Source organism: Myxococcus sp. MxC21-1 (genome assembly GCF_032612255.1).
GTDB classification, from domain to species: domain Bacteria; phylum Myxococcota; class Myxococcia; order Myxococcales; family Myxococcaceae; genus Myxococcus; species Myxococcus virescens.
Genome location: NZ_CP123278.1, coordinates 7415895 through 7527180, shown reverse-complemented (window position 1 = coordinate 7527180; position 111286 = coordinate 7415895). Strand labels below are relative to the sequence as shown.

102 protein-coding genes and 16 pseudogenes (3 of these 118 cut by a window edge) are annotated in these 111286 nt (G+C 68.1%); 61 read left to right on the top strand and 57 right to left on the bottom strand.

The features are described from left to right. A protein-coding gene (locus tag QEG98_RS33545; RefSeq protein ID WP_316564182.1) for a hypothetical protein crosses the window boundary here: on the bottom strand, positions 1 to 48 show its 5' end (the start). Its footprint begins 1401 nt before the window's first position; 48 of the gene's 1449 nt are visible here — the first part of the coding sequence; its start codon is at positions 46 to 48; the stop codon falls past the left edge of the window. Continuing rightward, on the bottom strand, positions 1 to 767 hold the 5' portion of the coding sequence (locus QEG98_RS33540) for a DUF4157 domain-containing protein (protein WP_316564181.1). The gene continues 19 nt to the left of window position 1, outside the view; only the first 767 of its 786 coding nucleotides appear in the window; the start codon lies at positions 765 to 767; the stop codon falls past the left edge of the window. Before QEG98_RS33540 ends, QEG98_RS33545 begins: the two co-directional genes overlap by 67 nt. A gap of 217 nt (positions 768 to 984) precedes the next feature. After that, positions 985 to 1545: a DUF1993 domain-containing protein gene (locus QEG98_RS33535; protein WP_316564180.1), complete on the bottom strand. Its 561-nt coding sequence runs from the start codon at positions 1543 to 1545 to the stop codon at positions 985 to 987. Positions 1546 to 1748: 203 nt separating this feature from the next. On the opposite strand from QEG98_RS33535, the gene QEG98_RS33530 reads away from it, so the two are divergent. Both QEG98_RS33530 and QEG98_RS33525 read left to right on the top strand, forming a co-directional pair. Next, the gene (locus tag QEG98_RS33530; RefSeq protein WP_316564179.1) at positions 1749 to 3206 is read left to right on the top strand and encodes a TIGR02996 domain-containing protein; all 1458 of its coding nucleotides are present in this window, start codon (positions 1749 to 1751) and stop codon (positions 3204 to 3206) included. A 181-nt stretch (positions 3207 to 3387) separates the two neighbouring features. After that, positions 3388 to 3663: a hypothetical protein gene (locus QEG98_RS33525; RefSeq protein ID WP_316564178.1), complete on the top strand. Its 276-nt coding sequence runs from the start codon at positions 3388 to 3390 to the stop codon at positions 3661 to 3663. An 87-nt stretch (positions 3664 to 3750) separates the two neighbouring features. On the opposite strand, the gene QEG98_RS33520 is transcribed toward QEG98_RS33525, so the two are convergent. Continuing rightward, positions 3751 to 4578 carry an NAD(P)-dependent oxidoreductase gene (locus QEG98_RS33520; protein WP_316564177.1) on the bottom strand — a complete coding sequence of 276 codons (828 nt, stop codon included), beginning with the start codon at positions 4576 to 4578 and terminating at the stop codon, positions 3751 to 3753. A 158-nt stretch (positions 4579 to 4736) separates the two neighbouring features. Here QEG98_RS33520 and QEG98_RS33515 point away from each other — a divergent pair, with 158 nt between their 5' ends. From QEG98_RS33515 to QEG98_RS33505, 3 genes are all read left to right on the top strand, one after another. Next, positions 4737 to 5459, top strand: a complete 723-nt coding sequence (locus QEG98_RS33515) for a helix-turn-helix transcriptional regulator (protein WP_316564176.1) — start codon at positions 4737 to 4739, stop codon at positions 5457 to 5459. A 185-nt stretch (positions 5460 to 5644) separates the two neighbouring features. Beyond that, a complete protein-coding gene (locus QEG98_RS33510) occupies positions 5645 to 6589 on the top strand; it encodes a hypothetical protein (RefSeq protein WP_316564175.1) in 945 nt (314 codons plus the stop codon). Between the two features lie 195 nt (positions 6590 to 6784). Then, on the top strand, positions 6785 to 7174 hold the full coding sequence (locus QEG98_RS33505; protein ID WP_316564174.1) for a hypothetical protein: 390 nt from the start codon (positions 6785 to 6787) through the stop codon (positions 7172 to 7174). A 38-nt stretch (positions 7175 to 7212) separates the two neighbouring features. On the opposite strand, the gene QEG98_RS33500 is transcribed toward QEG98_RS33505, so the two are convergent. Further along, positions 7213 to 7983, bottom strand: coding sequence for a transcriptional regulator (locus QEG98_RS33500; protein ID WP_316564173.1), 771 nt, complete (start codon positions 7981 to 7983; stop codon positions 7213 to 7215). 140 nt (positions 7984 to 8123) lie between these two features. Here QEG98_RS33500 and QEG98_RS33495 point away from each other — a divergent pair, with 140 nt between their 5' ends. Then, entirely contained in the window at positions 8124 to 8357 is a 234-nt protein-coding gene (locus QEG98_RS33495) for a hypothetical protein (RefSeq protein WP_316564172.1), read from the top strand. 178 nt (positions 8358 to 8535) lie between these two features. Next, entirely contained in the window at positions 8536 to 9618 is a 1083-nt protein-coding gene (locus tag QEG98_RS33490; RefSeq protein ID WP_316564171.1) for an IS630 family transposase, read from the top strand. Between the two features lie 208 nt (positions 9619 to 9826). Here the strand turns inward: QEG98_RS33490 and QEG98_RS33485 are convergent, their stop codons facing one another. The 5 genes from QEG98_RS33485 to QEG98_RS33465 all read right to left on the bottom strand — a co-directional run bounded on the left by QEG98_RS33485 (position 9827) and on the right by QEG98_RS33465 (position 15261). After that, positions 9827 to 10978 carry a kelch repeat-containing protein gene (locus tag QEG98_RS33485; protein WP_316564170.1) on the bottom strand — a complete coding sequence of 384 codons (1152 nt, stop codon included), beginning with the start codon at positions 10976 to 10978 and terminating at the stop codon, positions 9827 to 9829. Positions 10979 to 11080: 102 nt separating this feature from the next. Then, positions 11081 to 11296 carry a hypothetical protein gene (locus tag QEG98_RS33480; protein ID WP_316564169.1) on the bottom strand — a complete coding sequence of 72 codons (216 nt, stop codon included), beginning with the start codon at positions 11294 to 11296 and terminating at the stop codon, positions 11081 to 11083. Positions 11297 to 11384: 88 nt separating this feature from the next. Continuing rightward, positions 11385 to 12626 (bottom strand): IS701 family transposase, encoded by a 1242-nt coding sequence (locus QEG98_RS33475; RefSeq protein ID WP_316564168.1) that lies wholly within the window; start codon positions 12624 to 12626, stop codon positions 11385 to 11387. Positions 12627 to 13279: 653 nt separating this feature from the next. Then, positions 13280 to 14713, bottom strand: coding sequence for a hypothetical protein (locus QEG98_RS33470; RefSeq protein ID WP_316564167.1), 1434 nt, complete (start codon positions 14711 to 14713; stop codon positions 13280 to 13282). Positions 14714 to 14724: 11 nt separating this feature from the next. After that, positions 14725 to 15261, bottom strand: coding sequence for a hypothetical protein (locus QEG98_RS33465; protein ID WP_316564166.1), 537 nt, complete (start codon positions 15259 to 15261; stop codon positions 14725 to 14727). Positions 15262 to 15390: 129 nt separating this feature from the next. Between QEG98_RS33465 and QEG98_RS33460 the strand changes: the two genes are divergently transcribed. The 15 genes and pseudogenes from QEG98_RS33460 to QEG98_RS33390 all read left to right on the top strand — a co-directional run bounded on the left by QEG98_RS33460 (position 15391) and on the right by QEG98_RS33390 (position 31245). After that, on the top strand, positions 15391 to 16008 hold the full coding sequence (locus tag QEG98_RS33460; protein WP_316564165.1) for a tyrosine-type recombinase/integrase: 618 nt from the start codon (positions 15391 to 15393) through the stop codon (positions 16006 to 16008). 296 nt (positions 16009 to 16304) lie between these two features. Next, on the top strand, positions 16305 to 16748 hold the full coding sequence (locus QEG98_RS33455; protein ID WP_316564164.1) for a hypothetical protein: 444 nt from the start codon (positions 16305 to 16307) through the stop codon (positions 16746 to 16748). A 157-nt stretch (positions 16749 to 16905) separates the two neighbouring features. Continuing rightward, complete coding sequence (locus QEG98_RS33450) at positions 16906 to 18267, top strand: DDE-type integrase/transposase/recombinase (RefSeq protein ID WP_316564163.1); 1362 nt, start codon at positions 16906 to 16908, stop codon at positions 18265 to 18267. After that, entirely contained in the window at positions 18264 to 19076 is an 813-nt protein-coding gene (locus QEG98_RS33445; RefSeq protein WP_316564162.1) for an ExeA family protein, read from the top strand. Before QEG98_RS33450 ends, QEG98_RS33445 begins: the two co-directional genes overlap by 4 nt. A gap of 100 nt (positions 19077 to 19176) precedes the next feature. Continuing rightward, positions 19177 to 19302 (top strand): annotated as a pseudogene (locus QEG98_RS33440) (site-specific integrase); the annotation flags it as partial. Positions 19303 to 21733: 2431 nt separating this feature from the next. Beyond that, the gene (locus QEG98_RS33435; protein ID WP_316564161.1) at positions 21734 to 22507 is read left to right on the top strand and encodes a hypothetical protein; all 774 of its coding nucleotides are present in this window, start codon (positions 21734 to 21736) and stop codon (positions 22505 to 22507) included. Between the two features lie 266 nt (positions 22508 to 22773). Next, positions 22774 to 23562: a CHC2 zinc finger domain-containing protein gene (locus QEG98_RS33430; protein WP_316564160.1), complete on the top strand. Its 789-nt coding sequence runs from the start codon at positions 22774 to 22776 to the stop codon at positions 23560 to 23562. A gap of 32 nt (positions 23563 to 23594) precedes the next feature. Further along, positions 23595 to 25337 carry a hypothetical protein gene (locus QEG98_RS33425; RefSeq protein ID WP_316564159.1) on the top strand — a complete coding sequence of 581 codons (1743 nt, stop codon included), beginning with the start codon at positions 23595 to 23597 and terminating at the stop codon, positions 25335 to 25337. A gap of 64 nt (positions 25338 to 25401) precedes the next feature. Next, positions 25402 to 27026 (top strand): annotated as a pseudogene (gene istA, locus QEG98_RS33420) (IS21 family transposase). Next, on the top strand, positions 27023 to 27787 hold the full coding sequence (istB, locus tag QEG98_RS33415) for an IS21-like element helper ATPase IstB (RefSeq protein WP_140787629.1): 765 nt from the start codon (positions 27023 to 27025) through the stop codon (positions 27785 to 27787). The pseudogene istA and the gene istB (QEG98_RS33415) overlap by 4 nt, the downstream one beginning before the upstream one ends. A gap of 93 nt (positions 27788 to 27880) precedes the next feature. Further along, a complete protein-coding gene (locus QEG98_RS33410) occupies positions 27881 to 28288 on the top strand; it encodes a hypothetical protein (RefSeq protein ID WP_316564158.1) in 408 nt (135 codons plus the stop codon). Positions 28289 to 28527: 239 nt separating this feature from the next. Then, positions 28528 to 29085, top strand: a complete 558-nt coding sequence (locus tag QEG98_RS33405) for a DUF2924 domain-containing protein (protein WP_316564157.1) — start codon at positions 28528 to 28530, stop codon at positions 29083 to 29085. Then, on the top strand, positions 29082 to 29282 hold the full coding sequence (locus QEG98_RS33400; RefSeq protein WP_316564156.1) for a hypothetical protein: 201 nt from the start codon (positions 29082 to 29084) through the stop codon (positions 29280 to 29282). Before QEG98_RS33405 ends, QEG98_RS33400 begins: the two co-directional genes overlap by 4 nt. Continuing rightward, positions 29279 to 30826 carry a recombinase family protein gene (locus QEG98_RS33395; RefSeq protein WP_316564155.1) on the top strand — a complete coding sequence of 516 codons (1548 nt, stop codon included), beginning with the start codon at positions 29279 to 29281 and terminating at the stop codon, positions 30824 to 30826. The genes QEG98_RS33400 and QEG98_RS33395 overlap by 4 nt, the downstream gene beginning before the upstream one ends. Next, the gene (locus QEG98_RS33390) at positions 30823 to 31245 is read left to right on the top strand and encodes a hypothetical protein (protein ID WP_316564154.1); all 423 of its coding nucleotides are present in this window, start codon (positions 30823 to 30825) and stop codon (positions 31243 to 31245) included. Before QEG98_RS33395 ends, QEG98_RS33390 begins: the two co-directional genes overlap by 4 nt. Positions 31246 to 31556: 311 nt before the next feature. Here the strand turns inward: QEG98_RS33390 and QEG98_RS42400 are convergent. The 4 genes and pseudogenes from QEG98_RS42400 to QEG98_RS33370 all read right to left on the bottom strand — a co-directional run. Further along, positions 31557 to 31733 (bottom strand): annotated as a pseudogene (locus QEG98_RS42400) (IS701 family transposase); the annotation flags it as partial. Between the two features lie 82 nt (positions 31734 to 31815). Beyond that, positions 31816 to 32523 (bottom strand): annotated as a pseudogene (istB, locus tag QEG98_RS33380) (IS21-like element helper ATPase IstB). A 95-nt stretch (positions 32524 to 32618) separates the two neighbouring features. Continuing rightward, positions 32619 to 33362 (bottom strand): annotated as a pseudogene (locus QEG98_RS33375) (Mu transposase domain-containing protein); the annotation flags it as partial. A gap of 29 nt (positions 33363 to 33391) precedes the next feature. Next, the gene (locus tag QEG98_RS33370; protein ID WP_316564153.1) at positions 33392 to 34012 is read right to left on the bottom strand and encodes a hypothetical protein; all 621 of its coding nucleotides are present in this window, start codon (positions 34010 to 34012) and stop codon (positions 33392 to 33394) included. Positions 34013 to 34341: 329 nt separating this feature from the next. On the opposite strand from QEG98_RS33370, the pseudogene QEG98_RS33365 reads away from it, so the two are divergent. The 4 genes and pseudogenes from QEG98_RS33365 to QEG98_RS33350 all read left to right on the top strand — a co-directional run bounded on the left by QEG98_RS33365 (position 34342) and on the right by QEG98_RS33350 (position 37154). Continuing rightward, a pseudogene (locus tag QEG98_RS33365) lies at positions 34342 to 35696 on the top strand (IS1182 family transposase). 94 nt (positions 35697 to 35790) lie between these two features. After that, positions 35791 to 36063, top strand: coding sequence for an NAD-dependent epimerase/dehydratase family protein (locus tag QEG98_RS33360; protein WP_316564152.1), 273 nt, complete (start codon positions 35791 to 35793; stop codon positions 36061 to 36063). A 239-nt stretch (positions 36064 to 36302) separates the two neighbouring features. Beyond that, positions 36303 to 36479 carry a hypothetical protein gene (locus QEG98_RS33355; RefSeq protein ID WP_316564151.1) on the top strand — a complete coding sequence of 59 codons (177 nt, stop codon included), beginning with the start codon at positions 36303 to 36305 and terminating at the stop codon, positions 36477 to 36479. A gap of 117 nt (positions 36480 to 36596) precedes the next feature. Beyond that, entirely contained in the window at positions 36597 to 37154 is a 558-nt protein-coding gene (locus QEG98_RS33350) for a PspA (protein WP_316564150.1), read from the top strand. Positions 37155 to 37203: 49 nt separating this feature from the next. Here the strand turns inward: QEG98_RS33350 and QEG98_RS33345 are convergent, their stop codons facing one another. Then, positions 37204 to 37584, bottom strand: coding sequence for a DUSAM domain-containing protein (locus tag QEG98_RS33345; protein ID WP_316564149.1), 381 nt, complete (start codon positions 37582 to 37584; stop codon positions 37204 to 37206). Positions 37585 to 37839: 255 nt separating this feature from the next. Here QEG98_RS33345 and QEG98_RS33340 point away from each other — a divergent pair, with 255 nt between their 5' ends. Both QEG98_RS33340 and QEG98_RS33335 read left to right on the top strand, forming a co-directional pair. Continuing rightward, positions 37840 to 39009, top strand: a complete 1170-nt coding sequence (locus QEG98_RS33340) for a serine/threonine-protein kinase (RefSeq protein ID WP_316564148.1) — start codon at positions 37840 to 37842, stop codon at positions 39007 to 39009. Positions 39010 to 39016: 7 nt separating this feature from the next. Further along, positions 39017 to 39400: a hypothetical protein gene (locus QEG98_RS33335; RefSeq protein WP_141255347.1), complete on the top strand. Its 384-nt coding sequence runs from the start codon at positions 39017 to 39019 to the stop codon at positions 39398 to 39400. A 196-nt stretch (positions 39401 to 39596) separates the two neighbouring features. Here QEG98_RS33335 and QEG98_RS33330 read toward each other — a convergent pair whose 3' ends face one another. Both QEG98_RS33330 and QEG98_RS33325 read right to left on the bottom strand, forming a co-directional pair. Further along, positions 39597 to 39944 (bottom strand): helix-turn-helix domain-containing protein, encoded by a 348-nt coding sequence (locus tag QEG98_RS33330; RefSeq protein ID WP_090491882.1) that lies wholly within the window; start codon positions 39942 to 39944, stop codon positions 39597 to 39599. Positions 39945 to 39995: 51 nt separating this feature from the next. Beyond that, complete coding sequence (locus QEG98_RS33325) at positions 39996 to 40313, bottom strand: helix-turn-helix transcriptional regulator (protein ID WP_316564147.1); 318 nt, start codon at positions 40311 to 40313, stop codon at positions 39996 to 39998. A 257-nt stretch (positions 40314 to 40570) separates the two neighbouring features. On the opposite strand from QEG98_RS33325, the gene QEG98_RS33320 reads away from it, so the two are divergent. After that, positions 40571 to 42532, top strand: coding sequence for a serine/threonine protein kinase (locus tag QEG98_RS33320; protein WP_316564146.1), 1962 nt, complete (start codon positions 40571 to 40573; stop codon positions 42530 to 42532). A 155-nt stretch (positions 42533 to 42687) separates the two neighbouring features. On the opposite strand, the gene QEG98_RS33315 is transcribed toward QEG98_RS33320, so the two are convergent. Further along, positions 42688 to 44274 carry an IS1182 family transposase gene (locus QEG98_RS33315; protein WP_316564145.1) on the bottom strand — a complete coding sequence of 529 codons (1587 nt, stop codon included), beginning with the start codon at positions 44272 to 44274 and terminating at the stop codon, positions 42688 to 42690. Positions 44275 to 44460: 186 nt separating this feature from the next. On the opposite strand from QEG98_RS33315, the gene QEG98_RS33310 reads away from it, so the two are divergent. Both QEG98_RS33310 and QEG98_RS33305 read left to right on the top strand, forming a co-directional pair. Beyond that, the gene (locus QEG98_RS33310) at positions 44461 to 49029 is read left to right on the top strand and encodes a Zn-binding domain-containing protein (RefSeq protein WP_316564144.1); all 4569 of its coding nucleotides are present in this window, start codon (positions 44461 to 44463) and stop codon (positions 49027 to 49029) included. Next, positions 49029 to 50774 carry a nuclease-related domain-containing DEAD/DEAH box helicase gene (locus tag QEG98_RS33305; protein WP_141593604.1) on the top strand — a complete coding sequence of 582 codons (1746 nt, stop codon included), beginning with the start codon at positions 49029 to 49031 and terminating at the stop codon, positions 50772 to 50774. The genes QEG98_RS33310 and QEG98_RS33305 overlap by 1 nt, the downstream gene beginning before the upstream one ends. 1801 nt (positions 50775 to 52575) lie before the next feature. On the opposite strand, the pseudogene QEG98_RS33300 reads toward QEG98_RS33305, so the two are convergent. From QEG98_RS33300 to QEG98_RS33275, 6 genes and pseudogenes are all read right to left on the bottom strand, one after another. Continuing rightward, positions 52576 to 53341: pseudogene (locus QEG98_RS33300) on the bottom strand (IS5 family transposase); the annotation flags it as partial. Positions 53342 to 53992: 651 nt separating this feature from the next. Continuing rightward, positions 53993 to 54379 (bottom strand): hypothetical protein, encoded by a 387-nt coding sequence (locus QEG98_RS33295; protein WP_316564143.1) that lies wholly within the window; start codon positions 54377 to 54379, stop codon positions 53993 to 53995. Positions 54380 to 54610: 231 nt separating this feature from the next. After that, on the bottom strand, positions 54611 to 54943 hold the full coding sequence (locus QEG98_RS33290) for a PRC-barrel domain-containing protein (protein WP_316564142.1): 333 nt from the start codon (positions 54941 to 54943) through the stop codon (positions 54611 to 54613). Positions 54944 to 54965: 22 nt separating this feature from the next. After that, positions 54966 to 55226, bottom strand: a pseudogene (locus QEG98_RS33285) (acyl-CoA desaturase); the annotation flags it as partial. Between the two features lie 27 nt (positions 55227 to 55253). After that, positions 55254 to 56219: an IS630 family transposase gene (locus QEG98_RS33280; RefSeq protein ID WP_316564141.1), complete on the bottom strand. Its 966-nt coding sequence runs from the start codon at positions 56217 to 56219 to the stop codon at positions 55254 to 55256. A gap of 310 nt (positions 56220 to 56529) precedes the next feature. Further along, on the bottom strand, positions 56530 to 56841 hold the full coding sequence (locus QEG98_RS33275; RefSeq protein ID WP_316564140.1) for a hypothetical protein: 312 nt from the start codon (positions 56839 to 56841) through the stop codon (positions 56530 to 56532). Between the two features lie 234 nt (positions 56842 to 57075). Here QEG98_RS33275 and QEG98_RS33270 point away from each other — a divergent pair, with 234 nt between their 5' ends. After that, entirely contained in the window at positions 57076 to 57513 is a 438-nt protein-coding gene (locus QEG98_RS33270) for a phosphate-starvation-inducible PsiE family protein (protein ID WP_316564139.1), read from the top strand. A 59-nt stretch (positions 57514 to 57572) separates the two neighbouring features. On the opposite strand, the gene QEG98_RS33265 is transcribed toward QEG98_RS33270, so the two are convergent. Then, positions 57573 to 59549, bottom strand: a complete 1977-nt coding sequence (locus QEG98_RS33265) for an AsmA-like C-terminal region-containing protein (RefSeq protein ID WP_316568006.1) — start codon at positions 59547 to 59549, stop codon at positions 57573 to 57575. 195 nt (positions 59550 to 59744) lie between these two features. Then, complete coding sequence (locus QEG98_RS33260; protein ID WP_316564138.1) at positions 59745 to 60650, bottom strand: YihY/virulence factor BrkB family protein; 906 nt, start codon at positions 60648 to 60650, stop codon at positions 59745 to 59747. Positions 60651 to 60837: 187 nt separating this feature from the next. Here QEG98_RS33260 and QEG98_RS33255 point away from each other — a divergent pair, with 187 nt between their 5' ends. Continuing rightward, positions 60838 to 61149: a DUF378 domain-containing protein gene (locus QEG98_RS33255; protein WP_316564137.1), complete on the top strand. Its 312-nt coding sequence runs from the start codon at positions 60838 to 60840 to the stop codon at positions 61147 to 61149. A gap of 213 nt (positions 61150 to 61362) precedes the next feature. Here QEG98_RS33255 and QEG98_RS33250 read toward each other — a convergent pair whose 3' ends face one another. Next, positions 61363 to 62718, bottom strand: a complete 1356-nt coding sequence (locus tag QEG98_RS33250) for an IS1182 family transposase (protein WP_316564136.1) — start codon at positions 62716 to 62718, stop codon at positions 61363 to 61365. 207 nt (positions 62719 to 62925) lie between these two features. Between QEG98_RS33250 and QEG98_RS33245 the strand changes: the two genes are divergently transcribed. Then, entirely contained in the window at positions 62926 to 63225 is a 300-nt protein-coding gene (locus QEG98_RS33245) for an integrase core domain-containing protein (RefSeq protein WP_316564135.1), read from the top strand. Between the two features lie 355 nt (positions 63226 to 63580). Here the strand turns inward: QEG98_RS33245 and QEG98_RS33240 are convergent, their stop codons facing one another. Then, a complete protein-coding gene (locus tag QEG98_RS33240) occupies positions 63581 to 64099 on the bottom strand; it encodes an N-acetyltransferase (RefSeq protein WP_316564134.1) in 519 nt (172 codons plus the stop codon). Between the two features lie 140 nt (positions 64100 to 64239). On the opposite strand from QEG98_RS33240, the gene QEG98_RS33235 reads away from it, so the two are divergent. After that, a complete protein-coding gene (locus QEG98_RS33235; protein WP_316564133.1) occupies positions 64240 to 64887 on the top strand; it encodes a TetR/AcrR family transcriptional regulator in 648 nt (215 codons plus the stop codon). Positions 64888 to 65110: 223 nt separating this feature from the next. Here the strand turns inward: QEG98_RS33235 and QEG98_RS33230 are convergent, their stop codons facing one another. Further along, positions 65111 to 66418 carry an IS701 family transposase gene (locus QEG98_RS33230; RefSeq protein ID WP_316564132.1) on the bottom strand — a complete coding sequence of 436 codons (1308 nt, stop codon included), beginning with the start codon at positions 66416 to 66418 and terminating at the stop codon, positions 65111 to 65113. A 215-nt stretch (positions 66419 to 66633) separates the two neighbouring features. Here QEG98_RS33230 and QEG98_RS33225 point away from each other — a divergent pair, with 215 nt between their 5' ends. The 3 genes from QEG98_RS33225 to QEG98_RS33215 all read left to right on the top strand — a co-directional run bounded on the left by QEG98_RS33225 (position 66634) and on the right by QEG98_RS33215 (position 68778). Next, entirely contained in the window at positions 66634 to 67227 is a 594-nt protein-coding gene (locus QEG98_RS33225; RefSeq protein WP_316564131.1) for a hypothetical protein, read from the top strand. Beyond that, positions 67224 to 67478, top strand: coding sequence for a helix-turn-helix transcriptional regulator (locus QEG98_RS33220; protein WP_316564130.1), 255 nt, complete (start codon positions 67224 to 67226; stop codon positions 67476 to 67478). Before QEG98_RS33225 ends, QEG98_RS33220 begins: the two co-directional genes overlap by 4 nt. Before the next feature lie 115 nt (positions 67479 to 67593). Further along, a complete protein-coding gene (locus QEG98_RS33215; protein ID WP_316564129.1) occupies positions 67594 to 68778 on the top strand; it encodes a hypothetical protein in 1185 nt (394 codons plus the stop codon). Positions 68779 to 69194: 416 nt separating this feature from the next. On the opposite strand, the gene QEG98_RS33210 is transcribed toward QEG98_RS33215, so the two are convergent. The 3 genes from QEG98_RS33210 to QEG98_RS33200 all read right to left on the bottom strand — a co-directional run bounded on the left by QEG98_RS33210 (position 69195) and on the right by QEG98_RS33200 (position 70922). Continuing rightward, complete coding sequence (locus QEG98_RS33210; RefSeq protein ID WP_410478091.1) at positions 69195 to 69818, bottom strand: IS630 family transposase; 624 nt, start codon at positions 69816 to 69818, stop codon at positions 69195 to 69197. A 225-nt stretch (positions 69819 to 70043) separates the two neighbouring features. Next, entirely contained in the window at positions 70044 to 70484 is a 441-nt protein-coding gene (locus QEG98_RS33205) for a TrkA family potassium uptake protein (protein ID WP_316564127.1), read from the bottom strand. A gap of 9 nt (positions 70485 to 70493) precedes the next feature. Then, positions 70494 to 70922, bottom strand: coding sequence for a potassium transporter TrkG (locus QEG98_RS33200; protein ID WP_316564126.1), 429 nt, complete (start codon positions 70920 to 70922; stop codon positions 70494 to 70496). 268 nt (positions 70923 to 71190) lie between these two features. Here QEG98_RS33200 and QEG98_RS33195 point away from each other — a divergent pair, with 268 nt between their 5' ends. Continuing rightward, positions 71191 to 71526 (top strand): putative quinol monooxygenase, encoded by a 336-nt coding sequence (locus QEG98_RS33195; RefSeq protein WP_316564125.1) that lies wholly within the window; start codon positions 71191 to 71193, stop codon positions 71524 to 71526. Positions 71527 to 71897: 371 nt separating this feature from the next. Here the strand turns inward: QEG98_RS33195 and QEG98_RS33190 are convergent. Next, positions 71898 to 72406: pseudogene (locus tag QEG98_RS33190) on the bottom strand (transposase). Positions 72407 to 72994: 588 nt separating this feature from the next. On the opposite strand from QEG98_RS33190, the gene QEG98_RS33185 reads away from it, so the two are divergent. From QEG98_RS33185 to QEG98_RS33170, 5 genes and pseudogenes are all read left to right on the top strand, one after another. After that, positions 72995 to 73534: a GFA family protein gene (locus QEG98_RS33185; protein ID WP_316564124.1), complete on the top strand. Its 540-nt coding sequence runs from the start codon at positions 72995 to 72997 to the stop codon at positions 73532 to 73534. A gap of 34 nt (positions 73535 to 73568) precedes the next feature. After that, positions 73569 to 73802, top strand: a complete 234-nt coding sequence (locus QEG98_RS33180; protein ID WP_316564123.1) for a hypothetical protein — start codon at positions 73569 to 73571, stop codon at positions 73800 to 73802. A gap of 396 nt (positions 73803 to 74198) precedes the next feature. Further along, positions 74199 to 74618, top strand: coding sequence for a hypothetical protein (locus QEG98_RS33175; RefSeq protein ID WP_316564122.1), 420 nt, complete (start codon positions 74199 to 74201; stop codon positions 74616 to 74618). A gap of 425 nt (positions 74619 to 75043) precedes the next feature. Next, positions 75044 to 75178: pseudogene (locus tag QEG98_RS42395) on the top strand (hypothetical protein); the annotation flags it as partial. A 135-nt stretch (positions 75179 to 75313) separates the two neighbouring features. Next, the gene (locus QEG98_RS33170; protein ID WP_316564121.1) at positions 75314 to 75841 is read left to right on the top strand and encodes an integrase core domain-containing protein; all 528 of its coding nucleotides are present in this window, start codon (positions 75314 to 75316) and stop codon (positions 75839 to 75841) included. A gap of 312 nt (positions 75842 to 76153) precedes the next feature. Here QEG98_RS33170 and QEG98_RS33165 read toward each other — a convergent pair whose 3' ends face one another. After that, positions 76154 to 76567, bottom strand: a complete 414-nt coding sequence (locus QEG98_RS33165; protein WP_316564120.1) for a hypothetical protein — start codon at positions 76565 to 76567, stop codon at positions 76154 to 76156. 96 nt (positions 76568 to 76663) lie between these two features. Here QEG98_RS33165 and QEG98_RS33160 point away from each other — a divergent pair, with 96 nt between their 5' ends. After that, complete coding sequence (locus QEG98_RS33160) at positions 76664 to 77110, top strand: hypothetical protein (RefSeq protein ID WP_316564119.1); 447 nt, start codon at positions 76664 to 76666, stop codon at positions 77108 to 77110. A 129-nt stretch (positions 77111 to 77239) separates the two neighbouring features. Here the strand turns inward: QEG98_RS33160 and QEG98_RS33155 are convergent, their stop codons facing one another. Next, complete coding sequence (locus tag QEG98_RS33155; protein ID WP_316564118.1) at positions 77240 to 77470, bottom strand: hypothetical protein; 231 nt, start codon at positions 77468 to 77470, stop codon at positions 77240 to 77242. 91 nt (positions 77471 to 77561) lie between these two features. On the opposite strand from QEG98_RS33155, the gene QEG98_RS33150 reads away from it, so the two are divergent. Next, positions 77562 to 78107: an imm11 family protein gene (locus tag QEG98_RS33150; RefSeq protein WP_316564117.1), complete on the top strand. Its 546-nt coding sequence runs from the start codon at positions 77562 to 77564 to the stop codon at positions 78105 to 78107. A 608-nt stretch (positions 78108 to 78715) separates the two neighbouring features. On the opposite strand, the gene QEG98_RS33145 is transcribed toward QEG98_RS33150, so the two are convergent. Beyond that, complete coding sequence (locus tag QEG98_RS33145) at positions 78716 to 79801, bottom strand: GIY-YIG nuclease family protein (RefSeq protein WP_316564116.1); 1086 nt, start codon at positions 79799 to 79801, stop codon at positions 78716 to 78718. Between QEG98_RS33145 and QEG98_RS33140 the strand changes: the two genes are divergently transcribed. Beyond that, a complete protein-coding gene (locus QEG98_RS33140; RefSeq protein ID WP_316568064.1) occupies positions 79757 to 80032 on the top strand; it encodes a hypothetical protein in 276 nt (91 codons plus the stop codon). The two genes, QEG98_RS33145 and QEG98_RS33140, sit on opposite strands and share 45 nt — an antisense overlap. Here the strand turns inward: QEG98_RS33140 and QEG98_RS42390 are convergent. Then, positions 80002 to 80360, bottom strand: a pseudogene (locus QEG98_RS42390) (VOC family protein). The gene QEG98_RS33140 and the pseudogene QEG98_RS42390 overlap by 31 nt on opposite strands. Beyond that, positions 80357 to 80965, bottom strand: a complete 609-nt coding sequence (gstA, locus tag QEG98_RS33125; RefSeq protein WP_316564113.1) for a glutathione transferase GstA — start codon at positions 80963 to 80965, stop codon at positions 80357 to 80359. Before gstA ends, QEG98_RS42390 begins: the two are co-directional and overlap by 4 nt. Positions 80966 to 81172: 207 nt before the next feature. Here gstA and QEG98_RS33120 point away from each other — a divergent pair, with 207 nt between their 5' ends. Continuing rightward, positions 81173 to 82033 (top strand): hypothetical protein, encoded by an 861-nt coding sequence (locus tag QEG98_RS33120; RefSeq protein ID WP_316564112.1) that lies wholly within the window; start codon positions 81173 to 81175, stop codon positions 82031 to 82033. Positions 82034 to 82150: 117 nt separating this feature from the next. On the opposite strand, the gene QEG98_RS33115 is transcribed toward QEG98_RS33120, so the two are convergent. Then, the gene (locus tag QEG98_RS33115) at positions 82151 to 82579 is read right to left on the bottom strand and encodes a hypothetical protein (RefSeq protein WP_316564111.1); all 429 of its coding nucleotides are present in this window, start codon (positions 82577 to 82579) and stop codon (positions 82151 to 82153) included. 204 nt (positions 82580 to 82783) lie between these two features. Here QEG98_RS33115 and QEG98_RS33110 point away from each other — a divergent pair. From QEG98_RS33110 to QEG98_RS33100, 3 genes and pseudogenes are all read left to right on the top strand, one after another. Beyond that, a pseudogene (locus QEG98_RS33110) lies at positions 82784 to 83022 on the top strand (DUF1206 domain-containing protein); the annotation flags it as partial. 108 nt (positions 83023 to 83130) lie between these two features. Beyond that, the gene (locus tag QEG98_RS33105; RefSeq protein ID WP_316568005.1) at positions 83131 to 83634 is read left to right on the top strand and encodes a DUF1206 domain-containing protein; all 504 of its coding nucleotides are present in this window, start codon (positions 83131 to 83133) and stop codon (positions 83632 to 83634) included. A gap of 100 nt (positions 83635 to 83734) precedes the next feature. Continuing rightward, positions 83735 to 83968: a hypothetical protein gene (locus QEG98_RS33100; RefSeq protein ID WP_316564110.1), complete on the top strand. Its 234-nt coding sequence runs from the start codon at positions 83735 to 83737 to the stop codon at positions 83966 to 83968. Positions 83969 to 84269: 301 nt separating this feature from the next. On the opposite strand, the gene QEG98_RS33095 is transcribed toward QEG98_RS33100, so the two are convergent. From QEG98_RS33095 to QEG98_RS33085, 3 genes are all read right to left on the bottom strand, one after another. Then, complete coding sequence (locus QEG98_RS33095) at positions 84270 to 85697, bottom strand: ATP-binding protein (protein WP_316568004.1); 1428 nt, start codon at positions 85695 to 85697, stop codon at positions 84270 to 84272. A 272-nt stretch (positions 85698 to 85969) separates the two neighbouring features. After that, complete coding sequence (locus QEG98_RS33090; RefSeq protein WP_090492110.1) at positions 85970 to 87229, bottom strand: hypothetical protein; 1260 nt, start codon at positions 87227 to 87229, stop codon at positions 85970 to 85972. Positions 87230 to 87323: 94 nt separating this feature from the next. Further along, positions 87324 to 88394 (bottom strand): hypothetical protein, encoded by a 1071-nt coding sequence (locus QEG98_RS33085; protein ID WP_410477878.1) that lies wholly within the window; start codon positions 88392 to 88394, stop codon positions 87324 to 87326. A gap of 152 nt (positions 88395 to 88546) precedes the next feature. On the opposite strand from QEG98_RS33085, the gene QEG98_RS33080 reads away from it, so the two are divergent. The 4 genes from QEG98_RS33080 to QEG98_RS33065 all read left to right on the top strand — a co-directional run bounded on the left by QEG98_RS33080 (position 88547) and on the right by QEG98_RS33065 (position 94346). After that, positions 88547 to 91834 carry an ATP-binding protein gene (locus tag QEG98_RS33080; protein ID WP_316564108.1) on the top strand — a complete coding sequence of 1096 codons (3288 nt, stop codon included), beginning with the start codon at positions 88547 to 88549 and terminating at the stop codon, positions 91832 to 91834. 89 nt (positions 91835 to 91923) lie between these two features. Continuing rightward, positions 91924 to 92667 carry a DUF6311 domain-containing protein gene (locus QEG98_RS33075; RefSeq protein ID WP_316564107.1) on the top strand — a complete coding sequence of 248 codons (744 nt, stop codon included), beginning with the start codon at positions 91924 to 91926 and terminating at the stop codon, positions 92665 to 92667. Further along, a complete protein-coding gene (locus tag QEG98_RS33070) occupies positions 92643 to 93656 on the top strand; it encodes a hypothetical protein (RefSeq protein WP_316564106.1) in 1014 nt (337 codons plus the stop codon). The genes QEG98_RS33075 and QEG98_RS33070 overlap by 25 nt, the downstream gene beginning before the upstream one ends. A gap of 45 nt (positions 93657 to 93701) precedes the next feature. Next, complete coding sequence (locus tag QEG98_RS33065; RefSeq protein ID WP_090492114.1) at positions 93702 to 94346, top strand: HAD family hydrolase; 645 nt, start codon at positions 93702 to 93704, stop codon at positions 94344 to 94346. A gap of 88 nt (positions 94347 to 94434) precedes the next feature. Here the strand turns inward: QEG98_RS33065 and QEG98_RS33060 are convergent, their stop codons facing one another. The 3 genes and pseudogenes from QEG98_RS33060 to QEG98_RS33045 form a co-directional block, all read right to left on the bottom strand. Beyond that, positions 94435 to 94905 carry a hypothetical protein gene (locus QEG98_RS33060; RefSeq protein WP_316564105.1) on the bottom strand — a complete coding sequence of 157 codons (471 nt, stop codon included), beginning with the start codon at positions 94903 to 94905 and terminating at the stop codon, positions 94435 to 94437. A 232-nt stretch (positions 94906 to 95137) separates the two neighbouring features. Next, positions 95138 to 95721: pseudogene (locus QEG98_RS42385) on the bottom strand (NTP transferase domain-containing protein). Then, positions 95718 to 96830: an XdhC family protein gene (locus QEG98_RS33045; RefSeq protein WP_316564103.1), complete on the bottom strand. Its 1113-nt coding sequence runs from the start codon at positions 96828 to 96830 to the stop codon at positions 95718 to 95720. The pseudogene QEG98_RS42385 and the gene QEG98_RS33045 overlap by 4 nt, the downstream one beginning before the upstream one ends. 176 nt (positions 96831 to 97006) lie before the next feature. Here QEG98_RS33045 and QEG98_RS33040 point away from each other — a divergent pair, with 176 nt between their 5' ends. Next, positions 97007 to 97408, top strand: a complete 402-nt coding sequence (locus QEG98_RS33040; RefSeq protein ID WP_316564102.1) for a hypothetical protein — start codon at positions 97007 to 97009, stop codon at positions 97406 to 97408. 22 nt (positions 97409 to 97430) lie between these two features. Here QEG98_RS33040 and QEG98_RS33035 read toward each other — a convergent pair whose 3' ends face one another. Both QEG98_RS33035 and QEG98_RS33030 read right to left on the bottom strand, forming a co-directional pair. Then, on the bottom strand, positions 97431 to 97736 hold the full coding sequence (locus QEG98_RS33035; protein ID WP_316564101.1) for a hypothetical protein: 306 nt from the start codon (positions 97734 to 97736) through the stop codon (positions 97431 to 97433). Between the two features lie 146 nt (positions 97737 to 97882). Next, positions 97883 to 98860 (bottom strand): NADPH:quinone oxidoreductase family protein, encoded by a 978-nt coding sequence (locus tag QEG98_RS33030; protein WP_316564100.1) that lies wholly within the window; start codon positions 98858 to 98860, stop codon positions 97883 to 97885. A 317-nt stretch (positions 98861 to 99177) separates the two neighbouring features. Between QEG98_RS33030 and QEG98_RS33025 the strand changes: the two genes are divergently transcribed. After that, entirely contained in the window at positions 99178 to 101412 is a 2235-nt protein-coding gene (locus QEG98_RS33025; RefSeq protein ID WP_316564099.1) for a M4 family metallopeptidase, read from the top strand. 83 nt (positions 101413 to 101495) lie between these two features. On the opposite strand, the gene QEG98_RS33020 is transcribed toward QEG98_RS33025, so the two are convergent. Together QEG98_RS33020 and QEG98_RS33015 are read right to left on the bottom strand one after the other, a co-directional pair. After that, complete coding sequence (locus QEG98_RS33020) at positions 101496 to 102326, bottom strand: metallophosphoesterase family protein (RefSeq protein WP_090492122.1); 831 nt, start codon at positions 102324 to 102326, stop codon at positions 101496 to 101498. 19 nt (positions 102327 to 102345) lie between these two features. Beyond that, positions 102346 to 102705, bottom strand: coding sequence for a response regulator (locus tag QEG98_RS33015; protein ID WP_316564098.1), 360 nt, complete (start codon positions 102703 to 102705; stop codon positions 102346 to 102348). A gap of 140 nt (positions 102706 to 102845) precedes the next feature. Here QEG98_RS33015 and QEG98_RS33010 point away from each other — a divergent pair, with 140 nt between their 5' ends. Further along, a complete protein-coding gene (locus tag QEG98_RS33010) occupies positions 102846 to 103211 on the top strand; it encodes a helix-turn-helix transcriptional regulator (RefSeq protein WP_090492124.1) in 366 nt (121 codons plus the stop codon). Between the two features lie 29 nt (positions 103212 to 103240). On the opposite strand, the pseudogene QEG98_RS33005 reads toward QEG98_RS33010, so the two are convergent. Beyond that, a pseudogene (locus tag QEG98_RS33005) lies at positions 103241 to 104445 on the bottom strand (DUF790 family protein). Between the two features lies 1 nt (position 104446). Further along, positions 104447 to 105824 (bottom strand): annotated as a pseudogene (locus tag QEG98_RS42380) (DEAD/DEAH box helicase family protein). 105 nt (positions 105825 to 105929) lie between these two features. Between QEG98_RS42380 and QEG98_RS32990 the strand changes: the two are divergent. The 3 genes from QEG98_RS32990 to QEG98_RS32980 all read left to right on the top strand — a co-directional run bounded on the left by QEG98_RS32990 (position 105930) and on the right by QEG98_RS32980 (position 108218). Further along, positions 105930 to 106379, top strand: coding sequence for a DMT family transporter (locus QEG98_RS32990; RefSeq protein ID WP_186818023.1), 450 nt, complete (start codon positions 105930 to 105932; stop codon positions 106377 to 106379). A 13-nt stretch (positions 106380 to 106392) separates the two neighbouring features. Further along, on the top strand, positions 106393 to 106800 hold the full coding sequence (locus tag QEG98_RS32985; protein ID WP_090492128.1) for a response regulator: 408 nt from the start codon (positions 106393 to 106395) through the stop codon (positions 106798 to 106800). Positions 106801 to 107615: 815 nt separating this feature from the next. Then, positions 107616 to 108218, top strand: a complete 603-nt coding sequence (locus tag QEG98_RS32980; RefSeq protein ID WP_090492129.1) for a hypothetical protein — start codon at positions 107616 to 107618, stop codon at positions 108216 to 108218. Positions 108219 to 108233: 15 nt separating this feature from the next. Here the strand turns inward: QEG98_RS32980 and QEG98_RS32975 are convergent. The 6 genes and pseudogenes from QEG98_RS32975 to QEG98_RS32950 form a co-directional block, all read right to left on the bottom strand. Beyond that, positions 108234 to 109217: pseudogene (locus QEG98_RS32975) on the bottom strand (hydrolase). Between the two features lie 54 nt (positions 109218 to 109271). Then, positions 109272 to 109595 carry a YkgJ family cysteine cluster protein gene (locus QEG98_RS32970; RefSeq protein ID WP_316564095.1) on the bottom strand — a complete coding sequence of 108 codons (324 nt, stop codon included), beginning with the start codon at positions 109593 to 109595 and terminating at the stop codon, positions 109272 to 109274. A gap of 19 nt (positions 109596 to 109614) precedes the next feature. Continuing rightward, on the bottom strand, positions 109615 to 109842 hold the full coding sequence (locus QEG98_RS32965) for a hypothetical protein (RefSeq protein ID WP_316564094.1): 228 nt from the start codon (positions 109840 to 109842) through the stop codon (positions 109615 to 109617). Positions 109843 to 109863: 21 nt separating this feature from the next. Continuing rightward, positions 109864 to 110169 carry a hypothetical protein gene (locus QEG98_RS32960; protein ID WP_316564093.1) on the bottom strand — a complete coding sequence of 102 codons (306 nt, stop codon included), beginning with the start codon at positions 110167 to 110169 and terminating at the stop codon, positions 109864 to 109866. Next, on the bottom strand, positions 110136 to 110819 hold the full coding sequence (locus QEG98_RS32955; protein WP_316564092.1) for a GNAT family N-acetyltransferase: 684 nt from the start codon (positions 110817 to 110819) through the stop codon (positions 110136 to 110138). Before QEG98_RS32955 ends, QEG98_RS32960 begins: the two co-directional genes overlap by 34 nt. A 76-nt stretch (positions 110820 to 110895) precedes the next feature. Beyond that, on the bottom strand, positions 110896 to 111286 hold the 3' portion of the coding sequence (locus QEG98_RS32950) for a hypothetical protein (RefSeq protein WP_316564091.1). It continues 281 nt past the right edge of the window; the window shows 391 of its 672 coding nt (coding positions 282-672); the start codon falls outside the window, past its right edge; the stop codon is at positions 110896 to 110898.

Genomic DNA, 111286 nt, shown 5'->3' with positions numbered 1-111286 from the left:
CTTGTTGAAGAGGGAGGCGAACGCGTCCGCCACCGTCGTCCGGGGCAACGTCGGACCGACGAGCGCCTCCAGCCGGGCGAGCTCGGCACGCAGGTGCTGAATCGTCGCGTTGTCGGCCCCGGGGGCTGCCGCGCCAGCCAGCGGTGAATCCTGGCGATCTCGAGCCGGACGGCCTGCGGGTTCGAGGCACTGACGCTGTTCTTCAGCGACTGCGGCTCGTCCGTGTCGGCCCCCAGGAGTGGCGTGTCCAACGGCTGTCGGCGCAGCGTGCTCGTACCGCCCTGGAGGGTGTGCGCCAGCTCGTGCGCCAGCAGCCGGTCTCCGGTGGCCGTCCCCGGCCCGTAGCGCCCGGGCGCGAAGACCACGTCGCTCCCGACGGAGTAGGCGTGCGCGCCCACCGCGAGCGCGCTCTGCGCGGCCCGCGCGTCGTCGTGCACCCGCACGGAGGAGAAGTCGGCGCCTCCGAAGCGCCCTTCCATCGCGTCGCGCGCGGCCGGCTCCAGCGGGCGCCCGGGCCGAGCGAGCACCTCGTGGACGACCGGCGGCGCGAGCGCGCGCGATGCGCCCACTCCCCCATTTCCCCGGTGCAGCCCCGAACCGACAGGCGCCGGTTGCGGCGTCCCCATGACCTTGTCGGCCGCGTCGTCTGCCTCGCGCTCGAACGGGTCGCCCGGGGAGCTGATCGTCAGCTCGCGTTGAATCCGTGGCGGCGTGATGGCGATGCGGGCGAAATCAAACGAGGAGCCGGGCGCGGCCGGCGGAGACAACCCGCCTCCCGATTCCGAAGCGGCGCGCCCGACGGCTGGGCGCTGCGATTCACGCTTCGGAGCAGGAGCATGCGCCGAAGACGGACGCGGCTTCTGGTCGAACGCGAACATGGAGCAGTCCTCCCCCTGGACGACAACGATAGAGCCGCTCAGCGGCAGGCGCCCAGTATAGGAGAGATGGAGGCTCGGGCGTCATCCGGCGCGGGCGAAGTCCCGCTCAACTCTCCCCCCAGTTGCCCAGGAAGTCGCCCATGGTGAGTCGCACGCCTTGGTTGCGCAAGATGCCGTAGGCCGTGGTCACGTGATAGAAGAAGTGGGGAATCGCGAATGCCATCAGAAAGTGTCGACCACTGGAGCGCACCGAGCCCCGGCGGTGCTCGATGACGACCTCTCGCTCGAGGCCGGCTTCGAGGTCGATTGGAGAGAGGCCGCGGAGATACGCAATCGTCGCATCGAGCTGGTGATGCAGCTGCGCGAAGCTCCTTGCATCGTTCGCGGCCGGCACCCGTGACTCCCCCAGCAACCGCGCCATCGCCAACCTGGCGCCCTCCGCGGCCCAGTGGACCTGGGCGGCGAGCGTGTACATGTGCAGGTCCGCGGGCGCGTCGCCCGCAGCACCGGACATGCGCCCTTCTCCAGTCAGTCGCGCGTCCAGCAACGCCGCGTCACCACAGCCACTGGCGGCGGCATGCGCTTCCGCCTTCGTCAGCTGCGATTTCAGGTTGGTCAGTCCGCGGACGAACACTCCAGCCGACAGCTCATTGGGATTCGAAGACATGGCCCATTCTTCCACCAGGCCGTGCGTCTGTGCGAGCGGGCTCCGCCCCTACGGCCGGACCATCGCTTCGCGGAGTGGGACAGATGCATGTCATGGACTGTGTGGAGACAGAGGCGTTCACCTCCAGGCCCACGAACCATCCCTGACGTCCGGTTCGCCACTCACGCCCGACCACGAGCCGCGGGAGAGGTAGACTCCCCACCGTGAGCGATTCCCAGGCCGAGCTCCTCGAGCGCGCGCTGGCTGCCTTCGAGCACCACGAAGACGAGGAAGCCCTCCAGCAGTTGCTGTCGGCCTGGCGCGAGTCGCGCTCCGAGCGCCTCGCCCAGCTCATCGAGCGGCTGTCGGCGCTGCTCCCCGCCTGGCTCGATCCGTTCACGGGCCCCGTCGACCTGCCGCTGCTGGTCGAGGACCTCCTGCTGCTCGCGAACAATCGGTACCCTCGCGTGCTGGGCACCGAGCTCATCGACCACACGGACTGGTCCGCGGATCCCCGCCTCACCCCCGTGTTGCTCGCCCTCGCGCCCACGCCCGAGGCCCAGCAAGGCAGGGTCTTCGACCACCTCTGCGACCTGCTCGACCACATGAGCGACCCTCGCAGCCTCGGGCCACTCCAAGCCCTTCGCGCCGCCCTGCCTCCCGACACCGGTTACGCGAACAGGCTCGACGTCACGCTCCAACGCCTCGCCCGCCAGCAGGTCTCCACGCCCGACACGACGACCGCCACCCTGTGCGCCGCGCTCGAGCAGGCCCTCACCCGGCGCGAGGAAGCCACGGCCCGGAGCGCGCCCTTGCGCGAGTCACTCCTGGCCCGCGTCGCCGCCCATCCGGACGACGACGGCCCACGGCTGGTACTGGCCGACCACCTGCTGGAGCAGGGAGACCCACTCGGTGAGCTCATCACGCTCCAATGCCTGCCCCAGCGGGATGAGGTCCGCATCACGCGGCTGCTCGAGGTGCACGGGAACCGGTGGGCCGCGCTCCTCGGGCCCTGTGTCATGCACCAGAGCGTCCGCCTCGAGCGAGCCTTTCCGGTGGCCGTCACGGTCGCGATGGGACCCAACTGGCGCCTGCTGCCGCCTCCCGGGCCGTGCTGGAGCACCGTCCGGGAAGTCGACTGGAGCGGGACTGGCTACGCGGCGCAGGCGGCCTGTCTCGCGCACCCGCACCTGCGCCACGTGACGGTGCTGCGGCAGGTGAACGCCAGGCTCGCCCGGCGACTGGGTGAGCACCCCCTCCCGGTGCGACGGCTCGAGCTGCGGGGACAGCTCACCCACGAAGAGCCCGACGTGTTCGCGGGACTGGCCTCCCTGCCCCAGCTGTCACGGGTGGAGGTCCAGGAGGCCGAACCCCAGGACGTCCTCCTGTGTGCAAGCTCTCCGCTGGCCCGAAGGCTGGAGCGCTTCAAGGCGTCCAGGCCCCACGCCTGGGCCCTCACGGTATCGCCGGCGGCGAAAGTGCCCGTCGAGGCCACCCTGGAGCACGAGTCCCACTGCGCGGCCCTGGCGGAAACCCTCCGCTTCGCGACGGGGTTCGGTGTCCGCGAGCTCCGCATCCACTCCCGACGCCGACTCGGAGGCAGGCACCGGTCCCTGCTGGAGGCAGCCACCGGTGGCTACACGCGCGTCGAGTGGAACCTGCCTCGCGGCTTCTTCTGGTGACACCGTGTCGTCGAAGGCCCGCATCCAGGGCGACACGAGCAGTCCTCTCGGATGCGGGCAATCACAGGCGGATGACTGACACGGCATTCATATCGATGCAGACATCACTTCCCGAGGGCCCGGGATGTCAGGGTCTCGGGTGAAGATGCTCCCAGTTCGACACCACAGGGAGCCTTCAACCATGAAGACCGCCATCGCAGCCCTCACCCTGCTCGCGTCCACTTCCGCCTCCGCGTCCCTGACCCTCCGCTACGAGAACAAGGACTCCAAGGCGTACGCCGCCGAGGCCGTGTGCAGCGGGAGCAAGCAGGACCCGGTGGAGTTCTCCGCCAGCACCACGTCCTCGGTGTCCATCCAGGGCTCGTCGCCCTGCAAGGTGACGCTCAAGGGCAACACCATCACCTTCGACGGTGACGCGAACATCATCATCAAGGACGGGAAGAGCTCCCGGAAGTAGCCAGAAGCCCCCGCGGTCCCGTCCGACGACTCGAGCGGGCGGGAGCGCGCTTTCTCGCGTACACCCGACTCCGCGAGCACGTCTGTCCTATGCGCCTGCCGCGAGCGCATCCGCGAGCCGCGGAAACGCTGGCTTGAAACCAAGGTCTTCGCGGATGCGGCGCCCATCGAGGAGCACGTCGAAAGCGCGCGCGAATTCAGCATTCGAGCCATCAGGCGGCGGCGCCCCGACCGACGCGAAGAGCGTGGCGAGGTCAGGTGCCTCGTCGTCGACGACGTTGTAGATGCGGTGCGCGGGCGAAGGCGCCTCGAGCAAACGCGCGACGGCCTGCGCGATGTCCACGTGGTGGGCAATCGACATGCGTTGGGCCGCCGGGAAGCCGCGCATCATCGGTATCACCTCCTCGATATGAGGGTCTCCATCGCCGTACACGAACGGCAGGCGCAGCACCCGCACGTCGAGGCCTTCGACTCCGAGAAGGAACCGCTCGGCGGCGAGCTTGCTCACCGGATAGGCCGCGGTCGGCGCACAGGGAGCGTCCTCGCGGGTGAGGAGCCCCCCCGTCGAGCCATGGACCAGGCCGGTGCTCGTGAAGAGGAAGCGCTTCACGGACGCGGCACGTGAGGCGGTCGCGAGGTGCTGCGTGCCAAGGTCATTGACCGCGTGCGCCTGCTCGGGGGTCGCTCCGCGGAAGAACGCGGCGCAGTGGACCACGACGTCGACACCGCGCACGGCGGGCGCGAGCGAGCCCGCGTCGAGCAGGTCGCCCTGGACGAGCTCCACACGCGCCTCCTTCGGGAAGACAGCGCGCGTTGGCTCACGGACGAGGGCGCGCACTTCATGGCCACGCTCGGCCAGTCGCTGGGTGAGTCGGCTTCCGACTTTTCCGGTCGCTCCGGTGACAAGGATTTTCATGGGCCGAACGTTGCCCGCCCAGGCGCGTCGAAGATTGGAGAAAACGGACACGCGCACCCACGCTTGCGTCACCGTCGAGCGCGAGCCAGAGTCAGCGCATGCACGCGGGACTTGTTCATCGCAGTCACATCGCGCCGAGCGCCTCGGTCGCGTCCGCCGTGGCCGCGCTGTTCGTGGACGAGCGAGACCACGACGTGCAGGGCCTCCTGATTCCGCGTCCCGAGGTCCAGCTCGTCGTTCGGTTCGGGCCGGCGGCGCGAAGGGGCCTCGATGCACACGCGATGGGCGGAACGCAGCGGGTGCGTCGAAAGCGCATTCACGGCGGACAGAGGACCGTGACGGCGCGTCTCCACCTGGGCGCTCATGAGGCGGTGCTCGGCGTCCCGGCCTCCACCCTGGTCGGAGGCATCGTCGCACTCGAGGACCTGTGGGGCGATGCCGCGGCCCGGCGGCTCTTCGAGCGACTCGGAGACACCGACGACACGGCCCATGCGGCGGCAATCCTGGAGAGCGCCATCGCCGAACGCCTCGCGCGCACGGACGGGCGCCGCGCCCACCCACGACTCGCCCTCGATGCCGCCGAGAAGCTCGCGAGCGGCACGGTGAACGATGTCGCGGGCGGCATCGGTGTGAGCGAGAGACATCTCCGTCGCGTGTTCCGTGAGACCGTCGGAGTAGGCCCCAAGGCCTTCGCCAGGCTCGTCCGCTTCCATCGAGCGCTACGCGCCGGGCTCGAGGACGAACACGCCCACTGGGCCACCATCGCCGCCGACGCTGGCTATTACGACCAGGCGCACCTCATTGCCGAGTTCCGCGCGTTCACAGGCCTGACGCCACAGGGGTTTCTCGGCGAGCTCCGGGCGACGCCGGTGATCAGCTGACGCCCCGGCCCCGTGCCCCACGGCTTCCGGTCTCTTCTTCGGCTTGCCGGAGCTCGCGATGGAGCAGGCCCTGCACTTCGGTGACTCGACTCCGGGCCCCAGCGGAGGCGCGCCGCATGTTGACCCGCTCGAATCGAGGTGCGTACGCTGCGCCGCTCCTCGCAAGCCTCCGAGTCAGCCGCGCCATGAATCCAGCCCCCGCGACGCGCCCCTTTCTCTTCAACCACGGCGCCGCACTGGACGACGGCACGCTCTACGTTGCTGGCGTGGTCCGTGAGCTGGAAGATCGCGATGTGCCGCACACGATTCTGTGGGAACGCGTCGCGGGTGAGTGGCGCCGATTTCAGTGGAAGAACCGCACCTACGGCATGGTCGCCTACGCCCTCGGCGAGAGCCGAACCGTCGTCTATCTCGGCTACGACGGCACCCTGAAGGTTCGCAACGACGTCGCGGGCTCGAGCGAGGAGCAGCTCACCGCGGAAGACGACGGCCCGAGCGTGCTGCGCACCGTCTCCGGCCTCCGGGTCGTGGGAGATCGACTCTTCGTCGCGGGCATGCGCCGGATGGTCTTCAGCCGCCCCCTCGGTGGCTCGACCTGGGAGCGCGTGGATGAGGGCGTCCGGCAGGCGCGCGGCGACAGAGCCCTCGCTGGCATCTACACGCTCGATGGCCATCACCCCGGCTCCCTCTACGCGGCGGGGATTGGCGGCGAGGTGTGGCACCGCGCTGACGGCGCCTGGTCTCGGCTGGCATCCCCCACGGGAATGACGCTGTCAGCGCTCCGCTCGCTCGGCGACGCGCGCTTCGTCATGGGAGGCGAGCGCGGCGCACTGTGGCGCTTCGAGCACGGGGCGTGGAGCGCCGTGTCCCACCCATACACGGACGAGACCTTCAGCTGCATCCAGACGTGGCGTGGGCGGTGCTTCGTGTCCACCCAATCGGGTGCGGTGTTCGAGCTGTCCGCTGGAGACTCCCCATCGCTGGAGCCGTTCAGCGTCCCAGGCACGTCGAGGACCTCGTGGATGGCCGCCACCTCCGAGCACCTCTGGTTCTTCGGCAGCCACTCCGTGAGCGCCTGGTCCGAGGCGGGTTGGCGCGACGAGTCCCCTCCAGCCGCGCTCCTGGAGTGACGCCCCTTCTGACCATCCCAAGACGGAGACAGCCCCCTGCCCGAATCATCTCGCTCCATCTTCTTCGGCGCCAATGCCGCGAGGACCGGACACTTCGAGGGAACGGGGCCACTCGGGGTCAAGCCAGGCGGGCCCCATCGCGTACCTGTGGGGATGGTTCGCCAATCCCCTGCTGCTGTTGAGCCTGTGGATGCTGTGGAGCTCCGCGAAGGCGACGCCCTGAAGACGCTCGCGCTCGGGCTCCCCGCTCAGGTCGACCTGCTCCTGCTCGACGGAGCGAAGGCGCTCTATCCGGACATCCTGCGACTCATCGAGGACCGGCTCCGCCCAGGGGCACTCATCGTCGCCGACGACGCGGACGACAGCCCTGAGTACCTCGCTCGGGTCCGAGCCCCGAGGAATGGCTATCTCTCCACGCCCTTCGCGGTGGATGTCGAGCTGTCCGTCCGGGTCGGCCGAAGCGAAGTGAGAGGACGCGTCAAGGTGAACCCCCTGGCGTCTCGAACACCCCGCCCCCATGAAAACGGCGGCCCTCCCGGCAGTCCACGACCTCCGTGTCGAAGTCCGCCGCGTGTCTGGGGATAGACGATGAGCTCGCTCTTCGGCGGGAGGCTCCACCCTGCTCAGGCGGCCCTGCCCTCCATCAACCCGCGAATCTTCACCGCGTCCGCCTCCTCCATCGGGTTGTAGACCAGCATGGCCAGGTCGGGCCGGCCATCCACGGCGAAGGACGAGTACTCCAGCGTGATGGCGCCCAGCACGGGGTGGCGCAGCCGCTTCACGCCCTCGCCGAAGCTCCTCACGTCGTTGTCGCGCCACATCGCCGCGAACTCCGGGCTGTCCCGGCACAGCTCGTCCACCATCGGCTGCACCGTCTCGGCCGCCCCGGCGCGCGCCGCGTCGCCGCGGAACACACCGACCACGAAACGCGCCACCGCTTCCCAATCGAAGTTGAGCTCGCGCGCCTTCGGGTTCAGGAATATCTGTCGCAGCACGTTCCGGCGGTCCGGCGGCAGCGTGCCGTAGTCGGACAGGACCACGGCCGCGGCGCGGTTCCAGGCCACGATGTCCCACGTCGCGGTGCGCACCATCGCCGGGCAGACGCCCATCGCGTCCAGCACGCGCTGCAAGCGCGGCGTGACACCTTCGACGGGCCGGTAACGCACCTCCGGCGGACGCCCCAACCCCAGCAGGAACAGGTGCTCGCGCTCGACGTCGGTCAGCATCAGCGCCTGCGCGAGCCGGTCCAACACCTGCGCCGAGGGCGCGCCGCCCCGGCTGAACAACTGCTGCACCTTCGTCGAGGCCCTGCTGGTGAAGGCCTTCTCCGAGGTGCATGGCGCGGCCCTCTCCTGGGACGTGCGCCGCCACAGGCAGATGATGATTGCCTCCACCCAGGACTACTTCTCGCCCGTGACGGCTGCCGTCGAGTCCGGTATGGCCGTGCCGGCGCCGTCGGCGGACGTTCCTCCCCCCCTGGACACTCATCCAGGGGTGGCGCAGCCAGTGGGGCTCCGGGCACACCTTCTTCGTCGTGGGCTTCCACCCGGAGACGGACAAGGTTCTGGTGTTGGAGTCCAACGCTGGCTTCGGGCTCGACGGCGTCGGCTACCGTGGCCTTGGCAACCTGCGCGACGTCGGCCTCCAGCCGCCTGCGGACTGGTGGACGTGGAGCGAGGTGTGGACGTGGCGCCGCATCTGCTCGACGTACCCCTTCCGGCGGCAGGCCTGGCTGAAGGTCAAGGCGCGAACGGCAGCGAGGCGTTGAGCCCTTGGATGTTCGTGCTGACAGCGCCGCTGCCTCCGGGGCTATCGAGCGAGAGGCGGAGCCGCGTGGCTAAACGACCGCGCATGAATCCCGATCGGCTCGCAGGGTAGGCAGGCGCTGGAGGAGGAAGGAAGGGGCAGGCGCTCGCGCCGTTCGGCCTTGTGTGCGCAAGAACCGGATGAAGAAGCGAGCCCTGCCTCAGGGAAGGCAACAGCTGCGCCTGCGGTGTCCTGACCGCAGGCGGCTGATTCGCTGGGGAGAGAGGACTGGCTGCCCGCTCACCCTGCGGAGGTGCCTGGCGGTAGCGAAGGTGGCCAGTGGTCAGTCACGGGCGCAGGCCGCGCGGCAGCTGCTGTGCGCCACGTCCACGGTGGTGTCCGCGGTCCAGCGCTTCCAGAAGTCAGGCCGTGAGGGCCTCTTGGACGGGCGCGCTCAGAATGGGCAGCGCAAAGTGGACGAGAAATTCCGGCAGACGTTGTGCCGGGTGCTGGAAGGCACGCCGCAGCAGTCCGGTTGGCGGCGCACGACGTGGACGCGCGAGTTGCTGGTACGCGAGGTGGAGAGGCGAGGCCGGGTGCATGTCTCGCCCGCGACGATGGGACGTGCCTTGGCCTCGGTGGGGGCCAAGAGAAGGCGCCCGCGTCCCGTGGTGCGCTGTCCCTGGCCAGCGCGTCGACGCCAGCGGCGCCTCTGGCGGCTGAAATGCCATGCAGCCTTGGCCCGGCCGGACGAGCCCGTGCTTTTCGAGGATGAGATGGACGTGCACCTCAATCCGAAAATCGGCCCGGACTGGACGCTGCCAGGGCAGCGGCGCGAAGTGGTGACTCCCGGCAATAACCAGAAGCGTTACGTGGCCGGAGCGCTGGACGCGAGTACGGCCCAGATGACTTGGGTGCAGGGGGAGAAGAAGACGAGTGCGCTCTTCATCGACCTGGTGCGTGCCGTGGATGCTTCCTACCCCCAGGCCAGGCGCCTGCATTTCATCCTCGACAATGCAGCCACCCACTCCAGCAAGAAGACGAAGAAGGCCCTGGAGGGCCTGGGCGAGCGAGTGGTGCTGCACTTCCTGCCGCCGTACTGCCCGGAAGGCAACCGCATCGAGCGCGTGTGGTGGGACGTGCACGCCAACGTCACCCGCAATCACCGCTGCAAGAAGATGGAGGCGCTCATGGCCGAGGTGGACGCCTACCTCGATGCGCGCAACACGCAAAAGACGGCCAGCCCCCTGCTGCGCGCCGCACCTGTTCGGCGCGCAGCTTGAGACTGTTCGGGAATTAAGATCGGTCGTTTATGCTCTTGCCGCGCACCTCATGGGAGGGCGACCTGGGCAGGCGTGTCCCTCAAGGGGCTCAAGCGGCCTCTCAACCGACCGGGTGCGCTGCTCGGGCGGCCCCTGTCAGCGGCCCTCCTCGGCCCCGGCGCTCCAGCACGCCACCCCTCAACAGGCATTCCATCCTTCCTATACTCGGTCAGCGCTTCAGCCAGGTCAGCTTCCAGAGATCGTCGTAGAACTCGCTCGCGCCGCCGTCGGACGATGCCCCACCGTTCAGGTACAGCTCGTAGGCGGTGGGCGTCTCGCGCACGAAGGAGATGCCTCCGACGCGGGCCGGGGGAATGGGCGAGCCGGAGGCGAAGGCCACCTCGGTCCACCGGTTGTCCTTCACCGAGTAGAACCACAGGTCGCTGGAGAGGCCGTCGAAGCGCTGCCCACCGAAGACGACCAGCCCGCCATGGAGGGTGTCGAAGAACGACACCGCGTTGTCGCGCGGCGCAGGAAGGGGCCCCGCCGGCTGGAGCCGGGTCCACGTGAGCGTCTCGAGGTTCAGCGACCAGAGGTCGTTCTCGTAGTTCGTCGGACCGAAGAGCTCCCCGGCCGGCGTATCGGGGCCTTGATCCGCTCCGAGGCGGTAGCCCCCAAAGACAATCAGCGAGTGGCTGTCCGGGTCGTACCCGCCCGCGACCCAGGCGCGAGGCGCGGGCTTCTCACCAGTCGTCGTGACGAGCCGCCAGCCCGTGTCCTCGTCATGGACGGCGACATCGTTGCGAAGACCGGTGGACGTCGTGGCGAAGCGTGGAAGCGTGTTGCCCACGCCGCCAAACGCATAACGGGTCTTCTTGCCGGACTGGCCTGCCCGGGGCACCTCCACCACCAGGGCGGAGGAGCGGCGCACGGCGAACGGATCTCCCAGGTTCTCGGAGGACACCTGCTCCCATTGCTGGCTCTGCACGTGGTAGGTCCACATCTCGGGGAACATCAGGTCCGAGCCCGTCCGGAACCGGCCCCGCCCTCCCACGATGCTCACGCAGTCGTCGCACGGACCGGGAGTCATCAGGGCCTCGGCGCGAGCAGCGGGCGGCGGCGAGGTCAGCTTCCTCCAGGTGGCCGTGGCGACGTCGAAGGCATGGAAGTCATTGACGGTGAAGTCATCCGGGAAGTTCCCGCTCTGGCCGCCGAAGCGGTAGACGACGGCCGGATCCCCGCTCGTGCGGGAGAACGACGCACTGGCCTCCCAGAGCGCGGGCGGAACGTCTCCGTGCTGCTCGACGGGCTCCCAGCGCGGGCTCTCGCAGCACCTGGGCGGCGAAGGCTTCTCGGAACCACAAGCGGTCAACACGAGCACGGCGGTGAGGCCGCAGCCGCGGAGAAGCAGGGCCAGGCGGGAGCGTGCGTGGGAGGTGGACGGTGTCCTGAGGGTCATGGCCGATGAATACCCCAGGGGCGCTCAGTTGCCGAGGAGGTTCGCTACGATCTCGTCGACACTGGTGACCACGAGCGTCTGCGCGTCCGACCCGCAGACGAACCAGTGGGGCGAGCCGCAGTCGGCCTTCTGCCGGAACGCGGCGAACTCGGCGAGCGCGGCCGCCGTATCCCCGGCGGCAACAAGCGAGGCGATGCTCTCGAGCTTCTTCTGCAACGTGCGGATGTGGTTCGCGTTCACCCGCTCCTGGTTGTGCCCCCCAGCTGCCCATCGGCGGGATCGGTCGAGATCTCACCTAATACGACTTGGTCACATCCGTGAGGGCAGCTCAGGCGGAGCTCTGGGATTGATGGCCCTGTTGCAGAGCGGGCAGGTGCCAATCTGCCGGAGCAGAAGCGGCTGAAGCGCACGCCGCACCATCGGCAGCGTCCATCGCACTCGGCTCCGGGGGGAAAAGCGCTCGACGGAGCGCGAGGAAGCCGTGGGCCACGGCGCAGAGGGTGGCGTGGTGGTGGAAGCCACGCCATGAGCGCCCTTCGAAGTGGTCGAGTCCCACTTCTGCCTTCAACTCCTGGTAGTCACGCTCGACGCGCCAGCGCAGCTTGGTGAGGCGCACGAGTTGCTTCAGGGAAATATTCGCAGGCAGAGTCGAGAGGTGGAACTTGGTGGGCTGCTTCTCGTTCTTGGGCCACTCACAGAGCAGCCATTGCTCGTCGCCCGGGGCCAACCCAACCGAGTGCCCATGGGCGATGCGGATGCGCAGCGCGGCGAAACGTGAACGCTTGCGCCCCTTGGTGCCTTCACCCCAGCGGACCGACTTCCAAGCGGTGGGGGGCAGGTCAGCAGCAAGCTTCTGGGCGGCAGCGGGCTTCGCGTCACCATAGCGGTAGCGGGTGCGCGTAGGCCCACTCATTCCCGCGGGTTTCGGGGGAATGGGCGGAGGCGCGAATCCTGGAGGCCAGAGCACCGAGTCGCCGCGGATACCGACGATGTACGGCAGCCCTCGGCGCGTGAGCTCCTCGCGAAACTCGACTTCATTTCCGTAGCCTGAGTCCGCCAGGAAAAGACGTGGCTTGACGCCCCAGTCGAGCGCACGCTCGAGTAGCCCGAGGGCGATGTCCCGCTTCGTTTTGAACGAGACATCTTCGGGCACGCCCGCCTTGTGCAATCGCTCCGGGGCGGATGTCCATTCCGCCGGTAGGTACAGCTGCATCCCGATGCAGCCACTGCTCTTCTCTCCCGCCAAATGCAGACTGACGGCCACCTGGCAGTTGTCAGTCCGGCCCAAGGTGCCCGAATACTGCCTGGCGACGCCTACCGAATGCTTGCCCTTCTTGGGAAAGCCCGTGTCATCCAGTACCAGCGCCTCGATGTCCGGCAGCTCTGCTTCCAGCTTCAGTGCCAGTCGGCGCATGACCTCCTCGTCCGCCCATGCGCTGCCGCTAACGCACTGTTGGAAGCGCTGGCGCATGGCCTCCTGCTCGCCAGCGGCCTCCACCAGTCGCCCCGCCATCGGGTCGATGCTCTTGCGCTCGCCTTCGAGCAACAGACCCTTGACGTACCAGTCCATCGCCCGTCGCCGCTCCACGCGGCCCAGGCCTGAGAACATCGATTCAAGGAAGCTCTCCAGCTCTCCCTCCAACCGCTTCAGCTGCGTCGGCGTCATGCATGGGGAACAGTCCGCCCGCCCTCACGCATTCTGAAGTGACCAAGTCGTATTAGATGCTGGCCGCCGTCCACGGCTGGCCGGCCTGCCCTGGGCGACCCACCGTGGGCAGTTGCGGCTCGGTCGGGCTAGGGCTGGGCGCGGAAGGCGGCGTAGGCCACGAGGAGCTGCAGCAGTTGGAGTATCAGGCCGGCGACGAGGATGAGCTTGTGATGCCTCTCGCTGGTGCCCAGGGTGTCCTTCTTCATGGCTTGTCCTTGGGGAGCGGACCACTCGCCAGCACCACGCTGCGAGACGCGATCTGCTCCACACATGAAGGTTCCGAGCCTTTTTTGGCCGAGGGCCGCAGAACATCTATGCCCGGTGCCGAGAAGGCAGGCACGAGATTGATGCCTGCGGCGACCATGGAAAGGGAGCATGTCCTGGGGCCGGACTTGCGGGGCGCGGCGGCTAGACCGGCTCAAGATCCCGAGCTTGCCTTGCGACACGCGGTGCTGGAGGGCCATGAGGGCGCGACGTTGCGGCGCGACGCGCTCAGCAGCCGGGCCCCGGTTGCCTTAGCCAATCACCCGCACCCCAATCTCCCCGGTACCGCGTCGCTCTGGCCCCCGCTCGCGCTGGCATGCGAGGGCGACGGCCCAGAACTTGTCCGCGTGCCCGCGGTTGGTGCGCTCGGCGTCGAAGGAAACCTTCCCCGAGGGCAGCACGCGCCGCTTGATGGAGTGAATCTGCCCGACAAGTTCACGCTGGCGCGGCAGCGTCACATCGCGGCGCTGGAGGAGAATCTTGAAGTCAGTCGCCCAGCGCTCCTTGGCCTCGTTGGTGAAGTTCTCCTCCACCACCTGGGGGAAGTCGCGGGCGAGGTTCTCCGCGAGGTTCATGCCGATGCCGCTGCGGTCGACGCTGAGACGAGCCACGGGAAGCACGGACAGCAGACGACGGAGGTGCGCCTCCTGCTCCGCGAAGGGCACGCCCTCGAAGCTGCGCAGCATGCGGCAGGTGAAGCGGCCCTCCACCTCTTCGAAGACGGCCAGCTCCGAGCGGTCTCTCGTGCGGCCCACGTCGAAGCCCGCCACCAGTCGGCCCTGGGGGACGGGCACGTCGGACGCGTCCTGGGCCAGCGGTAGCTCGTCGGTGGTGCACGGGAGGATGAGCTCGTAGGGGAGGAAGCTGTAGGACTCGTCGACGTAAAAGGCATTCGAACTCCTGCTGGAAGTCCTCCTGGGGCAGGGAGTCGAACTGCTCCACGAGGACGGGGCGTCCGAAGCGAGCGACGCGCTCCTCGGTGGACATGAGGGGCGCCTCCACTGCGGGCGCCTCACGTTCAGGCTGAAGAAGCGGCACAGCCACCAGGGCACCAGTTGGCGGGTGTGGTGCGGGTACTTCCGCAGCTCCTGGGTGTCTATCTCCCAGAAGATGCCGCGCCGGCCGAGCGGGGTGCTGCCCCCTGTGAGTTGTCCATGCGAGCGCAGGATGAGGGCGGTGCTGCCTGTATAGACTTCGCGGTCGTTGACCAGGTGCGCCAGCTCGTCGAGGTAGACATCGCCGCGCTTGCCGCGCGGAGGCTTGGCGGGAACGGAGATGATGCGCGAGAGGCGCCGGCCTCGGGAGTTTGACTCGAAGGCCAGCTCCGTCTTGGCATCCGTCACGAGCTTCTTCTGGTAGGCGAGCGGCAGCTCCTCGTACACCTGCCGGGCGATGAGCACCTTCTCGACGGCGTCCGAGAGGTTGTACGAAACGAAGACCGCCGTGTGGCCGTCGCGCAGGTGGCACCGCGCCAGGGCCTCGAGGGCGAAGAGGAAGGAGAAGCCCACCTGGCGGCTCTTCGCCACCCACCTGAATCGGGAGCGGTTGCCGAGAAAGGACTGCTGGTACGGCTCCAGCACCACCGGCTCGCTGTCGTAGTTGCACAGGCCGGAGATGAAGCCCGACTCGGTGGCCAGCCACTGGGTGAGGTCATCCTCGGTGCGCTTGACGATGCTGAGCGTCACGCTGTCCTCCTTCAGCCGAGGCCGACGGAAATGGCCGAGGAGCGAGCGGCATCCTCGAGGACGCCGAGTACCTCGGGCTGCCAGAGGAGCTGGTAGGCGGAATGGTCCTGGAGGGTGCGAGGGACGGCCTCGGCGTAGTCCTGGCCCGCGTCCGTCAGCTCCCACTCCTCGTGCTCGTTGCGCCGCTGGAGGCCGCACGCCTCCAGGCGGAGGTTCATCTTCCTGGCGGAAAGCCCCACCTTCTGGCCGAGCTGCGTGGCGGTGAGCCGCGCGGGTGGCTCGGCGGCGGCCGACAGCCCCCTGCGATGGGGCTCCATCGTCAGCCCCGTGTCCGTGTGGATGGCGTCGAGCGCGCGGGCCGCTGCCAGCTCCGGCGTGAGGCCCGGGATGAACGAAGCGAGCGTCCTGGCCACTTCCAGGTGGGCCAGCACCAGGTCCTGGAGCGGTGAGATGGGGGCCAGGCGTGGCTGTGGTGACGGAGCGCCTGACGCCGTGTGGCTGCCCGTCTTGCGGCGTGCCTCGAAGTTGAAATGGGCCAGCGGATGCACAGCGACTCCTCTCGGGGAAAGGCCGAGGCCGCGCGGGGCCCGGCTCAAGAATGCGCAGCGGGGTTAATGACTTGTCTTGTTGCGGCGACAGAGCGCGTATGGCCGCGTCCACTTCACGAAGGAGTCGCCATGTCTGCCTATGCCGCTGTCGTCCGAGCACCCCGCACTCTCACGGAGAAGGAGGTGGCGCGGCTGCTGCGCGCCACGGGGGAGCACAAGGAGGGATTCAGGGACCACTGCCTCTACAGCCTCGCGCTGGCCTCGGGCCTGCGTGAGCACGAACTGGTGGCCCTCAACATCGGCGACATCTTCGACGAGCGCGGGCGCGCACGCCGGCACGTGCTGCTGCACGTCTTCAAGGGCTGCCGCCGGCACCCGCGCCCCCAGGAGGTTGTCCTCTCGGACACGGTGCGCGCGAAGCTGGAGAAGCTGCTGCGCGTGAAGCGCGCGCAGGGGCACGACGTGGGGCCCCAGGCGCCGCTCTTCCTGAGCCGCAAGGGCCTGCGCCTGTCCACGCGGCAGGTGCGCCACGGCTTCGGCGTGTGGCAGCAGCGCGCGGGCCTGGACAGGCACCTCAACTTCCACACCGTGCGCCATACCGCGTGCACCGGGGTGTACCGAATGTTGCTGAGCGAAGTGGTTGATGGAGATCGCGGTCGCGACGAGCGCGCTGGTTGCCGGGAAGGGATGTTGCAGGCCGCGCGGAGTCCAGCAGCGAGCCGGATTCTGGCGCGCCACGCTGCGTGAGGTAGTCCGCGGGGCTCTGAGAGGACGGGGCGCGGCGGTGTTCGCCAGCTCGCGTGCGAGAAAGGTGACCTGGAGCGTGCGCCAACACGCTCACAGGTCGAGCGCCCCGCTCGACGTGTGAGAGAGAAGCGAGGCACCCAAGGAGTCGTACGGACGCGCGTCGGCGTCAAGTCCTGGGCGGCACAGATGCCGTCCGTGTCGGCGGTACGCCCGGCGAGCTGCGCCGCTTGCGGCGCGGCGAGCCGCCCTGTGGGAGCGCCTCTGAGGCTTCATGGGCATGGCAGCCGGAGCCGCCGGTGCGCGGGCCGCTGGACGCTGGCGCGTCGCCCGTGCTCGTAGAGCTGCGCGTGCGACGCTACCGCTGCCGTGCGTGCGGCGTGTCGCAGACGGTAGTGCCCGCGGAGGTGCTGGGCAGGAAGCTGTATTCGCTCGCGGCCATCGCCTGGGCGCTCGCCCTGTGGGGCCTCGAGTCGCTGCCGGCGGCGGCGGTGCGCAGGCGCGTGAGTCCGTGGGACGTGGTGGGGCCAGGGAGCGCTGGGCGCTGGGATGCCCTCTGCCGCTGGGCCGGGGAGGCCAGGCGCGGGACGCTCCTGTGCTGCGTGCGGCCGGCGCCCGCGGACTGGACGGCGCGAGCGGTGGCCGCACGAGCGGCGACGACAGTCGCCGCCTTTGCGCTCCCGGCGACGGGACCGCCATCGCTGTCCGCCTGTTCGTTCCGGGGAGCCGAGCGCGCTCGCTGAGGGACTTGCTCCGCAGCCATCGGCTCGCCCCGCGCAGAAGTCCGTCCCACCCGACACGCCCTGTCCTCGAAGACCTGCCTCCGGCGGGACGGTAGGCGTCTGCTCTCCCAAGAGGCCCATGCCGGGATGAGGGGGCGGTACGGGAAGTCCGCGCAAAATGAAGAGCCTCACCCCGAAGTCCCACGCCGAGGCGGTGGCGGTGTTTCGCCACGGAGTCATCGGCGCCCTCACCCAGGCGCAGATGGACCGAGGCCAGCTCGCCTCGGCGCTCGAATCCCTCGCCCAGCAGCGCTTCGTGCCGCCGGGCGCCAAGGCGAGCCACTGCTACTCGGCGGCCACGCTCGAGCGCTGGTACTACGCGTACAAGAAGCGCGGCCTCTCAGGCCTCGCCCCGCGCGGCCGCAGCGACAAGGGCCGCGCCCAGCAGCTCTCGGCGGCCCAGCGCGAGCTGCTGCTCGACATCCGGCGGGAGTACCCGTCCGCGTCCGTGACGCTCATCCTGCGCACGCTCGTCACCGATGGCCGGCTCGAGAAGGACGCCGTCTCGGCGACGACGGTGCGCCGCCTCTTTGCGGAAGCAGGACTCGACCGCGTCGGGATGCGCGACGGCAGCGGCACGAAGACGCGCCTGCGCTGGCAGGCCGAGCGCCCAATGGCCCTGTGGCACGCGGACGTGTGTCACGGGCCTGGACTCACCGTCGGGGGCAAGTCGCTGCCCTTGCGCATCCACGCGCTGCTGGACGACGCGAGCCGGTACGTCGTGGCGTTGGAGGCCCACCACACTGAGCGCGAGGTGGACATGCTTGGCCTCATGGTGCGCGCCCTGCGCAAGCACGGTCCGCCGGACGCTCTCTACCTGGACAATGGCGCCACGTACCGGGGCGAGACGCTCGCCACCGCGTGCGCTCGCATCGGCACGTCGCTCTTGCACGCGCGGCCCTACGACGCCCCCGCCCGCGGGAAGATGGAGCGCTTCTGGCGCACGCTGCGCGAGGGCTGCCTCGACTTCCTCGGGCCCGTCGCCTCGCTGCACGACGTCAATGTCCGCCTCTGCGCCTTCCTCGACGCGCACTACCACGTCACGTCGCACGCTGCCCTCATGGGCGCGACACCGAAAACCGTCTTCGAGGCCACGCCCCGGGCGCCCGATGGCTTCGACGAGGCGAAGCTGCGCGAGGCCCTCACCACCCGCATCCGCCGACGCGTGCGGCGCGACACCACCGTCGCTGTCGATGGTGCCGACTACGAGCTCGACGCAGGCCACCTCGCCGGGCGCCTCGTGCACCTGTGCCGCTGCCTTGTCGACCTGGGTGAGGCTCCCTGGGCCGAATTCGAGGGCAAGCGCTACTCCCTCCACCCAGTCGACGCGGTGAAGAACGCGCGCCGCAAGAGGCCGCTGCGTCGGCCTCCCGTCCACGACGAGACGTACCGGCCACACCCCGCGTTTGACCCGCCTCGCGCGCTCCTCGACCGCGCCGTCGGGCGTCCTCCTCGGCATCGCGATGCAGGTGAGTCATGACGCCCGCCTACGTCACCCACTTCGGCTTCTCCGAGGCGCCCTTCTCCAAGGAGATTGCCGACGCGGACCTCTGGCTGCCGGCCTCCAAGACGGACCTCGTCGAGGAACTCTGCGAAGCCGTGCGCGAGCGGCAGAGCGTCATGCTGGTGGGCGAGCCCGGCGTCGGCAAGACGTGCGTCCTGCGCGCGCTCCGCCACCGGCTACCCCAGGCGGGCTTCCGCCTCACCTACTGTCACAACGCCACGCTGGGCCGCCGCGACTTCTACCGCCAGCTGTGTCTTGCCCTCGGGCTCACGCCGTCCGCCACCGCGGCCTCTGTCTTCTACGCCGTGTCCAGCCACGTGGAGGACCTCGGTCGCGAGCGCGTCCACCCCGTCTTCCTCCTCGACGAGGCGCACCTGCTCCACCAGGACGTGCTCGACCACCTCCACATCCTCCTGAACTACCAGTGGGACTCGAAGGCGCTCCTCTCCCTCATCCTCGTCGGCCTGCCCGAGCTCGACTCGCGGCTCGCGATGCGCCGTAACCGCAGCCTCGCCTCCCGCCTCGCACGCCGGCTCACCATCGACGCGCTTCAGCCCGATGACACCGCGGAGTACCTCCGCCTGCGCCTGAAGAACGCGGGCTGCGAGCGAGAACTCTTCGCCTCCGACGCGATGGCGATGCTCCACGAGGCCGCCTCCGGCGCTCACCGCGACATTGACCGGCTCGCGACCACTGCGCTTCGCGAGGCCGCGCGTCGCAAGAAAAAGCTCGTCGAGCGCGACGTCCTCGCACGCGTGCTCGACACCGACGCCGCCGCTCTGTAGGCCGGTCCCATCACCGAGCGCGCTCGCTGACGCTCGCGCTCGGTGATGCCCATCAACTAGGCGGATCGCTCGTCCATCAACCAGCTCGCCTCGCAACAACCGAAGGACGAAGGACATCCGCCTCACTCAGAAGTTCGCGAGGCAGCGAAGCATCGACTCCACCGTCATCTACACGCACCCCTCGGATGACGAGCTGGTGCGCGTGACGAACGACTTGCCCTGCTGATGGGGCACGCCGCCTCCGCGCTGAGCGCCCGCGAGAGCCCCTGGTTGGGCCGTGGTGCCGCGCGGAGGCGGTGCGGGGCGGCCGTGCGCTGAGCCCGCGTGGGCCGCCCCAGGCGCAGCCGGCGAAAGTGAACAGCGCAAGGTGTTCACTTACCGAGTGCAAATGAACAGGGGCGGGGTGTTCACTTTCTGGGAGGTGACTCCTTCAAGAAGGGTCCCAGGTACACACCCCGGCGAGACCGTCTCCACGAAAAAACACACCACCCCCCACCCTGGCGTCGTGGGTAGGCGGGGTAGGCGTGCTGACGTCGTCGGTATGCAAGGGGACACCCGGCCGGGCAGGCAGTGCTGCTGGCTGGGGAATGGCAGGGGCGCGTGGAGGGCAGCAGGTGGCGCCAACCAGCGGAAAGCGGCCATTGGCCTCGGCGTTTCGGCCCGCCAGGAGGCCTCGTAAGCGCGCGAAACAGCGTGGGGGCAGTGCCGCCGAATGGCCACCTTTACCTGTTTCCGGCCATTCGGCTCGGCCCTGGTAACGGCACGCGCGCCCAGGTGCGCGCGGGGCGGAGGGGCGGGGCTTCGAGGGCAGCTCGGGGGTTCGTGGGGCTCACGAGGAGGACAAAGGACTGCGGCCCGAAGCGCTGGGGGACACGTGCGCACGAAAGGGGCGCCACGCCGCGACAGGCGCGGTACGTGGGGCCAACCGGGGGCGCGCGCCGGTGGGCCACGCTGCGGCCAGCGGGGCTTTGGCGGGGAGGGGGCAGGCGGGCCGGGGAAGTGAACGGCCCGAGGCCGTCCGGCCCGCTGGACGGAGTGTGCTTCCGGGCCCGAGTTATGGCCCGGAGCGATACCGCGGCGCTCGAGCACTGGTGGCCGTCCGCCCCAACCCCGCGAAACTACGGAGGCTGTGGCCCCGGGAGTGTGCATCCGCGCGCCAGGTGGAGCTCCCGGGGGAAAGTGAACGGGCGTGGCCTGGCTCGACGAAAGTGAACGGCGAAACTGAAGACCAAAGTGTCCGCGTTCACTTACCGAAGGGCGCTCTCAGTCGGGGTCGGCGGGGGGAGGGCGCCTGTCGGAGGAGAATTACCCCGAGCGCGGGAGTGTCGCTGGCCCTGGACCAACCTGGACGAACAGCTTCGGGCTTCGCGCAGCCGCAGAGACAGCCACTCCTCTGCGTTGTCATGGGCCGCCCTCTCCTGTGGGGCACCTGCGCGAATCGGAGTCCCGTTCTGCTCAAGCTGCCCGGGCGCTCAGGAGTACCAAGGGGCAGCTTCGCCGGTTCTCACCTTGCCCCGCCCTCCATGCGCAGGCGAACGACAACCGGGTGCAAGTGGCCAATCCTGCGCGCTCAGGAGTCGCGATCCGTTTGGCCGACCCGGATGCGGTCCGTTGAGCCGGTCCTGGCACCCAGCAACCAGGCCAGGGAAGCCGGAGGTGCCGAAGTCTCACCCTGGCGCCCGGTACCTCGAGTTGAAGCAGGGCACCGCCCCCGACTTCAGCTGCCGGACTTCTCCCAAGTCCGGCAGAAGTCCGGCATGAAGTCCGGCAGCAATTTCCGTAACAACTTCATGGGGTTGAGTCACTCTGCCGGACTTGCCGGACTTCAAAGGCACCTTTACGTACGCGAAGGAAAATATTTTCGGAGGGAAGCGAGCAGAAAATATTTCCCCGTATAGGTGAGGGAGGGGGGAGGAAGTCCGGCAAGTCCGGCAGGAGGGCCTAACCACTCGTAGTTACAGCCGTTTTGGGTGCCGGACTTCTGCGGGGGAAGTCCGGCATGAAGTCCGGCAGTCCGGCAGGGATGCGAGAGTCGGAGGGGGAAAGTAGGTGGCGAGGTCACTCACTCCCCTGTTCCTCGCCTTCATCGTCCTGTCTGTCCCCGCGTCGTGCTGGGGCTGGGGGCGCCGGTTGCGCGCCACCGGTGAGCACCACCCCGTGTGTCTGATGGGGTTGCCCTGGTTCGAGCGAGAGCGGCTTCTGGGGAAGGCGGCTGTCCATGCCCTTCGGCGTGAAGGTTGCCTCGCCCACGCACTCCTCACTCGTTCCGAGCAGTCACAGGCCGAGCCCCTCGGGAGTGCTCGTGGTCTCTCCCCTTGGAGCGCAGCGTGGGAGTCCGAATGGAGGAGGTGGGAACTCCGCCCGTGTTCAAGGCAGAGGGGCATGAGGCCCGCCCAGCAGAGGCCATCGCCGCCCTCATGAAGGAGCGACCCTCCATACTGGATGGCCCGCCGCGGCCTCCTTCTCATGGTGCTACCGGATGCGGGGCAAGCCACCAGGACTCCAGCAAAAACTGATTACCTGGAGAGTCGAAGGCCCCGGTGGAAATTCGTGCGCGTCGGCATGTCCCCGATTGCGGGCACCGAGCCTTTGTCTCTGCAGGGCGGAGCGGCTCCCCAGTAGCGGCGGCCACAACCTCCTCCGGCCCCGAGGCACGCATGCGTGACGAGAGCGACTCCCCCAGGCCAGTTACCCAGACGCCCAGCCCTGCCCCAGCCCAGCCCTTGGGGGAGGACTGCCGCACGCAGGAGTTGACGAAGCAGCCCAAGGAGGCCGGGGACGCCTGGCTGAAGTTGGAGAATGACGGGGACGCCGCCGTCGTCGTCTTCCTAGGGGAGCCGCACCCGCGCGACGTGGCTGTCATCGACAACAAGTTCGTCCCCTTCACCCGGAGGCTGAAGGCGGAGGGACACAAGCCCGTGCTGCGATTTACCCACAACGTCGCCCTCTTCGAGACGCGCGAGGTGAAGGTGCTGGAGTACGGAATCGCCTTCTTCAAGGACGTCCTGCGCGTGCGGCACGCGTTTGGGCTTGAGACGTGGGCCGTTGAAGTCCAGCGTCACGGGGCCGCGAAGGACTGGTGGCAGACGCGCTACTCCCTGCAGCCCGAGCGCCGCCTGTCCCCGGAGCAGCAGCAGTCCTTCCAGGGGCTGCCGCTTCACGACTTGGCGAAGCTCCGGGTGGACGCGTCGGCGGCAGCCGAAGCAGCGCGCCGCGGCGCCGCGGGCGCAAGGCCACCCAACGCGCGTCTCGTGCAGTACCTCTCTAACGTGCTGAAAACCATGCCGCGCAAGAGGGTGGAGCGCCTCCTCCACCACCACCTCGGAATGCAGCAGGTTGGGGACGTGTCAGCCATGCGCGGCGAGGAGTGGCAAACCTTCGTCGAAGAGGTTGCAGTCGAGTACCAGGCGTTTTGGGAACGAAACTGCTGAGCGCCAGCCCGAGGTGAGTTGAGCCGCCAAGCGAGGGCGTGCTGCGAGTCAGCCCGTCCACACGTCCCCGGAAAGCAACCCATGCAGGACTCCTTCTCCGCGCGCCGTGGGGACGAGGGGCGCGCTGCCTCTCGTGCCCTCGGCCTCCCAACAGTCATTGCGCAGCGGCGCCTCGGCGCCAGGCTGGCGGGACGTGCGTGCCAACCTGCCGTGCGCCGAGGGCCGGACGCCGCGGCGACGAGGCACAGCCCCAAGGTGCAGGCCCCATGAGCTTTCGCGCCTTCGTGGAGCAGGTACGGAGCCGCTCGGACATCACCGACGTCGTCGGCGCCCACGTCGAGTTGCGCCCTTCGGGCAGCACCCTCAAGGGACTCTCACCCTTTCACCCGGAGAAGACGCCCTCCTTCGTCGTGTGGCCCACCACGCAGACGTGGCGCGACTTCTCCAACGGCGGCAGCCTGGGAGGCGACGTCTTCAACTTCGTCCAGGAGAGGGAGAAGGTTGGCTTCAAGGAGGCGGTATTCCGGCTGGCCGAGCGCGCTGGCATTTCTCCTCCCTCGCCCGATGACGAGTCCCACGCGCGTGAGCTCGAGGCGCTGGTGGAGCGCCGCGACGTCGAGCGACTCCTCACGGCCGCCGCCGACTACTACCACCGCCGCCTGCCCACGAAACTCCGCGAGGAGTCCTTCAAGCAGCACTACGGCTTCACCGACGAGGTGGTGGACAGCCTCAAGCTGGGGTGGGCCGACGGCGGCCTCTTCGAGCACCTGAGTGCGGCGGTGGGCGCGAGCCGCGAGGCGGCCCTCAAGACGGGACTCTTCGTCCAACTGCCGGGCGGCCGCGTCGAGGACTTCTTCCGGGAGCGCCTCGTATTCCCGTACTGGAAGGGGGCCGCGTCGTCTACTTCATCGCCCGGGCGACGCAACACACGAGGGAGGAGGCCAAGTACAAGAAGCTCCTCACCCATTCGGAGCGGCACCCCTACGTCTCGCCCACCGTCCGCAACGACTACTTCTACAACGAGGACGCGGCACACAAGGCCGACACGCTGCTGATTACGGAGGGCGTCACCGACTGCATCAGCGCCATGCAGGCGGGCATTGCTTGCCTCTCTCCGGCCACGACGCGCTTTCGCAAGCAGGACATTCCCCGGCTGCTGAGACTCACTCGCGACGCCAGGCGCGTCGTCATTTGCAATGACGCCGAGGCCAGCGGCGCCGGAGAGGCGGGCGCGCGGGAGACTGCCGCGGCCCTCTGGGCCGAGGGGCGCGAGGCGTGCCTCGCCCTGCTTCCACGTCCGCAGGGCACCGAGAAGGTGGACGTCAACGCGTTTGTGACGACGCACGGCGCCGCGGCGCTCCACGAAGTCCTTGGCCGCGCGAGGGGCTACCCGGAGTACCTGCTGGACGGCATTCCCGAGAGTGCGCCCAAGGCCGACTTGGACAAGGCGCTGGCGCCCCTCCTGGCCTCACTGCAGACGTGCACCGCAGTGCGGGCCGACGTCGTGCTGGAGGCCATTTCGGCGAAGTTTGGCCTCCGGAGGCGGGCCCTCAACGCCAACCTCAAGGGGGTGGTGGCGCAGAAGGAGGCGGCGGCCACGGCTCAGCGCCGTGCGTCCGCCGTGCGCCCGGAAATCAACGTGGGCAACCGCCAACTCTGGGCCATTGTCACCGAGGCACGCCAGGCGGTGGTGCAGGCGAATGAGCGCCGCATGAGGGCCGCCAGCACGCAGGGCTTCGCCAACGAGGCGGCGCCACTCTTCATACGAGGCAACGCCCTCGCGCAGCTCGCCCAGCCCGAGAAGGAGGCGCCCATTCTCGCGGAGATGACGGAGGCCGCCGTCTACGGAGTCCTCCTCCGGGAGGCGACGTGGGTAGCGGAAGTCGAGGGCAGTCCGCACTCCGTCTTCCCGCCGAAGGACGTCGCGCGGGACTTCCTCGCGTACCCGCCTCCAGGCCTCCCTCCCGTGGAGGCCGTCATTACGACGCCGGTATTCGGGCAGGACGGGAAGCTCCTCCTGACGCCCGGACTGCACCGGGAGGACAGACTCTGGCTGGAGCCCACCCCCGCACTTCACCTCGGCGCCGTGCCCGAGCGGCCAACACCCGAGGAGGTTGCCGCCGCACGGGCCCTCTTCTTCGACGACGTCTTCGTGGACTTCCCCTTCGCGCACCCCAGCGACAAGGCACATGCCCTCGCCGCCGTCCTCCTGCCCTTCGTCCGGCGGATGATTGAGGGCTGCACCCCTCTCCACGTCGTGGAGGCGCCCGCTGTCGGCTCCGGCAAGGGCCTGTTGTGCAACCTCGTCTCGTGGGTGGTGACGGGCAGGGCGTGCGCCATTGGCACCTTGCCTGAGAATGAAGAGGAGATTCGAAAGACGCTCACCGCCGAGCTCGCCCTGGCGCGCCCCCTCATCCTCCTCGACAACGCCAATGAGAAGGCGACGCTCTCCTCCGCGGCCCTCGCCGCCATGCTGACGAGTACGTCCTGGACGGACCGACTCCTGGGCAAGACGCAGAAGCTGACGCTGCCCAATGCCGCCATGTGGATGCTCACCGGCAACAACCCGAGGCTCTCAAAGGACATTGCCCGTCGCTCCGTGCGCATCCGCATCGACCCCAAGTTGGACAGGGCCTGGACGCGGACCGACTTCAAGCACGACCCGATTATTCCTTGGGTGAAGGCGCATCGGAGCGAATTGGTACGTGCGGCCCTGACGCTCGTGCAGGCGTGGATTGCCGCGGGGAGGCCCCTGGGGAAAGAGCGGCTGGGCTCCTTCGAGCACTGGGCCTCAGTGGTCACCCAAAACCGGCCAATGAAGGTCCCCTGAAAACCGGCCAATGGGGAGGGCCGAGACGTTGACGCCTGGGTAGGACGTGGAGTCCGCCCGGGGGATGGGCAACGTCTTGAGCGACGAGAAGAAGCAGCAGGTCATCGCCCTGGGGCGGTTGGGTTGGAGTCTGAGACGCATCGAGGACGCGACGGGGGTGCGCCGTGAGACGGCCAGCGGCTACCTGAAGGCCGCGGGCGTGGGCATCCGTGCACCGCGTCGGTGGGGCAAGTCAAAACCGGCCAATGAGGGGACCACCGAGGCGAGCGCGGCGAGCGAGCCTGCGGCCGAGGCCGCCGGAGCAAAACCGGCCAATGAGGGGACCACCGACTCCATGCCGCGCAGCCGAGCCGGAGTCCGGCACGTATCGGCGAGCATCGTCGCGCCCTACGTCGAGCTGGTGCGGCAGCGGATGGAGGTGGGCCGCAACGGACGCGCCATCTACGAGGAGCTCGTCGACACGCAGGGCTACACGGGCAGCTACATCAGCGTGCGCCGCTTCGTCCGGGCATTGCGCGACAGCCAGGGCCCGGAGGCCAAGGCCGTCATCCACACGGCGCCGGGCGAGGAAGCCCAGGTGGACTATGGGGAGGGGCCCATGGTGCGCCACCCGGAGACGGGGAAATACCGGCGCACGCGCATGTTCGTCATGACGCTGGGCTACAGCCGCAAGTCGGTGCGGCTGTTGTGCTGGAAGTCCTCCAGCCGCGCGTGGGCGCAGCTGCACGAGGAGGCCTTCCGTCGGCTGGGGGCGTGACTCGCACGGTGGTGCTGGACAACCTGCGTGAGGGCGTGCTGGCGGCCGACGTGTATGAGCCAGCCCTCAATCCGCTCTTCCGGGACGTGCTGGCCCACTACGCATGCACGGCCCTGCCGGCCCGAGTCCGCCACCCGGACAGGAAGGGCAAGGTGGAGTCCGCGGTGGGCCACGCGCAGCGCACGCCCCTCAAGGGCCTGCGCTTCGAGTCGCTGGAGGCCGCCCAGGCCTACCTCGACGCGTGGGAGGCGAAGTGGGCGGACACCCGAATCCACGGCACCACCAAGCGCCAGGTGGCGGCCATGTTCTGCGAGGAGCGTCCGCACTTGCAGCCCCTGCCCGTCGAGCCCTTCCGGTACTACGCCTACGGCGAGCGGGTGGTGCACCTGGACGGACACGTCGAGGTGGACGGCGCGTACTACTCGGTGCCCCCGGGCCACATCGGCCGCAAGCTGCACGTGCAGTGGGACAGCCTCCATGTCCGCCTGCTGCTGCCCGCCTCGGGGCAACTGCTCCGGGAGCACACCCGGGCCCCTCGCGGCCACCACCGCACACGCGAGGAGGACAGGCCTTCCCACGCGCCGCGCACCACCGTGCAACTTCTCGAGCGCGCCGCCAGGGCTGGACGCAGCGTCGCCGCCCTCTGCGCCGAGGTGCACCGCCGAGAAGGTGAGACGGGCACCCGCCGCATCCTGGGCGTGCTGTCCCTGGCGAAGAAGCACGGCGCTGCTGCCCTGGACGACGCCTGCGAGGTGGCTCTCGAGGTGGGCGTCCCCACCTACCGCTTCGTGCGCCGCTACCTCGAAAGACGCACGCCCACTCCCGTCACCCTGCGCCAGGTCGACCCGCTCATCCGCGAGCTCACCCACTACCGCGACGTCATCGCCCGTCTGACTCAACCCACCCCTCACCCAGGAGACACCGAGACATGAATCTCGTCGAAATCACCCGCGCCCTCACCACCCTGCGCCTGTCCGGCATGGCCCAGGCCGTCGAGGCTCGCATCCTCCAGGCGCAAGCCGAGAAGCTCGCTCCGCTCGACTTCCTCTCCGCCCTCGTCAACGACGAGTTGACTCGCAGAAGCGACAGCTTCATCCAACGCCGCCTCAAGCAGGGCGCCTTCCGCGACGCGGGAAAGACGCTCGACGGCTTCGACTTCGACTTCAACAAGAAGATGAATCGCCGCCTCGTCTTCGAGCTGGCCACCGGCGGCTTCGTGGAGCGACGCGAGGACGCGCTCTTCCTCGGCCCTCCAGGCACCGGCAAGAGTCACATCGCCCAGGCCCTCGGCCGCGCCGTCATCCAGTCCCAGGGCCACCGCGTCCTCTACCGCGAGGCGCACCACCTGCTCGAGGAGCTCGCCGAAGCAAGCCTCGAAGGCACCCGACGCCAGAAGCTCGATGCGCTCACCGGCGCGCCTCTGCTCATCATCGATGACCTCGGCATGCGCAAGCTGCCGGCCACCGCCGCCGAGGACCTGCTCGAGCTCATCATGCGCCGCTACGAGAAGGCCTCCACCCTCATCACCTCCAACCGGCCCGTGGAGGACTGGGGGAAGCTCCTGGGCGACAACGCCGCCGTGGCCGCCATGCTCGACCGTCTGCTGCACCATGCCCACGTCGTCCAATTCGGTCCCCGCAGCTGGCGCACCAAGGGGGCCATGGAGTTGCGGACCTCCGAGTCCGCGGGGTAGGAGTCCTCCTGTCTCGGTCCTCTTCCTTTGGCCGGTTTTGAAGGGACCCTCTTTGGCCGGTTTTCACGTGACCATTGAGGCTGGGCGGCCGTCATGGGCGGCCTCCTCAAGGTGGCTGGAGTGGAGGGCTTCCTCGACAACCTCGACGAGCTGTATGCGAATGCGGACGTCGAAGGGGAGTCCTGGCGCGAATTCGTGCAGGCCTGGTGGGCAGCGCATGGTGCGGAGGAGGTGCTCGTCTCCACGCTCAACGAGCTGTGCGAGAAGGACGAGCTGATGCTGCAGGTGCGAGGCGAGGGGGGCCCGCGCTCGCAGCAGAGCCGACTGGGCCGTGCGCTGCAAACGGCGAGGGACAGAGTCTTTGGGGACTTGCGGGTGGTGGTGCGGAACCAGGACCGCAAGAAGCGGACGATGTACGCACTCCAGAAGCTGGCGGGCGAACTGGAGGTGAACACGGCCACGACTCCCGAGGAGACGACGGAAGTCGACCCGTGGGCGTAGCAGCTGTCCGGCGAGCCCCGTGCGGCAGCGTCGCGAGGATGCAGTGGACGTGCTGGCTGAGGCCCTGTGGGAGTTGTGGCTGCGTCGACATGCGCAGCCGCAACGACAGACGCACGTGTGGGGAGCGGAGGAGGGCGCGCATGGCTGAGTCGCGGACTCTCGCCTTGTCTTCTTCTGGGGACAGAGCGTCCATGGGTTTCGCCCGAGGGCGTGCTGCCCCGGGCGAAGGAGACACCACCATGGCGAAGAAGGGGATTGCGCGGGCTGCGCGCAAGGAGTTGGCGGACGTGCCACAGCAACTGGCCGCGCTGGCCAGCATGTCGGTACCGGATTTGGCGGAGAAGTACCTGGAGGTGTACGGCGAGCCCACGCGCAGCCGCAACCGGGACTACCTGCGAAAGCGCCTGGCCTTCCGGATTCAGGAGCTGGCCGAAGGGGGCCTCTCCACACGTGCCGTCGCACGCATCTCGGAGCTGGGTGACAAGTTGCCCGAGCGCTGGAGGATGCGACAGGCGGAAGAGGCGAAGCCCGCAGTGCTGCCTCCGCCTGCCGCCGCGGATGCGCGTGCGCCCATTGCGGACGGGCGCGACGCGCGCCTGCCGCCACCGGGCACGGTGCTGACGCGCGTCTTCAAGGGCACTCAGCACCGGGTGACGGTGCGCGAGGCCGGAGTCGAATACGACGGCCAGCTTCACCGCAGCCTCTCCAGCGTGGCCAAGCTGATTACGGGCACGGCCTGGAATGGCTTCACCTTCTTCGGACTCAAGGCCGGCGGCTCGAAGGAGGTGACGCCATGAGCGGACCCTCCTTCTTTCAAACGTACATGGGGCAGCGCTTCTACGAGACGACGATGCCGCAGTTCGTCCGCCAACTGACGCGCCTCAACGACAACCTGGAGCGGCTGGTGGCCGTGGCGGAGCAACACGCCGGGCAGAAGCAGCCTTCGAGCATCGAGCCGGTGCCGCCGACGACAGAGGGGGTGGAGACACCATGAAGAAGAGCAAGCCAGCGCCCTCAGACGCGAAGCGCTGCGCCGTCTACACGCGCAAGTCCACGGCGGCGGGCCTGGAGATGGAGTTCAACTCGCTGGACGCTCAGCGCGACTCCTGTGTCTCCTACGTGCAGCGCCAGCCCGGCTGGGTGTTGTTGGATGAGAGCTACGACGACGGCGGCTTCACCGGGGCCAACATGGAGCGGCCCGCCTTCCAGCGGCTGCTGCAGGACGTCGACGCGGGGCGGGTGGACGTGGTGGTGGTGTACAAGGTGGACCGCCTCTCCCGCAGCCTCCTCGACTTTGCGAAAGTCATGGAGCGCTTCAACGCGGCGGGCGCGTCCTTCGTCTCGGTGACGCAGAACTTCTCCACCGCGGACGCGATGGGGCGGCTCACCCTCAACATGCTGATGTCCTTCGCCGAGTTCGAGCGCGAGATGATTTCCGAGCGGACGCGGGACAAGGTGGCTGCTGCGCGGCGCAAGGGGAAGTGGACGGGAGGCCGCGCGCCGCTGGGCTACGAGGTGAAGGATAAGCGCCTCGTGGTGAACGAGTACGAGGCGGTGGTGGTGCGAGAGGCCTTCGAACTCTACCTCCAGCACCAGCAGGCCTCGGCGGTGGCGCGCCTCCTCAACGAGAAGGGGCGCACGACGAAGCGGTACGAGGCCCAGAGTGGTGCCACGCGCGCGGCTCGGAAGTGGACGACGCAGGATGTGCTGCGCCTCTTGAGGAGTCCCCTGTACGCAGGCTTCGTGCCGTATGGCGACGAGACGCACCCGGGCGAGCACCCGCCCCTCGTGGACAGGGCCACCTTCCACCGGGTGCAGGACCTGCTGGAGGGCCCAGGCCTTCAGTACCACGGGCGCAACCCCGACTACGTGCTGCGAGGCCTGTTGCGCTGCGGCCTGTGCGGCGAGGCGATGACGCCCGGCTCCACGCGCAAGGGCACGCGCGAGTACCGCTACTACCGCTGCGTCACCAGGGACAAAGAGGGGAAGGCAGGGTGCCGGGCCGCGCCCCTTCCGGCAGCCGCCCTGGAGGATTTCGTCGTCACGCAGCTCCGGGAGGTTTCGGTAGGTGACGGCTTCGCGGCGCAGGTACACGCCCGCCTCACGGCGCGGATGGAGGAGAAGCACAAGGCCCTGCGCGCCGAGCGCGCGCAGCTTCCGAGAGACTTTGCCAGGCGCGCCGGGGAGGCCTCAAAGTGGGTGGAATCCCTCTCGCAGGTGGAGAGCCCGGCCCGGCGCCTCCTGGAGGAGAAGCTGACGGCGGCGGAGGAGGAGGCCGCCGGGATGAAGAGGCGGCTGGCGGAGGTGGAGCGCGCGTTGGACGCCATGGAGGGGGAGAAACTGGAAGCAGCGTGGGTGGCCCAGGCACTGGCGGACTTCGACGCGGTATGGGACGCCCTCACGGCCACCAACCGGGGCCGCCTGCTGCGGGCCCTCATTGCCTGGGTGGTGGTGAGTGAGGCGACGGGCCGCGTTGACGTGCATTTGGCCGACGCGGGTGAGGCCGCAGCGCCCGGACGCGAGGAGGTGGCGGCGTGAGCGCGGGCTTCGAGTCTCAGCCGGCGGAGGCTGGCCTCATCAGCGCGCACTTCCACCGCGTGCGTCGCGCGAAGGTGAGCTTCCGGGAGGGGACGCCACCCTCGCCGCGAGAGGTGGCGCGAAGGCCCGCGCACGTCGCGAGAATGCTGGCCCTGGCGCACCATGTGGAGTCCGTCATTGAGCGCGGGTTGGTGGCGAGCGCGGCGGACGTCGCCAGTCAACTGGGCTTCACCCGAGCGCGTGTGACGCATCTGTTGGACTTGCAGTTGTTGGCGCCCGACATCCAGGAGGAGGTGCTGTTCCTCGAGGCCGTGGAGGGAGAGGAGCCCCTCAGCGAGCGAGGACTCCGGGCCATTGCACACGCGGGGACGTGGGAGGTGCAGCGCGAGCGCTGGCGTGAGGTGAAAGCTTCATTCTGAGATGGGAATCCAGGACGCCTGGACTCCTTAGTCCTACAGTTGCAGTTTGTGTCTGGCGCCACGTGCTCGGTAGTGGCAGCGCATGGCGACGGCTTGATGGTGCCGTCGCCACCGACTCCACAGGAGAACATCGGTAACTGGCGGGAGCGTGTGCCGCCAGAGGGCCAGCAGCAGGCGCCGAATCTCCTGGACGGAGTAGCGGACGAGGACCGTCAGTAAAGGCCTTGCCGAGCGAGAAACGCCCTCATGGGGTTTCTTCGCGACGGCAGGCCGAGCGCTTTTGGGGGCAGTCCCTCCTTGGGGGCGAGATTGGCCATGGCCCGCGCATTGGCCAGGAAGACGTGAGAGACGCGACACAGCGTCATGTGTCGATGCCAGGCGGTCCAGGTACGCACCTCGTAGTCCGCCAGCCCCACCTCGCCCTTGGCTGACTCGAAGTCGTCCTCAATGGCCCACCGGCTTCCCGCGGCCCTCACCAGCGAGGCCAGCGCCTCAATGGTCACGTGAAAACCGGCCAAAGAAGGTCCCTTCAAAACCGGCCAAAGGGAGAGGACCGAGACAGGAGGACTCCTACTCCGCGGACTCGGAGGTCCGCAACTCCATGGCCCCCTTGGTGCGCCAGCTGCGGGGACCGAATTGGACGACGTGGGCATGGTGCAGCAGACGGTCGAGCATGGCGGCCACGGCGGCGTTGTCCCCCAAGAGCTTCCCCTAGTCCTAAACTGGCCGGTTGGAGGTGATGAGGGTGGAGGCCTTCTCGTAGTGGCGCATGATGAGCTCGAGCAAATCCTCGGCGGCGGTGGCCGGCAGCTTGCGCATGCCGAGGTCATCGATGATGAGCAGAGGAGCGCCGGTGAGCGCATCGAGCTTCTGGCGTCGGGTGCCTTCGAGGCTTGCTTCGGCGAGCTCGTCGAGCAGGTGGTGCGCCTCGCGGTAGAGGACGCGGTGGCCTTGGGACTGGATGACGGCGCGGCCGAGGGCCTGGGCGATGTGACTCTTGCCGGTGCCTGGAGGGCCGAGGAAGAGCGCGTCCTCGCGCCGCTCCACGAAGCCGCCGGTGGCCAGCTCGAAGACGAGGCGGCGATTCATCTTCTTGTTGAAGTCGAAGCCGTCGAGCGTCTTGCCCGCGTCGCGGAAGGCACCCTGCTTGAGGCGGCGTTGGATGAAGCTGTCGCTTCTACGAGTCAACTCGTCGTTGACGAGGGCGGAGAGGTAGTCGAGTGGAGCGAGCTTCTCGGCTTGCGCCTGCCGGATGCGGGCCTCGACGGCCTGGGCCATGCCGGACAGGCGCAAGGTGGTGAGGGCGCGGGTGATTTCGACGAGATTGATGTCTCGGTGTCTCCTGGATGAGGGGTGGGTTGAGTCAGACGGGCGATGACGTCGCGGTAGTGGGTGAGCTCGCGGATGAGCGGGTCGACCTGGCGCAGGGTGACGGGAGTGGGCGTGCGTCTTTCGAGGTAGCGGCGCACGAAGCGGTAGGTGGGGACGCCCACCTCGAGAGCCACCTCGCAGGCGTCGTCCAGGGCAGCGGCGCCGTGCTTCTTCGCCAGGGACAGCGCGCCCAGGATGCGGCGGGTGCCCGTCTCACCTTCTCGGCGGTGCACCTCGGGGCAGAGGGCGGCGACGCCGCGTCCAGCCCTGGCGGCGCGCTCAAGCAGTTGCACGGTGGTGCGCGGCGCGTGGGAAGGCCTGTCCTCCTCGCGTGTGCGGTGGTGGCCGCGAGGGGCCCGGGTGTGCTCCCGGAGCAGTTGCCCCGAGGCGGGCAGCAGCAGGCGGACATGGAGGCTGTCCCACTGCACGTGCAGCTTGCAGCCGATGTGGCCCGGGGGCACCGAGTAGTACGCGCCGTCCACCTCGACGTGCCCGTCCAGGTGCACCACTCGCTCACCGTAGGCGCAGTAACGGAAGGGCTCCACGGGCAGGGCCAGCAGCCATGGGCGCTCCTCGCCGAACATGGCGGCCACCTGGCGCTTGGTGGTGCCGTGGATTCGGGTGTCCGCCCACTTCGCCTCCCACGCGTCGAGGTAGGCCTGGGCGGCCTCCAGCGACTCGAAGCGCAGGCCCTTCAGCGGCGTGCGCTACGCGTGGCCCACCGCCGACGCCGATTTCGCGGCGCGCGAGCCCATCGCCCCCGCACCGCACATCATCAGCCCTTCGGCGCCAACCGGCCCGCGAAAGTCAGCAGAAGGGCGGCGTGGGTTCCGACGACCTTGCTCAGCTCAGCTTCCGCGGCCTCCAGCCCCCGCGTGCTGACCATGTGATGTGCGGACACGAGCGTCTTCAGGAACTGCGGGAGCGTGCAGTCGAGCCGATCGAAAGAGTGCGGATCCTCGCACAAGATGCCCATGCGCCCGTCCTCGTTCACGAGGACGTAGAACCCGCCGCCGCCGTGGACGACGCTCACTGCGCGCATGACGAAGTCGGTCGCGGCCTCGTCGCCGTCGAACCACTCCTCCAGTACCTCGTCGCGATCCGCGCCGTTCTGCCAAGGGCTCGGACAGAAATCGCCCCATTTCAGCACACAGAGCTGGGGCAGGGACCAGTTCTCGGCCAGGTCGCTCAGCGCTTCCAACTCTGCGCGAAGCTCCGGCGTGAAGCCGTCGAGCGTGAACGCATCGTCATCCTCCTCTGCTTCGTCGTCCTCCGAGTCCTCGTCCTCTTCGTCCGCGTCTGGTTCACGAACAAGTGCCACTCCCATGAGCTGCTCGAGGTCGGCGCGGAGCTGCCCGGATGAAATGTAGGTCATGCGCGGCAGTCTACGGAACACGGAGAAGGCACCGCAAGAGGCGCATGTTTACGATTACCAGAACACGGAAACATGCGCATCGATCGGAAGGCTTTCGCCCGTAGCGCGCTGCTACTGCACTGCAACAATTGGAACGTAAAGGGGGACGGCGTAGGCGGTGTCAAAATCCGACAGCTATCACCACGGCGATCATCTGAGCTCGCTCAAGACGATCCAACTCGACGTCACGACCGAGGGCCAGAGCGCCTTGCATATGCCGATCCCCACGTTCGTCCAGAGCCACTAGGAGTCTGTCGCGGTAATCGCGACGGGGCCTTGCCCGGCAGGAGCTGAGGGGGCTCAATGCCCCCATGAGCAAGAAGTTCCGCCCCTGGAATGTGCAGCAGGACTTCCTGCTGCCGCCGTCGCTGCTGGACTGGCTGCCGGAGCACCACCTCGCGCGTTTCGTGCTGGAGGTGGTGGAGGAACTGGACCTTGCCCCCATTTACGAGCCCTACGAGAAGCAGCTGCGAGGCTACCCGCCGTACGAGCCGAAGATGATGGTGGCGTTGCTGCTGTACGCGTACTGCACAGGGGTGACGTCGTCTCGGAAGATTGAGAGGAAGACGCGGGAGGACGTGGCCTTTCGCGTCCTGGCGGCGAACCAGTCCCCGGACCACTCGAGGATTTCAGAGTTTCGGCGCCGGCACGGGGCGCACTTCGAAAACCTCTTCGTGCAGATGCTGAAGCTGTGCGCGAGGGCGGGGCTGGTGAAGCTGGGGCACGTGGCGCTGGACGGCACGAAGCTGAAGGCGAACGCCAGCAAGCACAAGGCGATGAGCTACGAGCGGATGCAGAGGGAGGAAGAGAAGCTGCGTGGGCAGGTGAAGGAACTGCTGGCGCAGGCGGAGGCCGTCGACGCGGAGGAGGATGCCCGGCACGGCACGGGCAAGCGGGGCGATGAACTCCCCGAGGAGCTGCGGCGCGCGCAGTCGCGTCTGCAACGCATCCGCGAGGCCCGGCAGGCGCTGGAGGCCGAAGCCAAGGCTGCCGCGGAAGCAGGCAAACGCAAGGATGATGACGACGACGAGCCCCCGCCGCCCGCCCAGGACTTGCCAGGCCACACGGTGCCCCACACGGCCGAGGGGAAGCCGACGCCCAAAGCGCAGCGCAACTTCACGGACGCGGACAGCCGAATCATGAAGAGGGCACAAGCTTCGAGCAGGCCTACAACGCGCAGGCGGCGGTGGACTCGGCGCACCAGGTGATTGTCGCCCAAGCCCTCACCAACCAGCCTCCGGACGCCGAGCACCTGCCGGCGCTGGTGGACCGGGTGGCCGAGCACCTCGACGAGGTGCCCCGGAAGCTGAGCGCGGACGCGGGCTATTTCTCCGCGAAGAATGTGCGCTGGCTCGAGTCGGTGGGCGTCGAGCCATACATTGCGACGGGCCGCCAGAAGCACGGAGAAGCGCCACCGAAAGTCAGAGGCCGTCCGCCTGCGGGACTCACCCCGAAGGCGCGGATGGCCCGGAAGCTGGCGACGCAGCGAGGCAAGGAGGTGTATCGAATGCGCAAAGCGATTGCGGAACCCGTCTTCGGCCAAATCAAAGAGGCGCGCGGCATCCGAACCCTGCTGCGGCGGGGCCTGAAGGCGGCCCGGGAGGAGTGGGCTCTCATCTGCGCCACCCACAACCTCCTCAAGCTCTTCCACGCGGTGGTCGCTTAGCGGCGGGCTGCCTCAATCAGGCGGCCAGCCGCCTACCTCGTCCGCGCTCGCCTCCTGCCTCATTACCGCCACAGACTCCTAGGAGTTGCTGAGCATGCAAGTGATACTAGGAGCCAGCGGGCAGATTGGACGCGAGCTGGCGATCCAATTGAAGCGCGAGTTCACGAGCGAGATTCGTCTAGTGAGTCGCCGTCCTCACAAGGTCAACGACACAGACCAATTACAGAGCGCGGATCTGCTCGACGCAGGACAGACGCTTCGCGCGGTGGAGGGTGCGGAGATCGCATACCTGACCGCCCAGGTCGACGTGCATATGGCCCACGCGGGTGAGGCCGCCGCGACTGGGCGCGAGGAGGTGGCGGCGTGAGCGCGAGCCCCGAGTCTCAGCCGGCGGAGGCTGGCCTCGTCAGCGCGCACTTCCACCGCGTGCGTCGCGCGAAGGTGCGCCTCCGAGGGGGCGCCACCCCCGCCGCGAGAGGTGGCGCGACGGCCCGCACACGTCGCGCGAATGCTGGCCCTGGCGCACCATGTGGAGTCGGCCATTGAGCGGGGCCTCGTGGCGAGCGCAGCGGACGTCGCAGGTCAACTCAGCTTTACCCGGCGCGTGTGACGCACTTGCTGGACTTGCTGCTGCTGGCTCCGGACATCCAGGAGGAGGTGCTGTTCCTCGAGGCCGTGGAGGGAGAGGAGCCCCTCAGCGAGCGAGGACTCCGGGCCGTTGCACACGCGGGGACGTGGGAGGTGCAGCGCGAGCGCTGGCGTGAGGTGAAAGCTTCATTCTGAGATGGGAATCCAGGACGCCTGGACTCCTTGGTGTAGCGTGAGTGTAAGAGGCTGAATTGTTGTCCGCGTTGAGAGTGCGCGGGCTGTACGCCCCGCGCGGAAAGTGAGCGAGAGCACATGCAGAGCGACATGAAGAGCATCATCCAGGCTGCGGTGGCGGAGGCGGTGGAGAAGACGCTGGGCCGGCAAATGGAGCTGCAGGAGCGGCAGCTGGAGCTGCTGGGGAAGATTGCTCAGTTCCTGGGGATTGAGTCCGGCTCGGCTCATGCGGCGTCCGCGCCGAAGCGGGCCCCCGTGCCGCCTCCCGCGTCGAAGCGCATACCCGCGCCCGCGCCAGCGTCCACGCCGAAGCGCACGCCCTCGGTGCCCGTGCGGAAGTATGTGAGGCCGGAGGCTGCGCCGAAGCCCACGCGGGCCGGCCCCGCGCCCCAGAAGAGCCGCGGGCGCCCGCGCGCAGCGGGACGCACTGCGACGGCCGCAGCCCCCAGCGCCAGTCCCAGCCCCGAGGCGCCCGTCTCCTTCGCGGTGGGACAGGAGGTGCGCTACAAGCAAGGGCGGGGCGCCTTCAATGCGAAGGTGAAGGCCGTCGACGAGAAGGCGAAGACGGTGACGGTGGAGCGCGTCTCCGACGGTAAGCAGGTGGTGCGTCCCTTCGACAAGGTGACGCCAGCCTGAGTCTGGGCCGCGAAGCGCCCTCTTCGGAGGGCGCTCCTGCGGCTCGTCGCTACGGCTCGTCGGCCATGGCGTCGAGCTGCCCCTGGGCGATGGCGCGGTAGTGGGGCACGACTTCCACCTCGAGCACGTCCCGCATCTCCTGGCGGGCGCTGACGAAGTCCCCCTTGTCCTTGTGCTGGTACATCCGGTGCAGCGCGTCCATGAGCCGGCGAGTGCCCTCGCGGATGCGCCGAGACTCCTCTTGCAACAGGCCCAGCGCCCCCTCTTCCGTAGCGAGCGCGCTCTTGGCTTCGCTGGCGCTGATGCCTACCTCGGCGGCCGTGCGCTTCAGCAGCGCCTTCTCCTTCCGCGTGAGGGCCAGGCGCTCTCCTTCGGTGAGGACACGGCGCGCCAGTGCGCGAATCGGCCCCCAGTCAACGGTTTCAGTCACGATGCATGTTTCCTTTGCGGGCTACCCAGCCCAGCGTGTGAGGCCGAGGCTGGGGTCTCTTTCACCCTTGATAGGGATAGGCGCACTTGGGGTGGCCTGTCCGCTACGAGTGGTAGAGGGCTTCACAGGCTACAAAAGGTCATGTTAATTAGACGGTCGAGTCAACTAGACCTAGCAGGCCCCGGGAGAGTTGCCGCGACGGCGAATCTCGGTGTCCGTGGGGCCGCGCCCCCTCTTTCAGGAGGATTCACAGCCATGACGAAGCGTTCGGAAGATGAAGTGTCGACGGAGGAGTTTCCGTCCAGACTCTCCACCCCGCCTAGCCCCAGCGCGCCGCGCTTCCTCTTCGAAGTGGAGGGCGTGCGTTACGAGGCGGTGCGGGAGGTCGAGGTGCGGTCGAATGGCGAGAAGCTCCTGAAGGTGGAGCGGCGAGTGGCGGATGGAGTCTTGGCAGGCCTCTCCCTGGTTCGCCGAATTGCCAGCCCATCCACGTACATGATGCGCAAGCGGATGATTGAAGAGGTGCAGCTGGCCTTTCGCCTCAACCACCCCAACATCGCGCAAGTCTTCCATATGCAGGTGGATGAGGAGGAGGACGCCCCCTACGCCATCATGGAGTACGTGGGTGGGCCCTCGCTGGAGACGTTGGTGTGCGCGGCGTTGGTGCGAGGGCAGCCCCTCTCCGAGGGCTTTGGCTTGTACGCGGGGGCGGAGGTGGCGGACGCGCTGCACTACGCGCACACGCTGACGTCAGAGAAGGGTGTGTCTCTGGGCATCGTCCACCGTGACGTGAGTCCCCGGCACATCGCCTTGGGCCTCCATGGAGAGGTGAAGGTGCTGGACTTCGGCTCGGCATTCTCGCTGCTGGTGGGGCGGGAGGAGTCGCCCGAGAATCTGCTGCGAGGGGACGTGGCCTACGCCTCTCCGGAGTACCTGCGCAAGGAAGGGCTGACGCCGCGCTCCGACGTCTTCAGCCTGGGGGTGTTGCTCGTGGAAGTCTTGACGAGCAAACACCTCTTCGAGGTGCGCGACGTCCCAGTGGTGGCGAAGGAGAGCCGGTTTGTCGCGGAGTCGCAGCCCTCGTTGCCGCTGCAGCAGATGCAGGCCCTCATGGAGGCGTTCGGCCCGGACGTCGTCGAGAAGGCGGTGGGCCACCTCAGCCAGGACATCAAGGCGGTGTTGCACACGGCCCTGCGCCTCAACCCCGAGGAGCGCTTCGCGACGGCGGCGGACATGAGGGATGCGCTGCGTGGTGTCGCCCACGTCCAGCTCCGCGAGCCCTATGGGCGAGCGGAAGCCGCCAAGGAAGCAGCCCGTGTCGTGTCCGAGGGCGGGGTGCTGCGTGACCAGGTGGAGTTCGGCGAGGCCGGCATCTACCCGGATGGGCTGGAGAAGCACGAGTTGGGTCTCCCGAAGAAGGAGTAGGCCGCCGATGCTCTGCTTTCGCGTCCTTCGCAATGGCGAGCACCTCACCACCGCGGGGCTGCCGGACTTCGGAGTCCTCCACACCATTCTGTCGTGGGTGCGCCGCCCTGACGACGAGACCAGCGCCATCCCTGAATTCACACTCCACGTGGGCGGCTCTGAAGGTAGGGAGTACCGCGAGCACCTGACGTGGTGTGACGCGAACATCCGCGCGGGCGATGTCCTCATCGTGGAGGTGCGTGAGGATTTGGAAGCCGACCCACCGAAGGAGCGCCGCAGCGACCCAGAGGCGGGGCTGGACGACGTTTCCCGCCTTCAGTTGCAGAAGACGCGCCTGGAGAAGTTACTCGCTGAGGTGGATGCGGAGTTGCGGGAGCGCGGCGCGGCGTAGCGGGGTGCCTCCTCCTTCGGACGGGGAGGCGCTCCGTCATCGCCGGGGTCCGCTCGGTTGGGGGGGGCGCGTGCTCCGGTGCAGAGCCCCGAGGTATGGGGCTCTGCCCGCCGTGTCTGCTCCCTGCTCGGAGACGCCGGAGCGCTGGCCGCAAGCAGCCTGGCGCTGGATGGGCGGGCGCCCACGGGGCGCAGCTTCAGCGGGCCAGCTCCGTGGTGATGCGGACGAGGGCGTCCAGCTTCGCCGCATCGAGCTTCCGCGCGAGGAAGAGAAGGCGGCGCAAGGTGACGTCATCCTCCGGCCGAGTCCGTGCCCCTCTGTCGGAGGCCTCGGTGAGGCCCATCATGTCCTCCGGGGAGACCATCAACTCGATGCACAACTTCTTCAGCGTCTCAACGCTGGGAATCATGTGCCCGCGTTCGATGCGGCTGTAGACGGCTGAGGCCATCCCCACGCGCTCCGCGACTTGGACCTGCGTCAAACTCATCTGCTCCCGAGCGAGACGGGCAATGGCGCCCAGGTGCGCTGCAAGCTGTTCGTTCATGGGTGAAATGGAGTATACCTGAATTTCAATTTGTCAAGGGAGTACCATCCATCAGCGCACGTCCGGCAGGATTTGGATGAGGGCGAGCGCCTGGTGCGCGTCCAACTGGCGCACACGGCGGAGCAGGGCCTCCTTGGCGGCGGTGACGACGTCCGGTGGCAGTGAGGCGGGGTAGTCCAGTAGCTCGTTGGGAGTGGTGCGGAGCGCGGAGCACAGACGGTACAGCGTCTGGACGCTGGGAAGCATTCGGCCGCGCTCGATTCGGCTGTAGACGATAGGGGAGATGTCGATGAGCTGGGCCACCTCTGTCTGCTTCAGGCCAGCGCGAAGGCGGGCTGCGCGGAGGGTGCCGCCGACGATGCTGGGCAAGGGACGGGAGGGCTCCTTCGGAAGGGCGAGGCCACGGGCGTCAGGGTGGATGTACATTCCCAAGCAACTGTACCTGATAGTCTAGTTGTATTCACCTTGAGATAGGCTTGAAACCCTCTGCGGCTGGTGGTCGGGGTGGGATAAGACTTCGCGCGATTTCCCCGGGCTTCTGGTAACGTGGGCCGGCGTCCGGGAGGGAGTCGCATGCGCGTGGCCGCAGTCCTGCTGTCCGACACAGTCTCCAGGCGGAGGTCGCCATGAGGGACAACGGCCCCCCGGCCGTGCTGTCTCCCGGGGACGTGGTGAAGGGCTACACGGTGGTGCGGCACCTGGACCAGGGCGGCTTCGGCACCGTGTACCTCGCGACTCAGGACGAGCAGCCCTGCGCGCTGAAGCTCGTGGAGCGGCAGCGCGTGGAGGGGCGGGTGGAGAAGGAAGTCTCCATCCTCCTGCGCTTGAAGCACCCCAACGTGGTGGGGATTCGCGGCTTCACCTACTGGCAGGCCGAGGAGCGCGACTTTGCCCTCATCGCCATGGAGTACGTGGAGGGGCGGAAGCTCAGCGCGTGGGTGCGGGAGGAGAACCCCTCGGCCCGGCGGATTGCGAAGGTGACGCTCGACGTGGCGCGGGCGCTGGCGGCCTCGCACGAGGCGGGAGTGGTGCACCGGGACGTGAAGGACGCCAACGTCATGGTGCGCGACGCGGACGGCCTGGCGGTGCTGGTGGATTACGGCATTGGGGACTACGCGGGCGCCCCCTCCGGTGTCACCCAGTCCATCTTGCCGCCCGGGACGATGGAGTACCGGCCCCCTGAGGCGTGGCTCTTCATACGGAAGTACTTCGGCCAGAAGGGCTTCCGCTACGTGTCAGTCCCCTCGGACGACGTGTGGGCCCTAGGCATCGTCCTCTATCGCCTCCTCACGGCGAGGCTGCCTTTCGACACGGGGGCGGAGGAGGCGTACATCCAGGGCGTCATTGACAAGTCACCTGTGCCCCCTCACTACGTCAACCGCTTCGTCCCGGAGCGGCTGGCCATGTTGTGCATGCGGCTGCTGGAGAAGGACCCTGCTGCGCGTCCCGACGCGAGCACTGTCTGTGCGGCCCTGGAGGAGCTCCTGTCCGGGGCGGAAGGGGAGGCGTGGGACACGCCCCTGTTTGACGCCTATGGCCCGAACTCGGCCACCACCGAGAACGAGGGCAAGGTGAACAAGCTGGAGCGGTGGGCGAAGCGGCCCCTGCGCCAGATGCGTCGTGGCAAGGCGCTGGGGCCGGAGCTGCCGGAAGTCCCTGGCGAAGGCAGGCCCGCGGCATTGCCGCCCGAGGCCCCGCTGGTGCCTGCGGCCACGCAGCCCGTGGAGGCGCAGCTGCCGGGCTTGGCGCTCGAGGCCGGGGTGGGGGCGGAAGCCGCGATGGAGGCGGACGCCGCGCTGCTCGTGGCGCCTGTGGCCCCCGTCGTCGAGGCAGGGCGGCGCTCGTTTCTCTCGCGACTCCGGCTGGGGCGTGTGCTGGGGGCGGGGCTGCTGGCCATGGCCCTCGCGTCTGGGGCGTACTTCTCACAACGGACGGCCTCACCGAAGCCGCAGGCCGGCCCCGGTCAAGAAGTAGCGGCATATGCCAAGAAACCTCAAGCTGCCCCGGCCGCAGCTCCCATCGGGCCGGAGGCAACACCTGCGGCCGTCGCGCCCCCTGCGACGCTTCCCGAGGTGACTGCAACCGTGACGACCCCCCAGAATGACACCGTTTCCTCCCCGCCAGCGCCTGCGAAGAAGGCCGCGAGGAGCGTCCGCACTGCCCTGGCGACGACGGCCCTTTGCGGCGCGTTGGCCTGCACTGGTCCCCAGGTGCGTCCGGCTCCGGATCCTGAACTGTGCCCGGCAGGCGCCACCAAGGGCATGAAGATGCTCGGCATGGAGATTGGGGACAAGGAGGCGGCAAGCTTCGTCCGGGGAGAGCAAAAGTACGTGACGGTGAGGGATGGCACTGCACAGATCATCCTGGGCTCGGACATGGCTACTTTGTCTGGGCGACTCACTATTGCCGACCGCGTCTATGTCCGACTGACTCGGGCGCGCACGAGCAAAGGAAGCTTCCCCGTGTGCCTGGAAGTGCTGGACTCCTCTCAGAAACGAGGAGCGGAGATCGAAGGTGGCGGAGGAGATACCGGTAAGGCTCGCGTGTACTCTGCGATTTTGGTCAAGGCAGTGAGTGAGTTTGAATGACCCGTCGCTGTTGGGCAGGCGCCCGTGAGTCGCCAGCAGTGTTGCTGTTGGCGTGGTCCAGGAGAAACGTCGCGTGCATCATTCCGTGTCGGCCGTGCTGCTTTTCCTCCTCCTCGCAGGAGAGGGGGTGGCCCTAGAGCGTCGAACAGTTTGGGTCACGCCGCGCGCAGGTAGCGCGCGGCGACCTCAAGGTTTTGGACGGCCGCGAGGCGCCTGAGATCAAAGAGGTTGCGGCGCGTGCCTCGATAACGGGCCTTCGGCCCCTGGCGGTTGGCGAGATGCGCCAGGCGATGCTCGACACCGACACGCTCGCGGAGTTGTGCGCGGCCCGCGCGCGACTGCAGACGTGAGCGAAGGCGCTTCTGGAGCCGCTCGTCGTCGCCCATCGTGACGCTGCGCCCTCTGCCGGACGCCGCCTGGGTACAACTCGCGCGCAGCTTGCACGGCCCGCAGGCTTCCGGGTCGAATTGCACGACGGCGCCGGGCTCGAAGGGCTCCACCTCGCCAGCAGGGCACGTGAGGGTGCCGTCGCGGATGTTCACTTTGAAGTCACGCTTGCCGAAGAGTCCGGGCTTCGCGCTGACTCCTCGCCACGGACGGCAGACGACGTCGCCACCGCTGGTCAGCACGTCTTCGGTCATTGAGCTGTTGAGGTACGCCCTGTCGATGAGGAGGACGTCGGGGAAGAGCTCTTGGTGGGCCATGTCTTCCTGCAGTGCGCCCGTCGCCTCCTCTTCGGGGCGGTTGGCTGGCGTCACGGCGCAGGCAACCACGAGCTCAGTGTCGAGGTCGGTGCCGATGTGCTGCTTGTAGCCATTGAAGCGTTTGCTCTTGCTCTTGCGCCCGTGGCGCATGTCCGGGTCCTCGATGGAGATGCGCCTGTCGGCCGCCACACCCTGTCGAATCCGCACGCCGCCCTCGGGGCGCGGCTCGAGGTCCTGTGCCTTCACCTGCGCGAGCGCTTCGATGTAGCGCGTCAGCGGAGCAGCGGCGCACGACTTCGACTGCCTGGCCACCCAGGCCATGAGGCGGTCGAGCTGTCGGCAGAGCCGATTGAGTGCGTCGACCTTCGCGTCGGGCGCGCTCCAGTCGATGTCGAGGCCGGCCTTGATGCTGCTGGCCATCAGCAATGGCGCAGCGGCCTGCTGACACACCTCCTCAACGTCGGTGCCGAGCACGAGCGCCATGCTCTCGGCCACCTTGCGGCCTGCGTGGCCGAGCAGGTTGATGGTGTCCTCAACCCGCCCGGCCCCTTCCAGAGGGCGGCTGTCGACCCCCACTCGCAGCGTCTTCGGCGTCTTCTTCGGGTCGAAGCCCTTGGTTCGCTTCGCCACCTCGACGGTGCGCTCCAGCAGCCGACGGTCCATCTCGGTCGCGATGAGTCGCTCCCTGAATTGCTGCAGCCCGCCCTGGGAGAAGGCGGGCTCGTCCTCATCCGCGCCGAGTCGGTCCAACACCATCCGCCACCGGCTGTCCGTGCCCGACAGGCACACGGCTTCGGCGTCCGAGGCCTGCGTGTAGGCCTGCACCAGCAGCGCCATGCACATCATCGCGGGCGGCTGCGGCTCTTGGCCCTGGCCCGTCTGTCGGTACATCGCTTCGAGCTCGTCCTGAAAGGCCTCGTCGAACAACTCGTGCCGATGCTCGCGCAGGAAGACGAAAAGCTTCCTGCTCTTCCCCGCCAGCCTCAGCAGGCGCTGCTCCCGTGCGCTCTGCTCCACAGCCGGCTTCCAGCGTTCCATGCGCCACCTCCAAAGGTGGCGACCTGACCACGCGACGACAGCCCGCGTCGATCTCCTGCCGCTTGCCTGCTCCCTCGCCGTAACCTGATCGGCGCTCTAGCGGCTGCGGGGTTCGCGCCCGACGAGGCGAATGCGTCACTTGCCAGCGTCGCAGCGCGCCTTGGCTGGGCGACTCCTCCCACGATCGTGGAGAAGGGAGACTCGGCGACACTGCCGACACGCCAGTACATTTGTCGGTCGCTCACAGGTTTTGGCCCGCTCGAGTTGCTCTTGGAGCACGCGTCGGGAAACGGGACTGACTTCGCAGTGCTGGCCCAAATGCTCTTCCCTGGCAGTTCGCTCGGCGAAGCAGAACGTGCAACTGACGGACTCCTCGCGCTCGGCACATTCGCGCGGCGCACTGAGCCGGGGAGAAACGAGCAGCCGCTCCTCCCAACGCGCGTCCATGTGCTCTTTCGCGGGTTGCCGCCGCTCTATTCGTGTATCAATCCGAACTGCTCCGCGCGTCGTAACGGAACTGGGACTACGCTCCTGGGTCGTCTGTACACGCAGCCACGCACGCAGTGTGAGTGCGGTGGGCGCGTATTTGAGCTGCTCACTCACCGCGACTGTGGCGCGGCCTACCTACGCGCGTTCGCGACGAGCGCGACGGCGGACTTCCTCTGGCACGAACGTGGTGGGAAGCTGACGGAGTTCGGCAGGCCCCTTCATGAACTGCACCTGTTCCTCGAAGAGCCTCACCCGGAGCAGAGAGGCGCTGTCGAACCTCTGTTGCTCGACGTCCAAACTGGCCGCGTTCTCGGCACCGCGAGCGCGACGACTAGTGGAACGCGCCTCTGCTTCCGCGCTCACGTGGCAGCCGTCAAGGTCACTAACACGACGACGTTCAGCGTGTGTCCTGCCTGCACGCGAACGACGCAGTCAAATGGCTCCCTGAAGATCATGGATCTCGCGACTAAAGGTGAGCAGCCTTTTGCCAACCTCGTGAGAGAACAGTTTGTTTCGCAACTTGCGACCAAGGGGCCGAGCGAGCAACACCCGAACGAAGGCCGCAAGGCGCTCCTTTTTAGTGACGGTAGGCAGAAGGCTGCTCGACTTGCGCGCGATCTACCGCGAGAGGTGGAGCGCGACTCGTTCCGCGAGGCGCTGGTCCTCGCTTGCCAAGAGCTCGCGCAACTTTCCACGCCTCAGCCCGCGATCCTCGATGAGACCATGTATGCGGCGTTCGTCGCCGTGTGCGCGCGCCACCACCTCCACTTCTTCGACGGGCGCGACCAGGACAAACTCCTCGAAGAGTGCAGGCAGTTCCGTAAGGACTTCGACGACCTTGATACGGCCCTCGCAGATAAGTGGCGTCCTACACCGCCGACACGCTTCCGAACTGCGCTGGTCCGCCAAATAGGCGACCCCTACTACTCGCTCGTTGCAGCCTGCGCGGCGGTGGTTGAAGCGGCGCCTGCGACTCTCCGTAAACTGCAGAAGCGGCTCACCGGCGTCGGCACATCATCGATGATCGATGAGGTCGCGAACGCGTGGCTCCGTGAGATGTTCCGTATGTACGCGTTTGATCCCGCCCTTGGGAAGGACGCACGCCTCGACGAGTTCCCCTTTTTCCAGCCTGTCCGTGCTGCTGACGGGCTGAAGAAGTTCTTTGAGCTTATCCGTGTGCGGACCGGACTCAGTGCTGCCGATGTTGAGCGACTCCGAGACGAACTCTTCGAGGTCTTCACCCGGGAGGCCTCCGCTGGCGACGACTCCGGTCGCCTCGTCATGACCGATAGCATCGTGATGTGTCTCGCGCTCGACGCAGAATGGTTGCAGTGCACAGTCTGCGGCCACCTTCAGTTGAAGCCGTTCTTGGGTGTCTGCGGGAACTGCCAGGACAAGCGCCTTGAGAAGCGCCCACCCGAGCACGAGTACATGCGTTCGCGGAAGGGTTTCTTCCGTGAGCCACTACGCGCGGTCCTCAAAGGAGCGCGGCCGGTGCACATCACGGCTGAAGAGCACACCGCGCAACTCTCCCAGCGCGACGCTGGTGATGTTTACGCGACCACAGAGGAGTTCGAACTCCGTTTCCAAGACGTCCCGCTCGGCCCCGACAAGCCACCCGTCGACATTCTGAGCTGCACGACGACGATGGAGGTCGGCATCGATATCGGATCGCTGACTGCCGTCGGCCTTCGAACGGTTCCGCCCCAACGTGAAAATTATCAACAGCGTGCCGGTCGCGCGGGTCGTAGAGGTACGTCGGTCTCGTCCGTTCTCATGTTCGCGCAAGGGGGGGCGCATGATGCCCATTACTTCGCCAACCCACAGGCAATCATCAGCGGGCCGCCGCGCGAGCCGCGCCTGAAGGCTGATAACCCGCGCCTGGCGCGGCGGCATGTCAACTCGCACCTGCTTCAGACTTTCTTCCATTCGCGCCTGGACTCGCTCTCGGCTGAGGCGCAAGCGGAGATCGCTAAACACCGACCCGGCATCATGAGCGCGTTCGGCGATGCAAAGGAGTTCTTCGAAGGAACGGCCGAGTTCTCGTTCGGGGAGTTCGAGCAGTGGATGAAGAGGGAGGTGCTCACCCCGAAGAGCGCCATCGTCGAAGAGGTAGCTGGCTGGCTCCCGGCGGCGATCTTCAAGACTGAGGGGGCCGACGAGAAGCGGAAGTTCGTACGGGAGATTGCCGACACGCTGCTTCACACTCTCACTCAGCTACGCGACGGGCGCCTCGGCGCGTCGAGCGGTGAGGCTGTACCCAGCGAAGAGGATGCGAACGACGACGATACTGGAGGGCTCCTGGACCTCTGCTTCGAACGCGGGCTCCTGCCGTCCTATGCGTTCCCGACAGACCTGTGCAGCTTTGTAATTCAGGAATGGGACAAGAGCACCCTACAGTGGCGGATCAAGGTCGCCGAACGGCCACAACTCGCGAAGGCGCAAGCGCTGAGCGAGTACGCGCCAGGGCGCCTCTTGGTCGTGAACAAGCAGACCTATCGTGTCGGCGGCGTCTTCGTCGACGGGCCGCCGTCTGCAACTCCGGCGGCAGCGCTGTTTGCGCAGCCGCTCAACCGCTACGTAGGCTGTCCGCAGTGCTCCTACATCTCGATCGAGGGTGGGAGGGCGTCGGCTCGTACGGTCGAAGGCTCGCCATGCCCGGTGTGTCGCACGCCGCTCTTCGTCCGCGAGTACCTGGACCCGCCGGGGTTTTCGCCAGAGGAGGGGCGTGCGCTGCGCGAGGGTGATCGCGAGCAGGACGTCACCTACGCCTCGTCAGCCCAACTCCCCGAGATCGCCAGTCGCGACGAGTTCGACTGGAGGGATGGCCCCGGGGTCAACTTCAGCCACGCGTACGGTGAAGACGTCCTGTTGGTCGTGGCGAATAAAGGGAAGGATGCGGCAGGCTTCAGTGTGTGTGCGAGCTGTGGCGGCGCGTGGATTGACGGCGATGAGCCGGACGGTTCTCACGCGCGTCCGTTCCTTGTTCCGAGGCACATCCTCGAACGTGATGGTGCAGGGCGAGCTTGCAACGGTGAGGTGCGGCGCGGTTTGTTCTTAGTGCACGACTTCCGAACCGACCTGCTTCTGCTGCGCGGCGCGTTCCGTCAGCCATTGGACTTTCAGCCGAAGCAGCCCTGGCTCTACGACGCGCTCGCGACGCTCGCTGAGGCGCTCGCGCTCGGTGCCAGCCTTCATCTCGACATCGACCCGGGTGAGCTCTCCGCAGGGTTCCGCTTGTTGCCGAAGCTCGTGGATGGTGACCAAGGAGTAGCCGAACTCTACCTCTTCGACACCGCCGCTGGCGGCGCGGGCTACGCGGCCGATGCTGGCGAACAACTGCAGCAGGTCCTCGACCGGACGGAGGAACTTCTCCGCGTGTGCCCGGGAAACTGCGAGCGCTCGTGCACGAAGTGCCTGCGTCACTACGGCAATCGCTTTCTACACGGGCGCCTCGACCGTCGCCTCGCGTACCAACTGCTGCGGTACTTCCGCGCGGGAGAGGTCCCTCCCTTTGCATCTGTGACCGAGCAGATCCGAAAGCTGCGTCCGCTCGCCCGCTTCCTCGAAATGGAGGGGTGGACCACAGTAGCGGACCCGAGCGGTGCCCTGCGCTGCGAAGGACCACGCTCAATGACGGTGGGTATCTATCCCGCGTTCCTCGCGAGCGATGCCGCTGAGATGACGCACCCGACTGTAGCTCCCGGCGATGCCCCGCGCGTCATCTTGCCGGACTACCTCGTGGAGCACGATCTGCCCTCTGCATACCAGCGCGCTACGGGCCTCACGAGGCCGAGCACATCCGCGCCTCGTCCTACGGCTCCGACTCCATCGACGGGGCGTATCGTCGAACTCCCGATAAAGGACTTGCGAAGAGCAGACGATGACAAGACTCACGGCAAGGTTCGGGTGCTAGTCGACGTCGCCCTTGCTGCGGGCGCGTTCGCCGTGCGCGTCCCCAGCCCTGGTCTCAGGAACATCGGATTTGGTGCTGGCGGGTGGCTCGTCGTCCGCCCTGTTTCGCCTGGCGATCTCGGTCCCGACACGTGGATAGTAGTCCTTCGACCGCGCGGAAAGTTCGGGGCCACTGGTTCGGAATGGACAGTCGCGCACGTGAAGGCGTTGCTGGGTGATGAGGGGGCGCCGTCGCGGCTGCAAGTCTCGTATGGCAGCGCCACGGGAAGGGAGTACCGCCCTGAGCGACTCGAACGCACCGAGGTCACGCTCGCTGCGGCGATCGTGTGCCACGCCGACGAGGCACCCTAATGGCGCGCTTCATCCCCGAGATAATTCCGACGGACATCGTCCACGATTCGGAGCGAGTCGTCTATGAGGCGCTGCGAGGTCTCCCGACGGGCTTTGTAGTTCTCCACTCGTTCCCCTGGCTCCGTCCCATGCGTGACCTTGTGGGCGAGCCACTCCGCGAGGGCGAGGCGGACTTCGTCATCCTCCATCCGATGCGCGGTCTCTTGGTCCTTGAGGTAAAGGGGGGCAAGCCGGAGCTGACAGGACGCACGTGGTCTCGCGGCGGGAAGGAGTTGCGTGACCCGTTCGACCAGGCTCGGAAGAGTCGCTATGCGCTCCTCGATGCGATTGAGGAGCGCACCCGCAAGCGCGTCCACCGCGGAATGTTCGCTCATGGAGATGTCGTCGTGTTCCCGCACGCTCGGTTCTCGGGGACACTACCAATCAACAGTGATCCTCACACCCTCGTTGATGCACCAGGCCTTTCGACGCTCCCTGCGAGGATCGAGGAGGCGTTCACTGCATGGGCGCGGAGCGAAACGCACCTGACTCCAAGCCAGTTCACAGAGCTTCTTGATGCCTTGATGCCGAAGCTGAGGTTGATACGCTGCGCAGGGGCGGAGGTCAGCGCGGAGTATCATCGCATCGTCCAGATCACGCTCGACCAACGTGCGACCCTGTTGGGGCTCCTCGAGAATGAGCGCGTACTCGTCGAGGGCACGGCGGGTTCTGGGAAGACACTCCTATCTCTCGAGTTCGCGTTGACGCGCGCTGACCGTGGTGAGCGTGTCTTGCTCCTCTGCTACAACCGCCACCTTAGCGCATGGCTTCAGGAGCAAGCCAAGCACGACCCGAGGGCACACCGTGCTGGCGCGCTGTTGGAAATCTCGACGTTCCACGCATGTGCTCGCCGTTTGGCGCAGCGAGCGCGTGTGGATTTCGACGTCCCAAGCACCGGCGAACAGGCATTTTGGGATGAAGACGTCCCGCTCATTATGGAGCAATCGCTTGAGGTCCTGCGCGCGCGGGGGCAAGCAGAGGCCTTTGATGCGATCGTCGTCGACGAAGCGCAGGATTTTGCTCCCGACTGGTGGGTAACGATTGAGTCTTTATCGCGCATAGGACAGGCAGGTCGGCTTTACGTCTTCCTTGATATGAAGCAGAGCCTGCGTGGCGTGGCGAAGCTCCCACCGGTTTCGCTCCCGGTCCGCTTCCGGCTTACAACGAACTGCAGGAACACGAAGGCCATCGCCCGAAGCGGGGCAGCGCTCGCTGGCATCGACATTCGTCTGCTGCCCGGCTCGCCGTCAGGAGAGGCGCCTGCCGTTCGAAGAGCAGGGACGGCGGTGGCCGAGGCGGGGTTGGTGCTCTCCGAGGTTCGGCAACTGCTACTGCAAGGCATCAAGCCGCAGCAACTCGCGCTGATCGGTGTCGCCTCCCACGCGAAGGGCTCGCTCGCTCGTCACGCGGAGGTGGACGGGATCCCTCTTATCGACGACGCCGTCGACTGGAGGCGAGGCGCCGGCGTTCTCGCGACGACAGCGCGCGCATTCAAGGGACTCGAGGCAGACGTCGTGGTCGTTTATGGTCTCAGCGGGTTCGGCGCGTTCTTCACGCCGACCGACCTCTACGTGGCATGGACGAGGGCAAGGCATCGCCTTGTACTCGTTTGCCAGTCCGGCGAGGTACGCGCGACAGTTGAGGCGGCGCTCTTAGAGGCCGAACGGAGTTCAAGAGTTGCTGAGGCTGTTAACCGAGGCAGTTAGCCGCCGCGCGCCTGCCCCGGTTCGCTTTCAACCTCTCTCACTGGTGACACTCTCTGGACCTGATTGGACTGACAAACCGAAAGTTTCACAGGGCGTGCGAGCGCCGTTAGAGAGGAATGGCGCCGCGCGGATCAACGGCCAGGTGCGACCGCCCTCACTCTAAGTGGGGGGGGTAGCGCGGGCCCCGCTGGCCTTGCGCCGAACCCTTGAGGACCAGCAAAGCAGGTAAGAGACGAGGCGAGAAAGCAGAGAGAGATGCCTTCCCAGAAAAATCAGAGCGGAAATAGCGGTTCTCCAGGAGAATGTTGTTAACCGCCTCCCCAAAAGTTAACAGCACCTGTTAACCGCTCTCGGCCTCTCTCTCCCCAGAACGGGTGAAAGAGCGGTCCAGAGAGCCCAATTGGCGGTGGAGGAGATGGGGCATCTCGCTCTGCAGAGTAGAGAGCCAAGGGGACCCTCTTCATCGCCGCGAGCCAGAATCCCTTGTGATTCAGGGGCTTAAGCACCAAGGCCCCGCGATTTTCATCGCGAGGCCAATGTAAAACAAAAGGGCCCTACCGGTTGGTAGGGCCCTTCGTTCAGCTCCCCGAACGAAGGCTTCTGCGAACCCGTTCTCGGCTTTTCTCTGAGAGGACTCAAACTCTCTGAGGGCCGAAAACCGAGTGATGTCCAGCGGTTTCAAAGAAGTGGTTGGGCGAGCCCTTCAATCGGGGACCGAATGAATGTCCGCAAACTACACGGTGGGTGACCTCCCGTCCATGGTCTTGCTCCTCTCGGCGTCCGCTTCACAAGGAGTGTGTGGCGGCGACGCTCGTGGGCACGCGGGCGACGCGCTGAGGTGGGTGAAAGTCGCATGCTTCGAGGCGTGCGCAGGGGCAGAGACGAAGCCTTGTCCACGTGGCCATCGCGGCCAGTCTGGCCAGCGTCCACCACCTCCGTGCTTGGTGTCGAGCTGGCCGCGCGCGGGGGCAGCGCTTCGGGCGGCGCCGAGCCGGCCGCGCGCAACGGCTGCTTGGTGCGCCCCGACGCCGCCTTCCCTCGTTCTTCTCCGCTACGGGACCGCGGCGGCCCCTTACGCGCTGCGCCCACTCGCCTTGACCCACGGATGACGCAGTGCCCGGATTTCGGGTAGGCACAGGGGGGGCCGACCACGTCCTTGAGGCGCGCGGAACGCAGCGACCGAATTTTGGGTAGGCACAAGGGAGGCCGGGCCTCGGGGATGACACAGGACATGGCCTCGAGCCAGGGATGCGCCAGGCGTCCTCCGGTGGGAGGGAGCGGGAGCGGTTGTTCGCTGGGGAGGGGCGTCCGGATGGGATTCCGGGCGAAGACGAGCGCGCGAGGTGAGGGGGCCGCCGGAGGGGGAGCCGCCAGCACGCGCGTCGTCACCATGATGATTCCGAGCGTGTGAAGAAGAGGAGACGTGGTGGCGGCCATGCCCGATTGGCCCTCCGCGGAAGCGACCTCACCTGCGGTGCGCCGGTGGGCTTCTACCACCTGACGGCAGGGAAGGGCACGGGGCGGACTCGCTGGCACAGGGCAGGTATGAGTAGGCCACGCGCGAGTCGGCGCCCTTCGCGCTGAAGGAGGTGCGCTTCGCCGAACTCCTCCGCTGTCACTCTCAGGTGGCGCCCTTCAGCCGCATGCTGACGCCGCGGCGGGAGGACTTCCATGCCGCGGTCGTCCACCTCCTGGAGCGGCGGCTCCGCCCAGGAGGCATCGGACGCGTGATGCCTCCTGCTCGCCATCGCAGGGGAGGCAAGGCGCTACACCGGATGGCTTCGAGGCGAGCTCTGAATTGCCTCAAGAGGATGAGGATGCAGCCGAGGTGGAGGACGCCGGGAAAGTCTCCACCTTCACCTCGTAGCGGGTGCCGAGACGACGGAAGTTCTGAAGCCAGGCGAAAGGCCGCTCCACCTTCCAGCGACGGCAATATCGACGCAGCTCATGCTCATCCTGCGTCTTCGTCTTGCGTCCTCAACGGTGCGGGGCAATCAGCTTCACTCCCCGTTGGTGCCACAGTCGCTCGTCGAGTTTGTCAGCGTCATAGGCTTTGTCGCCGATGAGCCGCTCGGGAAGCTCGTCGATGAGGCTCTCGTCGAGGGTGGCTTCGAGGAGCTGGGTTTCGTGGGGAGAAGCGCTTGCCGCGTCAATGGCGAGAGGAAGACCAGCGCCGTCTGCAGCTGCCATGACCTTCGTCCCTTTGCCCCTCTGCGTTTTCCCGACGCAGGGCCCCCCTTTTTCGCCGAGGCGAAGAACGCGTCGACGAAGCCTTCCTCCAGGTCGGATCCTCTGCGCTCTTTGAGGTCCAGGGCCAAGGCTCGCAGGACGGTGCGGAGAGTCCCCTCCCTTACCCAGCCCTGAAACCAGCGGTGGACCGTTATGTAGGGCGGATACTTCTCCCGCGGCAGCTCGCTCCATTGGGCCCCGGTGCGCAGAATCCACAGGATGCCGGCCCACAGCGCCCGTGAGGGCGTGGGCGTTCGCCCAGGCCGGTCCTCCCGCTTCAGCTTCCTCGCTGGGAGTAGCGGCCCAATCAGGCTCCACTGTTCATCAGTCAGGTCCACCGGGCTGCTTCGAACATGGCCATCCCCTCCATGTCGATCAGCGGCCTGGTTATCGCCCCCATGCCTGCTCGCTCAATTCTGAGACCACTTGTAGCGAGAGCGGCCGACCGGCATGCAGCAAGAGCGCGAGACATTCTTTGCGGCCACCGGGGCGGTCGAGGGGGCCGTATCGGCTCCATTGGCGAGTCCGGCAGCCACAGCAGCATGACGGCGCGAGCATGCATGCGCGCGCTTCTTTGGGAGCGATTGACAGGCCGTGTCCCAGGTAACCGGGGCACGGTACTGACCATGATTGATTGGCGCCCTCCTCCTGGACGGAGTCGAGACTCTCATGTCGGTGGCGAGTGGCACCTCGCGCTCAGTATTCCTCAATTTCGACCGTGAGTACCTGATGCTGGCGTTACGCCCAGCGCCCCGTCGTCGATGTTGAGGACGCGTGAATCTCCGAGCGCAGGTGGCCGAATTCGCCGCATCAGCCGCAGGCGCGCCTCCGGGCTGGTGGGCATCGCTAAGGGCCCGAGAAGCCTGGCTCCGGCTTCTGTCCCCGCAGTCATGCCAACGGTGCACTGCGCGGTCGCAAGCCGCCGCGTCCAAGGAGCGGGCAGGTGCACCGGTCGATCCACGAAGGTGCTGGGTTCGGACAACAGCGGACTAGGGGCTGTACGGGGGGCTGCCGCCGCCCTCGTTGTCCCAGCCATCCTCCTGGTGTCCCGAGCCGTGCCATTCCTCAGCGGGCGATGCCTGGCGCGACAATGGGCTTATGCTCCAACTGCCGAAGTCCAGCAATTGGAGGGTGTGGTCCTCCGCCTGGATGCGATAAGCAATCCACTGGTCGCCCAGGAATACCCGGTGAATTCCTGGAGAGACAACTGCGAGTTCCTTCGCATGGGGGCGGCTCACCCTAGACGGGGACTGAGCGGCGTCCTCGGCCGCCGCAGCGAGCATGTCCAGCCGCTCCTGGATGGGCTGGCGCTCGGAGGGAGGAAGTTGTTCGTACGCCTCCGATAGTTCGGGGACGATGGTGACGCGATACGGCATGGCGAGACACCTCAGTGAAGAAATGGGCCCGCCATGCTTGCGTTTCGCCCGGAAGGCCCATGTGCGTGGTGGAGGAATGGAAAAGACGCGTTCCGGGGCTTCTCTGGACTTATGCCCAGGATGATGGGGCTGAAGGCGAATAATCTCTGCACGTATTGGAAAAAATTGGTTGCCCCCTCTAGCTCTTTGCGATTCTTCAGGAGAGTCTCTCGAAAGGAAGGCAGGAAGTCTTCAAGTGGAGTGGTTCCTTCTTTCGGGCTGCGCCTCGTGCGAGCGTTGTGTGGACTCCAACGGCAGTACTTGGCGAAGCTCGTCCACGGAGACCGATAGCACCACGGTGTCGCTTACTGACTGGACGATATGGGTAGGCAGCTCGACCCGGCCGGCGTGGAAGAAATTCCAGAACGCTCCAATCTGGTCGGCGGCTTCGGAGCGCAGCTTCACTTGAAGCCCCTCAACCTTCCAAGTCTCGCTGTCAATGGACAAGGCCTCCACGACACCTATCTGCTGCCCCCCTGAGGCCACAACGGTACGACCTGGGCGGATACGCTCTGAAAATCGCATGTGTCAACTCCACTCCTTCTCATCAAGATGGACACGCGAACGTGGGAGTGCCGTGGGCCTTGCGACGCATGGGCAGGCGGAGTATCGGGCGTTGGTGCCGCTCGCCTGCTGCTGCAGGCTGCGAGGGTGGGGCGTGCGATACTTGGATGAGCCTCAGTCGGGCGAGCAGCCGCATCACCTGCCATGTGGGGTCTAGCTCGAAGCGCTTCGCGGCGAAGTCCGGGCTCGCCGGTCGGGCGTGATGGTTGTTTTGGAACAGCTCGCCCATGCACACCACGTCTAAACGCCCGATCATGAATCTCGTACGCGCTCAGGCGGCACGCCGCAGATGGACCTTGCGGAGGATAGGACTGGCACGCCGCTGGGCGTTGCGAGCGTGCAGGTATGCATGGACGCGCCGCATGAGCTTCAGGAGGGTGCGGCAGCGATGGTTGCGAGTGACGTTGGCGTGGAGGTCCAACCAGACGCGCTCAATGCGATTGGCGTCCGGGCAGTAAGGCGGCAGGAAGTGGAGGACAATCCGGCCGCCGAGTTGCTCGAGCGCCTTTCTCGTCTTCTGGCTGCTGTGGATGGAGGCGTTGTCCAGGATGAGGTGGATTCGTGGGGCGCCACGGTACTCACCGGCGATGCGCCAAAGCAGTTGGATGAAGAGTGAGCTGGCCTTCGACTTGCCGTCCACCCAGGTGAGGCGGCCCATCTTCGAGTCCAGGGCGCCGGCCAGGTATCGCTTCTTGTTGTTGCCTGGCGTGAGCACCACCCGGCGCTGGCCGGGCAGGCACCAGTCGCGTCCCACCTTCGGATTGAGGTGGATGTCCACCTCGTCCACATAGAGGACCGGCTCGTCGGACCGGGCACATGCTTCCAGGCACCGCAACTCGAAGAGACGCCGGCGCCGCTTCCAGCCCGGCGAAGGGCAGCCCACCACGGGTTTGGCCGCCTTCAGGCTCGCACCGAGGGTGGCAAGCGCACGGCCCATGGTGGCAACCGACACCCGCGCCAGGCCCCGGCGCTCCATCTCCAGCGCGAGCAACTCCCGTGTCCACGTCGGGCGGCACCAGCCCACCTCTTCGGGAGTACCCGCCAGCACGCGCGAGAGAATGGCGAGGAAGCGCGCATCCACCTTCGCTTCGCCATTGGCCGCCCTGCGGTCCACCAGGGCTTTACGCCGTCCCGTCCGGTAGCGATTGACCGCGGAGACAACTGTGGAGGTGGCGCACGCCAGAGCACGCGCTACCTGCCTGCATGATTCGCCGCGCGACACTCCCACCACCGCCATGCACCGCCGCAGGGTGAGCGGGCAGCCGCTCCTTTCACCCCAACGGATGAGGGAGCGACGCTGCAGCCGCGAAAGACGGGGCCTACCTTTGTCCCTGGGCGGGGCCTTTCTGATTCCTGGTCTTCTGCGCACACAGAGCCGAACGGGATGTGCCCCTGCCTCTTCCTGTCGCCCCGCGCGCCTGCCCGCTCACCAACCGCGATCGAGAATCACGAGCGGTGGTTTAGTGCTTGGCGACGACCTGCCCCTGGGCGGTCACGAAGCCATCCAGGCGCGTGTGGCGATGGTCTCTGGGATGCAGCAGGAACGCTCAGAAGTAGCCTGGAATCATCAGCGCGAACTGGAGCTCCGAGACCTCGGCCCCGATGACGACCTGGTCGGCTACCCGGGTGCCGACGGCGTGGGGTTGCACACCCCGAGGATCGACCGCGGCATAGGCCTCGACGGTGATTAGCACCCCCATCCACCGTCTGCCGTTGATGGTCGTGCTATCTCCCCTGGGGGCGATGCCGAGAATCCGTCCCCAACAACGCACCCCCTCTGCCAGCAGCTCCGATTTCTTCTGCTGCAGTTCGCGATCTCCGCGGGCGCCGTAGACGAAGCCGGCGACGAGCACCAACACGATGACCAGGCTGCCCCACAGGGAGCCCCCCTGTGTCAGGGAAGAAGTCGCCTCGGCGGACAACGCCCTTTCGCGCGCTTCGCTCACTAGCCTTGACGCACTGCTGAATGTGGCCTGGACGCACCCATGACGCGGCGACCGAGTTTTGGGTAGGCACAGGAGGTACACTCCACTGCCGGTGGACTTCATCCGCCATCCCACCGATGCGCGGAGTCTGCCCACCACGGGGGAAATATGGGCGCGCGAAGCACTCTCGAGCGATGGCTGGAGCGCATCGAAGCCAGCCTCAGCGTAGGCGTGACCATTGGCACGGCCGTCGTTGCCGTGCTCGGGCTCGCAGCGTTCCTCATGGCAATTGTGCGCAGGGGGCTCTTGGCGGGAACCTTCGACGCTACCACCATCGCGCACCTGCTCGATGTCGGGTTGGTGGTGTTCATCGCGCTTGAGCTCTTCAAGATTGGAATCGCACATCTGCGTAACCGCAGCATCGTGCCAACGGTGATGGAGGCTGCGCTGATCGCGGTCGTCAGAAAGATTGTGGTGATGGAACTCGACGCGGAAACTTTTCCGAGGGTCCTGCCCCTCTCGCTGCTCCTGCTGTCCGTCGGCGCCACCTGGTTCCTGGTCCATCGGTCCCACGCCAGCATTGGCCCTGTTTCGAACCGCGAATAGACGGTGAAGCCGCTTCCCGATGATGATGGCGCCCGCTGCCGCGAGGCAAAGCGCCTTCGCTACTTCCGCGGCCGCTTGAAGAGGTCTCCAAGGCCCTTGCGTGCTCGGTTCACCGGGTTCTCGCTCCCTTGCTGCGGCTGCCCCCCTGGCAGCAGGCCCTTGGCGACGTCCAGCGTGCTGCCAGGCTTCACCTCGGGCGCTCTGAGCGTGCCCGTGATCGTGAGTGGGATCGTCACCGGCGCCTTCATTGGAATCGCACCGCGGGTGATGGCCGAGACGAACTGCTCGGAAGCGTTGATCGTACCCTTGAGCTCCAGGCGCTGATCGAGGCCCACCCGGCCATCCAGCGTCCCGGTGCCAATGTCCGACTGGAACGCCATGGGCTTCGTGAACGCGACCCATCCGCCCTGGACCCGGAACTGCGCGCTCAGATCGTTCAGTCGGGTGCCCTGCGCCGCTTTCTGGACCGTGCCAGTCGCGTCCTTGAGCCCCAGTGCCTCCAAGCCCCGCGTCAGTACCGGAGCCACCTCCGCACCGACGTCTGCGGTCGTGAGGGCACCGTCGCGAAGCTGCACGCTCCCGCCGCCGGTGACGCTGTCCCGCGCTTGGGCCCAATCCACTCCGGTACCGGTGAGTTGAAGCTCGCCGCTGGCCTTGCCCCTCAGTGACGGGTGTCCCGAAAGCGACTGGAAGGCCTTCGCGGTGTCCATTCCGGCGAGGACCACCTTGAGTGTCCACTCCGGCTGCTTCTTGGTGAGGTCCACCCGGGTCCCCGTGAGGTCAGTGTGCCCGCCATAGATCGTTGCGCCACCACGATGCACGAGGAGCACGCCGTCATCCAGCCTCGCCTGCGCGTCCACGTCCGTGGCCACGAGCGCACCGTGGTGGAGCTTCGCCAGTTTAAGTGTTCCTCCCACATCGACCTTCCCCAACTGCGCGCGCACCGAGGCAGGCAGCGCGGTGGCCGATTCTTCATTCTTCGGCTGCGGTGGCAGCACTCCGAGCAGGTGCTTCACGTCGAGTTCCTGCCCTTGCAGCGCGAAGCGAACGCGCGTGGGCGCCATCCAGGCCGAGGCCGTGCCGCCGAGCTGGATGCCGGGGCCCTTGAGCGCAATCTGCGTGAAGTCCACCTTCGCCGCCTTCGCATGGGCCGGGTCGATGCGCGAGGTGAATGCGAACGAGCCGCTCGCCGGCTCACCGCGAAGCCTCAACTCTCTTACTGAGCCGTGGCCCGCGAGCGTGTACTCGCCCTGGTCGGTCTTCACGTCCGCGCCGATGTCCATCCGGCCGCCAGTGAAATAACCAGCCGCCCTCGGAGGCAGGAAGTTCCGGAATGCGTTCACTGAGAGGTCCTTTCCGCGCAGGTGCAGCGTCACCTCGGGCACCGGTTGGCCGGGCTGAAGCTTCCCGGCGGGGAGCGGGTCGACCTTGAAGTCCATCGCCACGTTCTGCTCCGATGCGGCGAGCGCTGCCTTCATGGCGCCCTCGAACGACAGACCCGGTCCGAGGCCCTTCAATTCCGCGTCGATGTCCCGAAGCACGACCGCGGCGGTGCCTCCGGCCGCCTGCAGGTCGGTCACATTCACGACGCCATCTCGAATCCGAAGGTCCTCGACGAACGCCCCTCGCTCGGACCTCGGGCGGGTGCTCCCGAGCGATTCGTGGTTCCACGTCCCGTCTTCGCGCCGCACCAGGTTCAGCTTCGTGGCATCGAGCTTCAGCGCGCTCACGCGCACATCCTTGCCGAGACTCCGAATCAGCGGCCAGAGCTGAACGGTCGCAGTCGCACGTGGGGCCTCCAGGAACGGTGGCTCGTTGCCGTCACCCTCGACCCGCAGGTTCGTGATCGCGGCGCCGGGCCTCGGAAGCCAGTGGGCATCGAGCTTTTCGACGCTCACAGGACGGCCGAGGGCGCTGGTGGCGATGGCCTCAAGTTGCCCGCGCAGACGCTCGGCGATCCACGACGGCTTCAGGGCCAGCGCGCCGGCAGCCAGCACCAGCACCAGCACCAGCACGGCGGCCCCAACACCGAGCACGACCTTCAAGCCACGGCGGACGGAGTGAGCGGTTCTCTTCATGCCCTTGTAAGATGAGCGGCCTCTGGCCCCGCGGAGCCCCCAGTCAACCAGGCTCCTTTTGGGCCGCGCCTGCAAGAGACGGCTGTCCCGCCGCCCGTGCGCATTGCCCCTTGGTCGACCGCCGCCGCGCCGTCTGCTCGGACCGGAGCGGGCTCAGCGTTTGTCTTCAGAGGAACGGCGGCCGAGGACGGCGTTGATCTCGGCGCCCAGCAGCAGCGCGAGCGAGGAGATCCACATCCACAAGCTCAGGACGATGATGCCTCCCAGGGCTCCATAGGTGATGCCGAACGTGCTGAAGCGGGAGACACAGAAGGAGAAGCCCAGCGAAGCAGCAAGCCAGACGAGCACCCCCGCCACGGAGCCGGGCGTGATGAACTTGAACCTCTGCCGGGTATCCGGGAGCACGGAGTAGAGGACGGCCCAGAGGAGCATCATCAGCAGCGCCGCGAGGGGAAACCTCAGCCAGCCAGCCAGCGTTGCCCAGGGCCCACCGAGCCGGGTGGCGAGAGCCGGGGCGGCCACCGCGATGAAACCGGCGAGCGGCGCCAGGACGGCTCCCGCCAGCGTCATTCCCAACGCCATCCCCAGGAGCTTCCAACGCGGACGGCTCTCCGTCACATCGTAGGCGGTATTGAGGGCCGTCATGAGACTTCTTACCCCGGCGGTCGCCGACCCCGCGGCGACCAGCGCGCTGAGCGTCAGCAGCCCCCTGCCAGGCCCGGAGGTGAGTTGCGCGAGCTGCTCATAGAGGAGCCGGCTGAAGGCCGGGGGAACTTCGCGCCCCAGCGCGCCGATGAGCGCTTCTACCTGCGAGGGTTGAATGACGAGGCCCGCCAGAGCGACGGTGAGGAGCAGGAAGGGAAAGAGGGAGAGGAGGCCGTAGAACGTGAGGGCGGCCGCCGCGTCGCTCAGCTTGTTGCGCTGCCACTCTCGTCGCAGTCCTCCAAGGATGTCCGTCCACTCCGCTGCGCTGCCGGGTCGGTCCCCGTGTGCCCTGGCAGGACGCCTTTCCGCGCCGGGCGCTTCCTTGCGAGTCAGGCTGCGGGGTCCGCCTTCCATGGTGATCTCCTGGGCGAAAGGTAGTCCTGCCCCGCCTCTGACTGCTTCAAGAGCGCCTCTGAACAGCCAGGCAACCGGGCCCGAGCGCAGGGCAGTCACTAGGTTCATCCGGGGGGCAGCCAGGGTGTTCACTGGGAGGCACCGCCCGCCACCAGCCTGATGACACCTCAAGACGAGGAAACGAGCCATGGAACGCACGGATGCTGAGCGTCTGAAGGCTGTGTTGGCCAAGATGATGGCGGTGCTGGCCATCATCGGCGCCATCAACTGGGGGCTGATCGGCTTCTTCAATTGGAACCTCGTGGAGGCGGTCTTCGGTGGCGGCTCACGTGAGGTGACCAGCGCTCTTGCTCGCCTCATCTACTCCGTCGTGGGACTGGCGGGAGTGGCGCTCGCGCTCACCTTCCCATGGCGTCGGCCGCTGGAAACGACGACAACGACCACGACGACCCGAATCACGGGTGCTGGGTCGAACCGACGGTCGGACGTGCGGGCCTGATGCGGAGAGCCGTTGATTCAAGGGAGGGCTCGACCGTGGTGTGAGCGTGCGCGGCTGGCTCTGTGACATCAGGCGGCACGTGACAGGGCGTGGCAGAATTCTGGCCGGCCATCTACGGTCGGCAAAAATGGCTAGGAGTCTGTGGCGGTAATGAGGCAGGAGGCGAGCGCGGACGAGGTAGGCGGCTGGCCGCCTGATTGAGGCAGCCCGCCGCTAAGCGACCACCGCGTGGAAGAGCTTGAGGAGGTTGTGGGTGGCGCAGATGAGAGCCCACTCCTCCCGGGCCGCCTTCAGGCCCCGCCGCAGCAGGGTTCGGATGCCGCGCGCCTCTTTGATTTGGCCGAAGACGGGTTCCGCAATCGCTTTGCGCATTCGATACACCTCCTTGCCTCGCTGCGTCGCCAGCTTCCGGGCCATCCGCGCCTTCGGGGTGAGTCCCGCAGGCGGACGGCCTCTGACTTTCGGTGGCGCTTCTCCGTGCTTCTGGCGGCCCGTCGCAATGTATGGCTCGACGCCCACCGACTCGAGCCAGCGCACATTCTTCGCGGAGAAATAGCCCGCGTCCGCGCTCAGCTTCCGGGGCACCTCGTCGAGGTGCTCGGCCACCCGGTCCACCAGCGCCGGCAGGTGCTCGGCGTCCGGAGGCTGGTTGGTGAGGGCTTGGGCGACAATCACCTGGTGCGCCGAGTCCACCGCCGCCTGCGCGTTGTAGGCCTGCTCGAAGCTTGTGCCCCTCTTCATGATTCGGCTGTCCGCGTCCGTGAAGTTGCGCTGCGCTTTGGGCGTCGGCTTCCCCTCGGCCGTGTGGGGCACCGTGTGGCCTGGCAAGTCCTGGGCGGGCGGCGGGGGCTCGTCGTCGTCATCATCCTTGCGTTTGCCTGCTTCCGCGGCAGCCTTGGCTTCGGCCTCCAGCGCCTGCCGGGCCTCGCGGATGCGTTGCAGACGCGACTGCGCGCGCCGCAGCTCCTCGGGGAGTTCATCGCCCCGCTTGCCCGTGCCGTGCCGGGCATCCTCCTCCGCGTCGACGGCCTCCGCCTGCGCCAGCAGTTCCTTCACCTGCCCACGCAGCTTCTCTTCCTCCCTCTGCATCCGCTCGTAGCTCATCGCCTTGTGCTTGCTGGCGTTCGCCTTCAGCTTCGTGCCGTCCAGCGCCACGTGCCCCAGCTTCACCAGCCCCGCCCTCGCGCACAGCTTCAGCATCTGCACGAAGAGGTTTTCGAAGTGCGCCCCGTGCCGGCGCCGAAACTCTGAAATCCTCGAGTGGTCCGGGGACTGGTTCGCCGCCAGGACGCGAAAGGCCACGTCCTCCCGCGTCTTCCTCTCAATCTTCCGAGACGACGTCACCCCTGTGCAGTACGCGTACAGCAGCAACGCCACCATCATCTTCGGCTCGTACGGCGGGTAGCCTCGCAGCTGCTTCTCGTAGGGCTCGTAAATGGGGGCAAGGTCCAGTTCCTCCACCACCTCCAGCACGAAACGCGCGAGGTGGTGCTCCGGCAGCCAGTCCAGCAGCGACGGCGGCAGCAGGAAGTCCTGCTGCACATTCCAGGGGCGGAACTTCTTGCTCATGGGGGCATTGAGCCCCCTCAGCTCCTGCCGGGCAAGGCCCCGTCGCGATTACCGCGACAGACTCCTAGATGCGGATCTTCGTGAAGGCGCTCACATGCCCAGACCGGGAAGGGGCGCGCCGAAACCGTCACCAACATGGCGGAACTTCTTGCGCTTGCATCTGGCGGAGTCCGCGGGGATGGACTTCTTTGTGATTCCGACTGCGACGTGGGGATTCGCAAGGTGCCGAGTGCAGCACGGTGTCCGTGGCAGAATCCCTATGCGGAGAGAGTCATCGGCTCGATACGTAGGGAGCTGCTGGACCATGTCGTCGTCCTGAACGAAGCCCACGCTCGGCGCCTGCTGCGCGAGTACCAGCGCTACTACAATGCGAGCCGGACGCACCTGTCGCTCGGGAAAGATGCGCCCGAGACGCGTGAGGTCCAGGGCCCGGAGCACGGAGCCAAGGTGATAGAACTACGGGAAGTCTTCGGGCTCCACCACCGGTACGAGCGCCGCGCTGCGTAGAGTCTCGGTCCTTCCAACAACACCCTCGCAGACCCGCGCGTGCTGCACCAGCCTATCTGCGTTCGCAGGAAGGGCGGCGAGTGTCCACACGCAGGCAGAGAGAGGTGTTGAGGCGTCTGAGCTGGGCGTAATTCCGACCTCTGTCAAACGGAAGGGAGGACCCAGCGGCTCGTCATACGAATCGCTCACGTCATGACGCGCGTTTTGACGCAGCCTTGACGCACTCATGACGCAGCGACTGAATTTTGGGTAGGCACAGGAGCTGCTCGCTGCCCAGCAATACCTCTTCGCGGTGCGGGTCCGCGCGACGGACGACTGCACTCATGCCCCCATCGTGATGGGGGAGAGTGGCACGCTACAGCCGTTCGAACGGCGCGGCATAGCGGAATTGGCCACCAATGCCGGGAGTCCACCGGCCCAGCGGACGGGCCTGGAAGTGGTCGCCCCACCCTGGATCGGGCGGCGCGATGTTGATCGTCCGGGCGGCCACGAACCCGAACCGCGGGTAGTAGTCGAGGTGGCCGAGCAGGACGACGACGTCGAAGTCCAGCGCATCCGCCGCGCCGAGCACGGCATGCATCAGCGCCGCGCCGACACCGCTGCCCTGCTGTTGCGGAGTCACGCCGATCGGCCCGAGCCCGACCGCGCGCCCGACGTCGAGCGAGCCGACCGTGCAGATGACATGACCGACCACCGAGCCCGCAGCATCCTCAGCGACGAGCGAGAGCGCGGGGTTCCAGCCGACGTCGCCCCGGAGCAGGCGCACGAGCCCGACCTCCAACGGTTCGGCCCCGGGAGCCTGGGCGGCGAACGCGGCGCGGTGCACGGCGTCGACCCGGTCGTGGTCGGCGGTGGTCTCTCGTCGGATCAGCATCGATTCTCCTCGGGTCCGAAGGTCATGCAGGTAGGCCTCGCTCCGGGACGATCACCAGACGAGACGGTTCGTCTCGCAGAATAGCTACTTGGGTGCATGATGGCAATACGTCTCGTCTCGTTTCGAGCTACCGTTGGTGCATGTCCGCCACCCGACCCGATTCGCAACAGCCCGCAACCTCGGCGACACAGCGACGATCGCCAGACCCGACGAGGCGGAACGCCGCGACGAGGCGGGCCATCCTGGACGCTGCGCTCGATCTCATTGTCGCCTCCGGCTTCGAGATGCTCACGGTCGAAGCGATTGCCCGACGGGCCGGCGTCGGCAAGCAGACCATCTACCGGTGGTGGCCATCCAAGGGCGCCGTGCTGCTCGAGGCGTTCCTTGAGCACCGTGTGGAGGAGCGCACCGAGACCCCTCTGCTCGGGCCGCTCAACCGAGGCGACTTCGCAGCCGACGTGCGGAGGGTGCTGCGCGGCACCGTTCGGGCGTTCGCAAACACGAGCTGGGAAGCGCCGTACCGAGCGTTGACCATCGCCATTCAGGAGGACCCGCAGCTGGGCGCGGAGGCACGCGAACGCCTCATCCGGCCCTCGCTCGACGATGTCCGAGCTTGGCTCGCGACCGCTCAAGAGCATGGCGACGTCCGGGCGGACATCGACCTCGACGTCGCCGTCGAGCTCCTGGTCGGGCCGGTCTTCCACCGCTGGCTACTCCGCACCGGCCCACTCTCCGATGAGTATGCAGACGCCGTGACAGACGCCGTCGTGCACGCGCTCCACACATGAGCGCTCGCCCGAGCGCGCGGGACGAGGGTGGAGCCGCTCAGCGCCGGCGTGCTGTTCAAGATCGAGCGCATCGACGGGCCCAAGCCGTTTGATCTGAGTACCGTTCCTCGCAAGTGGAGGGGCAGAGCACGGGCTGCCGGGAAAGTGGGTATTGACCTCTCGTACTTGTTCGGATCGGGTCATGCTGAATAGAAGGCCCTGCCAACTGGCAGGGCCTTTTTGCTTAACACGGGCCTCGCGATGAATATCGCGGGGCCTTCGTGCTTAGTCCTACAGTTGCAGTTTGTGTCTGGCGCCACGTGCTCGGTAGTGGCAGCGCATGGCGACGGCTTGATGGTGCCGTCGCCACCGACTCCACAGGAGGACATCGGTAACTGGCGGGAGCGTGCGCCGCCAGAGGGCCAGCAGCAGGCGCCGAATCTCCTGGACGGAGTAGCGGACGAGGACTGTCAGTGAAGGCCCTGCCGGACGAGAAACGCCCGCATGGGGTTTCTTCGCGACGGCAGGCCGAGCGCTTTGGGGGGCAGTCCCTCCTCGGGGGGAGATTGGCCATGGCCTGCGCATTGGCCAGGAAGACGTGAGCGACGAGGCACAGCGTCGTGTGTCGATGCCAGGGTGTCCAGGTACGTACCTCGTAGTCCGCCAGCCCCACCTCGCCCTTGGCTGATTCGAAGTCGTCCTCAATGGCCCACCGGCTTCCCGCGGCCCTCACCAGCGAGGCCAGCGAGGCGTTGCGCCGTGCGTGGGCAATGTAGAAAGCCATCTTCCCGTCCACGAGGCTGCGACGAAATAGAAGCCACCTCGACAGGCCCAGGTGCCGGTTGAGACGCATGCGTGCCCAGTCATAGAGGCGTGGGCCCTTGCTTCCCGGGCCCGCAGACAGTCGCACCCAGCACGTGGGAGGGACGAGTTGCCCCATGTCGCCCGGCTTCACCTGGTAGAAGCCCCGCCAGACGTGCGTATTGGCCGCCACCGTCAGCACGTAGGGCTGGCGCAATCCCTCCAGGAAGCGTCGCAACGTGTTGTCACGCCCGTAGACTTCGTCCCCCACCACCCACGCCGGCTTCAGTCCTGAGGCCAACACCCGTTGCAGCATGCCTTGGGCGAGGGCTGGCTTGGACTCGAAGTCGACGTCTTCTGGGATGCCGCTCGCCTCACGGCGCGCCACGTCCTGCGTCCAGGCTTCTGGCAGGTACAGCTCCCGGTCCACCAACGCGTGTCCACGGGGCGTCGCATACGAGAGGAAGACGCCCACCTGCGCATTCTCGATGTTGCCCGCGGTGCCTGTGTACTGGCGCGCCACGCCGACGGACTTGTCTCCCTTCTTCAAGAAGCCCGTCTCGTCCACCGCCAGCACGCCGCCTTCCCCCAGACTCCTTCGGGCGTACTCCAGGTCGTCGTCGCGCACTGCGTCCGCGTCCCACTTCGCGCGCAGCAGCAGGTGCTGGAAGGCATACGGGGCGCCGTGCCCCGCGTCCTCTGAAAGGCCCCACGCATTCTTCCGCTGCGCGTGCCCCAGCAACGCCCTCACGTACTCCACTGCAGCGGCATGTGCTTCGCGCCTGTGATCTGCCCCACCATCCGTTTCACCACCTCCGCCTTGAATGCATCCGTGTACGACACAGCTACCTGCCTGTACTCGCCCCCGGGGGTGGTCAGCTCGGCCGGTCAGCCGAAACGACAACTTCCCTGACACGGGGGAGCCTGGCGATTGCAATCGATTCACGGGCCGTGCATAGGGACTTCGTGTCCTCCGCACCCGTCCTTGGATTTGGTCGCTATCTCGGCACACCGCTCCAGCGCCTGGAGGTGGCGGGGCTCGTCCTGACGGAGAGCACCTATCCTCCCGACGTCGTCCTCCCCCTCCACCGGCACCGGCACGCGGGCTTCCGGCTCACGCTGGAAGGCGGCTTCACCGACGTGTTGGAAGGACGTGCCCGGGAATGTCCTCCCAGGTCGGTGGCCTTCCAGGCACCCGAGGTCGCCCACGAGCAGCGCATCGCCGGTCGGCTCACCCGCACCTTCAACGTCGACTTCTCCGAGTCGGTCTGGCGGTCGCGCTACCCCCTCGTCTCCCGGCTGGACAGCCGGATGGAGCTGGCATCGGCGCGACTGTTCTCGCTGACCGCGCGCCTCTATCAGGAGTTCCTCCGCGGGGATGACGTGGCGGCGCTGGCCATCGAAGGGCTGGCGTTGGAGCTGCTGGCCGAGGCCGTGCGCGCCACGACGCCCCCGAAGGCGTCGGCCCCTCCCGCGTGGCTCGTACGGGTGCGGGAGTTGCTCGATGCGGTCCGGGGCCGCCTCCCACGCTCGCGCAACTGGCTCGCGAGGCGGGGGTGAGCCCCACGCAACTGGGCCGCGGCTTCCGCCAGTTCTTCCAGTGCACTCCCGTCGACCACCTGCGCCGCTCCCGACTGGAGCGCGCCAGCCGGGCACTGCGAGAGACGGCGCAGCCCCTCAGCGACATCGCGCTAGAGGCGGGCTACTGCGACCAGAGTCACATGACGCGCGAATTCAGCCGCCGACTCCACTTGACCCCGGCCGAGTACCGGCGGCTGCTCGCGGGCCGCTCGTTTCGTCCAACGGAATGAGTTCCGTCCAAGACGTCCTCGCGCGGACGGGGTCAGCTTCAGCGCCATGACTCCGGACCCGCTCGCTTCCCCCGTCCCCTCCCTGACCTCCGACTCCCGCTGGGGAGTACCCACCGTGGCCCTCGTCGCCACGCTGTGGCTGGCATCATCCGGCTGCGTATCACGGCAGGAGGTCCCCACAGCTCCCGCGCCGGCCGTCACCCGCGTGGAAGCCGGGCGCACGCACTGGGTGCTGCGTCCCTCCGAGGCCTACGACGCCCTCTGCCTGCTGAATCTGCTCCGTGGCGACGCGTTCTACACGCAGTTCTATCCCGTGGAGTTTCAGCGCTTCTCCGCCCTCCTCGAGCCCAGGGAGAAGGCCGCGCTCGCGCACCTCACCGAGCGGATGGGAAAGCAGGCCGGGAAGATGGTGGGTCCCCACCTGACGCTCGTCTTCTCCGTCACGGGCGCCACCACCGTGGAAGGCCTGGCCAGGACGGTGTCGGACGATGCCGCCTGGAAGGCGATGCGCCGGGACTTCGAGGCGACGAGCTACGGCGAGGACTCCGACTTCACCGAGATGGAGGACGTTCGCCAGGACCTGGGCGTGCTGTTCGCCTTCCTCCAGCGCATCGGCTTCTCGCGCATCTGGCGCGCGGAGTACCTGCCCCAGGTCGAGCAGGCCATCGCGCAACTCGGCGTCCAGTTGGCGCCCCATGACGTGGTGGGCTGGGACGAGGACGTCCTCGGCCGGGCGCTCCACGTGGAGGAGCTCAACGCCCACGTGCTGAAGTTCGTCAAACCCCACGGCATCCGGGTGACGGGGTGGAACTTCCTCACCGACCTCACCTACCCGCTGAGCGTCACGGTGAAGACCGCCGTGCACGAACTGCTCCACCCGCCGTTCAAGCGCGAGGGCGCCATCGACGCGCGGTTGACGGCTCTGGAGGCGGACCCCTACTTCCAGCGACTGGTGCGCGAGCACGACCCGGCGTTCGGCTACACCACTGCGCAGGGGCTGACGGAGGAGGACTGCGCCGAGGCCGTCGACGTCTTCGTAAGCGAACGCCAGGGCCTGCTCCGCGCGAGGGATGGCAAGCCGCTCACGGGCGCGGCCTTCTTCCGCGACCACGACGATGGAATGCACGTGTTGGCCTACGTGCTCTACGAGGAGCTCCGGCGCGCGGACTTCTCCCAGTGGACGAAGTACGAGGACTTCCTGCTGAAGCTGTTCGACACGGGCGTGCTCGTGCCCGGGAAGCTGGAGCAGCGATTCCGTTCCTACACCGGCAGCTATCCCGTGAAGGCATTGAAGGAATAGGCCCTCAGGCGCGCCGCTCCGGACGCCGCGACGAGACAGGCGCGCAGCCGCCGCAGCCCCTCGTCGAGCCGGGCCGTGCGCGCCTCGCTCATCCGCAGTGACGCACTGCCGAAAGTGGTCTTGACGCGCTCAGGACGCAGCGACCGAATTTTGGGAAGGTACAACTGTTCTCCGAGCCGACCTGCATTGGCGCATGCCTGGGCGCGCTGAATGGAGGAGAGCTTGAAGTCGCTTCCCCTGAGGTCTCGACATGCGCAAAGTCTCGACGCCCACCCTGCTTCTCTCGATCTGCGCTGTCGGCATCATCATGGCCGTGGGAGCGACGTGGTGGATGAGCAGGACGAGCATCTTCGTCGTCAATGCGTCGGAACGAGAGCTGCGGAGTCTAAACCAAGGATCGTGATTCTCGAACGGCCTCAGGGTGTGCGCCTGAGGTCGACTCGTCGCAAGGATGGACTGGCGGAGCGCTGGGCATTGCGAGCGGAGAGGTAGGCATGCACTCGGACCATGAGCTGGGCCATGGTGCGGCAGCGGTGATTGCGGGTGACGTTGGCATGTAGGTCGAGCCACACCCGCTCGATGCGATTGCCCTGGGGGCAGTACGGCGGGAGGAAGTGGAAGACGAATCGCCCGCCGAAATGCGCGAGCGCCTTGAGCGTCTTCTTGCTGGAGTGAACCGAGGCGTTGTCGAGAACGAGGTGGATACGGCGAGCGCGCCGGTATTGACTTGCCAGACGCCACAGCAGCTGGATGAAGAGGGCACTTGCCTTGGACCTGCCTTCCACCCACGTCAGCTGCCCCGTGCGCGTATTGAGCGCTCCAGCGAGGTAGCGCTTCTGGTTGTTGCCGGGAGTCACCACCACCCGTCGTTGCCCGGGCAGGCACCAGTCGCGCCCCACCTTGGGGTTGACGTTCCCCTCACGTCTGTCTCGGAGTCCCTGACGCCCACCCTCCTGGTAGCGCCTGACCGCCACCACCACCGTTGAGGTGGCGCACTCCAGCGCCTTGGCGGTGGCTCGACACGACGCCCCACGCCCCACGGACGCCACTGCCAGACACCTCCGATAGGTGTACAGGCAGCCACTCCTGGCCCCTCACCGAAGCAGCGCCTGTCGCTGCTTCCTTTTCAACCACTGCCTACCGTGCCTCTGGGGCAGGGCCTTCTCGCTCTCAGGTCTTCTGCGCACACAGAGCCGAACGGGAGGTGCCCCTGCTCTCTCTTCCCGCCCGCTCCACGCCCGCCTGCTCACCGACCTGATCGAGAATCACGAACCTCGGTTTAGTTGGACGTATTGCAGGAGCCGGCCACTGGTGATGCGATTGGCCAAGCCCAGGGCGCTCTCCCGCTCCGGGAAGATGCTTTCCGTGGCGCCCAGCGCGTTGGCGATGCGCGCGTGGTCGTCCGAGCGGACCTTCACGTAGATGTCCTGGATGCCTGTGTCTCGCAGTGCGAGCAGCGCGAGGATGCTGGCCGAGAGGTCCTCTCCCGTGGAGACGATGGCCGCGTCCGCTCCCCGAGCGCCCACTTCCTCCAGCACCTGACGCTGCGTGGCGTCACCCACCATGGCCTTGGAAACCCGCGCGCCCAGGGCATCGACCACCGCTGGGCGTGGATCGATGGCGATGACATCATGCCCCTGCTCGTGCAGGCGCGCGGCGATGACCGAGCCAAAGTTGCCCAGGCCCACCACGATGATGCGTTTCATCCGTGCTCCTTAACCAACGATGAGGTCCTCTTGCGCGGGACGCACGTGCCGCAGGTGCGTTCGGGCGCGCAGGCTGAGGGCGGCAAAGAAGGACAGTGGGCCCAATCTGCCCACGAACATCAACACGATGATTTGAACCTTGCCCGCAATGCTCAGGGAAGGCGACACGTCCATCGTCAGCCCCACCGTGCAGAAGGCGCTGACAACTTCGAAGAAGACGGGCAGAAAGCTGGCGCGCGCGGTCTGCACCGACTCCGCGCCGCGCCCCTCCGTGAAGCTGAGAACGAAGACGGCGGCGGTCATTACTCCGAAGGCAAGCAGCGCCAGCGACACGGTACGTTCGATGGTGCCCTCTGGAATCGCGCGACCGTGGAGTTCGGCATGGCTGCGCCCCCGGATGCGCGTGAAGGCGAGCGCCGTCACTTCCGGGACGCCCATCTGGCCCGTACGGTGGGAGGCATATCAGTCCGCGAGCAAATCGTACTCGTGCATCCGTCACCCTCCTCCAGGGCGTCGTCCCCGCACCGCACGGCAGCGCAGGACCGAACCTGCCCCGCGCCAGAATCAGGACGCTGCGCCATGCGTGCGTCAAGAGGATGCTGCGGGAAGGGCGGCTCCACCGGCATGCGTTCGTTGACGACTTCGAGCCTGTCGGATGGTATGGCGAACGCCAGCCCTCGAAATGCAGCCTGTGCAGGAGCGTCGAATGAGCCTTCTGGTGATTTGTGAATTCAAGACACGGACCGGCGGGGAGACGGAGTTCCTCCGAGCGGCGCGGGCATTGGCCTCCGTCGCCGCGACCGAGCCGGGAACATTGCGCTACCAGTGGTTCACCACGCAGAAGCCCGGTCACTATTCGATCATCGAGGAGTACGTGGACGCTGACGCGGCCGAAACACATAACAACCACGTGGGCGCACTGCTCCGGGAGCTCTTCGCGGTGTCGGACCTGGTGTCGATATCGTTCTTCGGGGAACTCAACGCGTACTTGCGCGAGTGGGCGACCGGGCGCGAGGGGGTCGCGGTCAACGTCGCGTTGTGACGTCGCCGGGGGCAGGCCTGCTCCGCCGAGGCCTTGATGAAGTCGACGAACGCCCGGAGCGGCGCTGGCACGAAACGCCGCCCGGGGTAGTAGAGAAACGGCCCGGAGAAGGACAGCCACCAGGGCTCGAGGACACCGCGCTCCAGGTGAGGACGCAGCCAGTCCTCGAAGAGGTAGACGATGCCGCAACCGGCGATCGCCGCGTCGACGGCAAGGTCGGTCGCCCCTCCGACCCGGACGATCAACGGCCCTGTCGGCTCGATCTTGACGACCTCGTCATCCTTCTCGAACTCCCACTCCGTCATCGTCCCGATTGGGAAACGGCCGCGCAGACAGGCATGGTCGAGCAGGTCACGGGGGGAGGAGAGCACCTAACGAAAGTCAGGGTAGAGGCGGCGCGGAAGCATGAGGCAGCAACCGAAGACGAGGAAGCCGAAATGGACATCGTCCCTGCGTTCGTCGCGGACCCGAAGTCGGCGGAACTGGTTCTTCCAGGCCTGGGTCCGTTCCACGACCCATCGGTAGGGACCGAGTCGCTCCCTGGATTCGACGCCCTGACGGACGAGGAGTCGATGGAGGCCCTGGAGAAGTCGACCTTGCCGCGCAGGCTCAACTCGTCGAGCAACCGTCCTTGCAACGTCTGCCACACGCCTGCTCGGGTCCACTCCTCCAGTCTGCGCAAGGCCGTCATGCCCGACAGGCCGAACTGCTTGCGGGGCAACATCTCCCAGGGAATGCCACTTCGCAGCACGAAGACGATGGCTTCCAGTGCCGCCCGGTCGTCCGCTCGAGGTCGACCCAGCTTCTTCTTGGGGCGAGGAGGAGGAAGCAAGGGAGCCACGTGCTGCCACAAGGCGTCGGGGACGAGTTCGCGGACCATGCCCCTCAACCTGGGGCTGGCCCCTGTCTGCGGCCAGTCCATCATTCAGTGGTTTCAAGGAGAGGGCTGGGGGCCCCCTTCAATCGGGGGCCGATTGAATCTCCGCAAACTACGCCGTGGGCGACCTCTCGTCCATGGTTCCAATCTGCCGGTGTCCGCTTCACAGTGAGTGCGTGGCGACGTGGTGCGCGTGGGCTCGCGGGCAACTCGCTGGGGTAGGTGAAAGTCGCATGGGTTCGATGCGCGCGCGGGCTCAGGGGCGAAGCACTGCCCAGGTGGCCCCGCGGCCCATCTCGGCGGGTCCGGCCTGCGTCCCCGCTTCGGGGGAGCGCCGAGCCGGCCGCGCGCAGCGGCAGCCTGGTACGCCCCGAGGCCGCCTCCCCATTGCTCCACCCCTTCTTCGCCGCTACAGGAACTCGGCGGCCCCCTATGCGCCGCGCCCACTCGCCTTGACCCACGCATGACGCAGCACCCGGATTTCGGGTAGGCACAGGGGAACGATGCCGCCCTGGCGCGCGAGAGCCTGGACCACCTGGACCGCTACATCCGCCTCCTCTTCAACCGTCCCCTCCCAGAGAAAGCATCGCCATGACCCAACCCCCTCAGCTCGGCTGCGCCTGCGGAAAGGTCCTCCTGCAGGTGCGGGGAGTCCCCATCATCAGCGCCGAATGCTGCTGCAATAGCTGCCGCGCGGCCGGCGCCAGGCTTCAGACGCTCCCCGGGGCCCGGCCGGTCCTGAGCTCCCTTGGCGCGACGCGCTTCGTGCTCTACCGCAAGGACCGCGTCCATTTCCAACAGGGCACCGAGCACCTCAAGGAGTTCCGGCTCACGCCCGAGGCGAAGACCCGCCGGGTCGTCGCCACCTGCTGCAACACGCCCGTCTTCCTCGAGTTCGAGAACGGCCACTGGCTCAGTCTCTATGGCGCGCTCTGGCCCGAAGGGACGCTGCCCCCGCTCGAGCTGCGAACCATGACCTCGGACCTCCCGCCCGGGACGGCGCTCCCCGAGGACGTCCCCAACGGCAAGCACCAATCCGTCTCGTTCTTCGTCAAGCTGCTGGGCGCGTGGGTCCTGATGGGCTTCCGCAGCCCGAAGCTTGCCTTCGTCCACGGACAGCTCCAGGTCTGACCTCCGCTAGAGCTTGGCGACGACCTGCCCCCATTTGGGACGCTACCTGTTCAGGGCAAAGCGCGAACTGCGTGGAGTGGTGAGGAGGAGCTTCCTGGACGGGGGGACGCAGGATCGTGACCTTGCTACCGGATTTCGCAAGGATGCGGATGCACTTCGCGAGAAGGGGCTCTCGCGTGCGGCTGCCGTGGCTCAAGCTCTCGCGGAACGCTATGGGTTCGATGCCGAGCATGAAGACAGCGAGACGGCCGAGTTTCGCGACCCCTGAATGCACTGTTGCGCGTGCGAAATGGCCCCCTGCTTTGAGGAAGTTGTCGCCTCGGCGGGCAACGCCCTTTCGCGCGCCTCGCTCGCAGTGACGCACTGCCGAATGTGCCCGTGACGCAGCGACCGAATTTGGGGGAGGCACCCTCTCTCCTGATTGTTGGGAGGGCACAGAAGGCACAAGGGCGGGTATGAGGGCAGCCCCATTTCGAGCTTTCGCGGCGGTTCGTGTCGGCCTAAGTCAGTGCCTCCTGGGAGGGGCTACCGCTGCTTCCCCTGGGCTGGCTGCTTGGTCGGCGGATGCGACGCGCTTTCGAGGTGATACATGCGTGAGGGGACCGTAAGCATCCTTCTGGGCTCTAGCTGGGGTCTATTCGCGCTCATTGTCTATGGGCTTTTTGTGCGCTCGATTCGGGCGCGCCGGAGGGACGAGCAGCTCCTCCAGCAGGGAGAGTCGGCCGAAGCCACGGTGCTCCAGGTTCAGCGCACCCGGAAGCGCATCAACCACAGCCCTGTCTTCGCGGTCCGACTGGAGGTGCGGCGGTCGGGGCATGCGCCTTATGAAGTGGGACTGGAGGACCGGCTGGACGCCTGGGACATTCCGGTGATGGAGCCTGGACGACGGCTCAAGGTGAAGATTCATCCAAACGACGCGCAGCGGGTTCTCCTCGTGGGGGAGGACACCTCTCAGCCCTCCAGCGTCTCGCCCCAGGGAGACCCCGTGAAGGCCATGGCGGACCTGCAACGGATGGCCAACGAGGGGCTCATTGCCGCCGAGGAGTACGAGCAGAAGAGGGCGGAGATTCTGTCCCGGCTCTGACGGCTGGGCGAGGCTCGGCCTCTTCTCGGGGCCGAGGGCCGCGATGTGCTCACTGTCAACTCGTGCAGGGCCTGCCCTGCTCCTCGTCCATGCGGGGCACCAGGGACCTGCTCGTTTGAAATGGGGGCCACACCACCGGTACGAGCGCCGCGCTGCGTAGAGACTTGGTCTTTCCAACAACACCCTCATAGACCCGCGCGTGCTGCACCAGCCTACCTGGGTTCGCAGGACGGGAGGGGAGCGGCCACACGCAGGCAGAGAGGTGTTGAGGCGTCTGAGCCGGGCGTAATTCCGACCTCTACCAAACGGAAGAGAAGGACCCAGCGGCTCGTTACGCGCATCGCTCACTTCATGACGCGCGTTATGACGCAGCCTTGACGCACTCATGACGCAGCGACTGAGTTTTGGGTAGGCACAGGCATCGGATGGGCTTTCGGCTCTTCTGGCGCTGGAAGTCCCGGAGTCGGCTGGGGCGGCCTCGGGCAACTCCGGAACTGCGCGCATTGATTCGGCGCATGGCCGATGCCAACCCGACGTGGGGGGCCCCGCGCATTCACGGGGAGTTGCTGAAGTTGGGGATGGAGGTAGGCCAGACAACGGTCGCTCGTTACATGTCCAGACCGGGAAGGGGAGCGCCGAAACCGTCACCAACATGGCGGAACTTCTTGCGCTTGCATCTGGCGGAGTCCGCGGGGATGGACTTCTTTGTCATTCCGACTGCGACGTTTGGAGTGCTGTTGGGATTTGTGGTTGTGAGTCACCGAGACAGGCAAATCCTCCACCTCAATGTGACAGCGCACCCGACGGAAGAATGGACGAAGCAGCAGTTGCGAGAAGCCTTTCCCTGGGCCAGTGCTCCAAGGTACTTGCACAGAGATAGGGACAAGCTCTACTCCGAGGGCGTTCGCGCCACGCTTACCCATTTGGGGATTCGCGAGGTGCCGAGTGCTGCACGGTGTCCGTGGCAGAATCCCTATGCGGAGAGAGTCATCGGCTCGATACGTAGGGAGCTGCTGGACCATGTCGTCGTCCTGAACGAAGCCCACGCTCGGCGCCTGCTGCGCGAGTACCAGCGCTACTACAATGCGAGCAGGACGCACCTGTCGCTCGGGAAAGATGCGCCCGAGACGCGTGAGGTGCAGGGCCCGGAGCGAGGAGCCACAGTGATAGAGCTACGGGAAGTCTTCGGGCTCCACCACCGGTACGAGCGCCGCGCTGCGTAGAGTCTCGGTCCTTCCAACAACACCCTCGTAGACCCGCGCGTGCTGCACCAGCCTACCTGCGTTCGCAGGATGGGCGGGGAGTGTCCACACGCAGGCAGAGAGGTGTTGTGGCATCTGAGCCGGGCGTAATTCAGACCTCTGTCAAACGGAAGGGAGGACCCACAGCTCGTCATGCGCATCGCTCACGTCATGACGCGCGTTTTGACGCAGCCTTGACGCACTCATGATGCAGCGACTGAGTTTTGGGTAGGCACAGGGGTCGACCATAAAGACTCCGACGTGCCGAGCTTCCCGGTTGGCGCCGACGGCGCGTCACCAACGGAAGTGCGAAGAGCCGATCTCGGTGGGCACCTGCACGCCGAAGGAGTTCTGCACCGACGCGACCATGAGCCGAGTGGGATCGGCCGGGTCGAGCAAGAGCTCGCACGGGGCGCCCGGTTGCAGCAGTGGGAGCTGGAGCGCGCTGCAGGTGAGGCGAGTTTCGATGCTACGGCTCGGGTTGGTCAGCTGAAAGCTCACGGGCACGGCATGGAACGTAGGGCCGTGGCCGTAGCGACCGAGCGTGACGGGTTCACCGACCGTGGCGAGCACGGCGTGCGCACGGGTGCCGATCGAGCCGAGCACGAACGCGGGTTTCTCTTGCTTCGAAGGGCGTCGTCCGTAGCGATAGCTGAGCCAAATGACGCCGCCGATCACCACGAGCATGCCGACAATGAAAATATCCATTCTTTGACCTCTATCAGAAGCCGAGTACGGGCGGATGCTCGAAGTGCGTGAGCTTTCGAGGTACGTCGACCATGAGCATGGCCCAGTTCCGTGGCCATGGTGCTCTACGCGGGTGGCACCTTCGCTCCGCTCGGCATGTTGCTGTGCCAGGCGGTCCTCGCGGTGGCCTGGAGCCTGGGCGTCCTTGCTTGGGATGAGAAGAGTTATCTCGTCGACCAGGCTCCGCCGTGGGTGGAGCTGTGTGCGAACCTGTTGATGATGGGGCCTGCGACCCTCTTTCTTGTCTCCGCGATGCGGGCGTTGAAGATGCTGCACGAGGCGCGACGAGGCCCCTTCGCATTGGCGGTCGTCCGCGGGCTCCTGGTCACCGGGGCCGTGGGGCGCTTCATGCCACTGCGCACCATGCGGCTTGTCCTGACGGTGGACTGGGGGCGGGAGCCCCCGTGCCCCTTCTCTATTGGACCTACTGACTCGGCTTTCGCTCTGCAGTCGCCCCCGTCCTCGCGGAGTCTCACTCGCTGGGCGAAAGGGTCCCCACGATAGGGAAGGTCCTCAACACGAGGTACTTCTTCATTCAGCAGGGGCAGGTTGTCCGCGTGGAGGAGTAGGGGCGGCCCTGCCCACGTCGGCGCGAAGGGGAGCGCCTCTTCGTGCCAGTGCGAGGTCGGCTGCCTACGCTACTTCCCATAAGGTGATGGCGTGCAGGTGGACGAGGACCTCGTTGCCCGGCCAGCCAAGAAGAAGGTCAAACGGACCCGCGGCGAGCAGCAGTAGGTGAAGCACCAGCCCGTTACGCAGCACGAGGACGAGTGGCGTGCCGATGAATGGAATGCATGCGCGTGGATCCGCGACGGGCCTGCGCGCAGGTGCAGTGGACCTGCGCAGCATCACCGTGGGAATCATGCCCAGGACCGGCCCCACAAGCGCGTGACGCTGGGCAAGTCAGGACACTGAGCAACCCACCATGTCGAATCAATCGCGATTCTTCAGACTCATGCCCGCGATGCTGGACGGGATATGGTCCTTGAACGAGCCGCTGGACAAGCAGGGCCAAGAACTGGAGAACTGGAGGGAGTTCACGTCTGGACGCCCCGCACGCGTGTCCGGTCCCCTGTGGATTCCCATCGACGAGCCCGGACGGCGGTTGGACTACAACGCCGCAGGCGCTGGGATGACTCCCATTGTCCACGTCAAGGTGGCCACCATCTTCGCGGAGCTGGCCCCCAATGACGTGCAACTGATTCCCGTCGATATCAAAGGCTACCTTGACGAATACCTCATTCTCGTGGCGATACGGCTGGTTCGGTGCATCGACGACGAGGCATCGGAAGAAGTGATGTACTGGAAGCCAGAGGATGAGCGCCCCGAGAAGCTCGGCAAGTACCGAAGCGTCTACGGGATGAGGATTGACCCCTCGAAGGTGGGCGACGTGAAAGTGTTCCGCACCTGGGGATGGACCGGCGTGCTCATTGTCTCCGAGGACATCAAGACGGCGATGGAGCGTGCGAGCGTCACCGGGGCGGAGTTCGAGGCGGTCTAACCTAAGCGGAACTGCTGCTGCGAAGGGCTGCGCGGCGGCCTCCCGCGCTCCTTGGAGCTTGGAGGGGAGGGGCCCGGCCTGGCCGAATGCCCATCTCCTGCTGGGGACCTATGGGGAGGCCTCACCCTGGATCCAGCGCGTTGGGACGCTGGCCTCCCTTTGCCCGAGCCGACATGGGCAGAGGAGGGGACGGAGAGGTGTGTCGGTCGAGCAGCGTGGCCGAGACACGCAGAGAGTCGTCTCGGAGAGTCTGCGCCGCGCGAAGAAATCGAGAATACCGAGTAACGGAGAGCCCTTTTTCACTCTCTCGGTTAACAGTGGCCTATTTCGGCCTTCTGAAAGAGGGAAACGACGTAACCCTGGAAGGTACGACATCGAAAGCCAGGGATTGTCAGAATCGGGTGCCTGCGGTGGTTAACAAAACTGTTAACCACTCTCGGCCTCTCTCTCCCCAAAACGGGTGAAAGAGCGGTCCAGAGGGCCCAATCGGCGGCGGAGGAGAGGGGGCATCTCGCTCTGCGGGGTAGAGCGCCGAGAGCGCCCTCTTCGTCACCGCGAGCCAGAATCCCTTGTGATTCAGCGGCTTAAGCACGAAGGCCCCGCGATATTCATCGCGAGGCCCGTGTAAAACAAAAGGGCCCTACCGGTTGGTAGGGCCCTTCGTTCAGCGCCTCGGGGTGCAGGCGGAACCAGCGGGCGATGAGCATCACCTCCTGCGCTTCGTGTGCACGGAAGCCCAGTGTCTCCGGCTCGGGCCGCTCGAGGATTTCACGGGCCTTCGCCTCCAGCGCCTGCTGCTGCTCGAGCGTGACGGGCGCGGGCAGCTCCGCGCGCACGCTGCCCCGGCGCACCACGTAGACGCGGTCATCGCCGCCGTGGCCGGGCACCGTGTAGACGAAAGAGAGGCGCTTGAGCATCCGGCTCAGCTCCACCACCCAGCCGCGCATCAGCTCCAACCGCTCCGCCCTGTCCCGCAGCTCCGCGGCGTATTCGAACTGGAGCCTGCGGGCCGCCAGCGCCATGCGCTCACGCAGCAACGTCAGCGGTGTGTCGGACGTCCCTTCGAGGAAGGCGCGGGCCTGGGCGACGCGCGCGTCGTACTCCGCGCGAGTACAGCCGCCGGCGCAGGGCGCCAGACAGCGCGAGAGCTGCCCGCGCATGCACAACGGCTCCTGCTTCAGCGGGAAGAGCTGGCCCTGGTCCGCCAGGCGCATGGGCGTGTCCGCCGCGCAGTCGCGCAGCTCCAGCAAGTCACTCACCGCGCGCACCACGTCGGACATGGCGCTCCGTCCGTGGAAGGGCCCGTAGTAGTCGCCGCTCTCGCTGCTGGCGCGGCTCACCACGCGCAGCCGGGGGACGGGCTCGCGCGTCAGATGGATGAAGCAGTGGCCCCGGTCCCGCTTGTGCTCCACGTTGTAGAGGGGGCGCTGTGACTTGATGAGGCGGAACTCGTACAACAGCGCGGCGAACTCGCTGGGCGTGTACTCCCAGACGATGCGGTGCGCGTGGGCGATGATTTCCGCCGCCTTCTCGTGCGCTTCCGCGCGGAAGTACGACAAGAGCCGCGTGCGCACCCGCACGGACTTGCCCACGTAGAGCACTTCGTCCGAAGGCCCCAGCATCCGGTAGACGCCTGGGCGATTCTCGGCGTGCTCGCGCACGTGGGCGAAGAGGGCGGCGACGCGGGATTCCATGAGACGGGAGCGGAGGCCCGCACCGTAACCGGCGAGGACCGTCGCTTCCATGCCCCGGACCTGTCCGGCTCCTCTGTGAGCCGAAGCCGCTCGGGGAGGTGCCTGCCGGACGTCGCCTCTGGAGGGAAGGCGGTGGCGCGGGAACGCAGGGCGGCGGCCTCAAGTGAAGGCCGCGCGCCCTGGCCCGCGGTGAAGCGCGGCTACGCCGGCTCGATGAAGTTCAGCCGGTAGCCGTCCGGGTCGGTGACGATGAGCTCCCGGGTGTACCAGGGCTGAACCGTGGGGCCGTCCACGGCGGCGCCCAGGGACTGGGCCCGCAGGAGCACCTCGTCCAGGCTGTGGGGCGCCTCGGCGCGGAGGCCGACGAGCACCCCCGTGCCGCGCCGGCCTTCCAACTTCAGCTGTGGCGGCGGGGTGACCAGGTACACGTCCAGGGCCTCCGCCCACCGGAGGTGGACGAAGGGGGCTCGGCGCTCACGCGCGTGAAGCCCAGCGCCTCATAGAAGGCCACCGAGCGCGCGCTGTCCGTGACGAGCAGCTTGACGAAGGCCGCCGTCACTTCGCGAGGCCTTCCGCCTTCAGGGCCTCCTGCACGGAGGGCCGGTCCGCCACGCGGGCGTGATAGGCGCGCAGCGCGGGGAAGGGCTCCAGGTCCACCTTGGTGTGCCCGGCCCAGTTGAGCGTCGTGAAGAGGTACGCGTCCGCCACGGTGAACTGGTCGCCCAGCAGGAACGCCTGCTTCGCCACCACCGCCTCCAGCATGCCCAGGCGCTGCGCGAGCCGCTCACGCGTCAGCCGCTTGACGTCATCCGGGAACGCCGGGTTGAACAGGGGGCTGAAGCCCTTGTGAATCTCGGTGGAGATGAAGTTGAGCATCTCCTGGAGGCGGTAGCGCTCCAGCGTGCCGTTGGCCGGGGCCAGCTTCTTGTTGGGGACCTGGTCGGCGAGGAACTGGACGATGGCGGGGCCCTCGGTCAGCAGGCTGCCGTCATCCAACTGGAGCGCCGGGACATAGCCCTTGGGGTTGATGGCGTGGAAGTCCTCGCCCGCCGCCGTCTTCTTGGCGCGGATGTCCACCTTCTCGGTGGTGAAGGAGAAGCCGCCCTCACGCAGGATGATGTGGGGCGACAGCGAACAGGCGCCAGGGGAGTAGAAGAGTTTCATGGCGCGGATTCCTGCACGACTCCAGCGCCGTTCGCCACGAATTCGGATGCAGGTCGGGCCGCCCCCTGGGTCGGCCCTGCCCAGGTGACCCGCAGGCACTGCGAGTGATAGGGATTCGTGACGGTCGGCACCGGTCCGGGGAGCCCGCCCGACCGCATCCCCTCAGCGCATGCCCGGCCCCGCGGGCCTGTCCGGATACCTGAACCTATGCGTCTCAAGCAGTCTTTCCTGCTCCCTCTCGCGGTCCTGTCCCTGGGCGTGCTGCCGGCGTGCTCGGACGATGGTGACGACCCCTCTCCTGGCAATGACGCCGGCACTGATGCGGGCACCCACGCGGGAACGGATTCCGGCACGGACGCGGGCGATGACAACCCGGGGCCCAGCACCGAGCCCGGGACCTGTCCTTCCAACGCGCTGCTCTGCGAGTTGTTCGACAGCGGCAACGACACCAACGGATGGAGCGCCAGCGCGGAGAACGCCTCCCTCCAGGTGGACAGCACGCGGACGCGCAACGGCCCGGGCGCGCTGCACGTCCTCACCGAGGATGGACACGACGAGCGGCAGCGTGCTGGCAAGGCCATCGCGCAGTGGCAGAAGAGCATCCCGGCTTTCGAGACCCGGCTCTTCGTGCGCGCGCACGTCTACATGCGCTCGCTGCCGGGAGTGTTCGGGCAGATGGGCACCTTCTTCGTGCTGTCCAACTTCGGCGCGGACTTTGGTGGCTTCGAACTCCAGGTCATGCAGGACAGCGGCTTCGCGCTGGATGACTGGTCCTTCCGCGAAGGGCAGGGCTGGAACCGCCAGCCCGAGCCCGTCCGGCTGGGCATGGAGGCGGGGCGCTGGGTGTGTCTGGAGTGGGAGGTCCGCCGCGACAGCACGTCGAGCACGCACGGCAACACCCGCGTCTATGTGGACGGCACGCTTGCGCACGACTTCACCAACATCGGCATGCGCGCCTTCAACAACTTCTCCGTGGGCTACGGCTTCGTCCACCCGCTGGGAGCGTCCGGCTCCGAGACGTGGATTGACAACGTCGTGGTGAGCACGCAGCGCGTCGGCTGCGACTAGGGCGTCCGCACGAAGCTCCGTGGCAAGAGGAACGGGCACGGCCATGCGGCCCTCAAGACGGGCTGTCTGGCTGTGCGCTTCAATGCTGCGAGATTGCGAGGGACGCCCGTCGTCACTTCACGGACGCGGGAGGGTCTGCTGCATCTGCCGGCTGCGGTATTGGATGCGCTGATTGAGCGCTCCCTGGCGCTGGGGCGATTCGTCGCGCGAGTACAGCGCCAGCCCGAAGTAGCGCTTCTCTGGCGCATCGGTTCCCCCCAGCCGCCACCCGCTGGCGGCGTGTGTCTGCTTTTCTGATTCGAGCTGGGCCGTCGTTCCAGGCGCGGCGTGGGGTGAGGGCAGTGCTGGGGCGACGGGCGAAGGCGTGTGAGGGGCCTTGCTCCGGACGGCGGGAGTGGATGGGCCTGGAGTGGGTGACTGCCTGGTGGCGACAGCAGGCAGTGGTGCTGCGTTCTCCATGGGAGATGGAGTCGCATCCGGCTTGATTTGCCAGACGCCGATGCCGCCGCAGACCACACCCAGCAGGAACGTGAGGATGAGCCGCATGTGCGTGACGTGCCTTCCATGGAATGGGGGCGCAAGCGCCCAGGTCAGACCGCGATACCTCCTCGCCAGCGCTTCGGTTGAAGCGGGGAAGCTACCCCGGAATCCTGGGCGAGCGGACAGGCGAGCGTCCGTTGGGGCGCGGCGTGTCCATGTGCATCGTTCCTGCTCGGACATGGCGGTGGCGCCGGAAAGGAACGAGGACACATGGCGACGGGGACATTGCGCCGGCCCGACCTCCATCGGGTGGCTCGGGTGGGGCAGGGCGCGAGCCGGAGCGGTGTGGAGTGCGCGGCCCGCGTGGGCTACGCCGCGCGCGCGGCGGTCTACGCGGTGATTGGAGTGCTGGCGTTGATGCTGGCCGCGGGTGAAGGAGGCCGGCGACGGACACCCATGGCGCCGTGGAGGAGGTGGCGCGCCAGCCCTTCGGCTCGGTGCTGCTGGTGCTGCTGGGGGTGGGACTCGTCGCCTTCGCGCTGTGGCGCTTCGCCCAGGCCGCCTGGGACTTGGAAGACAAAGGCCGCTCCGGAACGGGCATCGCGGCGCGCGTGGGCATGGCGGGCAGCGGCGTGATTCACGCCAGCCTCGCGCTCACGGCCTTCAACCTCCTTCGCGGCCGAGGTGGCGGTGGTGGCGGCGGCAACCAGGGACTCACCGCCAAGCTGCTGTCCCAACCCTTTGGCCAGGTCCTGGTCGTCGTGGTTGGCCTGTCGGTGATGGCGTTCGCCGGATACCAGCTCTACCAGGCCTGGAAGGGACGCATGTTGGAGGAACTGAGCCTGTCCGGACTGGCCGCGCGCCGGCGGACCTGGGTGGAGCGCATCTGCAAGGCCGGTGTCGCGGCGCGCGGCGTGGTGTTCCTGCTGGTGGGTTGGTTCTTCATCCAGGCGGCGCTGCGCGCGGACCCGGGAGAGGCGGGCGGCCTGGGGGAAGCGCTGGGAACGTTGGCGCGCCAGCCCTTCGGACCCTGGCTGCTGGGCCTGGTGGCGTTGGGACTGGTGGCCTACGCCGTCTACCAACTGTGCGTGGCGCGCTACCGGCGCATCCCCACGCCGTGATGCGGCCCTACATGCGGCGCTGCAGGTGGGGCACGGCCGAGGTGAACAGGGCCTCGGGGGCCACCGGCCCTGTGCGCCGACCAGCGCGGGGTAGACGTCGATGGGCGCCGCGCAGCCCACCACGAAGTCCGCGGCTTCGCGCAGCTTCGCCAGCGCGAAGTCCGTGCAGTGGATGGTGATGACGGGCAGGAGGCCGGGCTCGCTGAGCCACCTCACGCCGTCCGACAAGTCGTGGGCACTCACGAAGCGTTGCACCGTGTCGCGCAGCTTGCGGCTCTCCTCCAACGCCGCCGCGAGCCCGCTGCGCCGGTCCCGCTGTGGCGCCGGGACGTAGGGCTCCGAGTCGTCCTCGCGCGGCATGATGATGCTCTCAATCCACATCGGAGCGCCTCCTGACGGAACGACTGGCGCGGCCATGACGAGCAATGAACCCACGCCCGCTTGGACGCCGAACCGGGACGGCATATTGCACGTGTTCGGCGAACCCCGATTCACTGATGACGCCAAGTCCTTCCCGAAAGGCGTCAGGGTGTAAGAAATCGGAGGAAGGGCCGGGTGTCACCCCGTGGGCTGCGCCCCGCATGTGTCCACAAGTGGATGCCGTGCCCGCCCCGCGGAACGGGGTGGCACCTGCCCTACCGTGGCAAATCCACCACGAAGGCGGCGCCGCCTCCAGGCGCTTCCTCCACGTGGACGCGGCCGCCGTGCGCGTCGATGATTTGCCGGACGATGTGGAGCCCCAGCCCCAGGCCGCCGCGCCGCTGGGCGTTGTCGCCCTGGGTGAAGCGCTCGAAGACGCGATCCCGATCCGCGGCGGGAATGCCCGGCCCGCTGTCCTGCACCACCAACCGGGTCCTGTCGGGTGTGTGCGTCAGCGACACCTTCACCGGCTTGCCCGTGCCGTAGCGGAAGGCGTTGGTGAGCAGGTTGCTCACCACCTGCTCCATGCGCAGCCGGTCGAAGCGGCACGGGGCCGGCGCGTCCACGTGCGAATCCAGGCGCACGCCCGCAAGGCGGGCCTCCTCGGCGAAGCGGGAGACGACGTCCGACACCACGCCTGCCAGGTCTCCGTCGGCGAACTGGAAGTCCAGCTTCCCCGTCTGGATGCGGCTGACGTCCAGCAGGTTGTCCACCAGCGCGCCCAGCCTGCGCAACTGGCGCTCCGTGTTGTCCAGCTTCCCGGCGACCTTGTCCGAGCCGAGCGTCGCGCCAGGTGTGGAGGCGCCCAGGCGCCGCAGCAACTGCAACTGGAGGCGCAGGGACGTCAGCGGCGTGCGCAGCTCGTGGCTGGCCATGGAGAGGAAGTCGTCCCGCGTGCGCACCGCCTGTTGCAGCGCGGCCTCCGTCTCCTTCAGCGCGGTGATGTCCAGGATGGCCCCGCGCACCACCACGACGTTGCCCGTGGCATCGCGAATCACCGTCGCCCGGCTGGTGAGCCAATGCCAGCTCCCGTCCGGCCAGCAGGTGCGGAAGGTGGACGTGTAGGCGTCCACGTGCCGGGTGAAGAGCGCGGCGACCTGGGCCTCCACCTCCGCGCGGTCCTCCGGGTGGATGGAGGCGAGGAACTTCTCGTGCGTCCACTCCGCCTGCGGCTGTGCGTAGCCGTAGAGCCGGTCATGCGCCTCGGAGCGGAACACCTGGCCGGTGACGAGGTTTGTCTCCCAGACGGCCATCTGCGCGGAGTCGAGCGCCACCTGGAAGCGCTCGCCCAGTTGGCGGAAGCGCTGCTCGGTGCGCGCCACTTCGTTCTCCGCGTGCTGGCGCTGGGTGATGTCCGTGGCCAGCACCCACGTCTCGTCACCCACCACGCGGACCGTCACCTCCAGCCATGTCCGCGACGGCAGCTCCGCCAGGAAGCGGTCGCCCTCGCGCGTGGTCAGCGCCGTCATCAGCCGTTCGTGCAGCACCGTGCCCGAAAGCTCGGGCTGCGCAAGCCAGGGCTCCTGGCCGCGCACCTGCTCGGCCGACACACCCAGCAGGGCGGCGGCGTGCGTGTTCAGCTCGCGGACGCGGCCGTGGGCGTCGAGCGTGAAGAAGGCCTCGCCCATCATCTCCTGCAGCACACACAACCGGGCCTCGGCGGACAGGCCGACTTCGTCGGCGGCGTGAGCAGGCAGCTCGGTGGTGACTGCGGGGGCGGCTCCGAGGGACGACCGGGCTCGGAAGACGGAGCGAGTCTCATGGGGGCCGGGAAGGTCTCCCGGCCATCCGGAGGCGTCAAGCCGCCCGGCGTGGCGCTCGCGGGGGCTCCTGGTGAGTCAGGAGGCTCACGGCGCCGGTCCCTGCGCCCCCGTTTCCGGCCCCCCCCAGGCCGCCCCGACTCGCCCATGCGCGCTCAGCCTCCGTTCGCTGCCGCCGTGGGGTCCACCAGGGGTTCAGGCATGACCCAGAGCGCCGTGGGCTGAAGATAGGCCGCGTCGAATGCGAAGAGAATGCCCGTCCAGCGGTCCCAGAAGAGGGCCCAGTTGTACTCAGTGGGCGGCGAGGTGAGCGGGTTGCCGTCGCGGTCCGGCTGGCTGTAGGCGAAGTCCGCGTACGTCCACGTCATCGTCCCGAAGTCCGTGGTCAGCAGCGGGGTGATGGCGCGCAGCAGTTCGACGCGAGAGACCTCGTCCGGGCGCTGGACGGCGGGGGAGAAGACAGGCTGGGCCATGTCGTGCTGCTCACGCCAGGCGATGTAGTTGTTTCCCATGGCGATCAGCGCGTCACGCGCGGCCGGCGTGGGCGCCAGGCGGGCCTCTTCGTACAGCGCGAAGGCCGCCACCAGCAGGCTCTTCCAGTGCATGCCGGGGAAGAGGGTGTCGAACTCGAACGGGCGCGGCGTGTCGAAGGCGTGCGCGAGCGCGTAGTCATACGCCTGACGGGACTGGGTGGGCACCGCGTCCACCAGCGTGAACTCCGTGAGCACGCGCTCGGGCGTCACCACGCCGGCCCCCGCGCGCCAGTCCATGTAGAGGCGCCCCGAGCCGCCAATGTCCGTGAAGATGGCGAGGTTGCTCTCGTTCAGCGTGTGCTCCAGCGTGTCCACGATGCGCTCCGCCTTGTCGAGCGGGAGCACGCCTGGCGCGCTCGCGTAGAGCGCGGCGAAGCGCGCCGTGGTGGTGAGCAACGTGCGCGCGTCCAGCAGGGCCGCGCCATTGAGCGCCGTGGTGAGCGAGGCGAGCGACGCCGCCACGTCGAAGGGCAGGCCCGACAGCACCAGTTGCAGGCCCAGTTGCTGGACGGACAGATGCAGGGCGCCCGTGAGGCCCACGCGTCCCAGCGCCTGCTGAAGCGACAGGGATGGCTGGACGCGGGCGGCGCGGATGACGCTGCGGGCCAGTGACGCGCCGAGAAGGCCTTCGCCGCCGGTGCGAGAGGCATGCGGCGCGAAGACGAACCAGTTGGGCCGCACGGCGCTGGTGCCACCCGGGGTGAGGGTGGGGTCCAGCAGCCCGCCGATTTCATAGGCCAGTTCGATGTAGCCCGCGGTGATGCGGTTGTTGTCCTCCAGCGGCGTGGTTTGGGCGTGGGACGTCGAGGCCAGCAGCACGCTCGCGACGAGCAGCGCGCGGGGCAGGCCCAGGGGGATGGGACGGGATGGGGTGAGGTGCATGAGAGAGGGAAGTAGCCACGCCCATGCGCCTTCCAATCCATTCCTCCACGCGCACGCGTCAAGCGTCCAACAGCAGACGCTCGCGCGGCTCACCTCACGGGCAGGGGCCGCAATCCTGTGCGCAACTGTCGTACCGGTTGGAGGTGCCACACTGCTCCGTGGCCTGACATACGCTGTCTCCACACACATTCACATTCGTGGGGGACAGCCGCGTGGTGATGGGGCGGTAGGTGACACCGCCGAGCGTGCACGTCTCGTAGTAGAGGCCGCTCGGGTCCAGCGCGCAGTGGGACGTGCAGGCGCCCACGTACACCATGGGGGCGCAGGGCACGAGCGTCTCCGTGCCATCGTGGAGCAGGCCCGCGCAGGCGCGCGAGGTGCTCTCCTGGGGGCTCAGCGGAGCGCGCTCCGCGCCCACGTGGACGCCTTCGGAGTTGAAGAGGTTGCCGAAGAAACACGACTCCTGCCGGGAATGCGTGGCGAGCTCCTGCGCCGTGTAGGGAATGACGGCGCCAGCGCCGTCCAGGCCGAGGATGGAGATGAGCAGCTCCTCTCCCAGCCGGTTGGCGTGGGCCGCCAGGCACGCGGAGACGACCTGCTGTTCGGCCAGCGTGGCCGGGCTTCCGCTGGCCCAGTCCGGCGCCAGCCCCAGGCCACCTTCCCACGTGTACGACTGCTCCATCACGGGCTCCGTGTAGGTGCGCGTCTGCCCCGCGGGCACGGCGCAGCGGACCACGTAGCGCATTGCCATGTCGGCCAGTGAGGGATTGGCCTGGAACCAGGTGTTGAAGGCCTCCGACGACAGGCCATTGAAGGACAGCCCGTTGAATGACAATCCATTGAAGGACAACCCGTTGAATGACAGGCCGTTGAATGACAGCCCGTTGAACGACTCCTGCGGCTGCGTCCGCGCGCCGGTCGGGGACGCGGCGTCTGGCGGCGGAGGCTCGCAGCCAGCAATGCCAAGCATCGTCAGGGCGAGCATCGGAAACGTCTTCGGAAGCAGTGTCTTTTTCATCGACTCCCCAGTGGGTCCAGGTCGCCGGACGGCTCGCGGTGCAAGTGTCCGGGCGGGGCCACCCCGAGGAGTGCGGGCAGGGTGAAGGGTGGCCGGCGCGAAAAATTGCACCAGGGATGCGTGCGGGCAACCCGTACCCGCGGGCAATGTTTGCAGTCGCTGACAGTCGAGGCGTGCTGGAGGTGGGCAGGGGGTTCACACTGGCGGTGCCTCCTGGGGCGAGGGTGCCGTGGCGTTGTGGACGCGTCCGCGCGCGAGCGTCTCGTGCCGGATGCTGTCTGTGTTGAGGCCCGGAGCATGTGCCCGTCACGCATGGGCGGTGTTCGTTCCGCGTGGTGTCATCTCTTCAGCGGGAACGGGCATCGCAGGAGCGTGCGATGGGTGATGTGTCCTCCAGAAGGCTGGCAGGCTCCGCGGCGGGCATGCTGAGGGCACTGCCCGGCCAGGAGTCCCAGCCAGCCTTCGCGACGCCTCCCGAGGGCTCCGTGGCGCTGGTCTTCACCGACGTCCAGGGCTCCACGCGGCTGTGGGAGCGTTGTGGCGCGGGCATGCGTGACGCGCTGGAGGTGCATGACCGCGTCCTACGCTCCCTGCTGGTCGGCGGCACCGGCTACGAGGTGAAGACGCAGGGGGACTCCTTCATGATTGCGTTCCCCTCGGTGCTGGAGGCGCTGACGTGGTGCCTGGAGGCGCAGGACGCGCTGCTGCGCGCGCCCTGGCCGGTGGACATCCTCTCCCAGCCCGAGGCCGCCGAAGAGGTGGGGCCCGGAGGCCTGTTGTTCCGGGGCCTGCGGGTCCGCATGGGCGTGCACGTGGGCGAGCCGGAGTGCCGCGTGGACGCGCGCTCCGGCCGGACGGACTACCTGGGCCGCATGGTGAACGTGGCGGCGCGCGTGGCGGCCGCGGGCCATGGAGGTCAGGTCCTGGTGAGTGGCGGCGCCTGGGCGCAGGCCGCGCAGGCGTTGGAGCCGCTGGGCCGGCCCGCGGTGCGTCCCCTGGGCGCGTTCCGATTGAAGGGCATCGATGATGCCGTGGCCCTGGTGGAGGTGCTGCCCGCGCACCTGTCGGAGCGGCGCTTCGGGGTTCCACGTGCGCCGAGAGATCGCCAGGGGAACGTGCCCGTGCTCCAAGAGGGACTGGTGGGGCGAGGCCTCGAACTCGGGCAGCTCCGCCGCTGGCTCGCGGATGGCGCGCGGCTCGTCACGCTGCTGGGGCCGGGTGGCATGGGCAAGACCCGGCTGGCCACGTCCTTTGGTGCGCTGGAGCTGGAGTCGGGGGAATGGGAGGGCGGGGTGTGGCTGTGTGAGCTGGCCGAGGCCCAGACAGCGGAGGCGCTCTGCCTGTCGGTGGGGCATGCGCTGGGAATCCCCCTGCGCGCGGACGGCGACCCGACCGAGCCGGCGGAGCGGCTGGGGCGCGCGCTGAACGACTGTGGTGACGTGCTGCTCATCCTCGACAACCTGGAGCAGGCCGTGCAGCACCTGCCCGCCACGTTGGGGCGCTGGCTCCAACTGGCGCCTCGTGCGCGCTTCCTGGCGACGTCGCGCGAGGCACTGAGCCTACCCGGGGAGCGACTGCTGGACCTGGCGCCGCTCTCGGTGCCAGAGGAGGGTGAGTCCCGGCTGGAGGAGCTGGTCCGGTCGGACGCGGTGCGCCTGTTCGCGCAGCGGGCGCGTGAAGCCCGGGGCTGCTTCGAGCTGACGGCTGGCGAGGCGCCGATGGTCGCGGACATCGTGCGGCAGCTGGATGGAATCGCGCTGGCCATCGAGCTGGCCGCCGCGCGCATGGCGCTGTTGAGCGTGAGCCAGCTTCGGGAGCGCCTCACGCGTCGCTTCGAGCTCCTGCGCACGGGACGGCGTGATGGCCGCGCGCGGCAGGCGACGCTGCGAGGAGCCATCGACTGGTCCTGGAACCTGCTGGAGCCGGAGGAGCGGGCCGCGCTGGCGCGCTGCTCGGTGTTCCGTGGCGGCTTCACGCTGGAGGCGGCGGAAGCGGTGCTGGGGCTGCCCCCGGACGGGCCCTCCGTGCTGGACGTGCTCCAGTCGCTGCGCGTCAAGTCGCTCTTGCGCGTGCTGGAGGCGGAGCTGCCCGGCGGTGACTCCCGGCTGGGCCAGTACGAGAGCATCCGTCAGTACGCCGCGGCCCGGCTGGCCGAAGAGGGCGTGGGCAATGCGGCCGCGTTGGCGGAGCGGCACGCGGATTGGTACCTGTCGTTGGCCCACGGCCTGCGCGCGCAGGTGCGCAGCCAGGGCGGCGCGGAGGCCTTGCAGCGGCTGGCCCTGGAGCGGGAGAACCTCCTGGCGGCGTGTGACAACGCCCTGGCCGTGACGCCCGCGACGTCGCGTTCGGTGGAGCGGGCGCTGGAGGCGTTGGTGGCGCTGGAGCCGGAGGTGGTGACGCGCGGCCCGGTGCGCCTGTTGCTCGAACGGTTGGACGCGGCGCTGGCGTTGACGGACCGGGTGATGGGCGCGCCCAGGCTGGTGGCCGAGGCCGTGGCGGTGCGTGGCCGCGTGTTCCTGGAGGCGGGCGACCTGGTGTCGGCCCGCAGGGATTTGGAGTGCGCACGCGCATCGCTGAGGACGCTGGGCGCGGTGGCGGGCGAGAAGCGCGTGCTGGTGGACCTGTCGATTGTGGCCCGTCACGAAGGTGAGCTGTCCCAGGCCTGGGCGCTGGTGCGCGAAGCGCGGCTGTTGTCGTCGGAGGGCGACCGCTGGCTGGACGCCTACACCGTGGGAAACCTGGGGCTGGTGGAGCAGGCCCGCTGCGGCGCGGAGGCTGCCATTCCCCACCTGCGCGCGGCGCAGGCGCTCTTCCACGGCGTGGGCGACGTGACGTTCGAGGTGGGCTTCCTGTCCAACTGCGCGGTGGCCATCGGGGAGATGGGGCGCACGCGCGAGGCGATGAGCCTGCTGGAGGACGCGATGGCGCGCTCGGCCAGTGTGGGAGACCGGGCGGGGCATGCGCTGGCTCGCCTCAACCTGGGCTGCTACCTGCTGGAGGAGGGGCGCCCGCAGGAGGCGCGCGAGCACCTGCTTGCCGCTGCGCGCATTGGCCGGCAGTTGGGGCAGCGGCTGCTGGAGGGCACCGCGCTGGGCGAGTTGGGGCGCGCGGAGCTGGCCCTGGGGTCGTGGAGCGAAGCCTGGGCCCGACTGTCGGAGGCGGTGTCCGGCCTGGGGCGCGTGTCGCGCGGGCAGGTGCTGCGCTTCGCGGTGTACCGGGCCGTGGTGGAGGCGTGCGTGGGAGACGCAGCGGCGGCGGAGGCGAGCTTCGTCGTGCTGGAGGGCGCGCCGGAGCTGCGGGACGACCCGGTGCTGCGTGAGCTGGCCGCGCTGCTTCGCGCGGTGGTGGACCTGGCGGAGGCCAGGGCGGCCCGGGACGACGTCGCGCGGGTGCAGCGGGCTTTCGAGTCGGTGCGCCAGCGCATCGCGCGGGCCCGGAGCGCCCCGCCAGAGGCCGCCTCGTCGGACCTGCGTGGCGCGCTGGGCTTTCTGGAGGAAGCCCTGTGGCGGCTCACCTCGGAGCCCGAGGACGTGGAGGCCCTGGAGGTGGAGGGCCGGGGCGCCCCTGTCTGCGCCGGGGCTGCTTGACGCCCCTGAAACGGCTGTGCTTCAAGCGGCGCTTCCATGCCCGAAGTGCGCGTCACCTTCGTCTCCGTCGCCTCGCGTGAGTGCCGCCCATGAGGCCCGCCCTGCCCGAGCGGCTGCGGCGCATCCTGGACACGGTTGCATCGTTCGTCGTGGCGCACGCGGGCCCGCTGGGGGCCGCTGGGGTGGGGCTGTTGGCGTTCCTGGCCATCTACGGTCCGGCGGCGCTGAATCCCACCCGCCTGTCGTGGCTCATCCGTGACGACTTCAGCCAGCACCTGCTGGGCTGGCTGTTCTTCCGCAACGAGCCGCTCCGCTTCCCGCTGGGCGCCATCGACGGCTACCTGCATCCGCTCGGGACGACGCTCGGCTACATGGACGCCATCCCCTGGGTGGCGCTGCTGCTGCGGCCGTTCTCCAGCCTGCTGCCCGCCGACTTCCAATACATCGGTCCGTGGATGTGCTTGTGCCTGGTGCTCCAGGGTGCCTCGTCCGCGTGGGTGGCGCGGCGGATGGGCGCGACGGTGCCGCAGCAGTGGCTGGTGGGCGCGCTGCTCGTGCTGTCGCCCACGCTGCTGGCGCGCATGAGCATGGCGCACGAAGCGCTGTGCGCGCACTGGGCCATCGTGCTGCTGGTGGGGCTGAACCTGATTCCGCAGCGGGACGCGCGCGAGGCGAAGCAGGCGCTGGGCATCGCGCTGGCGCTGTGCGTGTTCGCCGCGGGCGTGCACCCCGTGATTACCGCCATGGTGCTGCCGCTCGCGCTGGCGCTGTGCATGCGGACCGCGCTGGAGCGGAGGCTGCCCTGGCGGTGGCCCTGCTGGGCGCCGTGGTGAACGTGGGCGTGGTGCTGGTGCTGTTCTACGTGCTGGGCTACCTCGGCACGGTCCGCACCCTGGGCGCTGGCGCCTTCGGTGGGTTCTCCGCGGACCTCCTGGCGTTCGTCAATCCGATGGGCTACCGGGAATCCTGGTCGCGCTTCCTGGGGGCGCTGCCGAGGCAGGGCGCCCAGTACGAAGGCTTCGGCTACCTGGGGCTGGGCGTGCTCTTCGCGCTCTGGGCCGCGCTCATCCTGCTCGTGCGGGACGCGCCGCTCGTCGCGCGGCAGTGGCGCAGGCTGGCGCCGGTGGGGCTGGTGGCGCTGGGCCTGGGCTTCTTCGCGCTGTCCTCGCGCATCACCCTGCAAGGCGAGCTCATCGCGGACCTGACGGGCCTCTATGCGCCGGTGATGCGGTGGGTGGAGCCCTTCCGTTCCTCCGGCCGCTTCGTGTGGCCGCTGTACTACCTGCTGGCGCTGGGCTCCGCGCTCGCGCTCATCCGCCTGCCTCGGCCCACGGTGGCGCCGTCGCTGCTGGCCCTGGCGCTGGTGCTGCAGGCCTTCGATGTGAACCTGGGGCGGGGCCATCAAGCGAAGGAAGGGCCGGCCTGGAACACGCAGCCGTCCGAGGCGCTGCGCGAGGCCGCCGTGGGACGCAAGCACCTGGTGCTCTACCCGCCGCAGATACATGACGGCTCCGGGCGGGGTTGCCGCGCCGGGCCCATGGACTTCCACCGCTGGGCCTATCGCGCCTACCTGCTGGGGCTCACCTTCAACAGCGGCTACGTCGCGCGACTGGATGACGCGCGCGCGCAGCCCTACTGCCTGGGGCTCGACGACGATATCCGGGCGGGCAAGCTCGACCCGGAGACCATCTACCTCTCCATTCCGCAGCGGCTCCATGAGTTCCGCGCCATTCGCGGTACACGCTGTGTGCAGGAGGAGCGGCTGTGGATGTGCGTCCTGGAGCAGGCGCCCGCGGCTCCGCTGGAGCGCGCCTCGCCCTGAGTCCGGAGGGAGGACAGGGGGCGCGAGAGGGGGTATGGAAGGTGCGTGAGCGCTTCCTCTTCTCGCGGCATCCTCTTCGACCTCGACGGCACGCTGGTGGACTCGCTGCCGGACATCATCGACAGCTTCCTCCACGCCTTCGGGCACCTGGGGCTTCCGGCGCCGACCTACGAGCAGGTGCGTGCGCTCATCGGCCATCCGTTGGACTGGATGTACGGCCAGTTCGCGCCGGACCACGTCCCCGCGTTGTGCGTGGCCTACCGTGAGCACTACCCGCTCAACTTCCACCGGCGCTCGCGGCCCTATCCGGGCGTGGTGGAGGTGCTGCGCGCGCTGCGCGAGCGGGGCTACCTGCTGGCGGTGGCCACCACCAAGCGCCCCGACATGGCGCGCAAGTTCGTGGACGCCATGGGCCTGGGCTCGCTGCTCCACCACGTCCAGGGCACGGATGGCTTTCCGCACAAGCCCGCGCCCGACGTCATCCACCACGCGCTGGCGGCCCTGGGCACGGGCGGGCTGTGGATGGTGGGGGACACCGCGCTGGACCTGCGCGCGGGGCAGGCCGCGGGGCTGCGGACCTACGCCGTCACCTGGGGCACGCATCCGGTGGATGTGCTCGCGAGCGCCTCACCGGACGAGCTTCAGCCGGACCTGCAGCGGCTCCTGACGCACCTGCCGCCATTGGCGTGACAGCGGGCGTCTTCGGGGATGAAGCCAGCGCACGGCCCACCTGGACGACGGGAGGGGCAGGGCCTCGGGCGCTGGCCTCAGGTCGCGCTCAGTCCGCCGCCATCCCCGGGCACTTGCCCGTGTCCAGGTACTTCGCGTTCCGGTGGATTTCGGAGCTCAGCTTGTCCTGCCGGGCCGGGTCGACGGCGGTGTAGACGATGACGACGCCCTCCGGTGAGTCATGCACGCTGGCGATGGACGGCACCGACGGTGCGCCCGCGGAGCCCGGCTCCTCGCGGCCGCCCATCTCGTTGTAGTCCACGCCCGGTGGCTGGGCCATGCCGCTGCCGCCCGTGCCGTGCTCCTGCTGGAACTGCATCATCCTCCGGCTGCGCTGCTGGAGGTCCGCCACCTTGTCGGTTTCCGGCGTGACGATGATGAGGGCCACGCCCTCCGGGATGTCCTCCGCCCGCGCCTGCGCGCCCGACACGTCCATGGGGCAGTCCGTTTTCATCTCCGCCTGTGCGTTGGGCGGCAGGCCTTCGCCCTGCCGTGGCATCTGCTGCGCCGTGGGTGGCATCCCTCCCTGGGATGTCTTGGCATTTCTGGAGCAGCCGACCGAGAAACACATCACCGCCGAGGCGGCCAGCGCCGCCGGGAACCTGAATCTGGACATGAGCCCCCCTTTGCTGAAAGTCCTGCGCGCAGAAGGTGGGGAGCGGTGCGCGGCGGTGGCAATACGCACTGACGTACCAGAGGGCCCGCCTCGGGGCCGATGCGCGTATTCGCGGCGCGACGGATGCGGCCTCGGTTCACGTCAGCCGCGAGACATCCTCGGGCGTGTCCACGTCGTCGCCACCCCCGGGCAGCGGGACGTCCACCACGCGTGAGGCCACGCGCGCAATCACACCGCGCGCGCCCTGGTCCGGGCTGAGCGCCTCCAGCTCCGGGAAGACGTCACGCGCGAAGAGGGCGGGTACGCCTCGCGTGTCCTCGTAGGCGGAGGCCACCACGGACGCGCGAGTCCGTTCAAAGGTATCCAGCAGCGTCCGCAAGTGCGCGGCATCCACGCGAAGCTGGTCGCACAGCAACACGAGCACGGCGTCCAGCGCGGGGGCTCCGTCTCCCGCAGCGCACCGAGCCCCGCGCGCAGGGAGCCTCCAGGGCCCGCGGCCCAGTCCGCATGGTCCACGGTGCGCACGGCGAGGCCCGTGAGCTCCGTTGCGACCGCATCCCGCGACGCGCCCAGCACCACCACCACGGGGCCGCACCGCAAGGAGGCCGCGGCCTCGGCGGCGCGCCGCACCAGCGTCGAGCCCTGGTAGCGCACCAACTGCTTGGGGTGGCCCAGCCGCGAGGAGCCGCCCGCGGCCAGCAGCACCACGCCCACCGTCATGCGAGCCTCCGCACCGGCGGGTGCGCGGCGGTGTGGATGGGCGCGCGCCGCTCGCGAAGCTTGCCGCCCTCGCGTCCGGCGACCACCGCTTGAAGCTCGGCGATGATGGACAGGGCGATTTCCTCCGCGCCTTCCGCGCCCAGGTCCAGGCCCACGGGCGCGTGCAGCTTCTCCAGGTGCGCGTCGGTGGGCGGGGAGGGCAGCTCCGCGAGCAATCGCTCTGTGCGCGAGCGAGGTCCCAACACGCCCAGATAGCGCAGGGGCCGTGGGAGGAGCCCCGCCAGCAGCTCGCGGTCCTGCGGCAGGCTGTGTGTCATCAGCACGGCCAGCGCACGGGGCGACAGGGGCACCGCACCGGGCGCGTCCGGGGCCTTCGCCGATACCACCGCATGGGCCTGGGGAAAGCGGCGCCGCAGGGCCTGCGCGGGCCGGTCCGCCACCACCGTGACATGCCAGCCCAGGGCCGCGGCCTGGTTCACCACCGGGGCCACGTCGAAGCCGCTGCCGAAGAGCACCAGGGGATGGGGCGGCTCCACGACTTCCACCAGCACGTCCGCGCCGCCGCAGGGGCCACTCCACGTCCGGCCCGCCTCCAGCGCCTCGCGTGCGGCTTCGCGCACGGCGTCTCCCAGTGCGCCGGACAGCTGGCCCGCTTCCGTGCCGTCATCGCGGAGCCTCAAGCGGGCACCCACGTCGTTCGCGGGGCCCCGGTACACCGTCGCCACCACCGCCCGGCGTCCCGCTTCTCGCGCCTCGGCGGCGAAGGCGAGGGCCTCGCCCGCGCCCGCCTCCCAGCGCTCCAGCAGCACGTCCACCACGCCGTTGCAGCCCAGCGCGAAGGAGAAGGCACCTTCGTCCTCCGCGGTGTCGCTGGTGGAGTCGTAGCGCAGCAGACGGGGCCCGGTGGTGGTCCAGAAGAAGGCCTTGCGGACGACGTCGGCCTCCAGGCAGCCGCCGCTGATGCCGCCCGCGAGCCATCCGTCCGCGCTCATCAACATCCGCGCACCCGGCCGCCGGTAGGCGGAGCCTGATACCTCGACCACCGTGGCCAGGACCAGGGGGCCGCGAGCTTGCGCCCGCGCGCGGAGGATGGCGTCCAGGTCCTTCATGTCTCGTCGTCCTTGGTGGGGGTGACTGGAACGCGATGAGAAACTGTAGTCGGCGCCATTCCATCCCGGCCAGTGACGTTCTTTCGCGGGAGCGCCCCGGGGCGGGCCTGGGGGCGACACTCGACACACGCGGCGACTGGATGAATCCTCGCGGCTGGGGTGTAGTTCCCATCCGCATGCCTGTCCTGCGTTACGCCTTCACCCTGAATGCCGTGCGTGAGCTCGGCCGTCTGGCTCCGGACATCGCCCGGGCACGGGCGGAGGCGGCTCTGGACACGAGCCTCCTGCACATCCGCGAAGCCTGCACGGCCGCGCTGGGCATGGAGTTCGACACCCTGGTGTGCTTCGACGCGCGCTCCGTGGTCCGCCTGTTCTCACACGCGGAGCAGGCCCGCATCCTGGCCCGGCTGGTGGACGAGCGGGCACGCACGCTGGCGCGGCTGGGTCGCTTCCAGGAGGCGCTCGAGGACACCGTCTACGCGGGGCAGTTGCTGGCGTGCTCGCGCCAGCGCTTCGGCCTGCCCAAGGATGCACGCGCGGCGGAGACGCTGGAGCGCGAGGTGCCCGAGCTTCGTTGACCCACGCGTCGTGGGCCGCGCTTCACCGGGAGCGCTCGCCACCCGGCGGCGGTTCGTCCTCACGGCGCGCGGGCTCGGGTTCCGGCTCCAATCGCGCCTGTCGTTCGCTGGCTTCCCAGGAGGCCTGGGCATCGCCCGCATGAACCTGACGGGCGGAGTCGTCATCCTGCTGGTCCGTCCACGAGGTGTGGCCCCCTGCGTAGCCTTCCAGGGGACGCGGTCCCCGGCGGGACTCCACGTCCAGGTCCTTCTGCTCCTCCTCGCGCAGCCGCCTGCGCTCCTGTTCCCGCTCGCGCTGGTGCTGCCGCTCCAAAATGTCATCCGTCATGGTGCCGTCACCTCCTGCACCAAGGTGGTGTCCCCTCCGCGAAGTCGGCAGCGCCGGGCATGGCCACACGCGGCAGGCCGCATGCCCGGCGATCAATCAACGGGCACCGGGCGCGAGCACGCTCGCGCCGGTGCCTCCAGGCCAGGTCAGCCTTCGCGCATGCGCAGCACCACCTTGCCCGTGGCGCGCCGGGCGTCGAGCTCACGCAGGGCCTGCGCGCCCTGCTCCAGCGGGAACACCGGGCCTACGACGGGCGTGAGCACACCTTGGTCCGCCATGGCCTCCAGGTCCTTGGCGATGGTGGGCGTCAGGGATGGCTCGTGCAGGAGGAAGCCGCCCCAGGCCACGCCGACCACGTCGATGTTGCGCAGCAGGAGCCGGTTCACCGGGACCTCGGGGATGCGGCCGCTCGCGAAGCCCACCACCAGCAGCCGCCCTTCGGGCGCCAGGCACTTGAGGCTCTTGTCGAAGATGTCGCCGCCCACCGGGTCCACCACCACGTTGGCACCCAGGCCGCCCGTCTTCTCCCGCACCTGCGCGACCCAATCTCCAGTCGACAGCAGCACCTCGTGCGCGCCGGCCCGCCGGGCGACGTCCGCCTTTCGCTCGTCGCTCACCACGGCGATGACGCGCGCCTTCGCGCCGCGCGCCACCTGCACCGCCGCCGTGCCCACGCCTCCCGCGGCGCCATGGACCACGACGCTCTCCTCCGCCTTGAGCCGGCCTCGCCGGTGCAGCGCGAAGTGCGCCGTGTGGTAGTTCATCACCACGCCCGCGGCCGCCTCGAAGCTCCAGTCCGCGGGGATGGGGAACACCATCTCCGGCTGAATCGCGGCCACCTCGGCGAAGCCGCCCAACCCGAAGCTGAAGGCCATCACCCGCTGCCCAGGCTTCACCGCCGCGCCCGCGGGGGCCTGCCGCACCACACCCGCCACCTCCACGCCCGGAATGAAGGGCAGGGCGGGCTTGAGTTGGTACTGCCCCCGGGTGAGCAGCAGGTCCGGAAAGCTCACCCCGGCCGCCACCACGTCGATGAGCACCGAGTCCCCCGCCTCGGGCTCGGGCACGTCCACCAGTTGGAGCCCGTCAGGGCCGTCCAGCCGCTGTAGCTGCAATGCGCGCATCGTTGCCTCCCGGACAGGAAGCGTAATGGCCAGCCACGTCGATGCCAGTGTTGCCTCACGCGCGCGGGCGGACCCCGAGTCCGGCACAAAGTTCACACGACCTGTGGAAAACCGAGGTCTGCCTGGACGACCTGTCACGTCACGTGGAAAGTGGCTCTCACTCGCAGTGGACCTCGCAAATCCATGAAACTAAAGGATTAATCGTAAATAACCTGAAATCTAAGAAGAGGATAGAAGCTGAAATAATCGCGCAACCTTGAAATACGCGTCATCCCTGTGTCATCGTGCCTCCTAATCTTTCCGCTTAGGAGGATTACATGGTGCAGAAGAGAGTGCGCGGAGCGCTCGGTATCGCGGCGCTGTCTGTCGTTGTCGGTTGCAACGAGTCCACCCCTGCCCCCGAGGCCGAAAAGCCTACGGATGCCGCGAAGGCGGCGATGCTGGAGAATGGCGCGAAGGTCATTCTGACGGACAACCAGAAGGTGGCGCAGTTCGTCACCGGTCTGTCGATTGCTCTGCCGGATATTCCGGCCGCGGGTCCCAAGGCGCTCAACGCGTCCGCGCTGGCCTCGGTCGTCGACGCCGTGGCGCCGACGTTCCGCCTGGAGCCGGGCAACCTGGTCTTCAAGAAGGCGCACACGGACAAGCAGGGTGACAGCCACTACCGCTATGCCGTGAAGCACAACGACATCCCGGTGCTGGGCGGCGAGCTGATCCTGCACGCGCGCAACGGCAAGGTCTTCGCGGCGAACACCAACGTCCGCAGCGACCTGCGCGCCGAGCTGAAGGCGACCATCGCGGGTGAGGTTGCCACGTCCGCGGTGGACTCCGACCGCGAGACGCTCAAGGGCTGGGTCACCGACAAGAACCCGGAGCTGGTGTACTGGCGCATCGATGACGAGCTGCGTCTGATGTACAAGGTCGTCCAGCACGGCAACAAGGCGGACGGCACGCCTGTTCGCGACTGGGTCCTGGTGGACGCGCGCAACGCGGATGTGATGCTGCGCATCCCGCAGATCAAGGAGTCCCTCGACCGCCGCCTCCACAACGGCAACAACACCACCACCCTGCCGGGTCCGGTCGTTCGCACCGAGGGCCAGGCGCCGGTGGCGGACCCCGTGGTCAACACCAACTACGACCACCTGGGCACCGTCTACGACTGCTACAACACCCTGTTCGGTCGTGACTCCATCGACAACGCGGGCGGCACGCTCATCAGCACCGTGCACCACCGCGTCAACTACGTGAACGCCTTCTGGGACGGTACCCAGATGGTGTACGGCGATGGCGACGGCGTGACGGCCACCAACCTGGCCAACTCGCTGGACGTGACGGCGCACGAGCTGACCCACGCCGTGACGGACAACGAGTCGGACCTCATCTACTCGGGTGAGTCCGGCGGCCTGAACGAGTCGATGTCCGACGTGTTCGGCGCGGTGTGCGAGTGGTACGGCGACGGCGCGGACGAGGTCTCCCCGCGTCACTGGCTGATTGGCGACGACGTGTGGACCCCGTCCATCCCGAACGACGCCCTGCGCTACATGAACGACCCGGCGCTGGATGGCGACTCGCTCGACCACTACCACAACTACGTGCCCGGTACCGGCGTGCACTACAGCTCCGGTATCTCCAACCTGGCGTTCTACCTCCTGTCGCAGGGTGGCACGCACCCGCGCGGCAAGAGCACCATCGTGGTGGCGGGCATCGGCATCGAGAAGGCCGCGCAGATTTTCTACAAGGCCAACACGTTGATGGTGCCGACGTCCAACTTCGAGGCCGCGAAGACCATCTCGGAGCAGGCCGCGGCGCAGCTCGGCTACGACGCCGCCACCATCGAGTCGGTGTCGAACGCGTGGAAGGCCGTTGGCGTCAGCGTCCCGGTTCCGCCTCCGCCGACGGACCCCATCGTCAAGGACACGCCGGTCGTCGTGTCGGGTGGCGCCAACGAGAAGAAGTACTTCGAGGTCACGGTGCCGGAAGGTGCCTACAACCTGCGCTTCACCCTGTCGGGTGGCACGGGTGACGCCGACCTGTACGTCCGCTACAACAGCGCGCCCACCACCGCGCTGTACGATTGCCGCCCGTACGCCAGTGGCAACAACGAGGTCTGCAACTTCGCGGCTCCGCAGCACGGCAAGTGGTACGCGATGCTGAACGGCTTCCGCGCGTACTCCGGCGCCACGCTGACCGTGACCTGGGAGGGTGGCTACGTCCCCATCGAGAGCGGCGTCGCCGTGGAGAACCTCTCGGGCGCGGCGGGCTCCTCGCAGGTGTTCATCCTCGACGTTCCGGAGCGTCGCCCGGGCCAGGGGAAGAACAACATCTACATCCAGACGGGCGAGGGCAAGGGCAACCCCGACCTCTACGTCAAGCGCGGTGGCGCCCCGACGCACGCGGACTACGATTGCCGCAGCGTGAAGGACCACCAGTCGGAGAAGTGCAACCTCATCAACGCTCCGGCCGGCCGCTACTACATCGAGGTCTACGGCGCGAAGGATGGCTTCGAGGGCATCGTCCTCATCGGCTCCTTCCTCGAGCCGCTGCCCAAGTAGCCTGAAGTGACGGCGCGGCCTTGAGCCGCGCCGATGAGGCCCCGGGTGCTCCGCTTCACGCGGCGCCCGGGGCTTCGTGCTTTCTACGGCGTGGGGCCGGGGAGGATGACGCGCAGGCAGCTCTCCCACGCGTGCACGCCGCGGTACTTCCACTGCACGGGGTAGCCCAGCGACACCTCTTCGAAGCGCACGCCGTCACGCCACAGCGTCGCGGGCATGTGGAGGTGGCCGGAGACGACGACCTCCGCGCGGTAGCGGGTGTGCCAGTCCTCCGTCTGCTTCGTCCCGCACCAGATGGAGAAGCGAGGGATGCGCGGCAGCCGCACGTGCTCGTAGCGCAGCGGGTAGTGGTTGACGAGGACGGTGGCGCAGCCCGGGGGCAGGGCGTCCAGCCGGGCCCGCGTGGCTTCGACGCGCGCGGCGCACCAGGCCGCGCGGCTGGCGTGGGGCTCGGGGTGCAGCAGCACCTCGTCGGTGCACAGCAGGTCATCCTCCCAGGCCCACTCCAGCGCCTTGTCCGCGGGCACATGGTCCGGGCGGAACGTGTAGTCGTAGCCCAGGAACATGGGGACGATGACGCGCTCGGGGCCAGGGCCGGGCCAGCGAGGGTAGGGGTCCTCCGGCGTGAGGGCGCCGTAGCTGCGGCACAGGCTCACCAGCCGCTGGTAGCGCGCCTCGCCCTTCAGCTGCGGCTGCTCCGACGGCAGGGTCCACAGCTCATGGTTGCCGGGCACCCAGATGACCTGGCGGAAGCGCTGGGTGAGGGTGCTCAGCATGAGCTCCATCTCCGCCAGCGTCTCGCCCACGTCCCCCGCGACGATGAGCCAGTCCTCCGGATGGGCCGGAAGCGCCTGGAGCGCCAGGCGGTTGTCGTTGTGGCGCAAGTGCAGGTCGCTGATGGCGTAGAGCTTCATGGCGCGTCGAGCGGGCACCTTAACGCGGGCTTCCCATCGATGCTGCACCGATGCCCAGCATCCGCAGCAGGGCATGCACCTCCGAGGGTGGCGCGGCGCGGTCCATCCAGGTGATGTCCCGCGCCAGGGGCGGCATCACCGCATGTAGCGCGCAGGCGGTGCGGGGGTGGCTCGCACGCACCTGCTCCAGCAGGCCCAGCCCGTCTCCGTCCGGGAGCAGATCGCCCGTCACCACCACGGACGGCGCTTCTTCCTTCATGAGCGCGAGGGCCTCCTCCACGCAGCGGGCGAAGCGCTTCCCGCCGGGTAAATCCCTCACGAGACGCCGCAGCGCCGCGAGTGAACGTAGGTCTTCGTCCACGAACAAGAAGGTCAGCATGGTCTTCGCGCCAGCAGGGTGAGACCTGTGTGGTTGGCCAAACGCACGAGGTTGCCTACCTACAAGACTACTCAGGAAGTTCTTGGATGCCAACCTCTCAAGTCATATCGACATGTGCGGACCCGCTAGGTTAACGACCCATGGAAAAGACTCTCGCATCCCGCCTTGGCGGAGCGGCTCGCCTTGCTCGGACCCGACTGAACCTGACCCAGGCCGACGTGGCGGAGCGCATTGGCATCGCGAGCGAAGTCTATGGCCGGCTCGAGCGCGGCCACATGCTGCCGAGCATCCAGACGTTCCGCAGGTTGTGCACGGTGCTCTCCATCTCCGCGGACGAGGCGCTGGGCCTCAAGCCGGTGCAGGAGGTGAAGTGGGCCGCCGAGCCGCCCAGCGACTACGGCGAGTCCGCAGAGCTGCGGCGGCTCATGCGCCGGGCCAAGCAACTGGACCGGACGTCCATTCGGATACTCAGCGTGCTCGCGGCGCAGTTCAGGCCGCGCGGCTGACGCATGGTGCCGGCGGGTGAGCGCGGCGCTCACCGCCCGGGCTCCAGTTTCGCCAGGCGCTCCCTCAGCTTGCGTGCGGAGGGGAAGCCGTTGAAGAGCACCACCTGCGGGTGGGCCTCCAGCGTCTCTCGCTCCACGGCCTCCTTGGCCAGCGCCCGGTCCACGCCCAGTAGCAGGCCCGCGTCCGGCCGCGAGCGCAGCTCCGTCAGCCTCCGGGCCAGGGGCGCCGCATGCCATGCGTGGAAGAGCTCCAGCGCGACTTCTCTCTTGGACGCGCGGTGGCGGAAGGTGAGGTCCGGCACGCACAGTCCGGAGGCGCCCACGTGCCGGGGAAGCGGCGTCAGGTCCAGCTCCCAGGCGTCATCCGCGAAGCCCTCCGCGAGGGAGGCCACTTCCGGAGGAATGTGACCCAGTGCGGCGGGTAGGGGCGAACGCAGCGGGTCCTTGTGGCTGAGCATCAGCGTGGCCTGCCTCCGTGAAGGCTCCACGGTGGCGGTCAGCTCCCAGCGCTCCAGCACCGGCACCACGGACAGGAAGGTCGCCAGTTGCAGGCCGTACTTCTTCTGGAGCGCCAGCATGGCCCCGGGGCCCTCCACGTCGAGCGCCCAGTTGTCGTCGTCGCGCCACACCTCGGCCACCAGGCGGCAGAACTTGAGCCATCGGAGCACCTTGCGCACGCGCAGCAGGTCCGGCGCCTGGGCTCGCAGGCGGAGGCGCCGCGCGGACAGCAGGGGCCCTGCGCCAGCGCCAGGTTGTAGCGGTCCAGCAGGTCCTGGGCGTCCAGTGCCTCGCCGTCCCACCCCACCAGCCGGCGGTGGCCGGGCAGGTCCGAGTACAGCGCCTCTCGGGCCTCGGAAAGGGGAACGGGGAGCGTCTGGGCCAGCCGTGCCTCGAAGTCTTCCACCGTGGCGTCGGGAGGCAGTGCACGCAGGACCTGCCCCGCCGCCTTGATTCGCTCCCAACGGGCTTCCGTCACGCCGGGCGCGGGCTCGTCGAAGAGGAGCCGGTCCAACACCAGCTTCACCAGGCCGCGCGCCACCTTGGGCCTGGTGAAGGCGCCGGCCTTCAAGCCCAGCGACTCCTCGATGCCGTCGCGCTGGCCGCCGCGCGACGCTGCTACCTCCGCGAGCAGGTCCTGGGCGAAGGTCAGCAGTTCCGTGTCATCGCGCTTCACGAAGACGGGGCGCAGGACGCCCTGGCGCACGCGGAAGTTGAGCAGCTCGCGTGTCAGCATCTCAGCCGCCCTCCTGATAGGCGCCGTGCTGGCGTCGCCGCTCACTGATGCTGCTCTCCGCCGTCTGCGCGGAGCACACCTCGTACAGCAGCGCGCGCTTCCCCGGCCGTTTGCGCAGGATGCGCCCCAGCCGCTGCACGTGCTCGCGCACGCTCGCGCTGCCGCTGAGCACCACGCCCACGCGCGCCTCGGGCACGTCCACGCCTTCATTCAGCACGCGCGAGGTCAGCAGCACCGGCAGTTCCCCGGAGGCGAAGGCCGCCAGCAACGCCTTGCGCTCGGGCACGGGTGTGTGGTGCGTCAGTGCGGGGAGCAGGAAGCGGCGCGCCAGCGTGTACACCGTCTCGTTGTCGTCGGTGAACACGAGGACGCGGTCGTCCCGGTGCTCCAGGAGGATGCGCCACAGCACCTCCTGCTTGCCGCTGGACGTGAGCGCAATCCGCCGTTGCTCGCGGTAGGCGCGGTACGCCGCGCGGCCCTCGTCGCTGCGCTGGCTCTGCGCCAGGAAGCGCGCCCACCCGTCCGGCGCGGAGAGCGGCACGCCCAGCCTGCGCACGAAGCCCAGGTACAGCGCGCGCGCCGTGTCGTAGCGCGCCTTTTCGTCGGGCGTCAGCGGGACTTCCACTCGCTTCACGTCATAGGGCGCCGGTATTCACCCTGCAGCTCCCGGATGTCCGAGCGGTGCACGCGGGGACCCAACAGCTCCTCGCAGACGCGCTCGCCGCCATCGGCGCGCTCCAGCGTCGCGGTGAGGCCCAGGCGGTACGGCGCCAGCGAGCCTCCGCGATGAAGCGGTAGCTGGGCGCGGGCAGGTGGTGGCACTCGTCGCACACCAGCAGGCCGAAGCGGTTGCCGTGGAACTCCGTCTGCATCGCCGCGGAGTCGTACGTCGTCACCGTCAGCGGCTGCCGGTCATTCACGCCGCCGCCCAGCAGGCCCACTGGCACGGAGAAGTGGCGCGCCAGCACGCCCTGCCACTGCGTCATCAGGTCCAGCGTGGGCACCACCACCAGCGTGGGCCGCTTCACGTGGGCGATGGCGAGCACCGCCATCAGCGTCTTGCCCGCGCCCGTGGGCAGCTCCACCAGGCCACGCCCGCCCGCGCGTGTCCACGCCTCCAGCGCCTGCTGCTGATGCGGAAAGGGTTGGATGGGCGAGGTGAGCGGCAGCTCCAGCGGCTCGAAGCGCTTCGCCTTGTCCTCGTAGGGGATGCCCAGCTCCCGCAGCCGCAGCACCGCTTCGCGGTAATGCCACGCGGGCGCGCGGTAGACGCCGGTGCGCCCGTCCTTCTGGAAGAGGGCTCGCAGGCGGGCATCTTCCGGCAGTGTGGGCGCGACCAGGGTGCCGCAGTCGAAGTGGAGCTCGGTGGGCGACGGCATCGGCGTGTAGGGACCTAGCCGGTCATCCTGGGTTTCGCCAGTCTCATCGAAGGCCCGGAAGGCAGGCTTGCAGGCATGCGCTGTTCACGGTACCCAACGCGCGGCATGCGTTTCGTCTCGCTCGTTCCGATGCTGTGTGGCCTGGCGGTCGTGGCTCAGGCTGGTCTCAACCGTCGCTTCGGGGGCCAGTGGGGCCTGATGAGCGCCGTGCTCCTGAACATGGTGGTGGCGACGGTGGCCACCTTCGCGGTGTACCTCGTCGTGCGCACGGTGCCGGGGCTCTGGCCGGAGGCCGCGGCGGGCCAGGGCCGCTTGAGTGGCTTCACGCCCTGGCACCTGTTGCCGGGGCTGTGCGGCGTCATCATCGTCCTGGGCATGCCCTTGGCCATGAGCCGCCTGGGGGCAGTGCAGTCCGTCCTGCTGCTGATGGCGGCGCAGCTCCTCACCAGCCTCGTGTGGGATGCGATGGTGGAAGGCCGCCCCGTGACGTTCCCCCGGGTGCTGGGCTCCGGGCTCGCCTTCATCGGCGCCACCATCGCCGTCTGGAAGGGCTAGATTCAGTTGCAAGATGCGCCGGGTCCTCATCGTCAGTCCTCACGCGCCTTCGCGCGAGCTGTTGCGCCGTATCCTCGAGGCGCCAGACCTGGCCATCTCCGTCACCGGGGATGCGGACGACGCCTTCGCCTCGCTGACGTCCCGGCCTCCCGCGCTGGTGGTGGTGGACGTGCGCCGCCCGGATGAGGACCACCCGCTCTTCCTGGGCCTGCTCCGCAAACGTCACCCGACGCTTCCCGTCATCGCGCTCGTCCCGGGCAGGCTGCGCGTCTTCGACGGGCGGCACGAGCGTGTGCTCGAAGCCCACGGTGACACCGCCGAGTCACTCCATCAGATGCTCGTCTCGCTTCAACAGGCCATGCACGAGCTGCTCGCCCAGGACCTGCTCCGGCTGTGGCGCCCACCCGTCGGGCGCGCCTGAAGGGCTTCGTCGTCGCATCAACAGGGGACCGGTACGCCGGGGCAGGCTGTTCGGCCCGCGAAGGTAGTTTTTTCCGGCCGCCGTCTGGCTCCGCTTCCGCCCCCTGGCTTCGACTCCTTGTAACTGGCTGAAATGATTCGTGTTCCGTGCTCCGGCGGGCACGGCACGGCGAATGCTATGGCGTTGTGCACGGTGCGACGCGGGCCGGCGGATGGGGATGGTTGGTGGGTGTGGGACGCCGGTGCGGGTCGCGGGTTGCAAGGGCGGGACGGAGCTGGGGCGGCGCCTGGAGTGGGGAGGCGGGCCTCGGTGGGATGGGGGAGGAGGACGGCGCGGCATGCCGGCGCTTCGTTGGGGGACGAGGGCGGCGGCGGACGTGGCGGCAGGGCCTGGCTCGCGGTGGGACAGGGGACAGGACGGCGGATGGGCGGACCCTGCCGCGCTTCGTGGGGGCGAAGCGCGGCGGGTTCGCGCCAGCAGGGCGGGGCAGGACGGATTTGGGGGCGTGACGGTTGGGGCCGGGGTGCTTCGTGGGGGCGGAGCGCCGCGGGGACTCGACGGCATGGAGAAAAGGGGCGCGGGTTCCGGTGAGGTGGGGGCCTCTCGGAGCCCGTCGCGTCTTCTCCCCGCTCGCGGTCCAGTCGCGGCGGGTGGAGCAAGGCTCCCGGCCAGCGCCGGCCGGCGGGCAGCCAGGGGACTCCATGGCCGCGGATGCAGGGAGGGGGCGAGTGAGCAGTCGCTTCACCCGAGAAGCCAGTCATGGCGGCGGTGTGGGAGGATGGGCGGGACGGGGCATGCGTCACGGGAGGCAGGGCATGGGGGTGGTATCCGCGCTGGCGGCGGTAGGGGTGCTGCTGACGGCACAGGCAGCGCTAGCTTCGGGGCTCCAGCGGCGGACCCAGGACCCGGAGCGGCTGGCTCCCTTCGGATTGATGCTGGACGCCAGCGCACCCGAAGGCGCGGGCCTGTCACTCTCCTTCCGGCCCACGCGAATGCTCCGGCTCCACGTGGGTGGCACGCACAATGGTGTCCGTCCCGGAGCGCGCGTGGGGCTCACGCTGCTGCCCTTGAAGGGGCGCCTGACGCCCGCGCTGACGCTGGAGGCCGGGCATGCGCGGCCCGCGAATGGTGAAGGACTGGAGCGGCGCATCGTGGACCGCACGCAGATGCCCATCCATTCGCTGGAGCGCGTGGGCTACTCCTACGCGAGCGCCCTGCTGGGCTTTGAATGGCAGGCCCCGAAGCGGCTGACCTTCTTCGTGCGCGGCGGCTTCAGCATCATGCGGCTCTACAGCCCGGGCATCGTCGGCGTGGACGAGCAGTTCCGCGACGCGCTGGAGCCCGCGAACTTCCACGGCTGGAGCCTGAGCAACATCGAGCCCACCGCGAAGCTCGGCATCCTGCTGTCCTTTGGCTGAGCCGAGGCCGCTGCCTCAGTCCGCGCGCGGCTGGGACAGCACCGCGTCGAAGAAGGCCAGCACCTGCGCCTCCGCCCAGAAGTGGGGCCGGTGTACCTGGCCGCCGACGAAGCCGACGTGTCCACCGTGCTCCGTCACCACGACGCTCAGGTGGGGATTCGCGGCGGCGGCGGGCGGGATGACGGGCGTTTCCAGCATCGGGTCGTCCGCGGCGCTCAGCAGCAGCGTGGGCCGGCGGATGGCGTGCAGCCGGGGGCCGGCGGAGGACTCCGCGTAGTAGTGGGCGGCGTCGCGGAAGCCGTGCAGCGCGGAGGTGACCGCGTCGTCGAAGGCGCGGATGGTGCGCGCCGCCTCCATGGCCCGGCCGTCGAAGGCCTCCGGAAAGTGGCGCAGCTTTTCGCGCGCCTTCTGCTTCAGCGTCCGCAGGAAGCGCTCGCGGTACAGCCGGTGGAACGGGCCTCCCGCGTCGAGCTTGCGACAGCAGGCGCTCAAGTCATACGGCGCGCTGACGGACGCGGCGGCCTTCACGGGCGCGTCGTCGCCCAGCGTTTCCAGCAGCCGGCACAGCACGTTGGCGCCCAGGGAGAAGCCCACCGCGAACAGCGGGCCGGTGACGCGGGCGCGCGTCTCGTTCAGCACCCGGAGCGCGTCGTCGATGTCGCCCGAGTGGTACGAGCGCGCCAGCCGGTTGGGCTCGCCGCTGCATGAGCGGAAGTTGAGCGCGGTGGCGCCCCAGCCGCGCGTCCTCGCACCGCGCAGGATGGCGGTGACGTAGCCCGCGCGGGACGAGCCTCAAGCCGTGCAGCGCCACGACATGCGGCGCGCCCGCCGCGCCGTCGAAGGTGTCCAGGTCGACGAAGTCGCCGTCTGGCAACTCCATGCGCTCGCGTCGCAGCGCGGGCGTGCGGGTGGGGCGCACGAGCGAGGCGTAGATGGTCTGCGCGTGCTCGTTGGCCGGCCGGGTGCGGGCACGAAGGGTTGGGTGGGCTGGAATCGCACGGCCGGGGGATAACGCCCGTGCGTGGGGACGACAAGCGCTCTTGCCGCCGGCGCCTAGTCCTTGGCGCCATCAGGGCGGCGCAGGGTGGCCAGGCGGCGGGCCATGCGCATGGACGCACAGCCCTGCTCGCGCAAGGCGTGGGCCTCCGCCTGGAGCCCGAAGAGGCCCAGGTACTTCTCCACGCGCTCCTCCAGCGTGGGGGCCTCGATGAGGGTGCAGACTTCATCCGCCTGGTAGTCGCGGCAGATGGCGGGCCGCTCCTCGTAGACTCCGCAGAGGTTGTCCTCTTGCAGGTGTGGGCAGCGCAGGCCCAGCGGCTTGTCCAGCGCGGCGATGTCCGGCGCCACGCAGCAGGCGCCGCAGCGCGTGCACTCCACGGGCTTGGCGTGGGGGCACTCATCGGGGCACGACCTTCTCCACCGTGCCCAGGTTCGTCACGGTGAGGCGCGCGCGCGACTTCCCGCTGGCCGCGTCCACGCCGCCGAAGTCGCACTCCGACTCCTGGCCCGTCAGCTCGCGCGGGTTGTTGCACAGGGGGCAGCGCTTGTGCCGGGCGCGAATCGACTTCGTGTCACACGAGGTGCAGTTCCCCGTGCCTTCGATGATGCGGGTTCTGCGGGCCATGCGCGCATCCTAGCCGCACGCTCACGCCCACAGCGCGCGAGCGAAGGGAATGTCCGCGGCGGTGGGCAGGCCCTCGCGCAGGGGTCGCACCATGGGCAGCGAGCCATCCCGGGCCTCTCGGCTGGCTTCGGGAAGCCGGGCCACCCACGGCATGGTGCCCGGCTCCTCCCACAGCACCACCTTGGACAGTCCGGCCTTGTGGGCCTGGGCCCCCGCGGCCTCCAGCAGCGCGGCGGCGTCGTCCTCGGAGCGCGCGTCCAGCATCAGCACCACCAGCTCTCCCTGGCGGGCCATCATCGCCCACAGCGCCGTGGACGCGCCCACCACCGCGCCGCAGGCCGGGGCCGGGGGCGGCGCAGCAGCTCCGCGTAGATGCGCTCGCGCTCCAGGTGCCAGTCCACCTGCGTGGCGTCCGGCCACAGGTAGAAGGGCACCTCCGGCCGCCGCATCCGCTCGAGCGCCGAGGGCACGTCCGTGTCTTCCAACAGCGCGTCCACCTTGCGAATCACGGGCCCATTGCCCACCGGCAGGTGCCAGTCCCAGGCGGGGACCTCCTGGTAGCCGGAGCGCCGGTAGATGCGGGCGCCCACGTCGGAGTAGAGCACGGCGGCCTGGGCGTCTGGCTCCGTGCGCTCCAGCTCCGCGGCCACCTGGTCCATCAGCCGCGTGGCATGGCCGTGTCCGCGCAGGGCCGGCTCGGTGTAGACGCTGGCGATGACGAAGCTGTCGCCGCGCGTCGTCTGACAGTCGGGGCCGCGCAGGTAGCTGGGCGTGCGGAACGTCTCACATGAGGTGAGCACGCGGCCGGCGTCATCGCACAGCAGCCAGGTGCGCATGGTGTCCCGGCTCCAGGGATGGGCGCGCAGCCGCTGCTCCCGTTCGAGGAACTGCTCGACGGTGAGGGGCGACCCCCAGGCGGTATAGGTGTGGCGGTCTCTCTCCGCCTTCTGTGCTTCGTTGGCGACGACCAGATGCATGGCGGGGCAGGGTAGTCGCGCGCGCGACGCTTCGCAGCAGCCCTGGAGGGCCCGCGAGGCCTGCCTGCCTTCCGCCTTACAAGCGCACGGTGTAGGGGAACCGGAAGTGGAGCTGAATGTAGGCCTGTCCCACGTGGAAGATGCCATCGCGCAGGCGCTCGGGCAGGCCCAGGCCTCCCAGCTCCTGCGGGACGTAGAACGCGGACTCCCAGCCCACGCCTAGCAGGAAGCTCTTGGAGAGCTGGAGCTCCAGGTCGATGCCCACCTCCGCGCCGGGCCGCAGGAAGTGCGTGTTGGGCAGCGTGTCCGAGTGCATGTAGACGTACGTCAGCAGCAGCCCCGCGCCGAGCGACAGCCGCGCCGGGCTGGACGTCAGCGGCACCCCCAGCGACAGCGGCTTCCAGGTGGCGCCGTACATGCCGGTATTGCGCAGCTTGGGGGAGATGATGAGCGCGTCCGGGATGAGG

Excerpts from the sequence above, each read along its gene's own strand:
- QEG98_RS33535 (WP_316564180.1), bottom strand. The coding sequence starts at position 1,545 with ATGTCTTCGAATCCCAATGAGCTGTCGGCTGGAGTGTTCGTCCGCGGA.
- QEG98_RS33525 (WP_316564178.1), top strand. The coding sequence starts at position 3,388 with ATGAAGACCGCCATCGCAGCCCTCACCCTGCTCGCGTCCACTTCCGCC.
- QEG98_RS33520 (WP_316564177.1), bottom strand. The coding sequence starts at position 4,578 with ATGAAAATCCTTGTCACCGGAGCGACCGGAAAAGTCGGAAGCCGACTC.
- QEG98_RS33510 (WP_316564175.1), top strand. The coding sequence starts at position 5,645 with ATGAATCCAGCCCCCGCGACGCGCCCCTTTCTCTTCAACCACGGCGCC.
- QEG98_RS33490 (WP_316564171.1), top strand. The coding sequence starts at position 8,536 with ATGAAGAAGCGAGCCCTGCCTCAGGGAAGGCAACAGCTGCGCCTGCGG.
- QEG98_RS33475 (WP_316564168.1), bottom strand. The coding sequence starts at position 12,626 with ATGGACTGGTACGTCAAGGGTCTGTTGCTCGAAGGCGAGCGCAAGAGC.
- QEG98_RS33460 (WP_316564165.1), top strand. The coding sequence starts at position 15,391 with ATGTCTGCCTATGCCGCTGTCGTCCGAGCACCCCGCACTCTCACGGAG.
- QEG98_RS33450 (WP_316564163.1), top strand. The coding sequence starts at position 16,906 with ATGAAGAGCCTCACCCCGAAGTCCCACGCCGAGGCGGTGGCGGTGTTT.
- QEG98_RS33445 (WP_316564162.1), top strand. The coding sequence starts at position 18,264 with ATGACGCCCGCCTACGTCACCCACTTCGGCTTCTCCGAGGCGCCCTTC.
- QEG98_RS33435 (WP_316564161.1), top strand. The coding sequence starts at position 21,734 with ATGCGTGACGAGAGCGACTCCCCCAGGCCAGTTACCCAGACGCCCAGC.
- QEG98_RS33430 (WP_316564160.1), top strand. The coding sequence starts at position 22,774 with ATGAGCTTTCGCGCCTTCGTGGAGCAGGTACGGAGCCGCTCGGACATC.
- QEG98_RS33425 (WP_316564159.1), top strand. The coding sequence starts at position 23,595 with ATGCAGGCGGGCATTGCTTGCCTCTCTCCGGCCACGACGCGCTTTCGC.
- istB (WP_140787629.1), top strand. The coding sequence starts at position 27,023 with ATGAATCTCGTCGAAATCACCCGCGCCCTCACCACCCTGCGCCTGTCC.
- QEG98_RS33410 (WP_316564158.1), top strand. The coding sequence starts at position 27,881 with ATGGGCGGCCTCCTCAAGGTGGCTGGAGTGGAGGGCTTCCTCGACAAC.
- QEG98_RS33405 (WP_316564157.1), top strand. The coding sequence starts at position 28,528 with ATGGCGAAGAAGGGGATTGCGCGGGCTGCGCGCAAGGAGTTGGCGGAC.
- QEG98_RS33400 (WP_316564156.1), top strand. The coding sequence starts at position 29,082 with ATGAGCGGACCCTCCTTCTTTCAAACGTACATGGGGCAGCGCTTCTAC.
- QEG98_RS33395 (WP_316564155.1), top strand. The coding sequence starts at position 29,279 with ATGAAGAAGAGCAAGCCAGCGCCCTCAGACGCGAAGCGCTGCGCCGTC.
- QEG98_RS33360 (WP_316564152.1), top strand. The coding sequence starts at position 35,791 with ATGCAAGTGATACTAGGAGCCAGCGGGCAGATTGGACGCGAGCTGGCG.
- QEG98_RS33350 (WP_316564150.1), top strand. The coding sequence starts at position 36,597 with ATGCAGAGCGACATGAAGAGCATCATCCAGGCTGCGGTGGCGGAGGCG.
- QEG98_RS33340 (WP_316564148.1), top strand. The coding sequence starts at position 37,840 with ATGACGAAGCGTTCGGAAGATGAAGTGTCGACGGAGGAGTTTCCGTCC.
- QEG98_RS33335 (WP_141255347.1), top strand. The coding sequence starts at position 39,017 with ATGCTCTGCTTTCGCGTCCTTCGCAATGGCGAGCACCTCACCACCGCG.
- QEG98_RS33330 (WP_090491882.1), bottom strand. The coding sequence starts at position 39,944 with ATGAACGAACAGCTTGCAGCGCACCTGGGCGCCATTGCCCGTCTCGCT.
- QEG98_RS33320 (WP_316564146.1), top strand. The coding sequence starts at position 40,571 with ATGAGGGACAACGGCCCCCCGGCCGTGCTGTCTCCCGGGGACGTGGTG.
- QEG98_RS33315 (WP_316564145.1), bottom strand. The coding sequence starts at position 44,274 with ATGGAACGCTGGAAGCCGGCTGTGGAGCAGAGCGCACGGGAGCAGCGC.
- QEG98_RS33305 (WP_141593604.1), top strand. The coding sequence starts at position 49,029 with ATGGCGCGCTTCATCCCCGAGATAATTCCGACGGACATCGTCCACGAT.
- QEG98_RS33295 (WP_316564143.1), bottom strand. The coding sequence starts at position 54,379 with ATGCCGTATCGCGTCACCATCGTCCCCGAACTATCGGAGGCGTACGAA.
- QEG98_RS33290 (WP_316564142.1), bottom strand. The coding sequence starts at position 54,943 with ATGCGATTTTCAGAGCGTATCCGCCCAGGTCGTACCGTTGTGGCCTCA.
- QEG98_RS33280 (WP_316564141.1), bottom strand. The coding sequence starts at position 56,219 with ATGGCGGTGGTGGGAGTGTCGCGCGGCGAATCATGCAGGCAGGTAGCG.
- QEG98_RS33270 (WP_316564139.1), top strand. The coding sequence starts at position 57,076 with ATGGGCGCGCGAAGCACTCTCGAGCGATGGCTGGAGCGCATCGAAGCC.
- QEG98_RS33260 (WP_316564138.1), bottom strand. The coding sequence starts at position 60,650 with ATGGAAGGCGGACCCCGCAGCCTGACTCGCAAGGAAGCGCCCGGCGCG.
- QEG98_RS33255 (WP_316564137.1), top strand. The coding sequence starts at position 60,838 with ATGGAACGCACGGATGCTGAGCGTCTGAAGGCTGTGTTGGCCAAGATG.
- QEG98_RS33250 (WP_316564136.1), bottom strand. The coding sequence starts at position 62,718 with ATGAGCAAGAAGTTCCGCCCCTGGAATGTGCAGCAGGACTTCCTGCTG.
- QEG98_RS33240 (WP_316564134.1), bottom strand. The coding sequence starts at position 64,099 with ATGCTGATCCGACGAGAGACCACCGCCGACCACGACCGGGTCGACGCC.
- QEG98_RS33235 (WP_316564133.1), top strand. The coding sequence starts at position 64,240 with ATGTCCGCCACCCGACCCGATTCGCAACAGCCCGCAACCTCGGCGACA.
- QEG98_RS33205 (WP_316564127.1), bottom strand. The coding sequence starts at position 70,484 with ATGAAACGCATCATCGTGGTGGGCCTGGGCAACTTTGGCTCGGTCATC.
- QEG98_RS33200 (WP_316564126.1), bottom strand. The coding sequence starts at position 70,922 with ATGGGCGTCCCGGAAGTGACGGCGCTCGCCTTCACGCGCATCCGGGGG.
- QEG98_RS33195 (WP_316564125.1), top strand. The coding sequence starts at position 71,191 with ATGAGCCTTCTGGTGATTTGTGAATTCAAGACACGGACCGGCGGGGAG.
- QEG98_RS33185 (WP_316564124.1), top strand. The coding sequence starts at position 72,995 with ATGACCCAACCCCCTCAGCTCGGCTGCGCCTGCGGAAAGGTCCTCCTG.
- QEG98_RS33170 (WP_316564121.1), top strand. The coding sequence starts at position 75,314 with ATGGACTTCTTTGTCATTCCGACTGCGACGTTTGGAGTGCTGTTGGGA.
- QEG98_RS33165 (WP_316564120.1), bottom strand. The coding sequence starts at position 76,567 with ATGGATATTTTCATTGTCGGCATGCTCGTGGTGATCGGCGGCGTCATT.
- QEG98_RS33160 (WP_316564119.1), top strand. The coding sequence starts at position 76,664 with ATGGTGCTCTACGCGGGTGGCACCTTCGCTCCGCTCGGCATGTTGCTG.
- QEG98_RS33155 (WP_316564118.1), bottom strand. The coding sequence starts at position 77,470 with ATGATTCCCACGGTGATGCTGCGCAGGTCCACTGCACCTGCGCGCAGG.
- QEG98_RS33150 (WP_316564117.1), top strand. The coding sequence starts at position 77,562 with ATGCCCGCGATGCTGGACGGGATATGGTCCTTGAACGAGCCGCTGGAC.
- QEG98_RS33145 (WP_316564116.1), bottom strand. The coding sequence starts at position 79,801 with ATGGAATCCCGCGTCGCCGCCCTCTTCGCCCACGTGCGCGAGCACGCC.
- gstA (WP_316564113.1), bottom strand. The coding sequence starts at position 80,965 with ATGAAACTCTTCTACTCCCCTGGCGCCTGTTCGCTGTCGCCCCACATC.
- QEG98_RS33120 (WP_316564112.1), top strand. The coding sequence starts at position 81,173 with ATGCGTCTCAAGCAGTCTTTCCTGCTCCCTCTCGCGGTCCTGTCCCTG.
- QEG98_RS33115 (WP_316564111.1), bottom strand. The coding sequence starts at position 82,579 with ATGCGGCTCATCCTCACGTTCCTGCTGGGTGTGGTCTGCGGCGGCATC.
- QEG98_RS33105 (WP_316568005.1), top strand. The coding sequence starts at position 83,131 with ATGGCGGGCAGCGGCGTGATTCACGCCAGCCTCGCGCTCACGGCCTTC.
- QEG98_RS33100 (WP_316564110.1), top strand. The coding sequence starts at position 83,735 with ATGGGCGCCGCGCAGCCCACCACGAAGTCCGCGGCTTCGCGCAGCTTC.
- QEG98_RS33090 (WP_090492110.1), bottom strand. The coding sequence starts at position 87,229 with ATGCACCTCACCCCATCCCGTCCCATCCCCCTGGGCCTGCCCCGCGCG.
- QEG98_RS33075 (WP_316564107.1), top strand. The coding sequence starts at position 91,924 with ATGAGGCCCGCCCTGCCCGAGCGGCTGCGGCGCATCCTGGACACGGTT.
- QEG98_RS33060 (WP_316564105.1), bottom strand. The coding sequence starts at position 94,905 with ATGCCACCCACGGCGCAGCAGATGCCACGGCAGGGCGAAGGCCTGCCG.
- QEG98_RS33045 (WP_316564103.1), bottom strand. The coding sequence starts at position 96,830 with ATGAAGGACCTGGACGCCATCCTCCGCGCGCGGGCGCAAGCTCGCGGC.
- QEG98_RS33040 (WP_316564102.1), top strand. The coding sequence starts at position 97,007 with ATGCCTGTCCTGCGTTACGCCTTCACCCTGAATGCCGTGCGTGAGCTC.
- QEG98_RS33035 (WP_316564101.1), bottom strand. The coding sequence starts at position 97,736 with ATGACGGATGACATTTTGGAGCGGCAGCACCAGCGCGAGCGGGAACAG.
- QEG98_RS33030 (WP_316564100.1), bottom strand. The coding sequence starts at position 98,860 with ATGCGCGCATTGCAGCTACAGCGGCTGGACGGCCCTGACGGGCTCCAA.
- QEG98_RS33025 (WP_316564099.1), top strand. The coding sequence starts at position 99,178 with ATGGTGCAGAAGAGAGTGCGCGGAGCGCTCGGTATCGCGGCGCTGTCT.
- QEG98_RS33020 (WP_090492122.1), bottom strand. The coding sequence starts at position 102,326 with ATGAAGCTCTACGCCATCAGCGACCTGCACTTGCGCCACAACGACAAC.
- QEG98_RS33015 (WP_316564098.1), bottom strand. The coding sequence starts at position 102,705 with ATGCTGACCTTCTTGTTCGTGGACGAAGACCTACGTTCACTCGCGGCG.
- QEG98_RS33010 (WP_090492124.1), top strand. The coding sequence starts at position 102,846 with ATGGAAAAGACTCTCGCATCCCGCCTTGGCGGAGCGGCTCGCCTTGCT.
- QEG98_RS32990 (WP_186818023.1), top strand. The coding sequence starts at position 105,930 with ATGCGTTTCGTCTCGCTCGTTCCGATGCTGTGTGGCCTGGCGGTCGTG.
- QEG98_RS32985 (WP_090492128.1), top strand. The coding sequence starts at position 106,393 with ATGCGCCGGGTCCTCATCGTCAGTCCTCACGCGCCTTCGCGCGAGCTG.
- QEG98_RS32980 (WP_090492129.1), top strand. The coding sequence starts at position 107,616 with ATGGGGGTGGTATCCGCGCTGGCGGCGGTAGGGGTGCTGCTGACGGCA.
- QEG98_RS32965 (WP_316564094.1), bottom strand. The coding sequence starts at position 109,842 with ATGGCCCGCAGAACCCGCATCATCGAAGGCACGGGGAACTGCACCTCG.
- QEG98_RS32955 (WP_316564092.1), bottom strand. The coding sequence starts at position 110,819 with ATGCATCTGGTCGTCGCCAACGAAGCACAGAAGGCGGAGAGAGACCGC.